This window comes from Psychrobacter alimentarius (assembly GCF_001606025.1).
Taxonomy (GTDB): Bacteria; Pseudomonadota; Gammaproteobacteria; order Pseudomonadales; family Moraxellaceae; genus Psychrobacter; species Psychrobacter alimentarius.
The window spans coordinates 1,960,827-2,076,169 of record NZ_CP014945.1 but is presented as its reverse complement, the minus strand read 5'-3'; the positions used below and the strand labels follow the sequence as shown (position 1 = coordinate 2,076,169).

77 protein-coding genes, 1 tRNA gene and 1 pseudogene (2 of these 79 cut by a window edge) are annotated in these 115,343 nt (G+C 41.2%); 48 read left to right on the top strand and 31 right to left on the bottom strand.

The window, feature by feature from the left end:
* From A3K91_RS08400 to A3K91_RS08390, 3 genes are all read right to left on the bottom strand, one after another.
* Positions 1-314, bottom strand: the 5' portion of a protein-coding gene (locus A3K91_RS08400; RefSeq protein ID WP_062844859.1) for a DUF1244 domain-containing protein. 10 nt of this gene lie to the left of the window's left edge; the window shows 314 of its 324 coding nt (coding positions 1-314); the start codon lies at positions 312-314; the stop codon falls past the left edge of the window.
* A 319-nt stretch (positions 315-633) separates the two neighbouring features.
* A complete protein-coding gene (locus tag A3K91_RS08395) occupies positions 634-1,923 on the bottom strand; it encodes an aminotransferase class V-fold PLP-dependent enzyme (RefSeq protein WP_208855343.1) in 1,290 nt (429 codons plus the stop codon).
* Positions 1,924-2,039: 116 nt separating this feature from the next.
* Positions 2,040-3,284 (bottom strand): dicarboxylate/amino acid:cation symporter, encoded by a 1,245-nt coding sequence (locus A3K91_RS08390; RefSeq protein WP_062844857.1) that lies wholly within the window; start codon positions 3,282-3,284, stop codon positions 2,040-2,042.
* A gap of 196 nt (positions 3,285-3,480) precedes the next feature.
* Here A3K91_RS08390 and A3K91_RS08385 point away from each other — a divergent pair, with 196 nt between their 5' ends.
* A complete protein-coding gene (locus A3K91_RS08385; protein WP_062844856.1) occupies positions 3,481-4,398 on the top strand; it encodes a LysR family transcriptional regulator in 918 nt (305 codons plus the stop codon).
* Positions 4,399-5,205: 807 nt separating this feature from the next.
* Here A3K91_RS08385 and A3K91_RS08380 read toward each other — a convergent pair.
* Positions 5,206-5,568 (bottom strand): winged helix-turn-helix transcriptional regulator, encoded by a 363-nt coding sequence (locus A3K91_RS08380; protein ID WP_228139951.1) that lies wholly within the window; start codon positions 5,566-5,568, stop codon positions 5,206-5,208.
* Positions 5,569-5,787: 219 nt separating this feature from the next.
* On the opposite strand from A3K91_RS08380, the gene A3K91_RS08375 reads away from it, so the two are divergent.
* A complete protein-coding gene (locus tag A3K91_RS08375; protein WP_136139158.1) occupies positions 5,788-7,407 on the top strand; it encodes a tyrosine-type recombinase/integrase in 1,620 nt (539 codons plus the stop codon).
* A 426-nt stretch (positions 7,408-7,833) separates the two neighbouring features.
* Positions 7,834-8,388, top strand: a complete 555-nt coding sequence (locus A3K91_RS08370; protein WP_062844853.1) for an Rrf2 family transcriptional regulator — start codon at positions 7,834-7,836, stop codon at positions 8,386-8,388.
* A 41-nt stretch (positions 8,389-8,429) separates the two neighbouring features.
* Here A3K91_RS08370 and A3K91_RS14325 read toward each other — a convergent pair whose 3' ends face one another.
* Together A3K91_RS14325 and A3K91_RS14320 are read right to left on the bottom strand one after the other, a co-directional pair.
* Positions 8,430-8,558 (bottom strand): hypothetical protein, encoded by a 129-nt coding sequence (locus tag A3K91_RS14325; RefSeq protein ID WP_320157668.1) that lies wholly within the window; start codon positions 8,556-8,558, stop codon positions 8,430-8,432.
* 4 nt (positions 8,559-8,562) lie between these two features.
* Positions 8,563-8,724 carry a helix-turn-helix domain-containing protein gene (locus A3K91_RS14320; RefSeq protein ID WP_323053124.1) on the bottom strand — a complete coding sequence of 54 codons (162 nt, stop codon included), beginning with the start codon at positions 8,722-8,724 and terminating at the stop codon, positions 8,563-8,565.
* 504 nt (positions 8,725-9,228) lie between these two features.
* Here A3K91_RS14320 and A3K91_RS08360 point away from each other — a divergent pair.
* Positions 9,229-10,428, top strand: coding sequence for a globin domain-containing protein (locus A3K91_RS08360; RefSeq protein ID WP_062844851.1), 1,200 nt, complete (start codon positions 9,229-9,231; stop codon positions 10,426-10,428).
* Positions 10,429-11,012: 584 nt separating this feature from the next.
* Positions 11,013-11,942, top strand: a complete 930-nt coding sequence (locus A3K91_RS08355; RefSeq protein WP_062844850.1) for a bestrophin family protein — start codon at positions 11,013-11,015, stop codon at positions 11,940-11,942.
* Between the two features lie 269 nt (positions 11,943-12,211).
* On the opposite strand, the pseudogene A3K91_RS08350 reads toward A3K91_RS08355, so the two are convergent.
* Positions 12,212-12,442: pseudogene (locus tag A3K91_RS08350) on the bottom strand (LysR substrate-binding domain-containing protein); the annotation flags it as partial.
* Between the two features lie 79 nt (positions 12,443-12,521).
* On the opposite strand from A3K91_RS08350, the gene A3K91_RS08340 reads away from it, so the two are divergent.
* Together A3K91_RS08340 and A3K91_RS08335 are read left to right on the top strand one after the other, a co-directional pair.
* Positions 12,522-13,687 (top strand): IS3 family transposase gene (locus tag A3K91_RS08340; protein WP_099046699.1). Its coding sequence is split into 2 segments (ribosomal slippage): positions 12,522-12,780 and positions 12,780-13,687, totalling 1,167 coding nucleotides; the frame shifts between segments, so codons are not numbered across the junction.
* Between the two features lie 80 nt (positions 13,688-13,767).
* Positions 13,768-16,218 (top strand): site-specific integrase, encoded by a 2,451-nt coding sequence (locus tag A3K91_RS08335; protein WP_062844846.1) that lies wholly within the window; start codon positions 13,768-13,770, stop codon positions 16,216-16,218.
* A 156-nt stretch (positions 16,219-16,374) separates the two neighbouring features.
* Here A3K91_RS08335 and A3K91_RS08330 read toward each other — a convergent pair whose 3' ends face one another.
* Both A3K91_RS08330 and A3K91_RS08325 read right to left on the bottom strand, forming a co-directional pair.
* Positions 16,375-16,875 (bottom strand): hypothetical protein, encoded by a 501-nt coding sequence (locus tag A3K91_RS08330; RefSeq protein WP_062844845.1) that lies wholly within the window; start codon positions 16,873-16,875, stop codon positions 16,375-16,377.
* Between the two features lie 391 nt (positions 16,876-17,266).
* Complete coding sequence (locus A3K91_RS08325; protein ID WP_062844844.1) at positions 17,267-17,623, bottom strand: TM2 domain-containing protein; 357 nt, start codon at positions 17,621-17,623, stop codon at positions 17,267-17,269.
* A gap of 720 nt (positions 17,624-18,343) precedes the next feature.
* Here A3K91_RS08325 and A3K91_RS08320 point away from each other — a divergent pair.
* From A3K91_RS08320 to A3K91_RS08290, 7 genes are all read left to right on the top strand, one after another.
* Complete coding sequence (locus A3K91_RS08320; protein ID WP_062844843.1) at positions 18,344-18,871, top strand: hypothetical protein; 528 nt, start codon at positions 18,344-18,346, stop codon at positions 18,869-18,871.
* A gap of 132 nt (positions 18,872-19,003) precedes the next feature.
* A complete protein-coding gene (locus tag A3K91_RS08315) occupies positions 19,004-24,202 on the top strand; it encodes a tubulin-like doman-containing protein (protein ID WP_062844842.1) in 5,199 nt (1,732 codons plus the stop codon).
* Between the two features lie 10 nt (positions 24,203-24,212).
* Positions 24,213-25,361, top strand: a complete 1,149-nt coding sequence (locus A3K91_RS08310; RefSeq protein ID WP_062844841.1) for a hypothetical protein — start codon at positions 24,213-24,215, stop codon at positions 25,359-25,361.
* Positions 25,361-26,875, top strand: a complete 1,515-nt coding sequence (locus A3K91_RS08305; RefSeq protein WP_062844840.1) for a hypothetical protein — start codon at positions 25,361-25,363, stop codon at positions 26,873-26,875. Before A3K91_RS08310 ends, A3K91_RS08305 begins: the two co-directional genes overlap by 1 nt.
* Positions 26,872-27,981 carry a hypothetical protein gene (locus A3K91_RS08300; protein WP_062844839.1) on the top strand — a complete coding sequence of 370 codons (1,110 nt, stop codon included), beginning with the start codon at positions 26,872-26,874 and terminating at the stop codon, positions 27,979-27,981. Before A3K91_RS08305 ends, A3K91_RS08300 begins: the two co-directional genes overlap by 4 nt.
* Before the next feature lie 35 nt (positions 27,982-28,016).
* On the top strand, positions 28,017-29,078 hold the full coding sequence (locus tag A3K91_RS08295) for a tetratricopeptide repeat protein (protein WP_062844838.1): 1,062 nt from the start codon (positions 28,017-28,019) through the stop codon (positions 29,076-29,078).
* Between the two features lie 152 nt (positions 29,079-29,230).
* A complete protein-coding gene (locus A3K91_RS08290; RefSeq protein WP_062844837.1) occupies positions 29,231-30,073 on the top strand; it encodes a hypothetical protein in 843 nt (280 codons plus the stop codon).
* Between the two features lie 99 nt (positions 30,074-30,172).
* On the opposite strand, the gene A3K91_RS08285 is transcribed toward A3K91_RS08290, so the two are convergent.
* Entirely contained in the window at positions 30,173-31,639 is a 1,467-nt protein-coding gene (locus A3K91_RS08285; RefSeq protein ID WP_062844836.1) for a lytic murein transglycosylase, read from the bottom strand.
* A 146-nt stretch (positions 31,640-31,785) separates the two neighbouring features.
* On the opposite strand from A3K91_RS08285, the gene A3K91_RS08280 reads away from it, so the two are divergent.
* The 3 genes from A3K91_RS08280 (at position 31,786) to mcrC (ending at position 36,559) form a co-directional block, all read left to right on the top strand.
* Positions 31,786-32,847, top strand: a complete 1,062-nt coding sequence (locus A3K91_RS08280) for an HNH endonuclease (protein WP_062844835.1) — start codon at positions 31,786-31,788, stop codon at positions 32,845-32,847.
* Between the two features lie 153 nt (positions 32,848-33,000).
* On the top strand, positions 33,001-35,436 hold the full coding sequence (locus A3K91_RS08275; protein WP_228139842.1) for an AAA family ATPase: 2,436 nt from the start codon (positions 33,001-33,003) through the stop codon (positions 35,434-35,436).
* Complete coding sequence (gene mcrC / locus A3K91_RS08270) at positions 35,423-36,559, top strand: 5-methylcytosine-specific restriction endonuclease system specificity protein McrC (RefSeq protein ID WP_228139841.1); 1,137 nt, start codon at positions 35,423-35,425, stop codon at positions 36,557-36,559. The genes A3K91_RS08275 and mcrC overlap by 14 nt, the downstream gene beginning before the upstream one ends.
* Positions 36,560-36,779: 220 nt before the next feature.
* Here mcrC and A3K91_RS14230 read toward each other — a convergent pair whose 3' ends face one another.
* From A3K91_RS14230 to A3K91_RS08255, 4 genes are all read right to left on the bottom strand, one after another.
* The gene (locus A3K91_RS14230) at positions 36,780-36,950 is read right to left on the bottom strand and encodes a hypothetical protein (RefSeq protein WP_228139840.1); all 171 of its coding nucleotides are present in this window, start codon (positions 36,948-36,950) and stop codon (positions 36,780-36,782) included.
* Between the two features lie 31 nt (positions 36,951-36,981).
* On the bottom strand, positions 36,982-37,110 hold the full coding sequence (locus A3K91_RS14270; RefSeq protein WP_237182770.1) for a hypothetical protein: 129 nt from the start codon (positions 37,108-37,110) through the stop codon (positions 36,982-36,984).
* 356 nt (positions 37,111-37,466) lie between these two features.
* Positions 37,467-37,850, bottom strand: coding sequence for a hypothetical protein (locus tag A3K91_RS08260; protein WP_062844833.1), 384 nt, complete (start codon positions 37,848-37,850; stop codon positions 37,467-37,469).
* Complete coding sequence (locus A3K91_RS08255; protein WP_062844832.1) at positions 37,843-39,732, bottom strand: leucine-rich repeat domain-containing protein; 1,890 nt, start codon at positions 39,730-39,732, stop codon at positions 37,843-37,845. The genes A3K91_RS08260 and A3K91_RS08255 overlap by 8 nt, the downstream gene beginning before the upstream one ends.
* Before the next feature lie 363 nt (positions 39,733-40,095).
* Here A3K91_RS08255 and A3K91_RS08250 point away from each other — a divergent pair, with 363 nt between their 5' ends.
* The 11 genes from A3K91_RS08250 (at position 40,096) to A3K91_RS08200 (ending at position 54,036) form a co-directional block, all read left to right on the top strand.
* On the top strand, positions 40,096-43,650 hold the full coding sequence (locus tag A3K91_RS08250) for a TM0106 family RecB-like putative nuclease (RefSeq protein WP_062844831.1): 3,555 nt from the start codon (positions 40,096-40,098) through the stop codon (positions 43,648-43,650).
* A gap of 400 nt (positions 43,651-44,050) precedes the next feature.
* Positions 44,051-45,070, top strand: coding sequence for a WG repeat-containing protein (locus A3K91_RS08245; protein ID WP_062844830.1), 1,020 nt, complete (start codon positions 44,051-44,053; stop codon positions 45,068-45,070).
* Positions 45,071-45,167: 97 nt separating this feature from the next.
* Complete coding sequence (locus A3K91_RS08240; protein WP_062844829.1) at positions 45,168-45,689, top strand: hypothetical protein; 522 nt, start codon at positions 45,168-45,170, stop codon at positions 45,687-45,689.
* Positions 45,690-45,873: 184 nt separating this feature from the next.
* Positions 45,874-46,731 (top strand): PP2C family protein-serine/threonine phosphatase, encoded by an 858-nt coding sequence (locus tag A3K91_RS08235; RefSeq protein WP_062844828.1) that lies wholly within the window; start codon positions 45,874-45,876, stop codon positions 46,729-46,731.
* Positions 46,732-46,826: 95 nt separating this feature from the next.
* Positions 46,827-47,993 (top strand): PD-(D/E)XK nuclease family protein, encoded by a 1,167-nt coding sequence (locus tag A3K91_RS08230; RefSeq protein ID WP_062844827.1) that lies wholly within the window; start codon positions 46,827-46,829, stop codon positions 47,991-47,993.
* A gap of 17 nt (positions 47,994-48,010) precedes the next feature.
* Positions 48,011-49,105: a helix-turn-helix transcriptional regulator gene (locus A3K91_RS08225; RefSeq protein ID WP_062844826.1), complete on the top strand. Its 1,095-nt coding sequence runs from the start codon at positions 48,011-48,013 to the stop codon at positions 49,103-49,105.
* 24 nt (positions 49,106-49,129) lie between these two features.
* On the top strand, positions 49,130-49,804 hold the full coding sequence (locus tag A3K91_RS08220; protein ID WP_062844825.1) for a hypothetical protein: 675 nt from the start codon (positions 49,130-49,132) through the stop codon (positions 49,802-49,804).
* An 89-nt stretch (positions 49,805-49,893) separates the two neighbouring features.
* Complete coding sequence (locus A3K91_RS08215) at positions 49,894-50,346, top strand: DUF1810 domain-containing protein (RefSeq protein ID WP_062844824.1); 453 nt, start codon at positions 49,894-49,896, stop codon at positions 50,344-50,346.
* A gap of 36 nt (positions 50,347-50,382) precedes the next feature.
* Positions 50,383-51,648, top strand: a complete 1,266-nt coding sequence (locus tag A3K91_RS08210; RefSeq protein ID WP_062844823.1) for a PDDEXK-like family protein — start codon at positions 50,383-50,385, stop codon at positions 51,646-51,648.
* 634 nt (positions 51,649-52,282) lie between these two features.
* Positions 52,283-53,314, top strand: a complete 1,032-nt coding sequence (locus A3K91_RS08205; RefSeq protein WP_062844822.1) for a PD-(D/E)XK nuclease family protein — start codon at positions 52,283-52,285, stop codon at positions 53,312-53,314.
* A gap of 95 nt (positions 53,315-53,409) precedes the next feature.
* Entirely contained in the window at positions 53,410-54,036 is a 627-nt protein-coding gene (locus A3K91_RS08200; protein WP_062844821.1) for a hypothetical protein, read from the top strand.
* Between the two features lie 411 nt (positions 54,037-54,447).
* Here A3K91_RS08200 and A3K91_RS08195 read toward each other — a convergent pair whose 3' ends face one another.
* From A3K91_RS08195 to A3K91_RS08185, 3 genes are read right to left on the bottom strand one after another with little or no spacing between them, the layout of a single operon-like run.
* Complete coding sequence (locus tag A3K91_RS08195; RefSeq protein ID WP_062844820.1) at positions 54,448-54,741, bottom strand: hypothetical protein; 294 nt, start codon at positions 54,739-54,741, stop codon at positions 54,448-54,450.
* On the bottom strand, positions 54,738-55,982 hold the full coding sequence (locus A3K91_RS08190) for a tyrosine-type recombinase/integrase (protein ID WP_062844819.1): 1,245 nt from the start codon (positions 55,980-55,982) through the stop codon (positions 54,738-54,740). Before A3K91_RS08190 ends, A3K91_RS08195 begins: the two co-directional genes overlap by 4 nt.
* Positions 55,983-56,001: 19 nt before the next feature.
* Positions 56,002-56,217 carry a hypothetical protein gene (locus A3K91_RS08185; protein WP_011513303.1) on the bottom strand — a complete coding sequence of 72 codons (216 nt, stop codon included), beginning with the start codon at positions 56,215-56,217 and terminating at the stop codon, positions 56,002-56,004.
* Positions 56,218-56,413: 196 nt separating this feature from the next.
* Between A3K91_RS08185 and A3K91_RS08180 the strand changes: the two genes are divergently transcribed.
* Positions 56,414-56,638 (top strand): helix-turn-helix domain-containing protein, encoded by a 225-nt coding sequence (locus A3K91_RS08180; RefSeq protein ID WP_062844818.1) that lies wholly within the window; start codon positions 56,414-56,416, stop codon positions 56,636-56,638.
* 425 nt (positions 56,639-57,063) lie between these two features.
* Here A3K91_RS08180 and A3K91_RS08175 read toward each other — a convergent pair.
* Positions 57,064-57,138 (bottom strand) — tRNA-Gly (locus A3K91_RS08175).
* Positions 57,139-57,404: 266 nt separating this feature from the next.
* On the opposite strand from A3K91_RS08175, the gene A3K91_RS08170 reads away from it, so the two are divergent.
* The 3 genes from A3K91_RS08170 to A3K91_RS08160 all read left to right on the top strand — a co-directional run bounded on the left by A3K91_RS08170 (position 57,405) and on the right by A3K91_RS08160 (position 61,728).
* A complete protein-coding gene (locus A3K91_RS08170) occupies positions 57,405-59,075 on the top strand; it encodes an alpha-keto acid decarboxylase family protein (protein WP_062844817.1) in 1,671 nt (556 codons plus the stop codon).
* 188 nt (positions 59,076-59,263) lie between these two features.
* Positions 59,264-59,599 carry a GlpM family protein gene (locus A3K91_RS08165; RefSeq protein WP_062844816.1) on the top strand — a complete coding sequence of 112 codons (336 nt, stop codon included), beginning with the start codon at positions 59,264-59,266 and terminating at the stop codon, positions 59,597-59,599.
* 317 nt (positions 59,600-59,916) lie between these two features.
* Positions 59,917-61,728, top strand: a complete 1,812-nt coding sequence (locus A3K91_RS08160) for a potassium/proton antiporter (RefSeq protein WP_062844815.1) — start codon at positions 59,917-59,919, stop codon at positions 61,726-61,728.
* 7 nt (positions 61,729-61,735) lie between these two features.
* Here A3K91_RS08160 and A3K91_RS08155 read toward each other — a convergent pair whose 3' ends face one another.
* On the bottom strand, positions 61,736-62,635 hold the full coding sequence (locus A3K91_RS08155) for a LysR family transcriptional regulator (RefSeq protein WP_062844814.1): 900 nt from the start codon (positions 62,633-62,635) through the stop codon (positions 61,736-61,738).
* Between the two features lie 206 nt (positions 62,636-62,841).
* Here A3K91_RS08155 and speB point away from each other — a divergent pair, with 206 nt between their 5' ends.
* From speB to A3K91_RS08135, 4 genes are all read left to right on the top strand, one after another.
* On the top strand, positions 62,842-63,810 hold the full coding sequence (gene speB, locus A3K91_RS08150) for an agmatinase (RefSeq protein ID WP_062844813.1): 969 nt from the start codon (positions 62,842-62,844) through the stop codon (positions 63,808-63,810).
* A gap of 109 nt (positions 63,811-63,919) precedes the next feature.
* The gene (locus A3K91_RS08145) at positions 63,920-65,638 is read left to right on the top strand and encodes a 5-guanidino-2-oxopentanoate decarboxylase (RefSeq protein ID WP_062844812.1); all 1,719 of its coding nucleotides are present in this window, start codon (positions 63,920-63,922) and stop codon (positions 65,636-65,638) included.
* A 143-nt stretch (positions 65,639-65,781) separates the two neighbouring features.
* A complete protein-coding gene (locus tag A3K91_RS08140; protein ID WP_062844811.1) occupies positions 65,782-67,170 on the top strand; it encodes a YjiH family protein in 1,389 nt (462 codons plus the stop codon).
* Between the two features lie 129 nt (positions 67,171-67,299).
* A complete protein-coding gene (locus A3K91_RS08135) occupies positions 67,300-68,763 on the top strand; it encodes an aldehyde dehydrogenase family protein (protein ID WP_062844810.1) in 1,464 nt (487 codons plus the stop codon).
* A gap of 104 nt (positions 68,764-68,867) precedes the next feature.
* On the opposite strand, the gene A3K91_RS08130 is transcribed toward A3K91_RS08135, so the two are convergent.
* Positions 68,868-69,401, bottom strand: a complete 534-nt coding sequence (locus A3K91_RS08130; protein ID WP_062844809.1) for a DUF2058 domain-containing protein — start codon at positions 69,399-69,401, stop codon at positions 68,868-68,870.
* 376 nt (positions 69,402-69,777) lie between these two features.
* Here A3K91_RS08130 and A3K91_RS08125 point away from each other — a divergent pair, with 376 nt between their 5' ends.
* The 7 genes from A3K91_RS08125 to A3K91_RS08095 all read left to right on the top strand — a co-directional run bounded on the left by A3K91_RS08125 (position 69,778) and on the right by A3K91_RS08095 (position 94,486).
* Entirely contained in the window at positions 69,778-70,641 is an 864-nt protein-coding gene (locus A3K91_RS08125; RefSeq protein WP_062844808.1) for a universal stress protein, read from the top strand.
* Between the two features lie 1,277 nt (positions 70,642-71,918).
* Positions 71,919-72,908, top strand: coding sequence for an OmpA family protein (locus A3K91_RS08120; RefSeq protein WP_062844807.1), 990 nt, complete (start codon positions 71,919-71,921; stop codon positions 72,906-72,908).
* 184 nt (positions 72,909-73,092) lie between these two features.
* Positions 73,093-83,361 carry a beta strand repeat-containing protein gene (locus A3K91_RS08115; RefSeq protein ID WP_062844806.1) on the top strand — a complete coding sequence of 3,423 codons (10,269 nt, stop codon included), beginning with the start codon at positions 73,093-73,095 and terminating at the stop codon, positions 83,359-83,361.
* A gap of 178 nt (positions 83,362-83,539) precedes the next feature.
* Positions 83,540-88,537, top strand: coding sequence for a CapA family protein (locus A3K91_RS13975; protein ID WP_084387310.1), 4,998 nt, complete (start codon positions 83,540-83,542; stop codon positions 88,535-88,537).
* A 1,003-nt stretch (positions 88,538-89,540) separates the two neighbouring features.
* Positions 89,541-91,001, top strand: coding sequence for a TolC family protein (locus A3K91_RS08105; RefSeq protein ID WP_062845945.1), 1,461 nt, complete (start codon positions 89,541-89,543; stop codon positions 90,999-91,001).
* Between the two features lie 66 nt (positions 91,002-91,067).
* On the top strand, positions 91,068-93,314 hold the full coding sequence (locus A3K91_RS08100; protein ID WP_062845944.1) for a type I secretion system permease/ATPase: 2,247 nt from the start codon (positions 91,068-91,070) through the stop codon (positions 93,312-93,314).
* A gap of 2 nt (positions 93,315-93,316) precedes the next feature.
* Positions 93,317-94,486, top strand: coding sequence for a beta-barrel domain-containing protein (locus A3K91_RS08095; RefSeq protein WP_062844805.1), 1,170 nt, complete (start codon positions 93,317-93,319; stop codon positions 94,484-94,486).
* An 88-nt stretch (positions 94,487-94,574) separates the two neighbouring features.
* Here A3K91_RS08095 and A3K91_RS08090 read toward each other — a convergent pair whose 3' ends face one another.
* From A3K91_RS08090 to A3K91_RS08080, 3 genes are all read right to left on the bottom strand, one after another.
* Positions 94,575-95,291, bottom strand: coding sequence for a hypothetical protein (locus A3K91_RS08090; protein WP_062844804.1), 717 nt, complete (start codon positions 95,289-95,291; stop codon positions 94,575-94,577).
* Between the two features lie 249 nt (positions 95,292-95,540).
* A complete protein-coding gene (locus A3K91_RS08085) occupies positions 95,541-96,284 on the bottom strand; it encodes a siderophore-interacting protein (protein ID WP_062844803.1) in 744 nt (247 codons plus the stop codon).
* 149 nt (positions 96,285-96,433) lie between these two features.
* Complete coding sequence (locus A3K91_RS08080) at positions 96,434-98,611, bottom strand: TonB-dependent siderophore receptor (RefSeq protein ID WP_062844802.1); 2,178 nt, start codon at positions 98,609-98,611, stop codon at positions 96,434-96,436.
* A gap of 368 nt (positions 98,612-98,979) precedes the next feature.
* Between A3K91_RS08080 and A3K91_RS08075 the strand changes: the two genes are divergently transcribed.
* Entirely contained in the window at positions 98,980-100,482 is a 1,503-nt protein-coding gene (locus A3K91_RS08075) for a PepSY-associated TM helix domain-containing protein (protein ID WP_062844801.1), read from the top strand.
* A gap of 135 nt (positions 100,483-100,617) precedes the next feature.
* On the opposite strand, the gene A3K91_RS08070 is transcribed toward A3K91_RS08075, so the two are convergent.
* Positions 100,618-102,873: a TonB-dependent receptor gene (locus A3K91_RS08070; protein ID WP_084387308.1), complete on the bottom strand. Its 2,256-nt coding sequence runs from the start codon at positions 102,871-102,873 to the stop codon at positions 100,618-100,620.
* Positions 102,874-103,236: 363 nt separating this feature from the next.
* On the opposite strand from A3K91_RS08070, the gene A3K91_RS08065 reads away from it, so the two are divergent.
* The 4 genes from A3K91_RS08065 (at position 103,237) to A3K91_RS08050 (ending at position 107,088) form a co-directional block, all read left to right on the top strand.
* The gene (locus tag A3K91_RS08065) at positions 103,237-103,839 is read left to right on the top strand and encodes a cytochrome b/b6 domain-containing protein (protein WP_084387391.1); all 603 of its coding nucleotides are present in this window, start codon (positions 103,237-103,239) and stop codon (positions 103,837-103,839) included.
* A 22-nt stretch (positions 103,840-103,861) separates the two neighbouring features.
* A complete protein-coding gene (locus tag A3K91_RS08060; RefSeq protein ID WP_062844800.1) occupies positions 103,862-104,533 on the top strand; it encodes a response regulator in 672 nt (223 codons plus the stop codon).
* 49 nt (positions 104,534-104,582) lie between these two features.
* Positions 104,583-106,118, top strand: a complete 1,536-nt coding sequence (locus tag A3K91_RS08055; RefSeq protein ID WP_062844799.1) for an ATP-binding protein — start codon at positions 104,583-104,585, stop codon at positions 106,116-106,118.
* Between the two features lie 271 nt (positions 106,119-106,389).
* Positions 106,390-107,088: a VIT1/CCC1 transporter family protein gene (locus A3K91_RS08050; RefSeq protein ID WP_062844798.1), complete on the top strand. Its 699-nt coding sequence runs from the start codon at positions 106,390-106,392 to the stop codon at positions 107,086-107,088.
* 35 nt (positions 107,089-107,123) lie between these two features.
* On the opposite strand, the gene A3K91_RS08045 is transcribed toward A3K91_RS08050, so the two are convergent.
* The 7 genes from A3K91_RS08045 to A3K91_RS08015 form a co-directional block, all read right to left on the bottom strand.
* Complete coding sequence (locus tag A3K91_RS08045; RefSeq protein ID WP_084387307.1) at positions 107,124-107,987, bottom strand: SDR family oxidoreductase; 864 nt, start codon at positions 107,985-107,987, stop codon at positions 107,124-107,126.
* A 92-nt stretch (positions 107,988-108,079) separates the two neighbouring features.
* Entirely contained in the window at positions 108,080-109,039 is a 960-nt protein-coding gene (locus A3K91_RS08040) for a TauD/TfdA family dioxygenase (protein ID WP_084387306.1), read from the bottom strand.
* Positions 109,040-109,077: 38 nt separating this feature from the next.
* Positions 109,078-110,808, bottom strand: a complete 1,731-nt coding sequence (locus A3K91_RS08035; RefSeq protein WP_062844796.1) for an AMP-binding protein — start codon at positions 110,806-110,808, stop codon at positions 109,078-109,080.
* Positions 110,809-110,846: 38 nt separating this feature from the next.
* Positions 110,847-111,698, bottom strand: coding sequence for a thermostable hemolysin (locus A3K91_RS08030; protein ID WP_062844795.1), 852 nt, complete (start codon positions 111,696-111,698; stop codon positions 110,847-110,849).
* 246 nt (positions 111,699-111,944) lie between these two features.
* Positions 111,945-113,309: an aromatic acid/H+ symport family MFS transporter gene (locus A3K91_RS08025; protein WP_062844794.1), complete on the bottom strand. Its 1,365-nt coding sequence runs from the start codon at positions 113,307-113,309 to the stop codon at positions 111,945-111,947.
* Between the two features lie 276 nt (positions 113,310-113,585).
* Complete coding sequence (gene gdhA / locus A3K91_RS08020) at positions 113,586-114,932, bottom strand: NADP-specific glutamate dehydrogenase (RefSeq protein WP_062844793.1); 1,347 nt, start codon at positions 114,930-114,932, stop codon at positions 113,586-113,588.
* 72 nt (positions 114,933-115,004) lie between these two features.
* Positions 115,005-115,343, bottom strand: partial view of a M20 family metallopeptidase gene (locus tag A3K91_RS08015; protein WP_062844792.1) — the 3' portion only. 957 nt of this gene lie beyond the right edge of the window; the window shows 339 of its 1,296 coding nt (coding positions 958-1,296); its start codon lies off the right edge, out of view; it ends in the stop codon at positions 115,005-115,007.

Genomic DNA, 115,343 nt, shown 5'->3' with positions numbered 1-115,343 from the left:
CTTTTATCAATCTCGTTCTTGGCAGCTTCAATGTTGTTAAAGCGCTCTAATTGCTCTGGTGTTGCTTTTTGTTGATGCTTCTCTTTCCATTCAGAGTAAGGCATACCATAAACAAGCTCGCGTGCATCTTCGTATTCGATTTCAATACCACGTTCTTCACCAGCAGCTTGATACCATTTGGATAAACAGTTACGACAAAAGCCAGCAAGATTCATTAGATCAATATTTTGTGCATCTTTACGCTCGTCTAAATGAGCTAATAAGCGACGAAATGCCGCAGCTTCTAGTTCAATGTTTGATTCTAATTTTGCCATAAGATTTTTCCTAATTATTAATGCGTGTTTGTGGGTGCTCGTTTGTTGTTATATTTGGCACTTTAAGAGTGCTGATAACCTGTTCTCTTATTATTGACTGGTTGTCCGTCTAATAAAGTCCAGTTTACACTAATATAGAAGCTGTAATTGAGCCACTTTAAAACTGAAATGATACTAACGATATAAATATTGCGCAACCTACGTCGATCTATATTCAAAACACTTGGCAAAATTATTAACTAGATAGAGGTGAATAGTATCACCTCTATCTAGCCGGCAAAAATTACCGTACCACTACAAGCCTTTAAACTAAGTTGAATCACTGTATTTGGCAAAGTATTTTGGTGACTTCTAAAAATTTTTCTATATCTTTTAGATTATGGCAATGGATTGGTGAGACACGGATCGAACCTTTCAAACCAAACGATTCCAACATTCTTGATGAATAGGGGCTTGATAATAAACGTTCGAAAGTCACGACTCCATTCATCTCATAATATTCTACTGCTTTTTTATAATCTATGTTGTCAAAGCCAATTGCCATAATAAAGTCTTTTTTAGTCAGGTCTTTACAATCTAAGTATACGTTTATACCATCTATATGTCTTAATCCTTCTGCATTTTCTGTACCTTCTAACATTGCATGCATTAAGGCTCTTTCATGCAGTTTGATACGAGTCATACCTTCGACAAAAAGCTCTCTTTTTGTCGTTGAAGTAATGAATTGCTCTCCTAGCCAACACACATAATTAACCACTTCAGTGACTGCTGCAAAATGGGCGGGAGCAGGGCTACCAAGTTGCCAATAATCATTTGGTTTAGCAATTAACTTATTGTGTGGCAATTTCGCTAATCGCTCTGATACATAACCAATCCCAAAACCACGTGGTCCAAAAAACTTATAAGGTGCAAAGTTAATGCCATCAACAGGCACTTTACTTACATCAATAATGCCATGCGGGGCATGTTGTACGGCATCAACCACAATATATAGATCAGGTTTTATTTTCCTTGCTTCAACAACTATCTTTTCTGCATCTAATAATGCACCAGACACATTTGAGGCATACATAAACGTGAGTAAACACGTATCTTGATCAATCAACTCTATTATATCTTCAACATCAACACCACCTGTCAATGGGTTTGTTTTAGCAACTCTCAACTCTTTACCAGTTGCCGCAGCATAAGAGACCATTGAATCGTAGGCTGAAGGATGCTCTAACAAAGTGGTCACGACATTACCACCGGGGACATTTTCCATGACTGTTCTGACCATATCAAACATGACCATTGAAGCCGTAAGTGATGTGACAATACTACCAGTATTGGTATTCAAAATGGTTTCTATAGAACGGTATCCTTCTTCTTGTATATCCATTAGCCATTTCGCAGTTGTATTGCCATGCTCAGGACAATCCGGTAATTCGTCCAGTTTTGTAAAGGCATGACTGGCGGCTTTTAATCTAAACGAGCCACCTGAGTTATCGAAGAAAAGTCTTTTCGTTTTATTAATTGGATCGACATCAACATGGTAAAATTTGTCTTTAATTTCTTTACTTAAGAGCTCATCAAAAAGTTGTCCTTGCTCTATATTATCTTTCATCATTTTGTCCTGTATTTTTCTCGAATTTAAGAGTGCGCAAGCAAAGCAGAAAATAAGGTCACATCACTTTATCTGCTGCTTTGTTTAATGGTTTTAGCTCTATTGTTTAATATAAGAATTTATGCTTTGACTAATTTTACTTCTTGATTTGTTTCAATCTTATCTTCAAACAAGTTCTCTATTCTAGCAACACAAAGTGTTGAAACCATGTCACCTGTCACGTTGAGTGTGGTATGTCCCATATCGATTATTCTATAAATTGCTGCAATTAAACCGATAATATCGGCAGGTAACCCAATGGAGTCCAATAGAATCACCATCATAACGATTCCACCACCTGGAATACCTGGTGAACCAACCGCTATTAACGTTGCCATAATGATTGTCATAAATTGTTCAAAGAGTGTCATCTCAATGCCATATATCTGAGCAACAAACATGGTCCCAACGGCGAAGTAAACAGCTGCACCATTCATATTAATCGTTGCACCTAGAGGCAGAGAAAAGCCTGCTAGCTCCTTTTTCACACCAAATTTTTCTTCTGCTACTTTCATCGTGACTGGAAGAGAGCCTGAACTACTTGTTGTACTTGCCGTAATGGCCCAAACAGCAGGGATATGTTTAAAAAACTCTTTCAAGCTTACTTTAGCCACGAACTTTAACAGGAAGATATATAACAATAGAACAACGCAAATCATCCCTACATAATCAGCCAAAATAAATTTAGCCAATGGCCCGAATATCTCCAAACCGTATTCACCAACTGAGGCGGCAATTAATGCAGCTACACCATAAGGAGAGAACGCCATGATAATGCCAGTCACCTTAAGCATTATCTCCGTTCCGCTATCAACAACCTTCTTGAAGGGCTCACTTTGTTTGCCTAACAATGTCATTCCAATGCCAAAAAAGGAGGAGAAAATAATTATTTGCATCAAGTTACCCTCGGCGAGTGCTTGAATAGGGTTGGTGGGTACCATACTTAGGAGGGTTTCAGAGACACTGGCCATCTCTTTTATCGCCACTGGATCTTTTGAAATAAGGTTCATCTCAAAACCTTGTCCAGGCATTAATAAATTTGCAACAGCAAGTCCAATGACGCCTGATAACAAAGTTGTGACGATATAAAATAATAATGTTTTACTACCCACACGTTTTAACTTTTGTATGTCTCCCATATTTGAGATTCCGCTTGCTATTGAGAAGGCAACGAGCGGTACAACTATCATCTTAATTAGGTTTAAGAACAGGTCTCCAATGGGTTTTGCGATCAGCGCTTGTTCTTTAAAAAAGATGCCTGCGGCTATGCCTATGGCAAATCCAATAAAAACTTTGGTACTTAGTTGCATCTTTTTGTTTCTCATAATTACACTTCCTATGTGTTATTTCCATTGTGACGCTTTGACCTGCAAAACCTTCTAATGTCTTTAGAGCAATGTTGCAACTATCGGTACAAAACTTACTCACCCTCAAATCTAACACCACAATTAATATTATAATAATGAATTATATTGGGTTAATATATTTAACTTATTAATATATAAACATTCAGGTAAGCTAATGAAGATTGAGCAAATAGAAACTTTTTTGATGATTACAGAAACAAAAAATTTATCTTTAGCAAGCAAAAATCTGTTCATTTCTCAATCGGCAGTGAGTCATCGCTTGCGATCTTTGGAGGAATACCTTGACTGTGAATTGTTCATACGTGGACGGGGTGAAAAGCTAGTAACCTTGACACAAAAGGGAGAGGAGTTTATTGAAATAGCAATACGCTGGAAAGCATTGTGGAATGAAACTAAACAATGGGCGTTGCAAGAGTCTAAAATGAGTTTAAATGTGGCCAGTATTGATAGTCTAAATACGTGCGTTTTTTCAAATTTATATAAAGAATTGATTGATAGTAGCAGTCAAGATGAAGACAACCATTCAATTATCCTCAATGTCAGCTCACATTGGAGTAGGACTATCTATGACTTAATTGAAAGTCACGACATCGATATTGGCTTCACACTCAATTCATTAAAATATCCGAACGCAATAGCCAAACCCTTGTTCAAATCAAGAGGCGTTGTTATTTCGTCAACATCGTCGAAATACACGGAATCAGTACATCCACATGATTTAGATACAGCGGATGAAATTCTTTTTTCAAGTATTCCTGAATATCATATGTGGCATAATTTTTGGTGGGAAAATAATCAAAATGAATATTCCAGTGTCGATACTGTGTCATTATTATTTACTGTCTTTGACCTTGAAAAGAAGTGGGCTATCGTTCCTGTTTGGATTGCACGTGTATTTGAAAAATTCTATCCCATAAAAATATCTGAATTATCAGTCTCTGCACCTGAGTATGCTTGTTACCAAGTAACTAACCGACACCCTAAGCCAAGTAAATTAAAAGCCATTGAAAAGTTCATAACGGCTCTAGAAGATTATATGAAGAAAGAAGTGTTTATTAATAGTGTGCAGTAATGCAAGAGATTAAATAATAAAAAATCATAGTATTATATGCGATTTTAAATGACTTTCTTTCTAGTACAGTGTAGGGGTAAACTAAATTTGAGTAGTGTTTAAAATAAGACATTTTTTATTTTGATGGACATTTGTTTTTTTATGTACGTCATAAAGCATGCTTATATATTGCACATTACCAACCGTCTTTCGCGCGTATTCTGTATCATATTCGACTGAAATTTTACACTCATCACATTCTTCTAATAGCTGATATAGACAAAGTGTGGTTAATGACGTATGTGAAGTTTGAGGGCAGGGCACTGCCATGAAAACGAACCTTTTGTTTGAGTAGTTAGACTTAACTGTATTCAAAAAAATATTTCGATAAAACATCTACAAATCCCAAAATCAGACGAAAAAAAGCTTCATTACTTATTAAAGTAGTGAGGCTTTTAGTGCTTTTTCAAGCCATATCTGGAGCGAGAAAAGAGGTTTGAGCTCTCGACACCGCCAAAACATCAATTGCTATAACTGGGTCTGATCTTGAACCAAATAGAGTGCATAGCAAGTAAAAATACTAGTGTCAAAATGATTCCGGCAAAAATTCCACCGATTAGTGTGTAGGCAAGCGCGGCCCAAAATAAGGAATGTGTTAGTGGAATAAACGCGACGATAGCCACCAGCGCTATTAGAAAGACTTGACGAGCACGCTGCACAGTAGCCTTAATTGAAGCCTATCTTGTTGTAAAGAAAAGTGCAAAGTTCTAACTTGGTTACCTCAATAAGCGTTGACCGTGCGCATTTAAATCATTTTATACATTAACTTTATTCTTCTTTATCTTCTTGAATAAGTTGCTCACGTCGTAAAAATGCCCAATCGATCAATGCCTCCATTGATGGCCCTAAAGCAATGCCCATTTGAGTTAAATGATACTCAACCTTAGGTGGAACTTGTGGGTAAACCGTTCGCTCTATAATGCCATCTTTCTCAAGTTGCTTAAGTTGTTGGATAAGCATTTTCTGATTTATGTCATCTATACGTCGTTCAAGCTCAGAGAAACGCAGAGGACTTTTTGCTGCGAACAGTTGGCAGATAATTACCATCTTCCATTTCCCCTCTAGGACTCTAAGCGTCTCACTCGTAGCCGCAGCCCAAACAAGCTGTTGTTTTGGATCTTCACAGTGCAGAAAGACCCGATCGATGATCGAGATGATCTTGAGCTTGATGATGAAGATATAAAGAATGGTAAAGATGATGATTTAGTTGATCCAGTACCTAATCTAACGCAGGTGCTAGATGAAAGTAATAGCCCAAAAAATGAGGGTCAACAATCCACTAGCTTAGATGTGCTCAAAAATACTCAGTCTTATACCTATGGACGATTACGCGCTTTTCATCGATATCAGATGCAGTATTTCGATGCTCCTGACGTGATTTTTGCATGGGGAGAAAATAAGCAGGTCGTCAAAGCAAGTATGGTATCGCCTCGAGTGTATAGCGCCATGCATAGCGCTATACAAGCATCTGAATTAAACCATAGCCAAAAGCTTTTATGCCAGACGATACTGATTCTAGCGTATCGTACTGGCATGCGCATTAATGAGATTGCAGGTATAAAACTCAAGAATGTAAAAAGTATCTCGGATATTAGCTTTGTACTGACGCCAAACCCTTATCTACGTCTTAAAAGTAGTAGTGCTAAAAGAAGAGTATTATTAACGGCGCTTGTAAAAAAAGATGAGTTAAAAATATTGACGTTGTTTATTGCTCAGCAAGAAAGAATGGGGGTGTCCTATTTGTTCTCTCAAGGCGTAAGTAAGCAGCCACTACCAACATATTTTTTTAGCAATTTGATGAGGATACTATGGGATGGAGTGCTTGGACAAGACAACCACAGTTACACTTTCCATAGCCTTAGACATACGGCAATCAGCCAGTTAACGCTAGCTATCAATGGTTCGGCATTAGCAGAGGTGATGACTGACTATACTGTCGAGGACTGCCAAAATATTGCTGACAGTCTTGCTGGTTACCATCAAAATCAAGGTGCTTGGTTTGGGTTAGCGAGCTTTGTAGGTCATCTAACTTGTGACACTACCTTTGAGCATTATATCCATACCGCACATTTATTAGCAGGGTGGCAGCTAAGCCACGCTAAAATCGAAATACCTTTCACTGTTTTTCAGAATATAACAGGTATAGATTATCAAAAGGTAAATTATCATAGTAAAACCGCTTATGATAAAGCTTCTAAGATGGTAGCACTAAAAGAGCTAAGATTTTATTTTGCCAAAAAACTAAAGGCGCATCATGCTCCTTTGTTTACAGCGCCCGATGTGAGCGCTCAACTTATCCAACAGAATACTGAAGGTGAGGGGATATATCGTTCTATCTTTATTGATGCTAGATATGACGCTGTTATAAGCTTTATAAGAAAGCTAGATAACCTTAAACCTGAGCTGCGTGATAGAGAATTGGAAAATAAAGCGACAGAACACGGTATTCATCTTCACAAAGCGAAAAAGCTTTATCAAAATGCAAATGACTTAAATAATAATGACAAGCTCATCACTCAAGTTAAAGGTCAAACTGCTCAAGCGATTATTACAACAGCATTGGATAAAGCGTATCATATGTCAGTACATAACCCTGATAAATTACGCCAGTTTGTCAGAACCTATCAAAAAAAGCACATTACTTCTAGATCTTACTTAAAGTTTGGTATTAAACAGTCTCAACATAAGCTATTAGCTGAATTTTTGAAGATAGGCTGTGAAATTATTGCCCCTCAGCATTGGCAAATGACTTCTAATAGCGTGAAAGAAGTTAGGGAGTTCAAGAAAAAGTATAAACTAGATAGCGCCATTAGAGTTGAGGCTAACCAAAATGGTGCAGAATTTGAAGTTAGAGTTGTGAGAAAAATGAACGCCAAATCTGAGAAAAAAACTACGTATGAGTCCTCCGGCGTCTTGAAGTTTTTGGGAGAGATGTTAGTGATAATGCTTGAACAAGATAGTGAGAAGTGAGGCTGATGTAGAATAGTTTTTGTTGTCAGGCTACATAATTAAAACCTCCCAAGTTTGGTTCTACGCGATTGACAGTAGGGGTCACTTATTAATGGGCTTAATTTACCAATTTTAGTTGTACGGTTTCTTCAGCATAGCTCATAGTAGTTAATCTCTATTTCTACGTGTTCTTATTTATTGGGGGAATTATCATAGGGGTTAAATCCATAAATCATTGTATACGTTTTAAGAATATAATAGGTTTAGAGCTATAATAGGTATAGTTAAGAAACAATAAAATGCTACCTTATTGCTGGGACGAATTTTTCAATACCTCTACCACGCTTGCGAACAGCCAGAGAGAAAGATTTATATTGGTCGATTGGTGTACCAATTTAATTTTGCATTGACTATGCTTTAGATAAACTCTAGAAATGGGCTGATACTATGCGTCTTACTAATTATAGTGATTATGCGTTACGAACATTAATATATTTAACGGTGATGCCAACCTCGGAAGCTTTGGCAACGATATCTGACATTGCTGATAGCTATCAGATATCTAAGAGTCATTTGACTAAAATCGTGCATCAACTCGCGCAGCTTGGCTATATAGATAGTGTACGCGGTAAAAGCGGTGGCATTCGACTGGCTATGGCTGCCAAAGACATTAATCTGGGCCAAGTTTTACGTCATACTGAGCCTGACTTTGCCATTGTTCCTTGCTTTGAGAGCAAGTTTCTAGAAGGCAATAGCAGTGATGTTGTAGGTAAAAATGAAAATAGTAGTGTGGACAGTAATGATAATCAAAAGCTACTAACTGAGAAAATAAGGGTTGATCTGATTGATAGTTCGCCCAAAACGATGTGTACCATCAGTCCCTCATGCCAGCTAAAAGGCGTGCTTTATGAAGCCACACAAGCTTTTATTGAAGTGATGGATAATTATACCCTAGCTGATATTACTTTAAATAATAAAGAGCTTCAGAAACTGCTATTTTAAATAGGGTTTGGAGCTGGCTATAACGCATTATGATGGGTAGCCTATTTAACCAACTTACTCACCATCCATACGGCAGCGCCAATTTGAGTGCTTAAGCATGTCTTATTAAGTCTATGCTTCACATGTACTTTCACCATTGATTCTGCAATGTCCAACTTATTAGCAATCATCTTACTACTCAAATCTTCGGCGATCATTTGAATGAATTCCCACTCTCTTGTTGTCAAGAACAACCAAATCAACCTGATTGGCTGCCAAAAAGCCTAAGCATTGCCATTCATCGTTCGCTTCGCCAACCGCTTCCACACTGTTCTCAAGACTTAGCAAATCAGACAAGCCTCGACGTAACATTGGATTATTGTCAAACAATAACTACTTAGCGAGCGAGCCTGCGGTATAAGCAATGCTCCTCTTAACATTCTCGAAAATTGAATTTATATAACTAAGACGTGTTTGATTATCTCATTCTGCGTTACAACACTTGCTATGGCATTAGAGATTACTCTAAAAAGTCTCAATAATAGGACGTGTCATCAATTCAATTAATTATCTTTTAAATGCGCTAAAAATGGCTAGATTTTGCCAAACCGTGTCAAATAGCTGGTTGATATATCAATATTATTTGAGCTAATTCCCTTGTTTAATGGCAACTTGTCTCATGTTTATCACTATTTTTGGAATGAAAGAATAGCCTAGTAAAAGGGAAGTTAAAAATGCTATTATAAGATGTATTTTAAATGAATGTTTAAAGATGGTTATGTAGCTGGCCTATAAACCGTCATTAAATAGATTGAATACAGGTATCAATTAACTTCTCAGACCCTAAAAGAGAGAAATATTATGGCTACTGCACAAACGCTAAAAATTGTTAAAGCAACTGTTCCGGTATTGGAAGAGTATGGTACGAAGATTACCACGGCTTTTTATCAAAATATGTTTAATGAGCATCCAGAGTTATTAGATATTTTTAATGAAACCAATCAAAAGCTAGGTCGTCAACAGACGGCATTGGCAATGACGGTTCTGGCAGCTGCGAAACATCTCGAGCATTTAGAAGTGTTATTACCACAAGTTACCGAAATAAGTCATAAGCATCGTGCTTTGCAAATCCTACCAGAGCATTATCCCATTGTAGGTCAGCATCTAATAGGCGCTATCAAACAAGTATTAGGAGAAGCAGCAAATGATGACATCATAGCGGCTTGGACAGAAGCTTATGATGAAATCGCTGACGTCTTTATCCAACTTGAAAAAGGCTTATATGAAGAGGAGATGTGGAAAGGCTTTGCAAACTTTGAAGTGGTTGAAAAGATAGCTGTTGCCGCTGATATTGTCGCGTTTACTGTTGTACCAACGAAAGATAACCGAAACGATGGGCAGGATATTGATTTAAGCAAGCTTACTTTAACGGCTGGTCAATATATTACGGTAAAAACTGATCCCCAACATAGCAATCATCTAGCACTGCGTCATTATTCTTTGAATGCCACCACTACTGATAATGGCATTCAGTTCGCCGTCAAAAGAGACAATCGTGATGGTCATTATGGCTTAGTCTCCAACTATCTACACGACGAGTTACAAGTTGGCGAGACGCTATTACTATCAGCACCAGCGGGCGATTTCGCACTTGATAAAGCGCTAATTCATCAGAACGATATTCCACTAGTACTTATCAGTGCAGGCGTTGGGATTACGCCTATTTTAGCGATGTTAGAGACACAAGTAATGGCAAACCCGCAGCGTCCTATCATTTGGGCTTACGCTTGTCAGAATAGAGATCATCATGCTTTTGAGGTTCGAGTGAATCAACTGTTAGAAGCAGCGACAACGGTAGAAAAAAATATTTTTTACTTTGATAGTGGACAGCTATTAGACAATAACTTACTGGCTAATTTACCTAAACCTGCTGATATCTATGTGTGCGGCTCTATGCCATTTATGGAAAGTATAATTAGTGGCTTAACAGCGCTTGAGCATAGCTCTGACAGCGTCCACTACGAACCCTTTGGCCCTAAAATGAGTTTGCAAATAGCCTAATTTTTAGCGATATATTTAAGGTATGTCATCAGACACTTATAGTGGTGATATACCTTAACCCAATAGTTTTTTTATTTTTCTGATAAAAATTTTAGCAGAGTATATGATGCGATCACCGGTAATATGATGACTATTATAGGTAAGTTTAATTACATTCAATCGTTCAGTTGCTTAATTTTAAATATAACTAAGTCATGTTCTCAATTCAATTGATGCTCGACTAAATGGACTGAAATTGGCTAAGTTTTGTCAAACCGTGTCAAATAACCGATTAATATTTTGATGTTATTTGCGCTATTTTCCTTGTTTGACGGCAATTTATCTCATTTTTGAAATGAGGACATGCCCTAAGTATCTACCTTGTTTTAAGTAAAATTTCGTCGGTGCTTATTTTATTGCTATTTCGTCCGACTAATATACTCGGGATTATAAAAATATTGATTTTAGTGCTAAAATTATCAACCATTATTCTCTCTATAAAAGACACTTATCTAAAGGGTGTTTAAGTCATTGAAATCATTCAATTGCCAAGCATATGGCACATTTGCTAGCCACTGTCTAAAATTTATCGGTAAAAAACTGTTATGATCGTTCGACAAAAACCAAATGCATTCAAGATACTTTTTACCTTACGTGGCTCTGTGATCCCACAAATTTATCCTCAAGTTTTATTTATTACCTTACTCAGTGCAATCATATCAGCGGTTCAACACTCGATTCCAAGCTCTTTTTCTACTTATGGTGCTGTGCCTTTTACTGTGCTTGGCATCGCTTTATCTCTATTTTTAGGCTTTCGCAATAATGCGACTTATCAGCGATGGTGGGAAGCTCGAGGATTATGGGGACAGTTGGTTTTTGACTCTCGCAGTTTAACACGTCAAATAATTTCATTTATCGATGATGAGACGGAAGTTGGGCGTCATACACAGCGATCTATTATCCGCCTTAATATTGCTTTTGTTCACGCGCTACGACATAGACTGCGTAGCACGTCACCATGGGAAGATGTTGAGAGTTTTGTTGAGCCTGATCATCATAACGATATACACCAAGCGCGAAACCTACCTGAGTATCTGCTACGACTGATGGGTAAAAAGTTGGGCTATAGTCGACGTCAAAATTTGTCATCAGATCTTATGATACAGAACATGGACAATACCTTATCTTCGTTGACAGTTGTTTTAGCAGCTTGTGAACGTATTTATACGACGCCGTTGCCTTTCGCTTATACTTTATTGGTGCATCGAACTACTTATCTATTTTGTTTCCTGTTGCCTTTTGGCTTGGCAAATTCTTTAGGTTGGGCGACTCCTCTAGTGTGTGGTGTCATTGCCTATACATTTTTTGGTCTTGATGCTTTGAGTGAAGAGATAACAGACCCTTTTGGCATAGCTCCTAATAATTTACCACTTACTGCTATATCACGAATTATCGAAATTAATCTACTAGAAGCGTTAGAAGAAACAGATATTCCATCTGAGATAGTGCCAATAGATGGTTATTTTTTACAGTAAGTGATGTTAGAGACGCGGCCTTACCTCAATAAAAATATTTCTTACGGTGGCTGAATTATTCACTTTATGATTGTCTATCTTTTGATGGCTCTTTAACTTATCAAACTCCTATATTAGCCATCTCATCTGAGTAAAAATATAGGAGACTTTTAAAGTCATGTAGATAGAGAGGTAGAGCGTTTTTTACTTTGCAGTTTATTCGATGGTTTATATTTTGAAGACTACTGACCAACTACAAATTCGAAAATTACAGAATATTATTCCATGAATTACAGTAAGTAATGGTATTGCACATAATCGATGCACAGCTCATAAAAAGCTTGGGCGGGCGGCGAGATTGATTTATTCGCCAGTTTAAATATACCGATTTGTCTGTTTAAAGCAGGGTCAAGCAAGTTTAACCAAACCAGCTCCGGCTCATTAGCAGGGAAGGCAAGTTTTGGTAGAGTGGTGATACCCAAGTCATTTCTCAATAATGAGAATAGGGAAGTGATGTTTTCTACCGTATAGCGAGTGAGCTATGCTGAAAAAACTATAGAACCAAACTTGGTAAACTAAGTGTATTCACAGGAGTTTATCATGACTAAGAAAGTCAGAACCTACAGTGCAGCTTTTAAAGCTGAAGCCGTCAAAAAGATAGCAGATAATAATGGCAATGTTTCAGCGACTGCAAAGCAGCTAGGTATAGCCATGCAGACCTTATCTAACTGGCAGAATAAAGCGAATGAAGGCAAGCTTGTCGGCACTAAGCAATATGATCCTGAACTCATGGCCATTATAGAAGAGAATAAACGTCTTAAACGTGATCTCAAGGTTGCTCAGGAGGAGCGAGACATTCTAAAAAAGGCGACGGCGTACTTCGCGAAGCACAGTTGATGAAGTACGTCTTTATCAAGGATAACCAGAAAATATTTAGCATCACCTGCATGTGTCACGTATTAGATATTAAGCCATCAAGCTATTACAACTGGATAAATCGTGGCATCAGTAATCAGCAGATCCATCGCAATCAGTGTGAGTTGCTAGTCAGAGTGGCTCATGATGAGACTAAGCAGCGCTATGGCTATGAGCGACTGTATGCTTACCTTACAGGGCAAGGATATGCCATAAGTAAATATATGGTTAGACGTATAAAGGAAGAATGCGGCATTAAATGCCGTCGTCACAAGCGCTTTAAAGTCACCACCAACTCTAATCACAACAAGCTGGTCTATCCAAACCGTCTAGAACAGAAATTTAATGCCAATCGTCCTAATGAGGCTTGGGTCAGTGACATCACTTATATTTGGACAAATGAAGGTTGGCTATACTTAGCAGGTGTTAAAGACCTATATACTAAAGAGCTCGTCGGCTATGTCATCAATAAGCGCATGACCGCTGATTTGGTATGCCGTGCACTTAATATGGCAATCAAAAACAAGCGACCTAGCCAAGGGTTGATTTTACATTCTGACAAAGGCAGTCAGTATTGTAGCAATGAGTATCATAAGATCATTAAGTGCCACCAATTTACAGGCTCGATGAGTGGTAAAGGCAACTGCTTTGATAACGCGCCCATAGAGAGCTTCTGGGGCATATTAAAGAATGAGCTGGTGTATCACCAAGACTATAAAACAAGATTCGAAGCCATCAACGATATTACTAAATATATTGAGCTTGAGTACAACCAAACTAGAATTCAAAAGGGCTTGGGCTATAAAACGCCAAGACAGGTGTGGTTTGACTATTATCGTCAGGCTGCGTAATTAAAATCTCCCAAGTTTAGTTGTACGGATTTGACGGCAGGGGTCACAGTCGCCTATGGTTAGTCAAGAGTAGTCACCTATTGGAAAACGACAAATTAAAGACACCCAGCTTTCATAGCTGTGTTAGGCAGCTAGGTCATTTAACTGGACAGAAATTTAAAGCGGATGACTTAGAGAAAACAGATTTTTTTAGCTATTTGAATATTTATTGGCAGACATTAGCGAATGTACATATAGATCAGCAACTGGTGGAGCTGCTTGTTCACCATGAGACCCATACCGCAATTAGCTTGAACGATTGGAAGGCTTACTTAGGTGTTTTTAAAGAATCAAATAGCAGTACCATCAAGGATGAGTACATCACGCTTGATAAACCTATCCAAAATTTAGAGAATGAAGTTGTAGAAATAGATGGTAGCGTAAATGAAAATAAGGCTCATAAGAATGTATTAAAGGACATTCGCCGCGCCCTTATAGGGAGCAGGAAAACGGTTAAAGAGCAACTGGAATTTTTGACTGAAATATACCAAAACCCTAGCGAGCAAGGTTTAATTTTCTGGATGCTTGATCTAAATGCTATTAATAAGGCCACCTCTACTCTATCTAGATACCTGACGGAAGTAGGGGAAGCATTTTTGTATGGTACTCGTGATGAAGACATTACGAGTTATCAAGCACATCAATATGAGTTTTTATACGATAGTATCGTCGCTAAGAAAAACATTTTAAATATCGGTTACACCCAAACCGTATTGAACTCACTACATCAAAGTTTGAAAAAACATTTTGGTGCACTGCACGTTCATCTTAATCGTGAGAATGATCCGAAAATAGTCTCTAGCAGTTTAATATCAACTGATTTATATCAACATATTTTACTAAGTGTCAGTAATCAAACCACATTATCTTCATACAATAGAAGCATGATGAAAGTGATTTTTACTTTGCTCTATCGTACCGGTCTAAGAATTAATGAGTTATTAGGCATTCGGTTAACAGATCTTGAATATGATCCATATACTTATAAAGACATCAATTTAATTATTCGTTCAAATAGCCATAGAGCCCTAAAATCAGATGATGGCACTCGTAGAATCAGTTTGCCAGTATTGTTGAAGCCGGATGAGTTTGAAGGGCTCCAGACTTACTTTATAGAGAGAACTCGTAGTAAAAAAGAAGGTAAATACTTATTTGCATTCGAGGGACTGTTGACTCCATTAGATCGAGGTAGTGTAGATCGAGTATTTAAAGAAGTCATTGGCCCTAATTATCAACACTTAGTGTTACATAGCTTTCGCCATAATGCTCTTTCTAATATGTCAGTAATACTGAGATGTCGTCAAGAAATTTTGGATATTTTTACTGATTATAACGAAGATGAGGCGCAGCGAATTAAAGAAGACTTATTAGGTAGAATGCGTACTAATTCTGGTCATCATTGGGATGCCTTAATGGAATTTGCGGGACATGCCGACCTAGATACTACTTTTAGCTCTTACATACATACTGTAGATATCATCTCGGCACATTTACTTGACCAAGCGTCTATGGAACTACCTGTTGATGTGGTGACGAAGCTTACAAATAAAGCACGTCGAAGTTTTAATCAACATAATCCAAAAGCCTTAGACTTCGAAAATAACTGTATTGATCTGACAAAAATACGTGAGTTTATCAACCGTGAGTTAAATATCAGAAAAATTGATAATAGTAAGCAATATTTTCTTAAATCAAACACAGAAGAAGGGAGTACTATTGTTTCCCCTATTTTCGGTAAGTATGCGCGTTGGCAGATTGAAGAGTTTTTAAGTGAGATTGAGGCAGGTAAGACAGTGTCTGAAGCTGCCCAACATCATTTTGTATATGAAGATGCAGTTGGGCTATATAATCGAGCGCTGCTTCTAGCAGCTGATGAGAATGGCAAGGCTCATTATAAATTAATATCTAAGTACAAACAGCCAAAGTCAGGGCATCTATTGATAGCACCAACGCTGCCAACCATTGCTAAAGAGCAGCAACTCGTGCAGGAAAGCTTTATTAAATTAGAAAAGCTATATCTTGATCAGTCGATGAAAGAGTGCGTACAAAGCATGCTTTCAACATTCTATAAAAAAGCTAACTCATCACATAGCGACCTTCGCTTCAAATTTAATGAAAAGCAGATGTTTTACGACTATTTAGATATCGCTATAAAAATACTACCTGCTAGATATTGGCGCATAAATATCAGTTCTTACCAAATGAAGCGCATAACTAAACCTAAAAAAGGGGAGTTAAAGTATCAAAAAATGGTAAATGAAGAAAAAAAGCTAGAAACAATTAAAGAGTTCAAGGCTGACTATCGTCAATTATCAAAAAATCTTACTAATGACGATTATTATAGCGGTTATTCATTATCGGTAGTTAACCCTAAAGAAAGGGAGATAGTTAATTCTACTAGTAATGAAGCGACCCGTGCATCGTCATCACTGATGAAATATGTAATGCACTTACTGCTGATTGTGGATGTGAGTTTTGAGCTAGTTAGATAACAAGAAACCAACTAAGCAAGATAATTTTGATGAAAAGTGTCCAGATTGGAGTAATAGACCGTCTGGACTATATCGAAGGTTCAACTTTCTGAGAGAATACGAAAATATCGGGGCGGTTCAGTTTAGTAAGCGCACTATTAGAGAATACCTTGAGTATTAGAACTGACTTTTATCTATTGGCATAGTCTGTAAATTGCCATCAACTACCTGATATAGCGTAACCGTATATCCTGATATTTGATTGCCTGTATCGGTAAAGTTGAAAGTTTCATCAGCTTGAAAAAAGCTTTCTCTACCAAAGTACACATCGTCCTGTTCACCATACCATGTATCACCTGATGTGTATTTAATTAGGTAACCTCCCAAAGGTACTTCTGCAGAGATTGTATCTCCGCCATGAATATACATAGTCATTATATGATCACGATTAGCTATACTTTCTAACTTAACATAATAATCTGACCCTGGCTCAGTTTTTATTTCTAGTGGAGCTATTGAATCCTGACCTCCAAGTCTTTCTTCATAAATACCGCTTGATGGTCTTGATGCAGGCTGAGCTTCTACGATCTTAGATTCTTGTTGGATGCTGTTTGAGCCGTTGTTACCTTCGCAACCAACAAGTAGTGAAACAACTAATAATGCAATTAAAATTTTCATCTTTTACCTATAAGAAAGGATAGTAATAAAACATATTAGAGATGCCTAACCGTCTCTTACTACCTAATTTTAAAGAAATGATCTAATATAGTTAAGTTCTTATAGAATCGATACAGCGCATATTGTAGAGTAGCTTGATTAAGTTATTCTCCATCCATCCTTAGAGTAGAAACTTAGCTTGTGCCCACTTCTTTTCCTCCTAGGCTTCTAACCAACTTAGGATCTATACCTCTTTTTTGACTTTAAGATACAAGGGGCTCCTATTTAATACAATTGGTTATATGTCATCTTTAAGTTTGAAAAGCAGAGTTATGATAGTCTAATCCCGTCATGCCTTGCTGCCTTTACCTGACTCAAATGAACGGCCTCCGATATAGTCGAGGTGGCTCAATTATATTCCACCATATTTTCTGTTAAATTCTGCGTCACTCATTAGTAGTAATATAACAAACTCAATGAATGCAATGATTGCAGGGATAAAAGTCCAACAGAATAGTAAATAAACAATACCCATTCCAATTTGACCCAAATAAAACTTGTGTATTCCAAGGCCACCAAGGAAAAAAGCTAATACAGCTGCTATTACTTTACTTTTACCATTCTGTGCTGATACAAATCCGTTTGACACTGCCATCTGCCTAACGCCACACTTAGGACAAATCTCAGCTTTCACGTTGATATTAGCTGCACAATCGCTACAAAACTTTTCGTTTTCATTTTTAAATCTTTGAGCAGCTACGTTGTTCATAAATACATTCCCTAAATAAAAATTTAAATAAAAAGATAGTTCTTTATTGTCATAGATTATAAAAAAATTCAAAAACTATTTTTACGTCAATATACTCTAAAAACGAATGCGAAAAATTAAGTCATTGACCATTTTATATTGGTGTTTTTGTTAGTTATTCTTAAAATATTATTTCAAAAATATAAATATCCAATTAATGACTATCTCTTAGCTCAGCAATTTTAGGGCGCTAAAAATTACTGAGTCAAGTTTAAGTATCAGTTAAAGGATAAGCAATATTCTATTTTCATATAATGTTGGCTTGTCAATACTTAACTTTAAGTTGCTGGAAAATTACAGTTTGTTAATATTATGCACTTCTGTCGAAAAATGGCAACTAGTATTACTGAACTCATTAATTCAAATAATCATAAAACAAATATCGGGAAACTGTAGTAAAAACTACTTTAATCGAGTAGAATCGCACTATATCTATGTACGGATCGAGTAATTTAAGGTCATAAAATTGTTTCAAAGGTTACAGCTTCTCGGCTCAACCGAAATAATAAGAGTTTCTGCCTTTGATGTTGTAATTCGCCAATAGTTATTAGTATTCAACTTTTGATATGAGTTTTTTGCAGCACATAAGTATCAGCAATTTGATCTACCAGCTACCATGTGACCTATACTCGTTTATTGCATAACTTACTATTTGACGATATTTTTCGTCTCGAGGATTTCATGAATAAGTCAATAATAAAAACCATTGTGATCACTGGTGTTATTGCCGCTATTGTAAGCGGCCTGATGATTTTAGAGATGAATGAGTTAGCGCCTGCCTTTAAGCAGACAGGTCAGTTAGCTTTTTATGTTGCCATTATTTTTGTATCTATTTTTATCAGCGTTGTTTTTGCAGCGATATTGTTTCACCGCAATCGTCGTAATCCTCGTATTACCGTCAAGCGCGCCAAGCTTGTTTATGCCGGTTATGCCGCTGGGATTGCAATGTTATTGTTTATATTGCCAAACTTTTTGCTTAAAAAGTCAGCTGCTTCATGTATCAAGCCAAACATCTATGCTGTGATATCAGACCCTTTGAATATCAAAGTCTGTATGAACATTAAGTCAGTGTTATTTACCAAATTTTTACCTTTCACCACGCCGCTATTTTTGGGTAACCTGATAGTCAGTGCTTTAGTCGTTGTGATGATTAGCGTACTTATTTATCTACTGGTCACTGCTAAATTCTTATATGGCAATAATAGATAGCTATGATTGATAGGCTGGGCACCTTGTAAATGGACTGCTACTATCAATGAGACTTTTGCGCCAAAAAAGCATTCGTATCACTCTTTTATCTTATAAAAATATTTTATTGTCCAAATTCAGCAGGAGTTTGTCGTGTCAAATGTACTTATTGGGGTTGGTGGTTCAGGTCAGCATATTATTCATGCTTATTTGCGCGTGTTGGCATTAGGCAATGCCGGAGCGGTAGAGGTTCCTCATGTTTATATTATCGATGCTGACGCGCAATCTCAGCAGATCGCTAACCGCCGTAGCCAGCTAGTACCTGATATCCAAAGTCTGCATGAGTATCTGCGCCATAGAGGTATCGATAATAAAACTCGAGAGGCTAATTTTGATATTATTCGTCCCTATAGCCAGAATTTATCTTCTAGTAATGATTTGACTGTCAAAAACGTACTATTGGCACAAAAGAGCAAAACAACGGAGGAAATTCAAGCTTTTTTTTATGAAAAAGACTTAAATATTAAGGTCTCAGAGGGTATGCATGCCAACCCAAAAGTAGGCTCAACTATTTTTGGTGAAAAGCTTGGGCGAGTACTTGATGGTAGTGGCAAGGTAAATACGGCTAACAAGGCGCTTCTCCAACAAGAGTTCTTATCATTATTTGATGACGATGTGACGGGTATTAATACCTCAGGTTGTAATATTGTCATCGTCGGTTCAGTATTTGGCGGTACAGGTAGTGGTATTATTCCGACTTTGGCGCGTACCTTTAATGAGATTATCAACAGTTCAGGCTCAGGGCGTACCGTCAATTTGGCAACAGTTGCCACACTTCCTTGGTTTCAGCTAAAACCGGGTGAAGATGGCTTGACGGGCAGCGCGTTTGATACGGGCAAATTAAAACGTAATACTGCTTTTGCGCTGCGAAATTTCCAACATGAATTGCAGTCTAATAGTAATAATGCCGTCAGCTCTATCTTTATTCAGTCAGGCAGTATGTGGCAAGGTATCCAAAGGCCAAGTGCTGGCGATTTTGACCAACCTGAACATACGCACGTGGTCAATTTATTAGCCGCAAATGCGGTACAGCATAGCTTTGCGCGCCATTTTGCGCCAAATGAGCTATATATGCCGATGACTCAGCTGTCTCACGAGATACGCCAAGGTCAGTTTCATCCGCATACTTCGGCAGCTCTACAGTTCAAAGATTTTTCAAAAGGTCAAGGCTTCGCCAGTCTTTGGATGTTGTTGATTAAAAACGCTTTAAGTATTTTAGTGATGCAAGCTTTTATAGAAGTGCTCAACGGCTACTCTGAAGGTGGTATCAATCACACAGTATTGGGGGATTCAGCCGCGCAGTACGATACGGTTCATAAGCTACTTGAGGAGATCAGTGAGCGTTTTGGTGTGAGTCATGAGAGTAAAAAAGCATGGTTCGGCCTAAAATCTGTGACTTTTGTACCCAAAGTCGTCGCAACCAATCTAAAAGATGCTCTAGCTTTTGAGCAAAAACAATATCAGAGTAGCTTAACTTGGTTATCTAAGCATGATTATGATAATAATAATGCTTCAGGTATTATTCCTGCATTTAGGGCTTATCATAATATCAGTAGCGCTGATAATGCCAACTCATTATGGTCTAAACTGGTTGGCGCAAACGATCAGACAGGCTTTGAAAAAGATGAGCTGTGGCAATCTTGTGCGATGAAAGTCTTAGAAAAAACTATTCTCAGTGATCAAGGTGGTATCGATACCACACTACAAGCCAAAATCAATACTATTATTGATCAAGGCGGTACGAATGCGGATAAGTACGCACAATTGGCTAGCAATATTGGCAGCTTAGTATTCAAAAACCTTAATAAGTACGTTAGACCTTCAGAAGAGTTCGGTGAGACCTTTGCAGATTATCGTAATAGTGATGATACCGCTCAATCCATCAGCCAAGTCCAATTACAGATGCAACAACAAAAAGGCAATATTGCTCATTATGGTGCGATGGATTGGAATTTGCAGTTAGCAGGTGATGTGGCTGCGCTTGATATTATGGATATACAGCATCCTAAAACGCTGCATTGGTTGGATGCGTTATCGCCCACCTCAACCACTGCCAATCTTATCAACACCATCCAATTAGACGAAAGTGTGGCGCAAGGTGTACCTAATATCTTGGCAGCGTTTTTATTACAGAAGTGGCGACTACAGATTCAAAACGAGATTACAGTCTCGCAGTTGTTAGAAAATAATCAGACCGAGTATTACAAGATTATTGCCAATAAATTTCAAAGTACCGAGCAAGGTTTGTATTTATATGCTCAGCGTGTAATTGAAGCGGCGTTTTGGTTATTAATTAGTGGCTCTACAGAAGTGGCTTATACCAGCATTGCACTAGAGGATAATAATGCCTATCACCGTTGGCTCAAGCGTGAACTTTTGACGCAGAACTGGTCAGATAGCGAGTTGGGTATGATCGTCACCAATGATTCAGATCGTACACCACTATTTTTATGGAATGGCTATTATTGGTGCTTAGCGGCAAACAATACCGCTCAAGAGTATTTTGCAGGCTTGCTACAAAGTATGCAGCTCCCAAGTCTGCGTTATCGCTATGCTGATCTGTTTTCACGTAAAACAAGCGGTGACAAAAATAAAATCAGCTCGTTAGATAAGTTCTTTGCTGGCCAGTTAAATGTGCTAAAAAGCAGACTGAAAAATAGCCCAAGCGCTAATAAAAACGCTCATGAAAATATATTATTAACCGCTTTGACAGGTATCTTGACTGACTTGCCGCCGCCAGCGCCAACGAGTATCGTTGAGGCCATGAATCCTACGCTCACTTTAGGCTGTCGTAATGTTGTGACGCTAAGCGAGATAGGAACTTCTAAATCGGTGGTAAAAACTAGTAGCTATTTAATCAAAAATCCGCAAGTCGTCATGCTAGATAAACTGCCAGATAATAATGGCAACGTGGTCAATATCGAGCAATTTTTGCCCGTCAAAAAAGAATATTGGCTGGATCCTGAAGTCATTGCTCATTTATCAAAGGACAATAGTGAGGCCGTCTATACCCGAGTCAAATTCAATGGTGAAAGCAATAATGAATGCTCAATACAATATACCAAACTGTATGTGCCTGACTTGGGTTGGATGGAGTTTCCATATAGAGGAGACGCCAATCAGACCACTATCGCCATCACTCCTTATGACTTAGCCTTCGGGGTTGGAGTTTGGCCAAACTTTAAAGTCGAAGGTTGGCGCTACTATTTTATCACTGTGGACATCGAAAAGCGTAACGTTTATGAAGATTTAGCTAGCAAGCTACATACCACTTTAGGGTCAGATAAAATGACCGTCACGGTCTATTCTCAAGACTTAACAGAATCCAAAATATTTGGTTTTGATGCTATTCCGTTAAAAGTTGAGTTTGTCCCTGCCATAATAGAGCTGTCTTGTGGTGATACGGTGATTGCGACTCAACCAATTATATTGAATGAGAATATAAAATCAGGTGATAGCCACATTAAGTGTATTGGCTTAGATTTTGGTACTTCTAACACTTGTATGGCAAAAGCATATAAGGATCAAGGGCAGATTAAGCGTGAAAACCTTAACCTTGCCAATACTGCTGATGAACCTAGAATGGAATGGCTCGTCTATTCAGAGGCCGATGATATAAAAGGCCAAGAAGAATGGCTAAAAAACCGTAGCGCCTATTACTTACAGCGCCAAGCGAATGTAAGCAAGGGTGCCAGTTATACCATTCCCAGTGAGATTTTATTAGGCTTGAGTAATCGTGCTAACTCCGATGATATAAATCAGACCGATGTCCAGTTAAAGAGCATGAAAGAGAGTGCAGATAAGGGTCAAGTACTGATCAACGGCCTTAATCTAAACGCTCCTATTTTTACACCCTTATGTAGTGACTTTTTGGGCGTATCAAACTCAGATGATGAACGTATTAAGTTCTTTAATAGCTTACTTGAGAGTAACGATATCCAACGTATCTATGGCAATATTAAGTGGCCACAAGATACAGGAGGCAGTGATTATCCACTATCTAGTAGACTGCGCTCGATATATATAGAGCAGGTGCTGATCGGGGTATTAGCACGCCTTAGATTCTCTGGAGCTACGGATATTGATTATGTTTATGTCACGCGTCCTGATGCTTTCATGTTTGAAAATACTACCTTCGCTAACACCTACGCGCGTGATATGAAAACCATATTAGAAAGGTTAGTCAAGCAAACTGGGGTTACGATTAAAAAGCCTGAAGTGATAGAGGTGTCTGAGACCGAAGCAGCGCTACAGATGTCGATGATTAACCCTAATGAGTCTTATGTCATTATAGATATGGGTGGTGGAACAACAGATATCGATATTGAGCTGTCATACGAAGACTATGATAAGGCGATACAGCGCTTAAAATACTCGAGTAGTATTAAATGGGCGGGTAATGACTTATTAAGTGCCATGCTTACGCCAAAAAGTAGTCCTATTCGTAAGTTCTTAGAGCACAAAATAGACATGCAGTCAGAAGATAGTAATGCAAAATACTATGAAACTTTATTAGCCTCAGTGATGAAGCTACAAATTCGCAATGATATTCGTATTATTGATGAGCTACCAAGCGATCCAGGTGAAGTCTCAAAAGTCGCAGAGATGTTCTTTGAGAGTATTTATGAATACATATTTGTAAAAATAAAGCTTCTCCTGCAGCAGGCAGGTTTCAAGTCTATCGATCATCTGAAAAATCAAAAGTTAAACATTGTATTGCAGGGTAATGGTTTTAAGCTGAGTGACTACTTCAGCCATGATACTCATCCACACCCCGCTATCAATGAAGGTCATTATGCGCCAGCAGTTTGGAATACCGTATTTGCTGACTTTATGGGTTGGGACGATATAGAGCTCAATGTTAGTTATAGTGAAAACAGCAAAGAGCACATGATCCGTGATGGTGCTGGCGGTATTGCCGATCAAATGTATGATAATAATATAGGCAGCGCTCTAGAGCATCCCAAAATGCTATATCCGCCCAATATGTTTGATAAAAATACTACCAGCGGCCCAGTATTGGTTAATTATGATAAAGACGAAACTATTCCGCGTCTTAATGACAACCTGTTAGATAAAGAAAACCTACTACCTGTGTTAGAGAACTTATTTCCTTATACCAAAAAGTATTGGAATCATGATACTGAAAAAGTAGCTTATCTATTCATCAATAATAAATACGGCAATAGACACTTTTATGATGTAAATGCTATGTATTTGAATGGATCGGGAAGTGGTACTGATCGTTGGAATTTCAACTTAGCAATGACTCAAAAGTTACAAGGTAATTAGGAATATAATTATGACGAAAAATATTTGTAACTTTGAGTTTTTTGTTCTAAAGAAATTGGCAAAGACTAAAATAATTATCGGGATTACCTTGGGTGCTATGCTGGCGCCCTTGTCAGCGATAGCAGAAATAAGTGAGCCGCTACCGGAAACTTATGTTGAAGGTGTTAATGATAGTTCTAGTAAGGTGACTGAATTAAATAATGATACTATAAAATCGAGAAATGCAGGATCGTCAAATAGCGCTACCCTAAATAATGAAGCGCCTGATGTGAACTCTAATGTTAGTAGCAGCGAAAACGCACAGAATAGTGACGCAATCACTGTTAGCGCTCCGACTCAAGAGCTTAGTGATGGTGCTAATCCTATCAATGACAATGAAGCTGCCAGTACTACGGCAGCTTTGGATAGCGTCAATAAACTCGACTCTGCTAACACCGAAGAAAAAGCTGTCGAACAACAACCAAAAACAGCTAAAGAAACTCCATTTTGGCAGAATACTGACTATCTACTAATTGGTGGATTAGCTTTACTTCTTTTGGGTGGAGGAATATTACTTTTTAGAAAAATAAGTGGTCTTAATGCTGAGAATCGAAATTTACAGCACAAACATAATATAGTGACCAGTAATCTGGCTAAGACTAAAGAACAACTAGAACAAGCTAAGATTAAGCATGCAGAGCTCGAAGCTAGTCTTAAGCACCAATTTACTATGCGTAATGAGATCAATAATAGCGCTAGCGGTAATTTTGATACAGCATTACCTGTTATTGAAGAGCTAATGGTAGCACCCGAGATTGAAGAGCTCAATTCAGCAGACCTTCATCAGCTATCTGATAGTATCACCACCTGGTTTAAAACCAATCGTGGCAATACAGAGGTGCGGGAACTAGTTCCTGACGATATCCAGCGTAAGCTTGAGCACCTTAGTTATAAGATTGAGTTATGGGTGGGAAGTGACGGTGTTGACTCTATTGAACCGGCACAAAATACAATGCGTGCCGCTGTTATTAGCTTGACTAAACCCGATCGTCAGGGCTTTGCTTACTGTTATAAAAAACCAAATTCGTTATCTAATATTTGGGTCAATAAGGCTTGGTATAAGGCCCAACGTACTGATCGTACGCTCGAGGTAATAGGCAAATCTCTGGAGATGAATTAATGCGATTATATCAATCAACTTATACTAGTGTATTCAGTGCAGCATTATCAATAGGTATGCTAGCAATAACATTGACGGGGTGTGGTGATGAGCCTGAAGTCATTGCGTCTGCAGAACCTAGAGCAAAAGTCAGTGCTAAGCCCAACGTAATGCCACCACTAAACTTGGATATATTACCTAAAAATAATAGCCCCTCAGCGATTGATTATATCATCGACGGCTCAGCTAGCATGTGTGGCTATTTTAATGCTGAACTGAATGCTACTGAGAATACGCTACCTATTACTAAGCTGGTACAGTCAATACAGTCGGTACTTAGAACGGATGATCGCCTATTAATATTTATGCAGAACGAGTCATCAGATAAGGCGGTTTATATGCCTTTTGAGACTTTTGAGAACCAACTGATGCAAGGCAAATGTGATCTTAATGGTCAATATACTGAGCTGGGTTTAATTCTACAAGACTATAGAGAGCAGCCAGAGCTTCAGGAGCGATCCGTTGCCATCGTCTCTGATATGCACTTTTTGCCAGCAGAAAGAACGAACTTCGAGAATCAATATGATTCGTTTTTGAGCGATTATGTCAATGCTGGAAATTCAGGTTCTACACTATCTAATGGGATACTATCGTTACGAGCACCCTTTGTGGGAACTTATTATACGGTGAATAATGCGACTAAGACGCTTGAGCAGACGCAAAAGCATTTGCACTTTTTTTGGTTAGCTAAGCAGCATTCTAGCGCGCAGCAAATCGAAAAAATCCAACAGAGCCTGATCAACGCTCAAAACCAACATCCTAACAGCGTCATCGCTCAAGCTGAGTTCTTACCACAATTACGGCTGCTGACAGATGATGCCAAAAGCTACGATGCTTTTAGCTCGCCTGCTCCCATTATCAGCCCCAAAAACGTTATTGATTTATCCATGGGCGAGAAAAAGCCCTTTATTAGCGCTTTTGACCCTAACAGCGCCCTCAGTGATGAGCAAAAAGAATGCTACGATATCACTTGGGGCGATAAAGGCAGCATTATATTTTATCCTTATATCAACCCCAAAACCAATCGTGACAAGGTTTGTGCGGATGGTGAGCTCTTTCGCTCCAAAACGGGGAGTACTTTAAGGCTAAACTTGCCGCTACAGGCAGGTTATAGTATCGTGCCAAAAGCGCCCGCAACGGTTGAGGTGGTAGATAATTATTTATCTATTCCTATTATAGAGGCACAAAAAGCATGTATCGGCGTCAGCTCGGGTATGGCAGATGCACAAAAAAGCGCTCAAGGAATGGATTTGCAATATGCTGCAACGAGTAGCTCTATCAACACCAGCTACTATACACAGTATTCTATTGAGCGTGACGGCTGTAGCTCGGATGAGGACTGTACCAACTTGGTAGATAAAACCTTTCAATATAACCAACTGGTATCTAGCCTTGCCAATAAATCTAAACAACATATCGAAGATCTATATCCGCGCACGATTAACATTAATTTAATTTGTGACCCAAGTATATGATGAGTAATGATATGTGCGCGTTATGGCAATTATCAGCCCAAAACAAGCTAGATAATAATAACTTTGAATGTTGTCTTATATTAGAGCATAGAGATCAAGCGTTAGTCGATGTTATAGATATTAATGCTTCAGATAATCAGGAAGAAAATTGGTTACGTTTGATACGTGAAGAAGCGCCATTTAGTGGTTTTAGTGAATCTGATATTCCAATTAAATACAATTTATCGTTATTTATTTCCTGTTTTATGGACTTTAAGAAGCTACAACAAATACAACCTAAACTAAAGCGCGTTTATTTATGGATATCTGCTAGACATGAGGAAGTTGGTCTAGAAACGGTATATCCACTTAGCGACCTAAAGGATGTAGAATCCAGAGCATCTAATAAAATTTTTGTGCAAATGTATCCTAAAATTCCCTCACAAAAATATATAGATGTAGAAGATGCTTTGGAAGAATTTGAAAGCTTTCAGGATTTGTTAGAAAAGATTCAAGGCCAATTTGAAAAGGCTGTAATCACTAAAGAATTAACGTCCATTAAAAAATCTAAAGTCACTAAAAAACCTACATCTGACCAAGACATTAAGGTTGTAAAGAAATCAGTAGTTACTCAAGAAGTGACAGCTGCCAGAGAACCTATCACGGAGGCTAAAAATAGCCAAGATACATCCAGTGTCACTACTAGTTCGGATGGTACCAGCCTAAAGATATTAGGCCTAGAAAATGCTGATGTGATATGGGGTATCTTTTCCAAACAAGACCTAGATGATCTAGTAGAAGGTTTTAAAGATTGGGAAAGAGTACACGGTAAAAACACCTTGCTTGCTAGGTTACCCAAAAGCTTAGCAGATAAGATAGGTGGCGAGTTCGAAGTTGTGTTTTGGACTAGTGGGCAAGGTATCAGTAATATGGTTGTAGATGATAGACCGCCTAGACATACCATGGTCATGGGTCTTATCAAGACCATTGCTAATGATACTAGCTACGGTATCGGTTATTGCATACAACGACCGACTAGTTTAGATAAAGTATGGAATCATCAAAAATGGCACGCTCTTGAATGCCAAAATAATGACATTTTAAGAGTAACAACAGCAAATTTTTAAACAACCATTACACAGTGTAATATGGCTTAATTCTAATGAATAAAAATCTTCAATATACATTAATGAGTTTTACAGGTGTTTTACTTATGATCATCGCCTCAGGAGCTTTTGATTCTGATCCATACTATGATGAGGCATACTATGATGATACTGAGTCAAATGAGCTATATGATATTGGTGAGCCAGGAGAGTCACAGGCAGGGGCCGACGCTGAAGTGGCTGTAGCTGACGCTGAAGCAGATATGCAAGCGGCAGACACTAGTGTAATAGATGAACAGAACATTGAATGGGTAAATGAATTAGCTTTGATAGATGAACAATATCCTAACGATATGGAGCGTTTAGAGCGTTATCAGAGTCTGATAGATAACAATAAAAATCCTTATGCCCCAATCCTGCTAGCAAATACAATTGTCAATGTCAAAAATCAATCTAGAAACGTAAGTATATTTGAAGAATGGCTCGATAATTTTAACTTTGATATAGAGTCACTCAATAGCCTTGATAGCTTAGCAAATAATCAAAATATTAACGCAATGTTCTTATTAGGCACGTATTACTATCAGGTACAGCGTTATGAGCTTTCTAGAAATTGGCTTGAACAAGCAGCAAATCAAGGTCATGCAGGAGCAATGAATCAGCTAGCGTGGATATATAGAGAAGGGCTTGGTGTTAGCGAGGATCTTGATTATGCGGTAGTTTGGCATCGTTACTCTGCTGAGGCTAATTATCCCCGTGCTATGACTAACTTAGCTTACCTTTATAGTATTGGTAAAGGGGTTGAAAAAGACTTAGAAACTTCGGAAATGTGGTATAAAAGAGCGGCTGAGTTAAATAGTGCTTCAGGAATTTATGCAGTAGCGGTCTACTACCTAAATGGCACAGGCGGTATGCCAAAAAATGAACAAGAAGGGGTTAGGTTGCTAATGGAGTCTGCAAAGCTTGGACACAAGCGAGCCATGTATGCTATAGGCTTGCGCTATGAATATGGTAATGGGTTAGAACAAAATATTGACCAAGCTATTGATTGGTATAGTGAATCTGCAAAGCTAGGTGAGCCTGATGCTGTTGCTGCTATGAATCGATTGAATTATTGAAATGTTTAGGCGCTCAATAATAACAATAAATCACAGCCTATATCTATCTTCATAGCGATCTTAGAGCACATTTTAGGTATCCAATATTGTAGATAGCTTAATGGCATTAGCCTGCTTTGTAGTGAATATAGTTGATTAGGGATTAACCATTAATGAAATTTAATTTATTATTGTATGTACCCGCATTGGTCGATAATCTCGATATAGAATACGGTGTCTTTATTCAGCATCACTTGATGGATGATGCTGACATTGAATTGAACTATTTTGATTTTAGTAGGATTAATTCAGAAAACTATGCGCTAGATATAGTCGATAAAAATGAAGTGACTAAAAAGGTAAGAAAAGATTGTCTAGTAGAAGGCTTCACGCTTAACAGTCATTATTCGATAAATTTGGATAAGGGTTTTAATAGAAGTATTAGCAAAGACGAAGTAAGACAGATTTTTATTTGCTTTAAAAGTAACTCAAAACAGCCGATAGATGCTTTTGTTCGTATGACCCATGATGGAGAAACTCATAATTATCATATCAAAGACAATTTAATATTTTTTAAACTTTGGGTCGCGCCAGAGATGGAAGATAGTTCTAATATCGCTTTAAATATCGGTAAAATTAACTATTCAAGCTTTGAGTATTTTCGTGAAAATATAAAAGAAGAAATAAATAAGCAGTGGCACTCGATGTTACTTAGGAAAAGAGATATCAGTAAAGAGGAGCTACTAATAAGGGCTAATAAAGATATTGATGTACAACCAGAGCCTGCTCTAGATCAATCTAACCCAGTTAAGCTTGAAAATATATTCGTACAGCCAGAGGACGTTCCTGATCATGTCAATATTACGTCAATACCAATGCAATCAACGATAACTTCGCAATACAATACAATATCAGCTAATACCAAGAAAGGAACAGATAGTTTTAAGATAATTGCTTATATTCTACTCATTTTGGGCGTGTTATCTATGTTAGGAAAAATATTTGGTGGTAATTAATTGACTTGACTAAGCTAAACACTATGACCTAAATTTGAAACAATGGGTTACAGGACGGAACCCATTGTTTAGAGATGATTTTTACCTGCTGAAGTTAGTTTATTGGCGCTTTCTGTTAATAAAGATAGCAACGCTTAGGGCAACTAACAGGCTAATAAGAATAGGAAGTAAGGTTTTATTCTCTAATAAGTTAGACAAGCCGTAACTGGACTTTGTGTCAGATGGTTTTTGGGTTGTGCTTTGTGAGTTCGAATTAACGGCAGTCTTAGTTTCAGCATTAATTTTGGCCTGTACTTTGGCAGCCTCTCTTAGTTTAGAAGTACTGGCCATGAGTCGCTGATATATTTTTTTGCCCGCTTTACCATCGGCCTTAATACCGATATCTACTTGATATTTTTGAATCGTTTGGCGTGTTTTATCTCCAATAATGCCATCGACTTCACCTATATTATAGCCAAGTAAATTTAATGATTCTTGAACCTCGCGAGACTCTTTACGGCTCAAGCCCAGATCGTCAGTTGGCCACGCATTGGCAAAATTCACATCGGTATTTTTTTGTTCAATACGCTGTGATAAATGGGCAATCGCTAGCGCGTAATTTTCTGAGGCATTATAAGCATAAAATGCATCAAAATTACGGCCCACTAAAAATGCGGGCCCTTGTTTACCAGCGGGTAAAAATAAACCTACCGAAGATAAGGTATCAGGTAATGCGCCACCATCTGGCAGAGTAATGCCGATGTTTTTCCAATGTGATACTAATTTTTTATTTTTACGATTGTTTGAAAAGTTCGTATCTGAAGGTAAGCGGACCTCATAGCCCCAAGGTTGGTTACTTTGATAGCCACTACTTTTTAGGAAGTTAGCGGTTGAGGCTAGGGCATCGGCTTGGCTATTAACTAAGTCTTTACGATTATCGCCATCAAAATCTTGTGCGAGCTGTAAAAAAGTAGAGGGCATAAACTGAGTTTGCCCAAACGCTCCTGCCCATGAACCTTTAAAGTCAGACTTAGTAATATCTCCTTGCTTTAATATTTTTAGAGCACTGACATATTCCCCGCGAAAATAACTTTGACGATGGCCAAAGCAAGATAAGGTCGCTAATGAGTTAATCACATCTTTTTTGCCTAAGGTCGTTCCAAAATCCGATTCTACTCCCCAAACGCCGAGCACATCATAGCGACTGACCCCATAGTGAGCTTCGATTTTTGCTAAGACATCGGCATAATGCTCACTTGCAGCGATACCGTCAACAACGCGCTCTTTGTCCACTAAGCTGGCTAGGTAATCCCATGGCTCTTTAGAGAATTCTGGCTGATAATTTAGGGCTTCTAATACGCTAGGGTCTACTTCAGTAGGGCGATTCCGAGCAAAAATGTCTTTGACGCTTGCAAATACACCTTTTTGAGCCAAATTGTCTAAACAGGCTGTAAGTTGTTGATTATCAACAGCAGGTCTAATCGGGTTTATGCTGTTCGTGTTAGTTGCATAAGTGCTGCTGGTCACGGCTAGTAGGGATAGTGCGAGTGATAAGCGTGAGATGGTGGGTAATGTATACAATGGCATTATTAATTACTCAGTAATAATAAACTAAAAAGCCATATATTAGCAGAAACCCAGTTACTTTATTCAAAGAGCTTTTGATTTAAACATTATTTAGCTTTTGCAATTTTATGAGACTCTCAAAATATTGAATTTTAAGGATAACGATTGTGCCAATAGCAGAATTCCAGCTTAACTTTTTAAGACGTATTCAATGGCTACTTGAATCTAGCTCTTACACCTCGACTTATAAATTTGCCTTATTAATGGCAATTGTTAATCTGTCTATAGAGTCTGGAATTGATGATGACAGTGAATACAGTATTTCTTATGAGCAGTTAGCAGAGCAGTTTATACAGCTTTACTGGACACAAGCATTACCATACTCGGATCAAAGTAGTGATTCTGTACTCAGACAAAGCAGTACAACAGGGCAGGCTAGTGTTATTAATAGCATTCTAGATTTGCAGCATAAAACTAAGACAACCAGTCTGACTATGGCTTGCACACAAAATATCAAACTATGGCAATCGACTATAAAAGATATTGCTTCAACTATCAAAAAGTACCCCGCAAGATATCTGCAAAGTGCGGAGGACAAAGTTAGTCGTGAGTTCTTATATGTTTATGACTCAAAATCAAAGGTAATAACTTTAAAGCCTGGTATTGCATACTGTTTTACACGCTTTAGTAAAATAATTAACAAGCTATGCCAGCAATACTGGACAGAGTTCGTACGTAAGAACAGTCGTAACCAAATACATTTTAGTGATGATATTGATTTGCAGCAGTTCTTGTTTAACCAATCACGCCAAAGTCTAAAAGTATTAATACCTATACTGATTGATACTCAGCAGGGACGATGCTTTTATTGCCATAAACCCTTAAGAAACAATATCGAAGTGGATCACTTTATTCCTTGGTCGAAATATCCAATTGATACGACTCATAACTTCGTACTTACAGATCATAGCTGCAATAACAGCAAACGTGACTATCTTGCCCAAGAGCTATTTTATGAAAAGTGGTTGGAACGCAATCAACGACATGGCCATACGATTGAACAGGAAGCAAAAAATATTGGCTTTACGACCAATCAACTTCGCTCTGAAACAATCAGCCAGTGGGCTTATCAAATAGCGGTGGAACATGAGGATCTAGTCTGGTCACCAGAACCAAGTATAAAACTACGAACTATTAACCCTGGTTTACTGCCTAGGCTTAGGGGCTGATAAGTAATGTAAAGGTATTTCTAAATTTGCTTATGACTTTTAGTCATTTAAGTAGATCACCGATTATGCATAATAAATATACTAATAGTAGTAATGCTCATCGAGCTTACTAGCCAGCACTTTAAAAACTATCGTTTTTTTAAGGAAGAATAAGTGAGTAATAATTTAAATGTAACTGAGACACAGTCTTATTGGTTCGTTGGCTCTATCTACAATGATCAAGACCATACTGAAAGATTCATTGAAGACGGAGTTTGGGAGTTCAATTCTGAAGCTAAACCAATTGATTCAATAAAATCTATCAAGGCTGGCGATAGAATTGCTATCAAGTCAGCTTATACCAGAAAAAACGCACTACCTTTTGATAACCGAGGACATTCTGTTTCTGTGATGTTGATTAAAGCTATCGGTACAGTAGTAGAGAATTTAGGGGATGGCAAAAATTTAAAAGTAGAATGGGAAGCAGATTCTGCCCTTAGAGAGTGGTATTTCTTCACAAGTCGAAATACGGTTTGGAAGGTTATTCCTGAGACTGCACTAAGGGCTGGTTTGATAGATTTTACATTTCATGGCAAAGCTCAGGATATTGACATGTTTCGCAATGATCCATATTGGCGAGAAAGATTTGGTGATAATACTAAAGAAAATTCATCATTTAAGTGGACGAGTTTCTATGAGGAGATGGCATCAAAACTTCTCACTTTTAGAGATCGACGTGATGAGCTTATTACTGGCATACATAGAATTTCTGAAAAAAGTGACGTTATGTCTATTCTTAACGATCAGTATGAAGAAGGTGTTGAAGGAGGGTTATTAAAAGATATATGTCCATTCACAGTCATGGCTCTTTTCAATCGTAAAATCACTGATGAGAACCGTAAGTTTATCGCTAGAGAATTAGCTAAGTTACTCAACGTATCTGAGCCCGTACCAGATTCTTTTGATGGCATCCCTCTTGTTAATAATCAAAAAACATGGTTTTTTGGCTATGGTTACAAGCGCCAACCAAATGACATAGATATTTTATGGGATGTTTTTGCTCAAGCAATTTCATTTACTGACTTAGGTAATGAAAGTGAGAGTGAAAAGATTAGATCCGAATTTATTGCTGTATATGATAAAGCGGTGCAGTGCCATGGTGTGGGCTGGAATCTGACTATGGGGCTATATTGGATTAGGCCTTGGAATTTCTTAACACTAGATGGTCAGTCTCAAGAATATATCAATAAGAAGCTTAATATTGAGATTAGCATGAACGGTCCAAAGGGACGTTGTAATGCGAATGACTATTTAGAACTGATGGCTAATCTTGATATACGATTCAAAGAAGACAGTTATCCTGTACATTCGTTCCCAGCATTGTCATATGCCGCATATAAGTATCAGCCAGATGATTCGGAGAAATTATCTAATATGACTTGGAAAGATATAGTTTTATCTCAAGTGAAACAGCTTTGTCATGACAAACAGTCTAATGAATTTACGGTAGAAGAATTTTTAGAAAGATTTACCAATGATCTTGAAGAAAGATTTCCTAATAGGAGCGATGTTGAAGGAACCATTAAATACCTATTAAGAGAAATGGTTAGGGATGAGAAAATAGAGTTACTTAGTAAAGGAGTATATAAATTGCTAGATGAGGCACTGGTCAGTGATTCTAGTGTCGAAACATATTCTAAGTTTGATACCCAAGTAATTCCTGATACTTACTCTATTGATGATATTACGGCTGACGGGTGCTTTTTACCTCAGCCTAAGATTGAGATGATACTTAAGCGTCTTCAAGCTAAGAAAAATATCATACTTCAGGGACCTCCAGGAACGGGTAAGACTTGGCTCGCTAAAAGACTGGCCTTTGCTTTGATCGGACATCGAGACGATAGTAAAATTAGAGCGGTACAGTTTCATCCAAACCTTTCATATGAAGATTTTATACGTGGTTGGAGACCATCTGGTGAAGGTAAGCTGACATTGGTAGATGGCCCTTTTATGGAAATGATTAAGGTCGCTATAGAAGACCCTGAATCAAAATACGTTATTGTTATTGAAGAGATTAACCGAGGCAATCCCGCTCAGGTTTTTGGTGAGATGCTTACACTTTTAGAGACAGACAAGAGAACACCAAATGAAGCATTAGAGCTATCTTATAAGAAAGAAGATGGTGAGCGTGTTTTTATACCAGATAACCTCTATGTTGTGGGCACTATGAATATAGCTGACCGTTCTCTTGCTTTAGTGGATCTTGCGCTGCGTCGTCGTTTCGCTTTCATTGATCTTGAACCTACACTTGGTAAAGCTTGGCGTAACTGGGTACAAGACAAAAACGGCATTGATGCAGATTTTCTATATCACATCGAGAGGCGTATCAACGTATTGAATGACGAGATATCTACAGATGCAAGCCTTGGCGCTCAATTTCAAGTAGGTCATAGTTATGTCACGCCGGCCTTTGGTATGAATATCACAGATGCTAAAGAATGGTTTAGTGAGGTCGTAGAAACAGAGATAGGTCCTTTGCTAGATGAGTACTGGTTCGATAATTTAGACAAGTCTCAGAGCGCACAGAAACGCTTGATTGCGGGTCTATAAGCATATGTCTTTTGAAGTCGATCATCTATCTGAGTCTTATGAAGAGGTTAAGCGAATAGGTGAGATACCTATTCGTAATCTTTGGTTACTTATATTATATGCATCCGATATTTATAGGGAACTCGATGCAGCCAAAGTTGCAGTTGAGGACAATCCTGACGACATCCCAGATTTGGTCGCAGAAATACTTTGTCGACGGGTTGAGTATCGTATTCAGCGCAATTTGAGTTATAGCTATCAGTCACGTGATGCGGTGCTTAATCGTGTACGTGGAAGAATAGACTTGCTTAGCACTGAGAGAAATAGGTTGCTTGACCATGGTAAAGTCGCTTGCCATTTTGATGAATTAACGATTGATACACCACGTAATAGATATGTCAGAGCCGCCCTTGAAACGATTTCTAAGATTGTTAAAAGCAAGGAGTTGGCTCATAGATGCCGATCATTGGATGTGCGCTTAAGGCGCATGGGAGTCAGTCAGGTACGCACTAGTCGGAGTGAAGTTTCTGTAGACCGGTTTGGAAGACATGACGTTGAAGATAAACCAATGATTGCTGCAGCACACTTAGCTTTTAATCTAGCACTGCCAACTGAGTCTGCCGGTACAAGGCAGCTGTCTTTACCAGCAAGAGATAATCTACCGTGGCTTCGTAAGCTCTTTGAAAAAGGGGTTGCTGGGTTTTATCATACCGTCCTTTCAAAAAGTGTCTGGCGTGTCAGTGCTGGCAAAACGCTTAAGTGGAAAATCGATGAGAAAAGCTCAGGCATCGATAAGATACTTCCTAACATGAAGACAGATATTATTATCGACAATAAAGAGGTAGGACATCGTACAGTTATTGATACTAAATTCAATGCTGTGGTTACACGTGGTTGGTATAGAGATGAGACGTTACGTAGTGGCTATCTCTATCAAATGTATGCCTACTTAAGATCTCAAGAGGGTAGTGAAGACTTGCTTAACGATACCACTTCTGGTCTGCTACTTCATCCTTCAGTCGGTGAAGATGTTAATGAGTATGTTGTCATGCAGAATCACAAGATTCAATTCGCTACTGTGGATTTGGGAGCGACTGCATTAGAGATTCGAGAACAGCTGCTGAATACTATTGGAGCTTATTAAAATTAGAATCCAAATCTTATCTCACTATTTATAGAAGACTTCAATAAATCTAGAGCTCTTATAGCCTTGTCAAATAGAGCTCTGGGCTAACGGTATAAATATAAATAGGTTTATATCGACTCTAATACTTGCTGGCAAGCCTGAGCTAACTAAGGATTAACATTATCTTGTTTAAGTAGCCATTTAAGATAGCCAGCACACTCAGAACTAGCTGCTAAATCTACGATAGTCCCCCCCCCTTATGTTTGCCAAAGCTTAAATGCGTCAGTACACGTGCCATCTCACTAAACTCATATAGGCTCTTCACATCAATTATTTCATGATCCTGACTATTGGCTAAATCAATCAAACTACCAAGCACCAGCTCAGTGAATATCAGCAATGGCAGCATGTGAATCCTTTGCCTGAGTTCGGGATATATCTCAGTGAAAGTGATAGAGAAGAGATACTAGCTTATGGCTCTCAAGCGTAGGAAGAAGGTAGTTAGCCATCGCATTGGTACAAATAAGATTAGGTATATGTGTCTCGCTAGCATTTTTGAGAACTGCCATATCAAAATCAATATTGTGACCAATCAAGTGCTCAACACTGTCAGGCAGTCTAAAATCAGTATGAGGTGGTTCATCCACCCCATCCTCACTCATTACATATATGTGATATTGCCATAGAGCCCTAGCTAATTTCTTTCAGAGAATTAAAGCGCTTAGATCTTGGCTCCTGTAGCATTGCTACCTTACCATTGATGATATTAACAATAGAGTATGCTGCCTCAGTTATGTGTGGCTTAATGACTCCTGTTGTTTCGGTGTCGAGTATATACGTGGTCATGATTAGCCCCAAGATTGTCATCGTCTCTTAACATTGAGCTTTCGACAATCTGGTGACATTTCAGTAAGTGCTAATTTACTCAGCTGTTGATATACATGAAAGGAGCCATATTTCCTTTTTTGAAATAATGCTTTACTGATTTAAGTTTGTATTTGTTTCTAATTGTATCTTCAGCAATATTACCAATGAATTCAAAACGACCATTATTTTTTTCATGAGCCGTTGGGTCCGCTTCCTGCCATGCTGTTATCAGATATACTTCACGTACAATACCCTTATATACTGATAGGGCATATTCAACATTGTTGGCTCGATTAAGACTCACTCTCCAGCTACTCCGAGTGGCATTATAAAGCTCTTCATCTGACATATCGTCTCGAAACAGCTCATTAATTCGTATTAGCATTGAAGGCTCAGTAATTTCTAATGAATCTTCTTTACTAGTCAGATTGAGATTACACATTTTTATCTCCATCAATATTCACATCCCAACCATCTAGATACTCTTCGAAAGTATCTCTTACATCAAATCCATTTTTTATCAAAGCTGTACCTACAAATCTAACAGACTGATAGTAAATTCTATCTAACGTGTCATGCTGTATACGATCGTAATTCTCATCTAAATCATGGTCGAGATTGAAAATAGATTCTGGATACTGTTGTAATGTATATAGTAATCTAGCATATTGCGATCTATTTAAGAATTTCTGATAATGACCGTCTTCATGCATAATATAATGTATTAAACTCTGTAAGCTCATGTCAAATGAACCATCAACAAAATCTAAATAGAACTTATCATAGCCATAACCAGGACGTACCTTGTAACCTACGTCTTGATCAAAACCAGTAATATTATCCCTAATAATTTTATCAAGAACATTTGTAACTTGTTTTTCTATTGCTTCAATAGTGTCATCATCTAACTTTACTTCATCAATAGTAACAGTATCAGGAACTTCATCTAAATAAATTTCATAACTAGGCTCTTGTGCTACGGCTAAATCGTAAGTATCTGGTTTCCAATCATCAACAGTGTCTCCTAATCCTTCCAAGAATTGAGTAACTTTTATAGATAAATCGGTTAGGTAGTTATCACAAAGTGATAACGAATATAAATCCTTTAGCTTGGTAATGCTATCAGGTAGCGTATTTAGTATATTATTGTTAAGAATCAAATATTCTAGATTTACAAGATCGCCAATACTTTCTGGAATTACCTTAAGTTCGTTACCTTCTAAGCTAAGTGACTTCAAATTTTTTATTTGACCAATGCTATCAGGCAAGGCGTTTAACGTATTATAGGCAATTGTCAGATACTCTAGGCTTGAGAGGTCACTAATACTTTTCGGAAACATCTTAAGTTTATTACTTTGTAAGTTGAGCGTTCTCAAGCTTTTTACTTTGCCAATATTATCAGGTAACGTACTCAATAGATTATCGTTAAGACTCAATTCTTCCAGGTTTGCCAGACTACCAATACTTTCTGGAAGCGTCTTAAGTTTGTTGCCGTTTAAACTGAGCTTCTCCAAGTTTTTCATTTGAGCAATACTTTCTGGAAGTGTCTTAAGTTTGTTAACTCCTAAGCCAAGTATCTTCAAGTCTTTCATTTGACCAATATTATCAGGTAGCGTACTCAACCCATTATCATCAAGATTCAACTCTTCTAGGTTCACAAGATCACCAATGCTTTCTGGAAGTGTCTTAAGTTTGTTACCGACTAAATTAAACTCTTTTAAACTTCTTAGTTTGCCAATGCTATCAGGTAAAGCATTCAATGCATTGTAATGAAATGATAATTTTTCTAGGTTCACAAGATCACTAATACCTTCTGGAAGTGTCTTAAGTTTGTTACCGTCTAAACTAAACTCTTTTAAACTTCTTAGTTTGCCAATGCTATCAGGTAAAGCATTCAATGCATTGTAATGAAGTGATAATTTTTCTAGGTTCGAAAGATTACCAATACTTTCTGGAAGTGTCTTAAGTTTGTTACCATCTAAATTAAACTCTTTTAAATTTCTTAGTTTGCCAATGCTATCAGGTAACGCATTCAATGCATTGTAATAAAGTGATAATTCTTCTAGATTCACAAGATCGCCAATACTTTCTGGAAGTGCTTTTAGCTTATAGTTCTCACTAAGACTAAGGACCTTAAGGTTCTTAAGGTTACCTATAGAATCTGGTACTTCGGTGATATTTTTTTCAATTAGTATTAATTCAGTCAAGGCTAGTAAAGCATTAATATCACGAGGCATTAGCTCTTCTGAGAGCTCAAGCTTATCTGCCCATACCCAGATTTCTTCCATCCACGGCTTGATAGTTGGATCTCTTTTGATTGTCATTTTGCTCTTCCTAAGTAGTTAACTTTTAAGTTTGAAACTTCCATGGCATTCACGAATGGTTGGCTAGCTTGGATTCATGTTACTGTCTAAACATCACTTACAAGCCTTAAATCATTTAAGTGTCCAACCTAATAGTCTTTCAATATTTGAAATATTATCCGTGTTTTAAAATGAAAAATATCGAGAGATTTTTATTGACTATGTTATCAAGCTAGGATAAAAAACCTGATAAGTAGACATCTTTTCATTAATATCTACTATAACCATAAAAATTGCAATACGAATACTTATTTCCGCGACAACCAGTGTCGCGGAAATAAGTATGATTAATATACTTATAAATTTCGAAAAACAGGATGTTTCATGTATAAAAAAGAGCATATGTATTACTCCCCATCGGATCTAACCAAATATATGGAAAGTCCTTTCGCTTCATGGATGGATAGGTTTGCTCAAGAATATCCAGAGTTAGTACCAAAGCAAGATCCCAACGATGATCTCATGGTAATGCTGCAACAAAAAGGTTATCAGCATGAGGATAAGCTGGAGGCAATGTTTATAGCCGAAGGTAAGAATCTAATAAAAATTGAGGGGGAGAACAATGATGAAAGATATGCTAAAACTTTGCAAGCAATGCAAAGTGGTGTCGAAATAATTGTGCAAGCAAGGCTGGAACTGGATCAGTTTGCAGGATTTGCTGACTTCTTGGTCAAGGTGAATCATGAGCCAGAGCATCTACCAAGTAGTTTTGGTAATTGGCATTATGAGGTATGGGATACTAAGCTTGCCAGTAGAGTAAAGCCGACATTTATCATTCAGTTATGTTGCTATGCTCAAATGCTTGAGTCTATTCAAGGATGTTTACCTCAGTATATTACGGTTGCTCTTGGCAATGGTGAGGTACAAGTATTAAGGACTTATGACTTTTACTATTATTACTTAAAATTGAAAGACACCTTTCTAAAAGAGCATGCTGAATTCCACATAAATCATTGTCCAAACCCTGCTGATTCTGAAAGTTGGGGTAACTGGAGTAACCATGCCGAACAGATTTTGCTCAGTAAAGATCATTTATGCCAAGTAGCAAGTATTACCAAAGGACAAATTAAGAAGCTTAATAAGGTAGGTATACATACCATGCAGCAGCTTGCAGACTCATCTATATTTTCTGTGGGTGGTATGCATTCTACGATATTTACTAAACTTAAAGCTCAAGCGAGTATACAAATAAAGAGTAAGTTAAAAAGTCAAAGACCAGAGGTGATGATTGATAGCGCTAGACCAGAGTTTGAAATAATAAAACCTGCGCAAGGTGAGAAAAAAGGACTGACATTACTGCCACCTGATTCTCCGATGGATGTATTCTTTGATATTGAAGGTTTTCCGCTCGATGAAGGTGGGCTAGAATATCTGTGGGGTAATAGCTATTTGGATGAGCATGGCAACCGTCAGTTCAAGGACTTTTGGGCTCACAATCGTGAACAGGAAAAACAGTGTTTCCAAGATTTCATCCATTGGGCTTACGATAGATGGCAACAAGACCCCAGTATGCATATTTACCACTATGCCAGTTACGAAGTTACAGCTTGTCGTAAGCTGATGGGACGCTATGGTATCTGTGAATTTGAGGTTGATCAACTACTAAGAAATGAAGTATTTGTCGATTTATATAAGGTAGTAAAGGGCGGCTTGCGATTAGGTGCTCCTCGGTACTCGATTAAAAATGTGGAGCTTCTGTACCGTAATAAGCGTAATACACAAGTGGGTAACGGCAGTGATTCGATCATTGTTTATGACCAGTGGCGAGCGTTATACCAACGGGGCGAGGAAGGAGATACTTGGCAAACTTCAAAAATACTTAGTGATATTCGAGATTATAATATTGATGATTGTGACTCGACGCAAGAGCTAGCAGTATGGCTAAGAGAACAACAAACAATTCATAATATTGACTATTTAGGTAAAGCTGAAGTTATTGAGCCAGAAATATCTGAAGAAGCAACTATGGTTACTGCACTGCGTGACCGTCTATTAGCCCAAGCCCAAACAGAGTTACTAGTCGACTCTAAGCAAGCACAACTCACTGAGAATCTAGCATGGATGTTAGATTTTCATCGTCGCGAGGCCAAGCCTTTATTCTGGAGGTTATTTGATCGGCTTGGCTCAGAGGAAGTGATGCTTATGGATGACCTAGATTGTCTTGCTCTTTGCGAGCGTACACAAAGAGAGCCATTCAAATCATCACCAAAAGCTAGAAATCTAAGTTACGAATACCGATTTGATATTAATCAAGAATTCAAAGGTGCTGCAAACAATTTTTATGTCCTTGGGGTAGAAACATCTGAAGATAAAAACGTCACAGTAGGGTTGGTTAAAGAGGATAGTGATTTAGGAAATGGGGTAATTGTACTCAAAGCTAAACATGAACCACCAAGTATGGTATCGCTCATTCCCGATGAACTTATATCTAGTAAGGTTATTGCAGAAGCAGTATTTAAAACGGTGGTCGAGTATGAACAAGGTTTATTTAGACAGAAAAAATCTGCCATTATGGATTTTTTAACGGGTGTAAAGCCAAGACTATTAAATCACAAAGGTGGTGATATCGTCAGCAGTGAGGAACCAGATACTCGCTTAAAGCAAGTCATCATAGCCATTAGTAATCTCGATAGTAGTTACCTGCCGATACAAGGTCCTCCGGGTTCAGGTAAAACTTACACAGGGAAACATGCAATCGCTCATTTGCTTAAGTCAGGGGCGAAAATTGGTATCTCAAGTAATAGCCATAAAGCGATCAACAATCTATTACTTAGCACGGCCAAGCACTGTAAACAGAATAATATAAAAGCATCGTCTTTCTGCACCAAAGAAACAGATGATGAACTTTCTGATTATGACGTGACTATAATAAGCAACAATCAATTAGCCAATCATATTCAGCCAGCATGTGTTGTCGGCACAACTGCATGGGGATTTGCTCGTGAGGACATGGCAGATCAGCTCGATTATCTTTTTGTTGATGAAGCAGGTCAAGTATCAACAGCCAACTTAGTTGCTATGAGTCGTAGCGCTAGAAATCTGGTATTGATGGGTGATCAGATGCAACTAGGTCAACCTTCACAAGGTACGCATCCTGCTAAAAGCGGGCTATCTATACTGGACTATTTATTACATGATACACCAACCATATCTGCAGATATGGGTGTGTTCTTAGACATGACCTATCGTATGCATAGTAAGGTCAACACAGTTATCAGTCAGCTAATCTATGAAAGCAAATTAAGATCTCACCTTGATAATGATAAGCGTATTTTAAAAGTATTAGAACCCACAGCCAATCATAGTATTGTCCCCCAAACGTTAGATATGCACATAAACACCGAGGCAGGCATTATTTTTGTTCCTGTAGAGCATGAGGGTAATACTCAAGCTTCTGATGAGGAAGTGGCAATGATTGAGCAATTGGCTAAGTCGCTACTGGGTTGTATGCTTCATACTGGTTTGACTAAAGATAATGGAGAGGCAGTTGTTCGACCAATCACATGGGACGATATGTTGTTTGTCGCCCCATACAATCATCAAGTTAGTAAGCTAAAAAACGTCTTGGGTAAACAAGCAAAAGTTGGAAGCGTAGATAAATTTCAAGGTCAAGAGTCTCCAATCGTATTTTTGAGTATGTGTGCTAGTGATGCCAATGAGTCGCCTCGAGGTATGGACTTCTTATTCGATAAAAACCGCATTAATGTGGCGATTTCTAGAGCGCAAACATTAGCTATCGTAGTAGCAAATCCTAATCTTGGTAATACCTCTGTTAACAGTGTCGAACAGCTAAGAAAAGTAAATTTATTTAATGCAGTCATGTATATGAGTAGCGATACAAACGCTACATATACAGAACAAGCTATATTTCTACATTAATAATATTTTATTAACGAAGTAGATGTAACTGGTCGAGTGAAATAATAGATTTTTTGAGTTCTAAAAATTTTGAGGATAGATAAAGTAGACTGTTTATGAATTTCAAAAATGATATTAATAGTCTGAACAGTAAACCCTAAATCTTTTATTATGTCATAGCGAAGCCATAGTAAATATTCATAAAATATACAGAAGGATATAACGATGACGTTGTGTCCTTTTTTGTGCCTTTAGATTCTTCGAGACTATTTAAAATTACTATATCGCATAACATATATATTGATTATTAAAATAAAGTTGACTACTATTGTTTATTGAATTTAGCGATATCTATTGACTGTATTTCATAGATATGTTTGTGGATTGCAAATAGCATTTACACCTTACTAATGAGACTGGAATGAAGAAGAATAAGACTAAAGGGGCGATGATATTGGGTCTATGTGCAGCGTTTGGCGCAAGTAGTGCAACCGCTAGCTTACAAGCTTTTGAGTTAGAGAATACGGAGCAACCTCAGTGTGGCTACAAAGATGACAGAGGAAAAGTCATCGTACCTGCAAAATATTATAGCTGTGGTGGCTTCTCTGAAGGTATGGCTCGTGTCGCGATCATGAAAATGGGAATGGTCAAGAGCTATGACGGCGGTGAGGACTATGAAGACTATCTGTACTGGCAAGGCTATATTAACGAAGCGGGTAAATTAGTCATACCTGTTGAGCATCAAGCACCGATGACTGGTGGCTATTATATTGATTTTCGAGATTTCCAAGAAGGTATGGTAGCCGCATATAAAGACGGTAAATACGGCTATATGAATAAGGTAGGGAAAATGACCATACCTTATTTATATCAGAGTGCCGGTGACTTTAATGATGGGCTAGCAGTGGTGAGTAAAAACGATAAATTTGGAGCAATTGATAAAACAGGCAAAACAGTCGTACCGTTTAAATTTAACTGGCTAGATGACTATTCAGAAGGATTGGCCAGATATAGCACATCTACATTGGGTGATGAAGAGAGCAAAACAGGCTTTGTGGACACCTCTGGCAAAACAATGATAGCAGCTAAATGGGATGAGGCAATGGAGTTCTCAGAAGGACTGTCTGCTGTCAAGATTGGAGACTATAGAAGTGGTAAATGGGGTGTCATCGATAAAACAGGTAAGGTCATTGTCTCACCAAAATATGACATGGCTTATATAGAGCCAATGGGGGATGCCGTAGATGTCGATGGTGGTCGCTATGAAAATGGGAAGCTCGATGTCTATAACCTAAATACTAAAAGCGCTAATGCTTATGATAATGGCTATGACAGTATCACGCGCTATACATTAGACCGCCAAGGGAAAGTGCTTTCTAAAAAAACCTACATGGACTGGAATGAGATAGACCAAGAGCGCTATCCGCAAAACGATCAGTAATTTCTCACATCTATTCTTAAAAATGCATACTTACTGACATCTGAAAGTGAGCCGCGTAAAAAGTACTCAATTTATTTAAATTTATAGGAAAAATTTCATGTTTAAAAGGACAAGCCTGCTACTAGCAGCATCGATGATTATCTTAGGTCTACCCTCTACGGCTAATGCAGCACCTAAAACAAAATATGGTGTCACAGTGGTTGAATGTGATTTTGATTATGAGGACGAGAAATTTTGCACAGACAGTCGTTTGAAAAGCTATGCAACCGTTATGAAAGAGCGCAAGCCTAACTTCAATGGTAATCAGATTATCTATATTTTTGAAACCAATGCTACGGGGTATGTTAATAAAAAACCTTATCGTTTGGTTGTGATTGACCCTGCTAGTAAGACAGTAGTACCTTTTAGTTATTCGTTATCAGCGGCAACTGGATCAAATGGTAAGCCAATGATCGTTAATAAGAAAGGCGATACGATTGATTTTGATTTTAGTATTAAATCTAACCGCTTTTGTTTCTCAGGCAATATCGATGCTTATAGAATGTCTGACAGCTATGTAGATCAACCTTTTTGTTTTAAGTATGACAAAGCCCAAAAGGATATGGTAAGAGAGTATTAAGTTTTGTTGACCTAAAATAGTGCATAAGAGGTGATGGGCGAAACGTTCATCACCTTTTTATTTATAGAAAGCAACTTTGTGCTACTCATGCGCTATTTAAATGATCTTATATTTTAACCTAGAAAATAAATTTACAGGTAGTCAGATATACTAGCCTCTATGACAAACATATAGGCTTACCATCATGGCTTTTTCTCTTGACCATTGTCCTTTAAAAGAAACTCTTTCTATTGCACAGACCTGTGCAATTACCTTTCTAGGGAATGCTAGTAATAACCTGCAGCAAGACGCTTTTTTCTTTTTAGATAATTGGTATCAAGAAGATCTAGGTGTGATGGCAGTGACACCAGTTGCATTACCATTTTGCCTAGCAGTGTCTGATGGCGTGGCAAGCTCTAATCACTCGCAGCACTGCTCAAAAGCGGTGGTAAAAGCAATCAGAAGGTTATGGAACGATCAGAAGAATATCTGCTCAGACAGTATTCATCAGCTGATTAATCAAACCAAGCATTTATCTAAGCGTCATGGCGCGGCGGCAACCCTCGCGATGGTTACCTGTGAGTTAGATAGCGATGGAACAATAAAGGCGACGATAACGCATGTGGGTGACAGTCGTATTTATTGGCTACCTAAAGGGACGTCACAGTGGCAGTGCCTGACTCGAGATCATAATCTATTGAATGAGCTTATTGACCAGCAGGCACAAGAACAAGGTAGCCAAGCGAAGCTCGCTGACTATAACCGAGAAGGTATGGCGGGGAGTTTATATAGTATTACTGAGTGCTTTGTATTGACGGCTGACGAAAGTTATCTAAGCAGTGAAGCACCAGAAGGCAGCTCTTGCAAGATTGATATTAATAGTGGCGACTGTCTCTTGGTTTGTACGGATGGTATTCATGACTTGGTGCCGAGTCGTCATTGGCAACTTGTCAGTGCTGAAACCGATTTACAAGCTTGGTTAATCAATCTCAAGAACCAAGTTTATGACTCCGATGGCAATGCTTATGACAATGGCACCGCGACATTGGTTCGTTTTGAATGAGATTGTTAAACCGTACTAATTCTACAAATTTGGCGCCTACTTGGCTATTCAACCTGTTAGTTTTACTGAAGACCCATTCATTTTAAGGAAAATAAATGACTGATTTAGCAAGTGGATCTAATCTAAAAAGCTTTAAAGCGCTGTTCGATAAGTTTAAACAGCTAGATATCGTAACCAAAGAGCTCACACTATTTGATGTCGGTGCTCGTGGTCACTTTGAAAACCCAACGACGGAACTGCTCAGCTTCTTTCTAGACAAAGCTAAAGCTCATAATTTAGGAGATTGCTTTTTTAAAGGGCTAAAATATTTATTAGAAAACAAAAACAAGATGGCTACCCTTGGCAGCTTGGAAAATGTAGAGACTGAAGTATCAACCGCCAAAGGCAATCGCATCGACTTGTTAATCGAAACGAAAGACGCCTTAATCATAGTCGAGTGTAAGATTTATCATGAGCAAAATAATCCGTTTGATGACTACACCAGCTATGGTAGGCACCGTATTACAGACAATAAAAAAGAAGATGAGCGAGACAAGAACTTAGTCCAAATAGTGCTTTGTCTTGACGGTAGAATTGATGATGTCATTAAGAATAATGGTTGGCACGGCATTTCTTATCAAAATTTAGTAGAAGCTATTGAACCGCATTTATCAAAGGCGTTATTAGATAACCCCTATAACAAGTGGGGTCTGTTCGCTAGAGAGTTTTTATTACATTTAAAGGAGTTAGATAACGTGGGTGAAATAAGTGAAGATGAGATTGAGTTTTTGACGAAAAATATAAATGACTACTTTAAGTTAAGTGAATATCTCTATAAGGATATTATTCCTAAAATAGCTGCGAAGATAAACATTGATTTAAGAAATAGTTTGCAAGGTTTTTCTGGTAAAACAAAAATTGATAAATGGAATTATTATGAACCGTATATTCGATTTTATAACGAAAGATGGGAAAACTCATCTTCATGTGTGGTGTTCTGTATTAGGAATTACGAAGCTAACGAAATGAATTTTACGATTCATATAGATTTTTTTAACGAAAATGGAATTTTTAAGGACCAAGTAGATAGTTTATTGAAACAGTGCGAAATTAATATTAAGACCTACGAGAACAAATCTGATGGGAGCAATACTTGGAGGTTTATGTGGAAGTACAACGACTTTGAAATAAAAAAGGTATCAGAAAGAATTGTTAAATTAATGGCGATTCTAAACGATTACGAGGCGGATAAGCATCAGTTGAATCACCAATTATTGAACTAAAAATAAGCGATTTAACAATGCCAAATCATCCTATCGCCAGCTACACCAAATCAGAGCGCTTGTTTATCCTCTATCAACGTCTACCGCGTGATAAAGCTAAAGCTGTCTCGCTTACCGAGCTGATGAGCGCCTATGGTGATAATCCTGATTGCTTCGCCAGCGACCGAAAAAATTTAGAGAACGATTTGACCAGCTTAAAAAATATTTTCGATAATATTTTTCATAATGATGCTCTAGTCAGAGTGCCAGCGTGGGAGCAAAACATCAACGGTCAAACCGCACGCTTCTATATTGAGCCAAGCTTTAGTACCGATGTTGTCAGCGAGCAAACCGTATTTTTTTGGGAGATGCTCAGTAATTACACCGCTAACTATTTGCCAGTCTCTATGCAGCAGATCATATCTGCTAAGCTATCGCAAATTAAACGTCAAGATCAGTACGTTTTCGCCAATAGCTCATTAGGACAGTGGCAGCTGCATCTGATAACTTTGCCAAGCATCGTACAAGCGCCAACCCTTAATAGTGAGGTACTTACCAGCATTCATAAAGCCTTGTTAGAGAACAGGCAACTTCATATTCGTTATCAAAAAAAGTGGGACGATAATGCTAGTGAAAAGTTGATCTATCCGTGCGGTTTGGTATTTATCGATAACATGATGTATCTAACAGGCTTTTATCCAGTAAACGATCATATCGATGATAAGGAGTTGTTAAAAGCGCATCGCAATTTTGCAGTTAACCGTATTACCCAAGCTAGCGTCATAAATAAGCCAATACCTGACTGGGTAGGGCGAGATGCTTTTTCGTTAAAGAGTTTGCATAAACTGGGTAGGTTAGAGCCGACCGACGATACCCAGATTAAACTGATTTTAAAAGTACAGAAATATGCCTGTCAGCATCTTTATGAGCGTCCCTTATCGATAGATCAGCAAATTACTATTATCGATGACACTTGGAATCAAGTCAGCGCTACAGTTGCTAATACGACTCGTTTGCAAGATTGGCTGGTAAGTATGTCGCAATTGTCGGTCGTCATTGAACCATTAGAGCTAAAGGCAGTTATTCTTGAGCGTCTAGAAAGTGGGATGCAGCTTTATAAAACCGATGAATAATTTCATTTTAAAAAGGAGCCGAGTATGACAGTAGATAGTATTTTTAAAAATAAACAGACTCTAAAAAATGATATTAAAAAAGAATGTAATGATGAGCTTCAGATAGAGCCCATACCTTTAGCTACTTTGTATAGACCGCAAGCAGATAGCTACCACTTGTCTGAGGTTGGGTTTATTGTTATTGAAGATGGTTGGGATGAACAGTCATTGCTAAATCTACAACAACAAGTCGGTTGCACATTGTTTGCGCTACAAACCACAGATAAGCACATTGATAGGTTCGAGGTTATAGACGGTATTATTGTTTGCAAAGCTGATGAAGTCGGGCAGATAAAAACCGTGTTTGAATCAGTATTATCTGATCGTGATAAGGTTGGTATAGATGTTAATGATATCAAAAAATCTTGCGGGGCTGAAAAGCCTGCCAATTTTATACAGGCTAGGGCAACGGACATACCAGATTCAGAACAAATAAAGAGTACCGTTAATCATCTGCTCAATCAAATTCCTGAAGGTCTTAGTACCCAATATATGATGCTTGATATTGAAAGCGATCATAAGCTATCTCTTGATGAGTTCTTTAGCGTCACAACTGCTGTTGAAAGTCGGATTGCTGACGATTCAAAAGTGTTTTACGGCAATAGGATGATTGATAAACCTGACCATTATTGGATGGGGGCGATATATGTGGCTAGTTAGTCTAGCATTAACTATATATGGTTTTACGTACGTTGTGAGCGTGGCAGGCAGGCAAACGCTCATTAATTAAATAGCAAGGAGTGCAGAAAATGACAACGATAGATAAAGATTTATTTGATGATTTTATCCAAGCTCAAAATACTATCTATTCACAAGTGATTGAAGAGTTGACCCAAGGTCATAAACGTACGCATTGGATGTGGTTTATTTTTCCACAGGTGAAAGGATTAGGGCACAGTAAAATGTCTCGACGATTTGCAATAGGGAGTCTGGAGCAAGCGAAAGCGTATTTGCAGCATGAGGTGCTTGGAGCAAAATTGATAGAGTGCGCTGAATTACTACTGTTGCACCCTGATAAAAGCGCTTTAAATATCTTTGGTTCACCAGATAACTTGAAGCTGCAATCTTCGCTAACGTTATTTGCTTTTGCTGCTGGTAATAAGTGTGTATTTGAGAAACTTTTATATCAGTTCTACGCAGGCAGTTACGATATAAACACTATTAAAATACTAAAGCAAATCAATGACCAGCAATATAAGTGAATAAAACCGAGTGAGATCTTGAGAGGATAGATGAGTATGAGTACCGTGCAAAGTTTAATCAATGATGTGAGCCAAAAGATTAATGCATTAGAGACAGCGCAAGCACTCTATAGCCGTCAACTGTCTCCAGACTTCAGTACTTTTGATTATATTAATACCGATGAATTAGGACTTAGTCGTATTCTAGCGGCTCTGCTTGATCCTAAAGGAAGTCATGCTCAGCAAGAAAGCTTTTTAAGGTTATTCGTTGAGCATTGTCTGCCTGTTATATATAAAGATGATAACTGGCAGACAATGCTCAATAACCTTGAGAAAACAGAGGTTTTTCTTGAAGAAATAACGGGAAAAAGTAACACCCAGCGTCGTATGGATATTTACTTAAGATGTCAGGTGGGTAATGACAGCTACGGTATTTGTATCGAAAACAAACCTTATGCAGCAGATCAACTTGACCAAATGAAAGATTATGCTACTGAACTTAAAAATAGGAAACACAAGCTGTGGCATCTTGTTTATCTAAACGAAGATAATGACGTACCAAGTGAATATAGTGTTGATACTAAAACCTTAGAATATTGGAAAACCAGTAATCAATATAGTCATCTTAGATTTAGCGATCTGATTGGTTGGCTCAAAGCGTGTCAAGTAGAATGCCAAAATCATAGTGTGAGTGAATTTATTGCACAGCTAACTAAGTTTATTCAAAAACAGTTCATGGGAATAGAAAATATGAATGAAGCGAAGTCTGTATTAAATACGATGCTATCTAGTCAAGAAAATATAACTAGCGCATTAAAAATAGCTTTAAGTACTCATGACATGAAAAAGCAACTTATTGAGAAGTTACAACACGATCTTACGACTATCATTGCAAAAGGAAACAAACCTTATTCAATGATTAAAACCAATCTAAAAGGTATCAAGAAAGAAGAGCAAATCACTTTTAATATTAAAGAAAGTGCTTTAGAGTTTTGTTTAGGTTTTGGAGGTACGGTTTTCAACTTTCCTTATTTAGGGATTTTTATAGCTAATGATGATGTAAAGCCAGACTATGAATATTATGAAAAAATTCTAACTAAGTGTAAAGATGGCCATAGTCTTGCTAGTGAAAATATAAAAGCAGAAGAAGACAAAGAAAAAGGAGGTTATTGGTGTGCTTGGTATAATTTTGAACCACATGATTGGTGGTCTAAAACTGAGCCATGGGAACAAATCCATAATAAAAAAATGGCATATAAAATTATTGCAGAGCTTGATTGGTACTATAAAGTGTTAAATGATAATGGATTATTAACTAAATAATTTTTTAACAATCAATGAAGCCACTTATATATTAGAGCTAAGTAGTAAAGTCGGAAACAACGCTATAGTGAACTGCCTCAGGATTGTTGGAGTCTTAAGATCCTGAGAGAGTAAGACAATCTCGGGGCGGTTCAGTTAGAAGCTCATCGTAATTTTTCGATAAATCATATTACCGAGGTTAGGATAATAGATAAGCCAATACTTGATTAGGTAGGGCTATACGCTTTTTCATTAGAGAGTTTACGCAAATTGGGTAAGTTATAGCCAACTAACGACAGCCATATAGAGCTGATTTTAAAGATTCAAAAGTCTGCCCGTCAGTATTCATATGAGCACTAATTATTAGTTGATTAGAAGATTATTGCTATCGACAAAATTTGGAATCAAGTCTGTGCTACCGTTGCTAATACTAATCACCTGCAAGGTTGGTTAGTGATTATGTCACAGTTGTCTGTTGTTATTGACCCATTGGAAATAAAAACAGTTACTCTCGAGCGTTTAAAAAATGGGATGGCAGTTTACGAAAGATAGCAGACGGATGTATTTTTGCTTATCGATGATTTATGACCAAATAAATAACTACTGTTACTGATTGATATTAATCATATTTTTGTAATGTAATTAAGGAACAACTATGGTAACACCTAATTTATTTAAATTTGCTACCTCTGAGCTGTCACAAGATGCATTTATATGTTGGCTTCTTTCTTGGGCGAAGAAAGATTATAAAACAGGAAATGATAAACATAAAGCTTTGAATAAAGTTGCAATTAGTGTTTTAGCATTACTCTTCGATAAAGCTGGTAAAACTCTACCAACCAGTATTGACAGTATAGTAGTGCAACGTCATGTGAGTAATATCGATATCTTATGTGTCCTTAATGATACTTACTGTATATTAATCGAGGATAAAGTAGGTAGTGTTCAGCATTCCGAGCAGTTGACTCGATACAAGCAATTTATACTTAACGGACACTCTCAAACATTTGAAGAAGATAATATTATCCCTATTTATTTGCAGACTCATGATCAGAGTAGTTATAAAAAAGTTATAAAAGATGGTTTTTATCCTGTTGTCAGAAAAGACTTATTAGACATCTTCGATAATGAACAAAATGAAGTATTAAAATACAGTGATATATATACTAATTTTTATGACTACATTCAGTCTATTGAAAGTGCAGTACAAAAATTTGAGTCCCAACCAGTGGCAGAATGGGGAAAACGTGCATGGATAGGTTTTTTTCAATATTTACAGTCATATTTAGGAGAAGGGAACTGGAAATATGTGGCTAATAAGTCAGGAGGCTTTATGGGCTTTTGGGCATTCAAACATAGAGTGAATGATGTTGATGTTTACTTACTACTAGAACAAGATAAAATTTGCTTTAAAGTTTCTGTTCCCAGTAAAAATGGTCGTAGAAAGATTAGAAATGAGTTTTATAAGTTGTTTGTAGCCCAAGCACCTAACTTCGATTTTGAAGTTATTAAGCCTAAAAAGTTTGGTTCAGGAAAGCATATGACTTTTGCCATACTAAGTACTGATGTTTTCAACCTCAATAATGATAGTTCAGTTGATTTTCGAAAGATAGAGACGCTAATGGAAAACTTGCAAAAATATATTAGCTATACGATAAATCAGTATCAGAGTCAAATAAGTCAATAGCTATAATAAATTAGCTGTCAATAATATTTAAATGATGGCCTAGATTTTATACCTCTAACAGTCAATGCAGTAATACGTTACCAGAGAGTATGACTATGAAGTACCAGCTTGACGACTCGTATATAGATGATATATCTAATGCTCTTTTATATCGACCAAATATGGATTCCTACCCTTTGTCTTTTATCGGCTGTTTTATCACTAGTGATAACTGGGATGAGAAGGCGTTAAAAGAGCTAAAAAAGAAGTCAGGGGCTTATTTCCTAGTAGGTTTGCAAATAGATGATAATGAGTTTAAGTGCTTAGATATCATAGAGGGTATTGTTAAATGTCAGCCTGAAGACGTAAATCAAGTGGTTAAATTATTAGATATTAGTCCACGTGGCTTAATAGGTATAGATGTTAACGATATCAAAAACTTATTCAAACGAGAAAAATCATATAAATTTATTCAAACTCATATAGCAAATGCATTTGAAACAGATATGATAAAAAATGCAGCTAATGAGTTGGTTGGTCAGTTCCCTGAAAACCTTAATATCAAAGGGCTGTTGCTAGGTATGGAGGGTAGCGAAAGCCCCCCACTAGATACTATTTCTTATATAGTGGCATTTATTGCAAAAAACGTTATAGCTGATGAATTATATACGTACTACTGCACCAGTATTAGTGATGAACATGAATCTTTTCGTTTAAGAGCGATATATGCTGAAGATTACTAAGCCTTCGGCTTTACTTAAGCAAGGACTATAAATAAAAAGCCAGACAGCTCAAGCTGTCTGGCTTTTTGGATGATTAATGCTCATTTATTTGCTTGATCTGTCCGCCATAAAGCATGCTCACATATTGTGCATAACCAACTATTTTTGGCACGCATATAAGGAATATCAGCAGGTACTTCAATTGGACAAGCATAGCCGCAGTATTCACATACAACATCGTCTAAGTAGGCATAACACTGAGCAACTGTCTCAAAGAATACCTGAGGACTTACCTCATACTTCTCACAAAGCGTCTTCACATGTTTAATAAAGCCGCTTTTATTATCGTATGCTCAGTAATCCTCACATATCTTGATATCATATGGACTCTGCGTCATATTGGGTTGAAGTTTGACACTCATCATACTCTCCTCAATAGCTGCCATAATCAGAGTGCGGTAATAGCTCGTAGAGCTCGCTTTGAAGCTGACTGCTCATATCTTTTATAAAGTACCCGTCTTGAGCATCTAAGCGCTTCTGTACCCATATACGCATCGCCATGTCATTGTTAAAGCACCGCTTCACTCCTAAGAAGCGTGCTAGGTTATGACCAGATGAAATATATAACTCACGCATCAATGCATTAGCAATAAGGTTTGCATCTGTACTGATTGCACCATCAGGTTTAAACTCACCAAACAGCTCCTCATAATTGATGATTTTCATTGTGACGTCTCCTTGTCAGTTTGTGCATTCGTGATTAGTGTTTCAGCTCCAGAGCTATTCGATGCGCCTGTTAACTTCTCCTTACTCGCAAGTAGTAAGTTATCCATCGCTGAGCCATCTTGACGGGTAATATCAGGGACATAGCGGCTGTAGACCCGAAACAACATCTCCGTACTGCTATGACCCATCTGCCTAGCAATCCACTCAGGATTTTCACCAGCAGCTAACCAAAGCGTCGCTGCCGTGTGCCGAGTTTGATAAGCACGCCTATGTTTCAGACCGAGGAGGGCAAGGGTGGGCTTCCATATCCGCCTATTCACATTACGGTACTCCATCGGATTGCCTTGTGAATTGCAAAACACAAACTCAGACTTACCAAAGGTGCTTGCCTTCTGCTCTTGGAGGGCGTCATAGACCAGTTGTGACATCGCAATATCGCGCTGTGAGCCTAATGTCTTAGTCGGACCCATCTCCCCGTTTACCAATGCCCCTCTGATACTGATTTCACGCCGATCAAAGTTAATACAGTCCCACTTAAGCCCATCAATCTCACTGGTACGCATCCCTGTAAAAAAGCGGATAGTGTAGTAGGGTCTATAATCAGCACGAACATGCTTTAAAATCAGCCATACCTCGCTCAATGTAAACGGATTTACATCAGGACGAGCTTGCTTGAGATTCTTAATATTTTTATAAGGCATCTCAAACTCATGGCGATCTGACGCTTCTTCTAGTATCATACGAAGAAGTATCATGATCTGGTTGATCCGTGCTACTGACAGACTTGACTGACCATCTTTACCGTAACGAACTTTGGCGAGGGAGCTACGGAAGGTCAGCAAGTCTGATTTTTTTATGGCATGTACCGCTTTACCACCAAACTCAGGTAACAAATACTTTTCCAAAATAATCTGTATCTTTTGCCGATAGCTAGGTCGCCATTCAATCTTCCTCTCCTCAAAAAACGTTTCAGAAAACTCCTTAAAGGTCGGATTGCGACTGATACAAGCTTCGGCTCTATCAGCCAGTGCCGTCATCTCCTGCGCTCGTTCACTCTTTGGGAAGTAAGCAGCATAGTCGAAAATATTTAGGGTGATTTCTGCTTCCATTTTTTTCATGACTTGCGCTAATTTTTTACGATTAGCTGGGTTGTCTTCTAAACTGGTCTTTTCTCGACAGCGCTTACCTAAGTAGCGGAAGTCAACGACCAGCTTACCAAACCGTCCTCGCATAGTAGCCATAGTAAATCTCCTTATTTTTTTATTGAAGTGCCATACCGTTGATAGCGCTCATAACCGGCTTGCACATGTCTTCCTCGATACGCTCCCATACGTACAAAATCTTACGACCACCAAAAGGGCGTATGTAGTGAATGTTTTCAATCAAAACGGTATCTTTCATTTGATTGCGGATAGTACGTGCGTCGTACTTGATACGTTCGGCTAACTCATCAGTTGTTAAATAAGTATTACTCATGGTGTTTACCTCTTTTCAGTTATTAAGTCATTGCATTAAGTGATAGAATAAAAACTATTTTATCAACCTGTAAAAATGCATCTTGAAGGAATCAGTTATAATTTACCCGCTTAAAGGTAATTAGTAACCGATTTATGTAATATATTACCTTTTTACTGCAATGTAAAGCATTTTTACCCGAAAAGAGGTAATTTTTATGATCGTGTCTAAACTTCCTGTTATTTTGGCAGAGAAAAAATTGCGTGTAGCAGATGTTGTAAGAGCAACAGGTATGAGTAAATCAACACTTCATAAGCTATACAATGAAGAGTCATCAAGAATTGACTTCAATACCATCGACCAGTTATGTGAGTTTTTAGATGTGCAGGTGGGTGACTTATTTATTTATAAGCCGAATAATAAAGATGATGAAGAGTCTTGAGGATCTACAAAATTGAAAAAGATGCGCAGAGGAATAAGTGGTAGAGCCTTATATATAACGTTTCAAGGCCTAAAATTAAGGTTGGGGTTATTTTTAAAACTTAATTTTTCATGATTTGGTCACGTTTTGGTCACGCTATGAGCTCAATATACAAAAGCAGTAAAAAAGGAAAAGCGATGTTAAAAAAATATTTCTTAGCATCACTTTTTATAAATATAAGAATAATAAGTTGGGGTCAATTACAAAATCAGTGTTTATAGCGTGGGCACGAAATGGTCACGTTTTGGTCACGGTGCTGATTTTGAGACTTTTATCTCGTTAGATTAACTTAATAGTTTGATTGGGCAATAAGACATAAAAACGCTGTAGCCCCTGAAAATTAGACAAAAAAAAGCCTCACTGTTAAGTGAGGCTTTTTAAGTATTTGGAGCGGGAAAAGAGATTCGAACTCTCGACCCCAACCTTGGCAAGGTTATGCTCTACCACTGAGCTATTCCCGCTAAATCATCTGATAAACAATCTATCGTCTAGATGATGACGAGGTATTATACGCAGTTTTTTTTATGTGTCAACACTTATGACGAAAAAAAATAAACTTAGTAAAACAGGCATGTCATCTGGCCCCTGATATATGTTATAACAGTTTATTATATTATGTATTCCAAAAGCTTTAATAGGAATAAATAAGCTGGAATACCTTTTATAATTTACTTCAATTATATAAACAGTATTAACCCCTATAATAATGAGTCATAAGGATAAAGGAATGAGCCAACAATATACCATCGCTGATTATCTGTTTGATCGTATCGCGGAAGCGGGTGCGACTGAAATATTCGGTGTCCCTGGTGATTTTAACTTAACTTTTTTGGACAATATTGTCGCCTCCGATAAGCTGCGCTGGGTGGGTAACACCAATGAGCTCAATGCAGGCTATGCTGCCGATGGCTACGCACGCGAGCGTGGGTTTGCCGCGATGGTGACAACGTTTGGGGTGGGGGAGTTGTCCGCTATCAACGCCACCGCTGGCTCTTTTGCTGAGTATGCACCTGTATTGCACGTAGTAGGCGCACCCAATACCGCATTGCAAGATTCAAAAAGCCGCATCCATCATACCCTTGGTGATGGCATATTTAACCATTTTATCAAGATGGTGGAGCCTGTGACAGTCGCTCGGGCACAGATTACGCCAGAAAATGCCGCATCAGAGATCGACCGTGTGATTCGTTTGGTGCTCAAAAAGCATCGCCCAGGTTATTTATTATTATCACCCGATGTAGCGCGTCAACCCATTTATCCACCAACGACCAAGCTTGATGACAGCCAAGAAGACATCACCAGTCAAGCCGCGTTGGCAGATTTCAAAAAAGCGCTTATAGAATTTTTACCAAACAAAACCACGACGCTGATGGCAGATCTGATGGTGCACCGTTTGGGATTGCAAAATCAGCTAAAGGCATTGATTGCGGATACCAATATTCCTTATACAACGCTGTCGTGGGGCAAAACGCTACTTGATGAAAACAGCAATCGCTGGGCAGGAACGTATGCTGGTGTGGCATCACGTCCCATCGTCAAAGACGCCGTAGAAAACTGTGAATGTTTGATAAAAATTGGTGTGCAATATACTGATACGACCACGGCAGGATTTAGCCAAGACATTGATGAAAATGTGGTGGTTGATCTGCATTATGAGCGTGCGTCTGTCAGTGGTCAGAATTTTGCCCCAATCGCCTTAAAAGACGCCTTGCAAGCACTACATGAAGTCATGACTTCAGGTATTGAGATCGTGCCAAAGCAGTTTTGTAAAGAGGTAAAACCACATGAGCAAAATGGCAAAGACGACGAAGCCATTCGCCAAGATGACCTTTGGCATATTATTGCGGATCATTTAGACCATAATAATTTGGTATTTTCTGATCAAGGAACCGCGTATTTTGGGATCAGCGATGTGCGTTTACCAGAAGGGGTGACCTCTTATGGACAACCAATGTGGGGCTCAATTGGTTACACGTTGCCTGCCAGCTTAGGCGGTGCGATTGCTTCACCAGATAAACGCAGTGTCCTACTGATCGGTGATGGTTCCGCTTTATTAACAGTGCAGGAAATCGCCGTGATGATTCAAGAGCGTATCAATCCAGTCATTGTGCTGGTGAATAATGATGGCTATACTGTCGAGCGTGCAATTCATGGTGAAAACCAGCACTACAATGATATTCCCAAATGTAACTGGCAGCTGATGCCACAAGCCTTTGGTGCCACAGAAGACAACAGTTTGGTGCTGAAGGTAGAAACTGCTGGTGAGTTAAAATCTGCTCTCATCAAGGCTGCCGAGACCACGAACAAGTTGGTCATGATAGAAGTGATAGCAGATAAGCACGATATCCCGCCATTGCTGGCTGATATTAGTGCGGCGCTAAAACCAAAAGCCGATTAAAAGCTGGTAATCGCTTTAATTATAAAATAAAAACCCCCATTTGGTTATAAGACTGAATGGGGGTTTTTTGATTATTTTTACAATGCGGGTCAACTAAGTCGATATGCCCCTTATGTCAGTTTGCATACTTTAGTATCATGGCAATTCGGCTATTTCAGCCCTTGGCACTTAACAGGAGATGATCCACCATGATTTGGCTAAAAATGCTTATTGGTGCTGTGATGGTATTGGTGATTCAATTATTTGCACAAACCCGCTTTTTTTATTTGGCAGCGCTTGCGCCACTTTTCCCCACCTTTGCTTTAATCAGTCACTTTATCGTTGGTACTGAGCGTAGCCAAGCTGATTTAAAGGTTGCGTTGATCTTTAGTATATTGGGGGTCATACCGCATCTTGTCTATACGCTTGTGGTCTTCGTAGGTATTAATTACATCAGCTTATACAAAGCATTAATGCTAGGGGTCGTCGCTTGGATCATCGCTGCCGCTATTTTGGTACTAACATGGCAATATATTCAGTCTTAACTTAACAGCAATCAATATAGTGCCATTAAACAGTGCCATTAATTTGTATTTTGATCAGCGCAGAGTCAGTGCTAAATCACAGCGCACCAAACAGAGCAGAAAAAAGTATATAAATCTGAGATAGATAATTTCTCAAAATCTGGTTGCAAGTGTTATTCTTAAGGACACTCTAAAATAATAATAAAATTTTTGATAGTAGGATACAAACCCTACTGTCACCTTGGTATTAAGACGCGAAAATGATCGGTCGCAAAATAAAGCGAATCTGATTGTAATAATTCAACGCATTATAATTTATAAAAATAGGGCTTAAAAAAATGGATACCTTAAATATCCTATATCTCGTAGGGGCATTGCTGATTTTTGCCAGTATCATGGCAAGCACTTTATCAGCAAGATTAGGCGTACCCCTGCTACTGTTATTTTTAATAGTGGGGATGTTGGCTGGTGAGCAAGGCATTTTGGGTATAGAGTTTTCCCAGTATGGACTTGCCAATTTTGTTGGACAAGCTGCCTTAGCGTGTATTTTGCTAGATGGTGGTTTGCGTACTTCTTTTAAATCGTTTCGAGTCGGCCTCAAGCCTGCGATTACCCTAGCGACTTGGGGCGTACTGGTGACGGTAGTAGTATTAGGGATATTTGTCACTTGGTTGCTCGATGTTGATTGGCGCTTTGGTCTTTTGATGGCAGCCATCGTGGGCTCAACCGATGCGGCAGCTGTTTTTTCTTTATTACGTAATGGCGGTGTTAAGCTCAATGACCGTGTTCAAGCCACGCTTGAATTAGAGTCTGGTGCTAACGATCCTTTGGCGATTCTTTTAGTTACAGGTTTGATTGCCCTAAATGTCGATCCCGCAGGTCAGACAGCCATTGGCTTTTTGTTGCTGTTATTACAGCAGTTAGGGTTCGGTTTAGGGATGGGCTTGCTGTTCGGCTTTTTACTGGCGCGCTTATTGCCCAAGTTGCATTTGGCAGAAGGGATGTATGCCATATTGATCCTGTCGGCAGGCTTGGCAGTCTTTGCCGCAACCAACCTGCTTGGCGGTAGTGGCTTTTTGGCTGTTTATTTGACTGGTGTATTGATTGGCAATCACAAGGTGCGTTCAACAGAGCATGTCATGCGAGTGATGGACAGCTTTGCGTGGTTGTCGCAAGCAGTACTCTTTGTGGTGTTAGGCCTATTGGCTACTCCATCCAACGTCATTAATGTCTGGCACTATTCAGTAGCGATTACCGCCTTTATGATTCTGATCGCGCGTCCGATTGCTGTTTATACCAGTGTCAAACCTTTTAAATTTAAAGATAGAGAAATTGGCTTTATCTCTTGGGTGGGTTTGCGCGGTGCGGTGCCTATTACCCTTGCGCTTTTGCCTGTTATGGCAGGAATAGATAATGCCTTTATGCTGTTTGACATTGCTTTTGGGGTGGTGGTTTTGTCCTTGATTTTGCAAGGAATGACCATTCCTTTTATGGCAAATCTGTTTAGAGTCCGTATTCCGACCAATAAAGATCCAAAAGAAGAGCTTGAGGTGTGGGTATCAGATAAGGCGAGTATTACTCTGTATGAATTTGAGGTTCAATCAGGGGCGTTTGCGATTGGTCGTCATCCGATGGATGTCTCTCGCCGCATTAGTCCTGACGAAATCAGCGTGTTTGCATTGTTGCGTAAACAAGAAATCGTCGTTGTAGATGAAAGTACGAAGTTAAAATTTGGTGATAGCGTGTGGTACGCCATGCGCGGCAATCATGCCAGCAAAATTGCCAATATTTTTAATGACACAACGCTCGATCGCAAGGTCATTGATGACTTTTATGGCGATTGGCTATTATCACCCAGTGTCAAACTCGGCGATTTGCCATTCTTCACTGACATCATGGAATCTGAAACGCTTGTAGAGAGTTTAAAATCTCAAGCGGATCATGTCGAGCAAGAGGATGAAACGTTTCAAAAAAGTATGTGGGATCAAACCGTCGCTGAGTATGTCAAAGGGAGTTTGGGTACCGCGCCAGTCTCAGGTGATACCGTGGCAATTAGTGAAGAGTGGGCATTGGTCATCAAGGAAGTGGATGACAAAGGCAAGCTAAGAACCATTGGTCTCAAACATACGGAAGTACCAGCAACGATATAGCAACTGCTTATAGCAGATGTATCATTTTACTCAAAAAATCTGCGACTTGTTTGTGCAGATTTTCTCGATAAGCCCAGTGATGCTTGACATCGTAACTTGCTTCATTGGGCAGTAAGATTTTCATCAAGCCCATTTCTTCATAACGCGTCGCCAAATCGTGGGGTAAGTAACCGACATGGTGACCAGCAAGAATCAGCTGCGCGGTCGCCTCCATATGGTAAGTGGTGGCACTCAATGTCTTAGGGCGAATGTGATTGATACTATGATCAGTCGCATAGCCTCTTTTGATCCATGGATAGTCTTGTTCCAACTCATGAAATGTCAGCGTATCTGCCTCATAAAACAAGCGATGCGTGTGACCACAGCAAACCACTTGTTTTTCGATAAAAGCTGGCTGAAAAGTCAGTAAAGGCGGAAAACTGCCAAAATATCCTACCCCAATATCACTCTCATTGCCCAACAGCTTATCCAGCATGTTTTCAGGGCTTTGCACATCGATAGAAAAATGTATCAATGGATTGGTGCGATAGCTACCAGCAAGGCATTGCCTGAGTGCATCATAAAAAAACGTAGGCATTTGATCTGTTAAACACAGTCGAATATGACCGCCACGGACAGAATCTAATTGCCGAATATAGTGTAGCTGATGCTGAAAGCTCGCAACCGCTTCAGTGAAGCTCAAGCAAGCCTCGTAGACTGCCGCGCCATCTTCTGTCAGCTTGAATCCTCCTCGACCACGATGACAGAGTGTCATGCCCAAACGATCTTCTAAGTGCGTTAAATGACCACTAATCACTGAAGGCGTCACGTTCAAACGCGTTTGAGCGGCCGTCACTCCTTGACATTCTACAATGGCCATAAAGCTACGTAGGGTTTTGATGTCTATTTTTATCAGTTCATCTAGCATTGATAATAGCGCCTTATCACATCATGTTTTGGTTGCATAAACTTCTAATAATAATGGTTAAATCCAATTTACTACGAAAAACCAGAAGTTTACTTCTGAATTTTACCATGGTCTACCGTCTATTATTTAGGTATTGTCGAGACATACAACAAATTGTCTACCTCGAAAGATTGCCTATTTCGAAAACCTGAACAAGGATGTGCTTTATGAAATTTAATCAACCATTGAGTGGCAATGATATGCCAAGATTTGGCGGTTTTGCCTCTATGATGCGCCTGCCAACACAAGCGGATGCGGAAGGGCTAGATGTTGCTTTTGTGGGTGTCCCTCTAGATATTGGCGCATCAAATCGCAGTGGTGCCCGCTTAGGCCCAAGACAGATTCGCGATGAATCACGCATGATTCGTCCTTATAACGTAGCCACGCGTGCTGCGCCCTTTGAATCCTTACAAGTCGCTGATATTGGCGATGTGCCTATCAATACGTTTAACCTCCTAAAAAGCGTCGATATCATCGAAAAATTCTATTCTGAAAAAATCGTCAAGCATGGCGCTGTTCCATTGACACTAGGCGGCGATCATACCATTGCACTGCCTATCTTGCGGGCGCTTGCTAAAAAACATGGTCCAGTTGGCATGGTACATATCGATGCCCATGCTGATATCAACGATGATATGTTTGGTGAAAAAATTGCCCACGGCACACCGTTTCGCCGCGCTGTTGAAGAGAACCTCATTGACGGCAACCGTGTGGTACAGATTGGTTTACGCGGTACAGGCTATAGTGCCGAAGAGTTTGATTGGTCAACCCAGCAAGGATTCCGAGTTGTACCCGCTGAAGAGTGCTGGTACAAGTCGCTTGCACCCTTGATGGCAGAAGTACGCGAAAAGCTGGGTAATGGTCCTGTTTATTTAAGCTTCGATATTGATGGTATTGACCCCGCGTTTGCCCCCGGTACTGGAACTGCGGAAATCGGTGGTTTGACATCCACTCAAGGCATAGAAATCATTCGCGGTATGCGTGGTCTCGATGTGGTGGGCGGTGATTTGGTAGAAGTATCTCCGCCTTATGATCCCTTTGGAAACACTTCGGTGCTGGCAGCAAACTTACTGTTTGAGATGCTATGTATTTTACCGGGCGTGCGCTATGACGATAAGGTTAAAGCCGTTTATTAATCATAATTTGTGATAGAAGCAGTAAATGGCCGCTTGTAAGTAGATAAATTGTCGTTTTTTATATCGTTAAACAAGTTATTAAACAATATTAAAATTTTTAGGATGACTCATGACGCACTCTACAAAATCGCCTTTGGCATCATCTCCGCGCTCGTCTTTGACCTGCGGTGAGCTGCTTGTTCAATGGTTAGAATACTACGGCGTCGAGACTGCATTTGGCATACCGGGCGTGCACACAGTCGAGCTGTATCGCGGTCTACCCAATACTAACATTCGCCACATAACACCGCGTCATGAGCAAGGGGCTGGGTTTATGGCAGATGGTTATTACCGCGCCTCAGGCAAAATCGGTGTCTGTTTTATTATTACAGGTCCTGGCATGACCAATATCATGACGGCAATGGCGCAAGCACTGGCGGATTCGATACCGATGCTTATCATCTCTAGTGTGAATAAAGTAAAAGACACAGGCAGTGGTGAAGGGCACTTGCATGAGCTGCACGATCAGCAAGGTATGGTGAGTAAGGTCGCGCTCACAAGCAAAACCATCTGGCAGCCTGAATCATTGCCCAAAGTCATTGCCGAAGCCTTTGCGTTATTTAACGGCGCACGGCCTGGGCCAGTTCATATCCAGTTGCCTATCGATATCATCACCGCTGATGCCAGCCATGTCGAAAGACCGCCACGCTCAAATACGTCAGCAGACCACGTATCCTTACCGCGGGTCATGAAGCCATTGCCAAACCCTGCGCAATTAGACCTGATTATCGAATCCTTAAAAACAGCGAAAAACCCAGTGTTGCTCTACGGTGGTGGCTGCGTCGATGTCGATCAGGATGCGCAAAAACTGGCCGAGCTGATAGACGCGCCCACGTTTTTAACCATTAATGCAAAAGGTTTGTTGCCACCTCGTCATCCATTAAGCTTGGGCAGCAATCAGTCATTAGCAGCAGGTCGTGCGGTGATTACTGAGGCTGATTGGGTATTAGCAATCGGTACTGAGCTTGGCGAAACTGATTACGACGTGTTTTTTAATGGTGGGTTCCATATCAATGGCACACTGGTGCGTATCGACTGTGACGCTGCGCAGTTACAGCGTCCGTTTAGAGCAGATATTGCCGTATTGGGCGATGCACAATTGGCCATCAGTGGTTTGTGCGCACGTTTAGAGGGGCAAGTATTCGATCATCAAGCAGTGGATCATAAGGCAGTGTCACGAGTAAACGATGCAAAACAAGACCTTATAAAGGATATAACACCAGACTTCGCTGGTCAAAATGCACTGCTTCAGCTCATTCGCGATGAAATAGAAGATGTCATCTTCGTCGGTGACTCAACTCAGCCTGTTTATAGTGGCAATCTTGGCTTTGAGGCATTGGCAACTCGCAGATGGTTCAATTCATCAACAGGGTTTGGCACGTTAGGTTATGGATTACCAGCTGCCATTGGGGCAATGATTGGATCAAAGGTGCCCGTTGTCAGTCTGATTGGTGATGGCGGTATTCAATTTACTATTGCTGAGCTCATCTGTGCAGCAGAGCTTGAGCTGCCATTGATCGTATTATTATGGAATAACCAAGGTTATGGCGAGATTCGACGGTATATGGAAGAGGGCGGATTGCCACTGATTGGGGTCAATATCAAAACGCCAAACTTTGAGCCATTAGCCGCAGGGTTTGGGGCTGGATATCGCAGAATCACAGAGAAGCAGCAATTACTGGATGCGCTAAAGACAGACACAAAAGGTAAGCAGCCAATCATTTATGAAATTGATGAGTCCGATGCGTTCCTGATGGAAATGGGCAAGGATTTTGCGTGTTTTACGTAATGAGATGACAGATTTTGGGAGCAATCTTTAAGTAGTAGCTTATGTAGTAGTTTAGGTAGTAGTTTAGGTAGTAGTAACGTTAGATAGTGGTTAGACAGCAAAATGGATAAATTGGCGATGGTCGCCTATCAAGGAGGAATTGAATGACAAACTATATGGATAAGTCGCAACAGTCGATTTTAGAAAAAGATGCTGTCGATTCAGACTCGTTAAGTGAAAAGCAATGGCGCGCATCATTATGGAAGTTTTTACTGTTTTCTGCATTCGGTATTGCTTTGTTTATTATACCGTTTCAGTGGGATGGCAAAGTCACGATTTTATTGGGCGTATTAACAGATACTTTGCAAGCATTACTGGGTGGTTATGTCGTTTATGTGGTCATGGCACTTGTGACGACCTCTTGTGTGGGAGCGTTGGCAGTAAAGGTATTAAATCCCAATTTACGTGAAGGCAGTTTAGCCAAAAATCTTTTTGATGTGAATTGGTTTTGGCTGGTTGCACGCGTTTTGGGGATGGTCTTTGTTTGGATGATCTTTTTACAAGTCGGCCCTGAATTTATCATTAGTCGTAATACTGGCGGTGTGATTTTTGAAGATTTGATTCCTATTTTGATTCCTTTGTTCTTGCCGTTTTTGACTGACTTTGGTTTGATGGAGTTTTTAGGTACGCTATCGAGTAAGCTTTTTGTTAAGCTCTTTAATCTCCCTGGGCGTTCGGCAGTGGATGCTATGTCCTCTTGGTTTGGTGCCGCGTCCATTGGCTTGCTGGTGACGATGCAGCAGTATGATAAAAGCTATTATAGTCAGCGCGAAGCAGCAATTATCGCAACGACGTTTTCCGTCACCTCGATCGCGTTTACTTATGTGGTGGCAAAGACCATCGGCGTGGACAATAACTTCGTCTATTTTTACTTAACCATTGCACTCACTGGGTTTATCGCCGCTGTCATTATGCCACGTATACCGCCACTATCATTGAAGCCTGATACGTACCATTCTGGCAAAAGTATGCTGGACGAAGAGACGCCAGCGCATTACTCCACCTATCAATGGGCGGTCAATCGTGCTGTGACTCGTGCGCAGTCTATGCCAGGGCTGGGTAAAGTCTTCAAGAGTAGCACCAAGAACTTATTTGATATTTATTTTGGGCTTATTCCAGTGGTTTTTGCTATTGGTACGATTGGTCTTGGGTTAGCAGAATACACCCCTGTCTTTAATTGGTTGGCCACGCCGCTTGTGCCTTTGCTTGAATGGTTGCAAATTCCAGAGGCCACAAAAGCGGCGCCTGCGATGATTATGGGTTTTGCCGATATGTATCTGCCAGCACTAGTGGGCAAAAGTATCGAGAGTGAAATGACAAGGTTTATCGTTGGTGCTGCTTCTATCACTCAGATTATCTATATGTCTGAAGTAGGCGCGCTTATTTTAAAATCAAACATCAAGCTCAATATATTGGAGCTGTTTGGGATTTTTATACTGCGGACGCTTATCAGTTTGGTCGTGATTACCTCGGTTGCGCACCTATTATATTAGGTCAATCAACTCTTTGAACATGAGCAGCACAAGTATAAACAGTCTACACAACCCAGCTGGTTGAATATGAAATGACATAAGGCAGTCGATAATATGAAAAAAACAGACACAAACTCTCTAACGAGAGAAATGGCAAAGCAAACCGTTCGTAACGACGTCGTCCTAAATGCAGCGTATATAGAGGGTGATTGGGTGACTATTGAAGCATCTGATAGCATAGATGAATACGCTTTGTATGATCCCAATTCAGGAGAAGTGATTGCCACCACTCGTTTGTGTAGCGCAGAACACGTAGAGTCTGCCGTCAACGCTGCTGCTACCGCCTATGCCAGTTGGTCACAGACAAGCACAAACGAGCGTGCGCATTATCTAAATGCCATCGCAGACACGATGACAGAGCAGTTTGATACATTGGTTGGTTTGTCCGTGTTAAATAACGGTAAGCCGATCGAAGAGGCAAAGATAGACGTCAGCGACGCCATTGCTTGTTATCGCTATTATGCTCAGCTCATTATCAAGCAAGAGACTTGGGCTGAGGTCGAGACCAATGAGACAGGTATCCGCTTATTAAAAACGTATGCCCCTGTTGGGGTTTGTGCCTTGATTGTACCTTGGAATTTCCCTATGGTCACCACCGCTTGGAAGCTTGCACCTGCACTGGCGGCAGGCTGCACGGTGGTACTAAAACCGTCTGAGGTGACATTATTACCAGAGCTGATGCTGGGCAATATATTGTCTGCTATTGATCTGCCAAAAGGCGTGGTGAATATTTTACCTGGAGCGGCAGCGGTGGGTGCTGGCATGACCAGTCATCCGCTGATTGACAAAGTGTCTTTCACAGGCAGTAATGCGGTGGGTGAAAAGGTCATGAGCCAAGCAGCAAAAGGTATCAAAGATATCAGCTTAGAGCTGGGCGGTAAGTCGGCCATCATCGTCTGCGCGGATGCGGACATTGAGTATGCTTGCGACTTAATCATCGGTGGTATCTTTACCAATGCAGGTCAAATCTGTTCAGCGACGTCCAGATTGATTGTTCATCAAGATATTGCTGACGCGTTATTTGAGAGGTTGAAGACAAAGACAGAAAACCTGTCCATCGGTGATGGTTTTGATACAGACACGCAAATGGGGCCACTGGTCAGTGAGCAGCAGCTCAATCAGGTAAAAAAATACTTCGATATCGCCATAACTAAAAAGTTAGAGTGCCTAACAGGTGGCAAAGTGTTGGATAGAGCGGGGTATTTTGTCACGCCAACCATCTATCACAATGTGCCCGTGACCAGTCAGCTGTGGACAGAAGAGGTGTTCGGTCCCGTCTTAGTCAGCAAAACGTTTGCAGAGGATTTGGATGCGATTCGTTTAGCCAATGACAGTAAATTTGCCTTGGCTGCAACCATTGTGAGCGCTGATGAGAGCGCTGCACTCAAGATAGCGCTACAAATTCAAGCAGGTCATATTTGGATTAATGAGCAACAAATCGTATTGCCGCAAGCTGGATGGGGCGGGTTTAAGCAAAGCGGGATCGGTCGTGAACTTGGCAGTGATGGCTTGTCTGCTTATCAAAAAAGCAAACATGTACTGCTCACACATTAACACATTAAAAATATCGATTAGTAATAAATGATGTGGATATAGAAAAACCCTTTATCGATTATTCAATAAAGGGTTTTTTTGATGTTGTATATCAGAGGAGACTTTTACCACATCAGATCATCTGGAATCACATAAGCAGCATAAGGATCATCTTCTTCAAACGCTTCTTCTGAAGTATCGTTAGAAACGACAATAAAGCCTTCCATTTTTGTATTTATGCGATCTGCCAATGGACGAGGCAGTAGCGCATAGCTGTCTTCTAATCGTGCGATGACCACATGACCGGCCACGATTTGGTCATAAAGCTTTTGAGTAATAGCAATTTTCTTAACCTTAGCATGATCTACAAACTGATAGCTGACCTCACCACTTGTGTCGTTGATTTGATGCTGCTTAATCATTTGTACGATATTGGCTCTGAGCATCTTTTCTTCTAAAACCCGCTGCTTTTCTTGATTGAGCTTTTGATCTTTTTCTAGCTTTTTTGCTTGCGCGTCTGCCAACGCTTTTTTTGTCTCGATGCTTTCTGAGTCGCCAGTGCGCTTGGCATGATCAGCTTGCTTACTGATTTTTTTGGCTTTTTTGCTATCCACCAATCCTGCTTTTAATAACTGAGCTTGTAGGGCATTTTTTGCCATCTCTTTATCCCCTAAATAACGATGCTTCAATTTTGATGATCGAATTATAAATATTAAAAAATACATTGTATCAAACTTTGCTATGGCATGTTGTTAGGAGAATACAAGAAGGGATTGTTAAATCAAACTGAAACGATCAAAAGCTAGGTTTAGCTGGCATAGAGACAAGCCGAATAGGATGTCACAATCTCACATACATGACTGGATGAAGTGGCTTAAATTGGTTATTATCAAATAAGGTATGAAGTTAACAAACAAATGTATTTTATAGAGCGTATAGAGGAGGCGCTTTTCGTAATACGGCGTAAAGTGGTCATAAACTAAAAACACCCTAAAAAGTGACATAGGATTAACCAACCATATTTAAGGATGAATTATGACAACATCACAGCACATTTTGGCCTGTATTGACGGCTCCGCAGTGACTGAATCGGTTTGTGATTATGCAGCATGGTATGCAAGCAAACTGAATTTACCTGTTGGGTTGATGCATGTTAGCAATGTTCCTGTCTCTACCAGACGAGACTTATCAGGGGCAATCGGCATCAATAGCCGCCAGTTTTTATTAGAAGAGTTGACTCAACTGGACGAGCAAAGGGCAAAAATAGAAAACAGCTATAGCAATGCGTTAGTAGAAGACGCAAAAAGTCATATTCAAGAGAAATTTGCACATATTGATGTTCGTCTTTATCAGCGACATGGCAAATTACTGCCTGCCATCGAGCATTTCAAAGCTGAAAACCGAGCCATCGTCATGGGCCGACGCGGCGAAGACCATAAGAATAGCCGTATCAACATCGGTAGCCAAATAGAAACGGTTGCTCGTGCATCAGAGGTGCCTATCTTGATTTGTTCAGAGGCGTTTAAAGAGCCACGCTCCTACATGATTGCATTTGATGGCAGCAAAACCTCTATAAAAGCCGTTTTGATGGTTGCAAGAAGCCCTGTATTAAAGGGAATGCAAGGTCATATCGTCATGGTAGGCAATCACAATGATGCTGCCAAACAAAGTCTAAGCGCGGCAGGGGCGCAATTAGAAGCCGCTGGCTATGCCGTAGGGGCTCACCATGTCACAGCTTCTGATGCTGTGAATGGCTTATTAAAATTTCAGATGGATAATGACGTTGATATGATGGTGTTGGGTGCGTATGGTCACTCAAAGTTGCAGCAATTGTTTTTGGGAAGTACTACAACAGAAATTATTGCTAGCACCTTGTCTCCTGTCATTTTAGTCCGCTAACGTTTTATAATGTAGATAAATAGAGTCACAATAAACACAGTCAAGTTCTTATAAAAAAAAGGCTACTGTATGTTTTCATCGTTTTTCGATGGCAAATGTACAGTAGCCTTTTTCAATCGCTAAAAGTAAATAATGCACTATTTACGATCGTTGATTTTAGTTAAATAGGGTAGTTACCTGCTTATTATTATATCGATAAAACCTAATCCTCTTTAAAAAATATACCTGAGCGACTGGCGAGAATTTTTCATCTTTAGCTATGGTAATGACTAAAAATACAGTACTTATATCCGACTTTCATCAATTTTAAACCCCTATTTTTTCCTACCACGAGTCTAAAGTAAAAGACCCTATCGAAATAAAACATACCGATATACTATCTTTTATTTACTACGAGCCAAAGCCTATAAATCAAGGGCTTCAAGCTGTTTATTCTGACCAGGCTATAGTCTTTGCAAACCTAAGAAAAAACATAGTATCGCGTGTGCACGTTTCAAAAATCATGGTTTTATTGTGATATATACATCTCTTATAAACACTAATAGTGACGTACATTAATGTCAATACCATTCACGTCGATAGCTTTCTAATTTCTTAGTTAATTTCTCTTATCAATAATAGTCTTTATTGATGTCATTAAGAAGATAACCAGTTTAATCACCAGTATTATTCCTCTACCTTGTATAAATTGTCACCTAATTAATGCAGTAATTTACTCAAAAAATGAGTCGGATTCAGAACTTTTATCAGTAATTCTCTGAAAGCGTACACCTTGATGTGTGTCAGAAAGGTAAATCAAAAGAACATAGCTCACAGTGAGAAGCTCTCTAATCCAAAAAATCTACCACTTTTTGTTGTAAAGAATTATTCGTAATGTACTCATAATATTACATAAGTAAGTTAATCTAATAAAAGCAAGCCAATTGTAATTATTTACTTATTATAAGTTTAATACTTCAGTATTGAAAATGTAGTATTAATGTTTCTTTACAATTTACCTTACATAAGTTCTTTTGTTTTCAGGCGTTGATAAACATAGTATTCACGCAATTCATATATAAGAATTAAGCATTTTTCTAAACATTCTAAAATTGCATTATTAATTGATGTGAATATAATGAAATTTAACTACGTCTCTATTTTATAAAATAATATTCTAAAAAATTTCATAATAACTGTAATAAATATCGTTTGAAGATGATAACTTTTTAATAAGAATGAATTGTATAAGAGAAAAATAGATGCCCATAAACTAGATTTTATTAGGATGAAAAGCTATGGACAGTAAAGGTTTACTATTATCGACGACATTGTTCACATTGGTAGGTTTGGTAGGCTGTCAAACTGTACCAAATGATAAAATAAAATTTTCCTCTGGTGATACTCAGCGAGTTAATCAAGTTGGTTGGGAAAAAAGTGGTGAATTATTTCGCTTGCCTAATGATAGTGATCTAAAAGTAAATGAGCGTAGAATTGTTTTTTTTCGAGACGCTCACAATGAGAAGAAAAATAATATCAATATAGGTATTGGACTGGATAATATTTTTCAAACCAGTCTAGACAATGGTCATTACTCGGAAAAAATCATTTGTGATAACGCACAAATCATCAATGCGTCAGTCTTAAAAGAAAATGGAGACATTGTTTCTTATTCAGAAAGTTTTCAATTCCTTCCTCAAAAAACAACTTATATAAGAGTTAGCTTAACAGCAACGGGCAAACCTGTTCTTCAGCAAATATCAGCCAACGAAGCCTTGTCATCATTGAGCCAAGCCAATCGCCAGACGCATCAAATCAGTCGTATGCCATCAGACTGTAGCATGACAAGTCAAACGCTACTCAGTCAGCCATTGCCAAATCAAAATCTACCAAAAAAATCATTCAAGAAACCTATAGTCAATACGCCAGTAGATACAAGTGATCTTAAACAATTCAGTGTGTTATTTGATTTTGATAGCGCGAACTTGAAAAACAACAATAGCGCTGTGCTAGATGGTATGGCCAGTTTTATTCAGTCTTATCCAAGAACCAATATCACTGTGGAAGGTCATACAGACAGTCGAGGTTCTGAAAGCTATAACTTGCAGCTTTCTCAAAAGCGTGCAAATACAGTGAAAAATATTTTAGTAGATAAATATGGTATGCAGCCTTCACGTTTACGTACCGTAGGGTACGGAGAGGCGATGCCAATTGATACCAATGATACTGAAGAAGGACGCCAAAACAACCGCCGAGTTGTCGCCACTGTTAGTGAAAAAGTTAACTGAATCAAATCTTTATTCTAAGTCGATACTTATTTTATTTAGAATTAATTAATTAAGGATGATTTTATGAGCACTATAAATATCAAGGTAAACGGCCAAGCCGAAACCGTTGCTGAACATACAGTTGTGACACAAGACGGTACTCCTACGGTGCTCCAAGCTACCGATAAAAGACGGTACTCCTACGGTGCTCCAAGCTACCGATAAAATTAACTATGAGTTTCTTGATGAGTCAACGGGTTACGCCCCCAACAACATTATTACTAAACGTGTCGGTCAAGACCTTCAGATTTCTTTTGAAAGTGATAGTGTCGATCCTGATCTGATTATTGAGGGATTCTACGATGCTACTGAGAGTGCGCTTATCGGTGTCGCGGAAGATGGTAGTTATTACTACTATGTTCCTGATACTGGTGAAGTTGCTGACTATGTCACTGAGTTAGAAGCAGGTGAGATACAAGGACAATCATTGGGCGGAGATGCGCAGGTTTCGCCTTGGTGGGTAGGAGCTACGGAGTCTGGCGCTTTTAATGCGCTGCCTTGGTTGGCGGGTCTTGCAGGAATAGGCCTTGCTACCGCTGCTTTCTCTAATGACGATAACGATGACAGTGACGCCGATGCTGATGCTGATGCCGATGCAGACGCTGATGCAGACGCCGATGCAGACGCCGATGCCGATGCCGATGCAGACGCTGATGCAGACGCCGATGCAGACGCCGATGCCGATGCTGATGCCGATGCTGATGCAGACGCAGACGCTGATGCTGATGCTGATGCTGATGCAGACGCCGATGCTGACGCCGATGCTGACGCCGATGCAGATGCCGATGCAGATGCCGATGCAGATGCCGATGCCGATGCCGATGCCGATGCCGATGCCGACGCTGATGCTGATGCTGATGCTGATGCTGATGCCGATGCAGACGCCGATGCAGACGCCGATGCAGACGCCGATGCAGACGCCGATGCAGACGCCGATGCCGATGCTGATGCAGACGCCGATGCCGATGCCGATGCCGATGCCGATGCTGATGCTGATGCTGATACTGATGCAGACGCCGATGCCGATGCTGATGCAGACGCTGATGCCGACGCCGACGCTGACGCCGACGCTGACGCCGACGCTGACGCCGACGCTGACGCCGACGCTGACGCTGACGCCGACGCTGACGCCGACGCTGATGCTGACGCCGACGCTGATGCTGACGCTGACGCCGACGCTGATGCTGATGCAGATGCAGATGCAGATGCAGACGCTGATGCTGATGCTGATGCTGATGCTGATGCAGACGCTGATGCCCCAACGATTGATACGCCAATTGCAGGCGATGACATTGTCAATGCCGCTGAAGTCGCTGCAGGCTTTACCGTCACAGGAACAGGCACAGAAGGGGATACCATCACCTTGACCAATGGAGCAGGGGCGCTCATTGGTACCGCCCTTGTCGATGCCGATGGCAACTGGAGTGTTCTTGTCGATCAAGCCGACGTGGACGCCATGGGTGAAGGTGCGGAAACGTTGACAGCGACGGCTACAAATACTGCAGGGAACACTTCCACTGCGACTACCAATATTATAGTGGACATCACCGCGCCTGATGCCCCTGTGGTAACTATCAATGATGATGGCGACTCAGTGACCGTCACGGGTGAAGAAGGGGCTGCGGTTGTCATCACCACACCAACTGGTGTGATTGAAGGCACGATTGTAGACGGTGTCTTTACGGCCGTGCTTGATCCTGCCTTAACCAATGGTGAAGAGGTCAGCGCCACGTTAACTGATGATGCGGGTAACGTATCCGATCCAGGCACAGAAAATGCCCTAGACACCACAGCGCCAGGCATCCCAGCTGTGGTGATTGGCAATGATGATGACACCATCAATGGCTTTGACTTGAATGAAGATGGCGATGTGATCGTGAATGTGAGCTTACCGATCAATGCTTTGGTGGGTGACACCCTCACTGTAAACGGGTTAGAAATCCCAGTAACCCAAGACATGCTTGATAACGGCTATGACACCGCCGTGACGCCGCCTGCAGAAGGTGAGGTATTGACGGTCACCGCAAGCGTGACCGATCAGGCAGGTAACACCAGTCCGATAGCCACAATCAGTGCCACTGTGGGTGATATCACAGCGCCAGGCATCCCAGCTGTGGTGATTGGCAATGATGATGACACCATCAATGGCTTTGACTTGAATGAAGATGGCGATGTGATCGTGAATGTGAGCTTACCGATCAATGCTTTGGTGGGTGACACCCTCACTGTAAACGGGTTAGAAATCCCAGTAACCCAAGACATGCTTGATAACGGCTATGACACCGCCGTGACGCCGCCTGCAGAAGGCGAGGTATTGACGGTCACCGCAAGCGTGACCGATCAGGCAGGTAACACCAGTCCGATAGCCACAATCAGTGCCACTGTGGGTGATATCACAGCGCCAGGCATCCCAGCTGTGGTGATTGGCAATGATGATGACACCATCAATGGCTTTGACTTGAATGAAGATGGCGATGTGATCGTGAATGTGAGCTTACCGATCAATGCTTTGGTGGGTGACACCCTCACTGTAAACGGGTTAGAAATCCCAGTAACCCAAGACATGCTTGATAACGGCTATGACACCGCCGTGACGCCGCCTGCAGAAGGTGAGGTATTGACGGTCACCGCAAGCGTGACCGATCAGGCGGGTAACACCAGTCCGATAGCCACAATCAGTGCCACTGTGGGTGATATCACAGCGCCAGGCATCCCAGCTGTGGTGATTGGCAATGATGATGACACCATCAATGGCTTTGACTTGAATGAAGATGGCGATGTGATCGTGAATGTGAGCTTACCGATCAATGCTTTGGTGGGTGACACCCTCACTGTAAACGGGTTAGAAATCCCAGTAACCCAAGACATGCTTGATAACGGCTATGACACCGCCGTGACGCCGCCTGCAGAAGGTGAGGTATTGACGGTCACCGCAAGCGTGACCGATCAGGCAGGTAACACCAGTCCGATAGCCACAATCAGTGCCACTGTGGGTGATATCACAGCGCCAGGCATCCCAGCTGTGGTGATTGGCAATGATGATGACACCATCAATGGCTTTGACTTGAATGAAGATGGCGATGTGATCGTGAATGTGAGCTTACCGATCAATGCTTTGGTGGGTGACACCCTCACTGTAAACGGGTTAGAAATCCCAGTAACCCAAGACATGCTTGATAACGGCTATGACACCGCCGTGACGCCGCCTGCAGAAGGTGAGGTATTGACGGTCACCGCAAGCGTGACCGATCAGGCAGGTAACACCAGTCCGATAGCCACAATCAGTGCCACTGTGGGTGATATCACAGCGCCAGGCATCCCAGCTGTGGTGATTGGCAATGATGATGACACCATCAATGGCTTTGACTTGAATGAAGATGGCGATGTGATCGTGAATGTGAGCTTACCGATCAATGCTTTGGTGGGTGACACCCTCACTGTAAACGGGTTAGAAATCCCAGTAACCCAAGACATGCTTGATAACGGCTATGACACCGCCGTGACGCCGCCTGCAGAAGGTGAGGTATTGACGGTCACCGCAAGCGTGACCGATCAGGCAGGTAACACCAGTCCGATAGCCACAATCAGTGCCACTGTGGGTGATATCACAGCGCCAGGCATCCCAGCTGTGGTGATTGGCAATGATGATGACACCATCAATGGCTTTGACTTGAATGAAGATGGCGATGTGATCGTGAATGTGAGCTTACCGATCAATGCTTTGGTGGGTGACACCCTCACTGTAAACGGGTTAGAAATCCCAGTAACCCAAGACATGCTTGATAACGGCTATGACACCGCCGTGACGCCGCCTGCAGAAGGTGAGGTATTGACGGTCACCGCAAGCGTGACCGATCAGGCAGGTAACACCAGTCCGATAGCCACAATCAGTGCCACTGTGGGTAATATCACAGCGCCAGGCATCCCAGCTGTGGTGATTGGCAATGATGATGACACCATCAATGGCTTTGACTTGAATGAAGATGGCGATGTGATCGTGAATGTGAGCTTACCGATCAATGCTTTGGTGGGTGACACCCTCACTGTAAACGGGTTAGAAATCCCAGTAACCCAAGACATGCTTGATAACGGCTATGACACCGCCGTGACGCCGCCTGCAGAAGGTGAGGTATTGACGGTCACCGCAAGCGTGACCGATCAGGCGGGTAACACCAGTCCGATAGCCACAATCAGTGCCACTGTGGATGATATCACAGCGCCAGGCATCCCAGCTGTGGTGATTGGCAATGATGATGACACCATCAATGGCTTTGACTTGAATGAAGATGGCGATGTGATCGTGAATGTGAGCTTACCGATCAATGCTTTGGTGGGTGACACCCTCACTGTAAACGGGTTAGAAATCCCAGTAACCCAAGACATGCTTGATAACGGCTATGACACCGCCGTGACGCCGCCTGCAGAAGGTGAGGTATTGACGGTCACCGCAAGCGTGACCGATCAGGCAGGTAACACCAGTCCGATAGCCACAATCAGTGCCACTGTGGGTGATATCACAGCGCCAGGCATCCCAGCTGTGGTGATTGGCAATGATGATGACACCATCAATGGCTTTGACTTGAATGAAGATGGCGATGTGATCGTGAATGTGAGCTTACCGATCAATGCTTTGGTGGGTGACACCCTCACTGTAAACGGGTTAGAAATCCCAGTAACCCAAGACATGCTTGATAACGGCTATGACACCGCCGTGACGCCGCCTGCAGAAGGCGAGGTATTGACGGTCACCGCAAGCGTGACCGATCAGGCAGGTAACACCAGTCCGATAGCCACAATCAGTGCCACTGTGGGTGATATCACAGCGCCAGGCATCCCAGCTGTGGTGATTGGCAATGATGATGACACCATCAATGGCTTTGACTTGAATGAAGATGGCGATGTGATCGTGAATGTGAGCTTACCGATCAATGCTTTGGTGGGTGACACCCTCACTGTAAACGGGTTAGAAATCCCAGTAACCCAAGACATGCTTGATAACGGCTATGACACCGCCGTGACGCCGCCTGCAGAAGGTGAGGTATTGACGGTCACCGCAAGCGTGACCGATCAGGCGGGTAACACCAGTCCGATAGCCACAATCAGTGCCACTGTGGGTGATATCACAGCGCCAGGCATCCCAGCTGTGGTGATTGGCAATGATGATGACACCATCAATGGCTTTGACTTGAATGAAGATGGCGATGTGATCGTGAATGTGAGCTTACCGATCAATGCTTTGGTGGGTGACACCCTCACTGTAAACGGGTTAGAAATCCCAGTAACCCAAGACATGCTTGATAACGGCTATGACACCGCCGTGACGCCGCCTGCAGAAGGTGAGGTATTGACGGTCACCGCAAGCGTGACCGATCAGGCAGGTAACACCAGTCCGATAGCCACAATCAGTGCCACTGTGGGTGATATCACAGCGCCAGGCATCCCAGCTGTGGTGATTGGCAATGATGATGACACCATCAATGGCTTTGACTTGAATGAAGATGGCGATGTGATCGTGAATGTGAGCTTACCGATCAATGCTTTGGTGGGTGACACCCTCACTGTAAACGGGTTAGAAATCCCAGTAACCCAAGACATGCTTGATAACGGCTATGACACCGCCGTGACGCCGCCTGCAGAAGGTGAGGTATTGACGGTCACCGCAAGCGTGACCGATCAGGCAGGTAACACCAGTCCGATAGCCACAATCAGTGCCACTGTGGGTGATATCACAGCGCCAGGCATCCCAGCTGTGGTGATTGGCAATGATGATGACACCATCAATGGCTTTGACTTGAATGAAGATGGCGATGTGATCGTGAATGTGAGCTTACCGATCAATGCTTTGGTGGGTGACACCCTCACTGTAAACGGGTTAGAAATCCCAGTAACCCAAGACATGCTTGATAACGGCTATGACACCGCCGTGACGCCGCCTGCAGAAGGTGAGGTATTGACGGTCACCGCAAGCGTGACCGATCAGGCAGGTAACACCAGTCCGATAGCCACAATCAGTGCCACTGTGGGTGATATCACAGCGCCAGGCATCCCAGCTGTGGTGATTGGCAATGATGATGACACCATCAATGGCTTTGACTTGAATGAAGATGGCGATGTGATCGTGAATGTGAGCTTACCGATCAATGCTTTGGTGGGTGACACCCTCACTGTAAACGGGTTAGAAATCCCAGTAACCCAAGACATGCTTGATAACGGCTATGACACCGCCGTGACGCCGCCTGCAGAAGGTGAGGTATTGACGGTCACCGCAAGCGTGACCGATCAGGCAGGTAACACCAGTCCGATAGCCACAATCAGTGCCACTGTGGGTGATATCACAGCGCCAGGCATCCCAGCTGTGGTGATTGGCAATGATGATGACACCATCAATGGCTTTGACTTGAATGAAGATGGCGATGTGATCGTGAATGTGAGCTTACCGATCAATGCTTTGGTGGGTGACACCCTCACTGTAAACGGGTTAGAAATCCCAGTAACCCAAGACATGCTTGATAACGGCTATGACACCGCCGTGACGCCGCCTGCAGAAGGTGAGGTATTGACGGTCACCGCAAGCGTGACCGATCAGGCGGGTAACACCAGTCCGATAGCCACAATCAGTGCCACTGTGGATGATATCACAGCGCCAGGCATCCCAGCTGTGGTGATTGGCAATGATGATGACACCATCAATGGCTTTGACTTGAATGAAGATGGCGATGTGATCGTGAATGTGAGCTTACCGATCAATGCTTTGGTGGGTGACACCCTCACTGTAAACGGGTTAGAAATCCCAGTAACCCAAGACATGCTTGATAACGGCTATGACACCGCCGTGACGCCGCCTGCAGAAGGTGAGGTATTGACGGTCACCGCAAGCGTGACCGATCAGGCGGGTAACACCAGTCCGATAGCCACAATCAGTGCCACTGTGGGTGATATCACAGCGCCAGGCATCCCAGCTGTGGTGATTGGCAATGATGATGACACCATCAATGGCTTTGACTTGAATGAAGATGGCGATGTGATCGTGAATGTGAGCTTACCGATCAATGCTTTGGTGGGTGACACCCTCACTGTAAACGGGTTAGAAATCCCAGTAACCCAAGACATGCTTGATAACGGCTATGACACCGCCGTGACGCCGCCTGCAGAAGGTGAGGTATTGACGGTCACCGCAAGCGTGACCGATCAGGCGGGTAACACCAGTCCGATAGCCACAATCAGTGCCACTGTGGGTGATATCACAGCGCCAGGCATCCCAGCTGTGGTGATTGGCAATGATGATGACACCATCAATGGCTTTGACTTGAATGAAGATGGCGATGTGATCGTGAATGTGAGCTTACCGATCAATGCTTTGGTGGGTGACACCCTCACTGTAAACGGGTTAGAAATCCCAGTAACCCAAGACATGCTTGATAACGGCTATGACACCGCCGTGACGCCGCCTGCAGAAGGTGAGGTATTGACGGTCACCGCAAGCGTGACCGATCAGGCGGGTAACACCAGTCCGATAGCCACAATCAGTGCCACTGTGGGTGATATCACAGCGCCAGGCATCCCAGCTGTGGTGATTGGCAATGATGATGACACCATCAATGGCTTTGACTTGAATGAAGATGGCGATGTGATCGTGAATGTGAGCTTACCGATCAATGCTTTGGTGGGTGACACCCTCACTGTAAACGGGTTAGAAATCCCAGTAACCCAAGACATGCTTGATAACGGCTATGACACCGCCGTGACGCCGCCTGCAGAAGGTGAGGTATTGACGGTCACCGCAAGCGTGACCGATCAGGCAGGTAACACCAGTCCGATAGCCACAATCAGTGCCACTGTGGGTGATATCACAGCGCCAGGCATCCCAGCTGTGGTGATTGGCAATGATGATGACACCATCAATGGCTTTGACTTGAATGAAGATGGCGATGTGATCGTGAATGTGAGCTTACCGATCAATGCTTTGGTGGGTGACACCCTCACTGTAAACGGGTTAGAAATCCCAGTAACCCAAGACATGCTTGATAACGGCTATGACACCGCCGTGACGCCGCCTGCAGAAGGTGAGGTATTGACGGTCACCGCAAGCGTGACCGATCAGGCGGGTAACACCAGTCCGATAGCCACAATCAGTGCCACTGTGGGTGATATCACAGCGCCAGGCATCCCAGCTGTGGTGATTGGCAATGATGATGACACCATCAATGGCTTTGACTTGAATGAAGATGGCGATGTGATCGTGAATGTGAGCTTACCGATCAATGCTTTGGTGGGTGACACCCTCACTGTAAACGGGTTAGAAATCCCAGTAACCCAAGACATGCTTGATAACGGCTATGACACCGCCGTGACGCCGCCTGCAGAAGGTGAGGTATTGACGGTCACCGCAAGCGTGACCGATCAGGCGGGTAACACCAGTCCGATAGCCACAATCAGTGCCACTGTGGGTGATATCACAGCGCCTGTCAGTATAGATGCAGTGGACGATTTTGATACAGCAGAAATTATCGTTACGCCAGTGACGACTACTGAGAATCTACAAAACACAGCTGCCTCACTCATAAACGTGTTAGGCATAGGTAATGCTAGACCTACAGTTAGCTTTGATATCGCTGAAGGCAGTACAGGTACGGCAGTAATTACCTTGTCTGGAGGTGGTTTAGCTGAAATTGTCGATAGAAGTAGCTTGGTTCTGCAAGTGAAAGATGCTAGTGGTAACTACGTTAACGTCGCCAATTCTAGTAATATTGGCTTGATCAACGTACTTGGTCTCTTTGGTGAGGGAGCAGGCTTTAGGATAGAAGATCTCCCAGCGGGTGAATACCGTATCAACGGTAATGTTGGTGGACTAATTGGTGTGCTAGAAACTGGTACTATTAGGGCAATCATCACTGAGACTGATCCATCAGTGGTTGGCACGATCACTACGGAAGCTGCCACTGGTAATGTCATTGATGATAATGACGTTGCAACGCAATCGACCATAGTCACAGAGGTTAATGGTCAGCCAGTTAATTCTACTGGTAACACTACTATCATAGGTGACCATGGTACTTTAATCATCAACTCTGATGGTGCGTATACTTATACGCCAAACTCGACTGTTAGTGAAATTGGACAGATGGACGAGTTCGTATATATCATTGTTGATCCGATCACTAGTAGCACCGACAGCGCAACACTTACCGTGGGCATCAATAGTGATTATCCAGCGGTCAATTTCCCAATTGATGCAGTGGATGATATAGCAGGTACCAAATTGATTGTTGAGCCTTTGACAACTGTCGAGAATCTTCAAGATTCTGACACAGCATTGACTGGTTTCACGAATACGAGCGTTTCGTTTGACATTGCTGCAGGCAATGTAGGTTCTGCTGATATTGCTATAACAGCAGGCGGAATAAGTATTCTTGACAGTGCTACCGTTATTCTACAGAAGCAGAGGGCTAATGGTACTTGGGAAACTATAGATAGCTCTTCAGGTGGCAGCTTAATTGAAGTCATTGGTATCCTTGGTGATGCTACACGCTTCTCTATAGATGGTCTAGAAGCAGGTAACTATCGTATTAATGGTAGAGCTGGTGGACTTCTTGGTGTGGTACCAAATCATACGATAAAAGCCATCGTGACTGAGATTGATCCAGATGTACCAGGCACTTATGGTTCGCAAGCTGCGGTTGGCAATGTTATCAGTGACAATGATGATGTAACTTTATCGACTGTTGTTTCATCAGTTGATGGTGTAGCTGTTACTGGTGCTACCCTCATAGACGGCGACTTCGGTACGCTTACGATCAAACCAGATGGTTCGTATTTCTATACCCCTGATGGTAATGTTAATGTTATCAATCAAGTGGATCAGTTTGAGTATACGATAGTTGATGATTTTAATAATACCGATACAGCCACACTGACCATTAATATTACGAGTGATTGGCCTGCTCCAGCGCCAGTTACTGCAGATAGTATGCCATTCGATGATAGTTTTATATTTGCTGATGATAGCAGTGATGACACTATCGAGCTACCTGATACATCATTGACTTTCTCAAGTGAAGGACTTGATGTTCTAAGTTTTGAGGGCGCAGATCAAGTGATTAGCTTAGCGGATCTTATGCAACCTGAAACGCTTGATATCATCGATATCAGTGGTTTGGGTGCGAATACCTTGAACGTGGCAGCTGAAGATATAAGCTCTACTCTTTATATCAAAGGTGATAGTGATGATACCGTTGATTTAGGCGGCGCTGGCGATGACCTTAGTGATACAGATGGCGCTAGTAACCCTTCAAGTTGGTTCGATACAGGAGTGGATGTCACAGATACTGGTGGACATGCATATAATGTATGGCAATTAGACAGTGATATATCTACTCAGATGTACATTGATACGAATATTACAAACGTTATCTAATATTCGGTAATTGTATTTATATATTCAAAACGCTCTCGAAATGAGGGCGTTTTTTATATCGTATTTCTAATTTTTCAAATATAGTTAAGAGATAGCCAAAAATAGCGATTCAATATAATTGCCTTATATTTACGTTGATTAAATAACTGCATTAAAAAATGAAAAGGATGATAAAAACATGGATGAGCCTATAAAAATAAAGCGCTTGATGAGTCATCTAAAACAAAATCTTCCAGCCATTTATGACAATTGGATACAAACTCATATTGCTCATATAGACAATAAAAATAATATAAAGGGCAATAGGACAGATACTTTACCTTATACTTTTGTTCTATCGCTCTCTGATGGTCATAAAAAAGCCAAAATAGTTACTTTCATTATCAATGACTTGATAAAAGCAGATAAAACCGATAGCGCCAATCGCTTTGCAAATTTTGAAAAAATACTACCTATCATTCACGCAAAAATAGACAAGCTCTCAGCAAAGTTTGACGCACCAATTGTGTGGTTGAGACTTGAGTGGCTGCATCAGGCAACATTCACAACGTGGGCAGATCTACAGCAAGATTTAAAACGCTTTAAAAGAAACTATTATCGCTCAGGTATTGCGTTTGAAGGCATACGTGAGCCGTGGTTATTGCTGACAGAAACAGAGCTAAATGCCAACGCTTGTCTCTATGCAGGAAATACCGTAGCTCATGCACAGGTAAATACCACCAACCTCGATGTCTACTTTAAAGCGCGCCATGGTAGCAGCCAATTACCTAATTTTCGTGAGGATTTAGTAGTAATCAGCTTTAACACAGCGGGTGTGTTTATCGATGGCGATACGGGTGATTGCCATAATCTCGATACACAGCCGCGCTTCAAAGGTCACCGCAAGCTGTTGCCACTATCGGCTGCCACCACTCAACCTATCATCGAGCATTCCACGCAGTACTTAGCCAGACAAGTCCAGCCTTCGGGCCAATACGTTTATGGATATTTTCCTTGCTTTGATCGCAAAATAAATACTTACAATAGCTTGCGTCACGCCAGTAGTACTTATGCACTGATTGAGGGCTATGAAGCCTGCCGCGGTTTTCATGATTTCAGTAGTTTGAACAGCTTTGATAGCGTAAATATAGCCGCGCCTGCCAAGTTAAGTTTGACTGAGATGCAGAACAATATTGATGGCGCAATGAGTTATCTGACTCATCAATTGATTCACACCTATGATGACAAAGCGTATGTAATAGATACGGGTGGCGAGATCAAACTGGGCGCCAATGCAGTCGCAATATTGGCGTTGGTTAAATATTTACAGGTATTTGCAGACACACCATTGGCAAATGAATACCGTGATTTGGCCAATAAGTTAGCGCTAGGCATCACTGAGATGCAGCAAGAAGATGGTAGCTTTGTCCATGTATTGCATAAAGACTTAACCTTAAAAGCAAAACATCGCATCATTTATTATGATGGAGAGGCCGCATTTGCACTGATGCGTTTATATGGCTTGACCAAAGATGAGCGCTGGCTGAATTGTGTGACTCGAGCTTTTGATTATTTTATCGAAGCCAAGCACCACCGCGCTCATGACCATTGGCTCTCTTACTGCTCAAATGAGCTGGTGATTCATAAACCTGAAAAAAAATATTTTCAGTTTGCGGTCAATAACATCGCAGGCTATACCGATTTTATCAAAAATCGTATCACCACGTTTCCGACCCTGCTTGAGCTGTCGATGGCATTTCATAAGATGCTGCTGACATTAGACGAGCACCCAGAGTTTCATGACGTATTAATAGGTTTTGATACTCAGCATTTTTATCAGGCCTTACATGCGCGTGCCAATCATTTAATGAATGGTTTTTTCTTTCCTGAGATGGCGATGTTTTATAAAGCACCGCAGACTATTTTGCATGGGTTTTTTATTCGTCATCATTCGTTCAGAGTGCGCATTGATGATGTGGAGCACTATTTATCAGGAATGATTGCTTACTATGAGTTATTAAATAGTAATATCTACCCTAAGCCAAACTTAAAAGCTGAGAAAAGAGTCGAGTTGGAAATTAAACCAGTAGTACAAGCAGGTACTAATATTTCTACTGTTGCATGGGGTGGAGATGTTAATTTAGGTCGTCGGCAACATTATTTGACCAAGCTTTATGGTTTAGAGAATGTGTTGAATATAGCAGCATTAAGAAAGGCTAATTTTACGATCGTCAACTTAGAATGTGTGGTTTCTACTTTAGGTGAACAGGGTAGAGTTAAGGGCGAGGGTGGACCCTATTACTATCGTGCACTTCCTAAAATGGTAGAGATACTGCGTCATGCTGGTGTAAATGCTGTCGCATGTGCGAATAATCATAGCGGTGATTATGGACCGAAAGCATTAATGCAGCAAAAAGAAATACTACAAGCGACAGGAATTATTTCTGTAGGAACTGGCTATACTAAAGAAGAGGCATTTGCTCCTATTTTTCATCAACTACCTAATGGTATTAAAATCTCATTGTTTAATGTGGATTCGACTATTGAGTATTTTGCCGCTACGAACAAGATAGCGGGTGCGGCTTATCTTGATCCGAAAAGTCATCAGCTATGGACAGAAACTTACACGAGTTTGTTTAAATCGGCAAAAGAAGCCGCAGACTTAATTCTAGTTTCTGTTCATTGGGGAGATAATGGCCGTGCTACACCTGACAATAATGAAATTGAAATTGGACATCGATTAATAGATGCAGGTGCTGATGCAGTCCTAGGTGCTTCTGCCCATCAGCTACAAGGTATAGAGGTTTATAAGTCCAAGCCTATAATACATGACGCAGGAGATTTGCTTTTTGACGCAGCCGTTTCTAAAGTTAACTCTAAAGCCGGTGGAGTCTTCCATTTGGAGATTGGGCTTAGGGGTATTGAGCGAGTAAATTTCTACCCTATGTATGTAGGATATGGTCAAACACAAACTGTTACTGGTGAGCAAGCAATGGCGGTGAGCCGTGATTTTGCATCGATGTGTATAGCGATGGGAACGACACCGAGTCTGTATGAAGATGGTCATTTATCTATTGCTATTGAGCCTAGTTTAGCTAGACAAATTAGCAATGATCGAAAAGTATATCCAAACCCAGTCTTGGATAATCAAAAGAATGATGTTGATTATTCTAAGTGGTCTGCCAAAACACGTAATGATCTAATCATTGATGAAATTCCAGAAGATGCTCGCATAGCGCCTATTGGTTTTGGAGTTATACAGCTGGTTGGTATCAGAACTCATCCTTACTTTTTTAATCGTCGCCGGATGCTATGGGTTGAGAGCTTTTGGCAGATAACCAAAGCAGTCGCTGATGATATACGCATACACTTTAGAGCGAAGCCTATCTTTCAAACTAATAAGATGCGTCCATGGGGTATTGGCAGCGATCATGATCCTTGTGACTGGCTGATCCCAACCTCACATTGGGAGCCTGGTAAGGTATACCGTGATTTCTATGGACTACGTCCTCCTTATAAAACGGCTTGGGAAGATGGTAATGTACAGCTAGAAGTTAGCATTATTGATAAGTATAAGCGCCATAGCTTTGTTGAGCTCCCATTTGAATATGTGCTACATACTCATAAAGTAAGATATGCCGATAACTTAGCAGAGCATATGCATTATCGCCAAGCGTTTCTTGATAAGGTTTATGAGAATCACACTAAGGGTACATGGAATGCAGAGCAAATTGCGTCAATTACTCGTGGTAAATGGTTAGTAGCCCCTCCCAAAGGTTGGTATGTAGATTCTCTAGTCGCTGGTAAAAAGCACGTTAGTTTAGCTGCTGGTCGAGTGATGTTTGTAGGTAATACTAATGATAATCGAGCTTCTCATGAAAACTCTACGAAAAAACCAAAACCGTTTGATAGGCATCAAGATATATTGGGACTTCAAAATGATTTAGTAGGTGCGATAGTTGATCATCCTATAAAAGGGTTAAAAAAGGATTTTCCAATATTGCAGGTCGCAGACCCAATAAAAGCTTGGATGGAGTTGGGAATTGCCGCTCGATCTCGTTTTTCTAAGCCAGTGATAGCGGTCACTGGAACAGTAGGTAAGTCAAGCACTTGTGAGATGTTGGAACAGATGATGGCCGATAGTAAAGTGTTAACCTCTCTTGATAATTATAACTCTAGAGTAGGGGCCCTTGGTTCGCTAGCTAGCTTATCACCGCATCATGACGCAGCGATAATAGAGGTAGCGCAAAGTGCTTTATGGATGAAAAGAGGTCCGATAACTCAGTTTATTCGGCCTGACGTCGCTCTAGTCACTGAGATTGGCTATTCACAGACTCAGCAGGTCAAATCTCTTGAGCACACGATGAAATATAAGACGCAGATATTCAATGGCTTAAGCCGAAATGCGATAGCCGTTGTCGGTGCGCACTTACCTCTTTTTGAGCAAGTGTTTTATTATGCTCAAAAATATAGCAAGCGAGTGGTCATTTACGGGGATCATCCACAAGCGCAGATCCGTGTTAAAAGTATTGAGTTGTCACTAGAATCTAGTCACATAAAACTAGAAACGGACGAAGGAGATTTTGAATTCAATTTGCCGATACCATCTATAGGAATGGCAAAAAATGCGATTGCAGCTTTTGCCGTCATTTATGCTATAGGATTTAATAAAAAAGCTGCTTGCTATGCCATGGAGCATTATAAGACAACTGAACGAAGGCTACAGATTGAAAAATTTCAGTATGCTCAAGGAGTTATCAATATAATCGATGATAGCTTTAATGCTGAATACGATTCGATGGTGAATGCTTTTACTATTTTTAAGGACAGCTCCTTTAGGGATGCGTATGATAAAGGCACTGACATTCAAGGATCTGCGATATCGAGCTACAATAAAAAGATATTTGTTCTTGGTCGTATTGTGCACCTTGGTGATAAGTCACAAGATATCCACGAAGCCTTAGCTCAACCAGTATTACAAAGTGATCCTGATCTGGTATTAACCCATGGAAAAGAGATGAAATGGCTAAGGGCGAAACTGCCCGATACAATCCTTGGACCTCATTTTAATAACGCGGAAGCACTTGCAAAATTTTTGAAGCAAAAAGTAAGTCCTGACGATGTCATTTTATTCAAAGGTTCTAGTCGTGATAGTGACTTTGGTAAGACAGGAGTTATATTTAAAAGTATTTTATAAACTTATTTAATTATCAGGCTCATGATATCAAAATTACGATTAATTAGTAGGGTAGGCTGTATTCTCTTATCAATCATAATAAAGTTAATAAAAACAAGAAGAGGTTCATGACTATTTGTTAAAGTTTAATGGTATCAATGATCGCTATTACTAGATATTTGCTATAAATGGCTGCCTTCTTATACAAATATTAAAGGATTAAAAATGGGCAATTTGGTTGGTATCGGCTCTAATTTAATCAATTACTGGGTGGATAAGGACGTTCATTACATTAGTATTGTTTTGGAGGCTGAAAATCGAGAGACTTGCTATGCATTGTCTGAAAGAATAATAGAGATGTGTGTTTAACCTATTGTACGAACATAAATTTTGAGTGATTCTTATAGAGGTTTACCAATTTATCAGATCTCCTATATGTTGAGGTTTGATTACTCCAATTATTGACGTTTAAGTTTTACGACCAACACCGCTTTAATTTTTTCTCATTAAAAAGCGGTGTTTCATTTTATGAGCTTTTATTGTTCCCTCCAATATTCGGCATGCATTTATTCAATAAATGGCATATAAGTCTCATTTCATAATTACCATCCTAAAATACTTACGATTACTGATAAATTTGATTTTCTACAAAAATAGAATGCTGATAATTGAATCTGCAACCCTATGACTAAAAATAAAAAATGCTGCTTAAACTTCTATAGATTCATCGGCTTACTTCGTATTAATTTTTCTATCCTCCGTATATCTCTATACCTATCTGATATTAGGCCCAATCTCGGTTGATTTATTACTTTAAACATTTCTTTAGCCAGTATATGATTGTTTTATACTCTAAGTTTTAGTAAGGTTTAACACACAAAAGCTAAACACTTAATCAAGCGTATTTTTATAGGGCTAGCTACTGAAACTTAATATGAAAAAATCGTCAAACAAAAACCAGTTATGCGATCGGCTGTTACGTTGCCATTATGTGACGCTTTTAATAATTGGTACGTGTTTTACTATGACAGCGCAAGCCGCAGTACAGGATCTACGGGTAGACAGTTTGATTACTCAAGCCATTCAGACTCATCCTTTGGTAGGCTCGGCAAGAGCCAATCAGCAAGCCACTACAGAAGGCATCAATGCAGCAAAGCTAAACCTTTTACCGACACCCAGTGTGAGCTCAGGCTACGATAGAGACAATGATTTTATCTCACAAGTGTCTATTCGCCAGCCTTTATGGACGGGTGGCAAGCTGACAGCCGATGTCAATCAAGCCATATTTGATGATAAAGCAGCCACAGAATATATCTACGAACAACAAAACCTCGTCGCCAAAACAACGATTGATGCGTGGCAAAGCTATATCCAAGCCATTGCAAAACAAAATGTTCATTCTGAAGCCTTAAAAGAGCTAAGCGAATTTGAGGCTATGATGCAGCGCCGCGTGGGGCAAGGTGTTTCTGCTCGCATTGAGCTGGATCTTGTGACCAACCGCATCTTGCAAGAACAAACGGCTTATCAAGCAGCTGGAGAGCAGCAACGTATCGCAGCGGCGAGACTTGAGCAGATCATCGGTCAGCCTATATCGCAAATGAGCGCCATGAGTCTTCCTGATATCAAAGTATTGGTCAATCAAGCCAAACAACAATCTGTCAACTTCGAAAAAATGGCATTCGAAAAAGCCAGCTTTTATAACCCCGTTATCGTCAAAGAACATTTTCAAATCGAATCTGCCAAACAAGGCGTCGAGTCACAGCAAGCCGCTCGATATCCTACCGTTTATGCTCAATACGAGCACGCTTATTATCATGACGATAATGAAAATGACGGCAAGTTTTCACTAGGATTGAGTTATGCGCCTGGTGCTGGGTTTTCTAATCTTGCATTGGCACGAGCCTCTCAAGCACAGGTCAATAGCTTAGTGCAAACACAAGAAGCCTCACGCCGTCAGGTGATTGAGAATATTCAGGTTCAGTATCAGCAGTTTGTAAGTGCAAAAGACAGAGAAAATTCGTTGATTGCTGCTGTGGCAGGCGCGCAGATTGTCGTCAACTCTTATCGTAGACAGTTCATTGCTGGCCGTAAATCATGGCTTGAAGTGTTGAACGCCGTTCGTGAACACAATGATTATAAAGTGCAACTGGTGCAAACGCGTGCAGACATATTGGGTGCATTTCATCGTCTACAAGTGGATTTCGGTACGATGCAATGGCAGCAGTTTGGGCACAACCGTCAGCCTGTGGCGTTATTTAGGCCGACAGATCCTGTCAGAGAATGGATAAGCAAACAGGATAAAAAAAGAACCAGCCAAAGCTTGGGCTATCAGCCAGACGTGTCAGATCTCAATGAAGAATACATAGAAATCAGACTGCCTGCTGATGTAGAAGAAAGCCTGAATAAAGGTGAACGTATCATGTTAAACGATGACTATAGTATTACGCCTATCGTTGAAGGGAATAATATCAACCAAAGAAAATAACAATACCAAAATAATCGGGCTACTAATAATTATATGGCTGTCCCAAATATTAAATAAGTGATGAATATGAGTTCAAACTTGAAACCGACGAAAGCAGCTTTAGTTCATCATGATGAGCAAAACACGCTTGAGCAGAGTGAGCTGACCTCAAGCCTCGTAGATGCCATCAAGCATTTGCTGAGTCAACAGGGATATCCAGTCGATAACATACGTCTGAACGATGTCGTCAAACAGCATAGTGAGCACCCCAAAAATAACCAAAGTATTCGTGAAGGGGGCGGCATTATTGCGGTCTTGGAAGGTATTGGTATTACCGATATGCCAGAAATACTAGAGCAGCCGGACGCCGCTTTTTTACCATTGTTGGCCTATCATCCTGAACTAGGGTGGGGTGTCATCGACGGTCAGACACCACAAAAAAGTTGGAATTTTCGTCAAGAAAAAAATCATGTTCACACACGCGCCGATGAGCTGTCATTAATCTTAAAAATCCGCTTGAAAAATGACCCTGCCAAACAGCGCAAAGTGTCTTTTTCTGAGTTGCTTAAGTCAGATTTGGGCAATTACAAAGGCATTTTGATTGAAGCGGTTATCGCGACATTTTTGATTAATGTATTGGCATTAGCGGTGTCGCTATTCTCTATGCAAGTTTATGATCGAGTGATTCCAACGCGCAGTGAATATACGCTCATTATCTTAGCCAGTGGTGTGTTTCTTATTATTCTTTTTGAAGCCTTTATGAAATTCTCACGGTCGAGAATTATGGATAAGGTCGTTGTGGGACTCGATCAGTATTTGTCTCGCGAAGTGTTTCAGCGCCTGCTTAAAGTGCGTATCGATCAGATGCCAGGGTCGGTGGGCTCTATGGCAGCGCAGCTACGCGGCTATGAGCAAGTACGCAGTTTTTTTACGGCAAGTACTTTATTTGGGTTGGTCGATCTGCCGATGACCATTATTTTTGTCAGTTTGGTGGCCTTTATTGGCTCACCTCTGGTGGCTGTCGTCCCTGTGATTGCAGCTGTGATTGCGATAGTAATGGGCTTGTCTGCGCGTAAACGTATTGATGCGATTGCTGCTGAAGGCGCGACGGCATCTTATTATAAAACAGGCTTATTGGTAGAGGCGGTAGAAGGGGTTGAGACGATAAAAGCAGGGGCAGGCAATTGGAAGTTTTTGTCACGCTGGCTTGATGTGATGAATGTGACGATCAAAAACGATTTGGACATGAAGCACACCAATGACAATCTCACGTATTTTACCCAAATGCTGCAACAAGTCAGCTATGTAGGGATCGTGATCGTCGGCTCGTTTGTGGTGATACAAGGCGATATGACCATGGGTGGACTGATTGCCTGCTCGATATTGGGTGGTCGAGTGCTGGCGCCAGTGATGACGTTGCCCAGTCTGTTGGTTCAGTACTCGCATGCGAAAGCCGCCAAACTCAATATCGAAGCCTTGTTTGAGCTTGAGCAAGACAACCATGGCGTCGCTTATCCTCTGTCACCCAGTCGTATTAATGGTTTTTATCAATGCGACAATTTGGTCTTCAACTATAAAGACAATGACAGGGCTGCTATTAACATTAACAACCTGACCATTCGCCCCGGTGAGCGCATTGCCATTCTTGGACCCATAGGATCAGGAAAGTCTACTTTGCTAAAAGTATTGGCTGGGTTATACGCACCTACCAAAGGACAGATATTGTTAGACGGGTTGGATATGCATCAAATCAGCCGCGAAACCCTGAGTGAGTGTTTGGGGTATTTGCAGCAAGACCATCGATTGTTCCAAGGCACATTAAGAGAGAACTTATTGATAGGAATGGCGGCACCTGATGACGATGTACTGCAAGACGCCTTGATGAAGACAGGGCTGATAAATCTGGTCTCCAGTCATTCAAGTGGTTTGGATTTGCCGATCAGTGAAGGCGGTCGCGGCTTATCAGGCGGACAAAAACAGCTCGTTGCATTCACGCGCCTGCTTTTAACCAAACCCAATGTGTTTTTACTCGATGAACCGACAGCCTCTATGGACAACAGACAAGAGCAGCGCTGCTTGCAGGTACTGAAGCAAGCATTGAACGAGGGTCAGACATTCATTGTATCGACACACAAAACAGCGCTACTAGAATTGGTTGATCGTCTGATTATCATGGACAATCAACGTATTATTATGGATGGTCCAAAACAAGTCGTGCTTGATGGATTGAGGAAAAATGAGCGTACAAAAGCACAAGCGAGTCAAGCAGAGAGCCAAACCACTACCATCAAACCTATCCCCACCAAAACTTCAATGCACGCTCAAGGTAAGTAGAGATGGCAGACTATAAATATACGCCCACAAAACTTAAGGTTGGTCGTTCAAGACTGAATATTTGGATTGCTTTAGTTGGTATGATAACGCTACTTGTATGGGCGTCCTTTGCTAAGATTGATCAAGTCACACGTGCCAAAGCGACCGTGATTGCTAGCGCGCGCACGCAAGAGATTCAAGCGTCAGAAGGGGGGATATTGACAGAGCTGGCGGTTGTGGAAGGTCAGGAAGTAAAAGCAGGACAGCTACTTGTGGTTTTAGAAGAAGAGCGTGCCAAAGCGGCGGTTGATAACTCTGCTTCTAAGACAGCCGCGTTAAAAGCTAAATTATCACGTCTAAACGCAGAGATTTTTGAGACGCCTTTGGTCTTTCCAAAAGAAGTTAAAAACTATCCAGAATATGTACAGAACCAAACCGCGCTCTATAATCGTCGCCGGCAAGCTATTAACGAAGAGGTTTCTTCACTTGAAAAAATGCTCGTGCTGGCAAGACAAGAGCTTAAGATGAATGAGCCGTTATTGAAGTACGGTGATGTCAGTCAAGCAGATATTATAAAGCTGAGTCGTCAAGTCGCTGACATCGAAGCGCAAATCAATAACAAGCGCAATAAGTATTTTGAAGAAGCTCAAGCTGAGATGACCAAAGCACAAGAAGAGCTAGATACCGAGATTGAGGTTCTGCGAGACAGTCTACAAGTATTAGAAGAAAAGCGTCTGCTGTCACCGACAGAGGGTAAAATCAATAATATTAACGTGACAACCATTGGCGGTGTGGTAAAACCAGGCGAAACCATCATGCAAATATTGCCGACCAGCAGTGATCTAGTGATTGATGCAAAAGTCAGTCCTGCCGATATTGCTTATGTACAAGAAGGACAAAGTGCGACCGTCAAGCTCGATGCCTATGATTATTCAATCTTTGGGGCTATGAATGGCACGGTAAGTTACATCAGCCCAGATACTTTGATAGAGAAAACGCCTAAAGGTGAAGAGCCTTACTATCGGGTATTGGTTGTTATTACTGGTGCTGAGTTTGAAGGTCGGGAAGATGAGATCGTCATCAAGCCTGGTATGACAGCTTCTGTCGATATCAAAGCGATGGAGCGTACGGTATTGTCTTATCTCACCAAACCTATTACTAAAACCTTATCAGAAGGCATGGGGGAGCGGTAATAAAGGGTTGATAAACCTTTAGCGCGCAAATGATAAAACCCCAGTAAATAACTGGGGTTTTACTATAAAGGCAATGTTGTAATCATCTCTAGAGTGAGTCATCTTGACGCTCTTGTTCAAATACCTGATTGGCGCTTTGATTTTCACTGGTAACAACACCATTTCTTAACCGCTGCGTCTCATCTATTTTTTGCTGATTGCGGTTTTTAACTTCATTAATGGCGGCGCTCAATTGGCTATTGATGTCTTCTACTTCAGATTTTGCCGAGAGATAGTCTTTGTCTATTTTGATAGTGGGCTGCTGGGTCGGCACGTCGATAGACAACAAACCAGCACGGGTTTTGATACTCTCTAGCGCCTCGATATTGTCCGATGGTATAGACGCAGACATCTCATCTGTATCGGGACTTGGCGGCTTGATTTTTTCGGCCCGCGCTTTAAGCGTGGAGGCTGACTTAGTATACGTTAATACAGCGTCTTCTGTCATTGTTTTAGCAGCACTTATGTCGTCTGTCTGTGTAGATGTGATGGGGTTTTTCTGAGTCGTTGATGGTATTTCTGTCGTATCTTTGGAGCTGACGGTATTTAAGTTTTTAACAGGTGCAGTATAGGTTTTGGCAATGGTAGGTGGCAAGTCATCTAGAATGTTAGGTGTCACGGAAGGTTTGGCCGTATCGACACGACTGTTGCTCACTTGTGTGGAATCTTCTTTATTCACATTCATATAAAAAATAAAGAAAAAACCCACATGTACCAATATCGCAAGGCACAATGCCCAAAGCCATTTTTCACGAAATATTATCATTAGATGACGATACCTTTTATAGATGATAGCGTGCGGCCAATACCTTGATGCTATAGATGAGGTTAGCAAATAATGCCACACGTTGCTATCGATATAAGCCATTACAAATGGTGGTTTTAGAAATAAAACATACCTATTAAACCAAAAACCCCTTAAGCGATATGACTGAGTATATGATGTCATCATATTGCTTAAGGGATTGCTAATGTTATGACGAGTATGGTCACTGCCACTAAAGAACGTCGCCTATTAGGCAGCGCTTTCTGCATCGTTGCGTTTCTCAATTTTGTGCTGATCTTCGGTATTGTCGACTTTCCAATAGCTTGAGATGTATAAATGCGTTTTTTCTATCGGACGCTCGACTTTAAAAAACTGGCGTAGCGCGCGCATACTATGGAATTCACAAGCCGCCCATACCGCTGGTTCTCCTGTCAGCCACGTTAACGTTTTGGTGTGCTCAAGTAATGGACAGCTTTCTGCATTTGGTTCAGCGTTGATGACCCAATGAATATCAACGTTTTCGGGTTTTTTGAGAGCTTGACGATCCGCCTCAGTAGTCACTTCAAGGACAGCATAGCCACGCGCATCATCAGGGAGCTGGGCAAGATTGACAGTAATTGCAGGTAGGGCAGTCATATCACCGATTAATAAAAACCAATCGGCATCATTATTTATGAGTTTTTTTGGTCCAGGGCCACCTACTAGTATTGTGTCACCGATTTGAGTGTTTCGTGCCCAAGTGGAGGCAGGGCCTTCAACATCGTGCAGCGCAAAATCAACATCTATCTCGTTGTCGCGTTGGACGCTGACAGTATAGGTGCGCATTAATGGTTTATTATCTTCGCCTTGAGGGAAAATGAGTTTGATATAGGCACTTTCTTGATCGAGTGGAAAATCCATCAATTCCTCACCGCCAAGTGTGACTCGGCACATATTTGGCGTAAGGTAGGTCGTACGAATAACTTCAAGTACTCTTGGATTATATTTTGCCATGGGTGTTTCCTTCTTTTGTAACGATTCTTTTGTAACGATTCTTTTGGTACGGTATTGATAAGCGTATTGCTTATTATCTTGTGACGGTGTGACAATAATAAAACCAGTTTTTATGCAGGCCATGTTAATAAATAGACAGCTTGTATGGATTAAAAATTGGCCTTTAGACTGACTGACATTTGTCGTTCAGGTCCCATCCAGCAATTATTGATGTCATAACAGGCACCTACGTAGGTTTTATCAAACAAGTTATTGATACTAGCACCAACCGTGAGCATGGGATTGATTTGATAATTACCGCCAATGTCTACCAATGTCACACTTGGCAATTGATCTGAGTTTTGTTTATCAAGCTGCATGCCGGCCTCATAACGCACGCCTGCGTTTAGAGTAAGCTTGTCTGTAGCATAATAATCTGTCCATAGTGTGGCCTTATGTTTAGCTGTTTGCGCAGGCGTATTACCGACCACATCAGGGTTGAATTCATCTGCTGTGATTTCGGCATCGGTATAACTGTAGCTTGCGGCAACATCTACCCAGTCATTGAGCATGTGATTGCCTGAAACTTCAAACCCTTTAGAGCGGATTTCGCCCGTTTGCGTTTGGCTTCTGTAGTTGATCTCATCAGCTACGACGACGTTTTTTTGGGTGATATCAAAAACCGCCAATGTGCCTTGCGTGGCTCGGTTGGGAGAGAGATACTTAACACCTGCTTCTAGTTGATCGGCAGTGGTAGGTTCGAACGGCTTATTGGTGATGAAGTTACTACCGACCACAGGCTGAAATGACTGCGAGTAGCTTGCATAAGGCGATATGCCATTATCGAAGGCATAGATGGCAGCGAGACGGCCACTGGTTTTTGATGCGTCGTTATCAATCTTTTGGTCGCTATATATCGCACCAGCAGACGCTTTGGTCTGATCAGTAATACTATCAAAGTTATCATGACGCAAACCTGCGACGACCGTCAAATCTTGCCATTTCATCTCGTCTTGCACATAAAACCCAAGCTGGCTTTGTTCGATACTCTCATCCTGACGATAGTTATTTAGCGGTAAAGTATCCGCATTGACCTGCGAAAAATCTGGCTGAGACAAGTCAAGATTTGGTGTGCCATCCGCTCCAGCATCATAGTAAGTCGCGGTGCTGTCTGTCTCTTGATATTCTACACCGAACAATAAATTGTGCGATGTATTGGCGGTATCTAGTTTATAAGCCAGCTGATTGTCCGTGGTCCAGTTATTCATGCTCTCATCGGTGGTGTAGGCCACGCGGTTCAGTATTTTATCACTACCACTCACAAACCCACTATTGTACATATTGCGCTGCTGCGCCTCGGCATCGGTATAACGCAATATGTGCTTGAAGGTTAGCTTGTCATTGATATCCCAGTTGACAGTGACGCTTGGCATAAGCACTTCTTTGCTAAAGCGATTCCATTTGTCACCTGCATAAGCATCGCTACCCAGCTTCCCATAGCTGGCGTTGTAGACAGTGCCCACAGCAGGCAGCGGCGTAGAGGGCACCATCTCTGGATCGTCTTGATAAAAGACATTGGCAAGCACGGAGACATCTTCTGTCGGTTGCCACTCGATTGATGGGTTAACCAGAGTACGCTCTTCTTCAGTGGTCTGCATTTGACCATCTTTTTTACGCTTTAATGCTACTAAGCGATAATTTAGCGTGTCTGTGATAGGACCTGTCGTATCCACGCCAACTTCTTTTAGGTTTTGATTGCCAAGTCGTAGCTGCACCTCAGATGCTTGGGTGCTTTTTGGGGTTTTGGCGACTTGATTGACCATACCGCCCGGTGATGCATAGCCATACAATGAGGATGCTGGCCCTTTCACCACCTCGACCGACTCGGTTGCATAGATATCTACTTGCGGCATCAGATTCCAAGCGCCATCATAGGGCAGTCTTAGTCCATCATAAAAGTTAGAATACGTCTTAAACCCACGGATATTGTATTCATCAAAGACAGAAACCGTTCCGCGGCTCTCAGCGCTGATACCGGGCTCGTAACGCAGGGCGGCATTGACGCTGTCTGCCTGACGTTTTTGTAATAATTCTTGATCAATTCTGGTGTAACTCATTGGTGCATCATTGGGATCTAATGCGGTTTTTGTACCTGTACTGCGGTAGCTGTCAGCATAAACAGCGATAGTATCCAAGGTGGTCGATGGTGTGGCGGTCTCATTGTCTCCAATATTGCTTCGTATATCTTCGGCATAAGCGCTATGACTGACACTTAGGATTAAACCAATTTGTACAGCCGTAGTGAGACGTTTTTTTTGAATGGAATTGGAGGTGACAGGAGACCGCATCGTATGTCCTATTAGCAAGTTATCGGTGAATATGGCAGGTTGTTTTGAGCAGAGTAACTGCTGTAGATAATAACACTAATGATTATTATTATCATTAAAAAATAATAGTAAATCATCATTGCTTGATTGGATGTAGTAAATAAAGAGGGGATTATCTAATAATACAAATGGACTAAAAATCAACCTGTTACAAAAGTGACTCGCTATGAATAGTGGTGTTTGAATACGTTTTCTCGTATCATGCAGCCGTAGCTAAAATATAGAAAGGATGACTGGCGTAAATAAGAGGATAGTCACGGTATCTGTGGTTATCATCAATACGTTTGGGTCATTTATTGAGCAACCAAAGAGTGTTAAAGGTCATATCCATGAACAGACAAACCCCTCAATCAGACAATAATCAGCGCTATTTTACGATATGGCGATGGCATTTTTATGCTGGCATGTTTGTAGCGCCTTTCTTAATTATTTTAGCGTGCACAGGACTTGGTATGATACTCATGTCCAATACCTTAGGCCGAGACAATGATCGTTTGACTGTACCTACGTCAGAATCGATGGTTCAAGCGCCTGTCGCTACCCAAGCCAAAAATGCGCTGGGCACGTTGCCCGATAGTACACTGATAAAATATATTGCCCCTCGTGAGAGCGATACCGTGGCCTTGTTTCAGGTGGTATCAGAAGGGCATGACAATATGGTAGCCGTGAATCCTTATACGGCCGAGATTGTTAAGAGTATACCGACGAATAGTAATCTGTATAACACCTTTGATGATATTCATAGTGATTTGCTATTGGGCAGAGTCGGTGACTACATTCAAGAAACCACGGCTTCCTTAACGATTTTAATGATTTTAACGGGCTGGTATTTGTGGTGGAAAAAACGTAAATCTGTTAAAGCTATGTTGATTCCTAATGACAATACCACGCTTAAGAAAAAACGCTCATTTTTTCGAACCATTCATGGAACATTGGGTAGTTGGATATCGATTGTACTGTTGTTTTTTTGCATTTCAGGCATGGCGTGGGCTGGTATTTGGGGCGAACGAGTCGTGCAAGCGTGGAGTCAATTCCCTGCGGGTAAGTGGGGCGTCGCACCCATACCGCTTTCGATTGACCATAGCCAGCATCATGTTGGTATGGATATGGATAACGCCGATGCCGCGCCGCACGTCCATGGCGCAACACCAGCGATTGTACCAACACATGGCGATGCACTAAACACGGGTAGTACCAAAGATGTGCCTTGGGTGCTAGAATTGACGCCGATGCCAGTATCAGGAACAACAATGGGTGAGAACGGTATTGCACCCAATATTCCTATTATGATTGACACGGTAGATAGGTTTGTCCGTGAAATTGGTTTTGAAGGGCGTTATCAGATGAATTTACCTCAAGGCGCGACTGGGGTATGGACGATCAGCCAAGATTCGATGAGCTATGATATGAAGAGTCCAACGGCGGATCGTACAGTACATATCGATCGCTATTCGGGTAATGTCTTAGCAGATATCCGCTTTGATGATTACAACGCCTTTGGCAAATTTATGGCAGCAGGTGCCGCCATACACATGGGAACGCTAGGATTATGGAGCGTGCTCGCCAACGTTTTATTTTGCTTATCCGTCATTGCCATTTGCGTGAGCGGTTATATCATGTGGTGGCAACGTCGCCCGCGTGGCATCGATGAGATGATAGGATTGAACCCGCCCGCTCGTCATCTTAATCTATCAGTGTGGTGGCCGTTTGCCATTCCTTTATTGGTAGTGGCTGTTATATTCCCAACGGCTATCATTGCCATTGTTGCCATTGCATTGTTGGATTTTTTAGTAATATCTCGGGTTGACTTCCTGCGTAAGCTACTAAAATAAAGCTTCAGTAAAATCGCATTTATATTAAATTAAACAATTTATTTGGGTACTAAAAAAGGGCGTCTTTTAGTAAGACGCCCTTTTTATTGAAAGTGGATCAGTATGATTGACGCTGTATGCTTTTACTCGTATGTCTTAAAAATTAAAAGTCGCTGATACTTTCAGTGCAGTAGGATCGCCTGCATTTAGATAACCGAAATCTGTATAACCACCTACTGACTGCCAGTAGTCTTCACCAGTGACGTTGGTCACCATGCCTTTTAACGTGACATCTTGTCCTGCCAGTACCGTACGATAGCGGGCACCAAGGTCCAAAGTGGTATAGCCATCAACTTTCAAAGTATTAGCATTATCAGCATAACGAGCGCCCGTATGTATAATATCGCCTGTTAATGTTAATCCTTCGACGGCTGCTAGATCGTATTCTAGGTTAACGTTACTTTGGAGTTTGGGCAGACCAATCACTCGATTGCCGTCCAATGTTACATCACCTGTATCTTTTTGCTTAGCACTCAAATAACTGACACCTGCGATCAAGCGCATGTTTTCGCTTGGACTACCGAATATTGATAACTCGGCACCTTGATGACGGTTTTCACCATTTGCTGTAAAAGTATTGGTGTCATCAATATAAGCACGTGCAGCATCTATACGGAATATCGCTAAGCTACTGCCAATTGTACCATTGTCATATTTGACGCCCACTTCCGTTTGCTCACTAACATAAGGGGCTAAGTCTTGTCCTGCATTGGTAACAGGGTTACCACCATTCTCTAGAGGTGCTTTCTTTCCTGGTGCGAGGCTTTCAATGTAGTTACCATAGACAGACCAGTCCATAGTTGGTTGATAAACAATGCCGATACTAGGTGTCCATTTGCTTTCATCATAGGTAGCGGTTTTAGCCTGTGTATTGAAGTCATAGCTGGTTGTTTCTATGTTCTGATGACGAACGCCTAATGTGGTTTTTAATTTGTCATCGAATAGAGAGAAAGTATCTGCTAGGGCAAAGCTTTGCAATTTTTTCTCGTTAGTGAGTGTTGGGTTATTCGCGTTACCGACGAAAACAGCAGTATCTGACCAGCTGTTATCACGATATTTAATGGGGCGATATAAATTATTGGGACGAGCACCCTCAAAAGCATACGCACCTTTTTCTTCTTGATCATAAAGATCGGCTGCAATCACCCAATCATGATCAATCTTCCCCGTCTGCCATTGACCACGCAGACCAAGCTCGGCACTTTGTACTTTATCTTCACGAATATTGTCAAAACGAGCGGTAGTACCAGCACCATTAGTATTGGTTACAGTAAGGTCTGATAATGAATTGTCTTCATCACCACGTCGCATGCCGTAAGCGCCATAAGCGGTGATACTGTCATTAAAATCATATTCGCCTCTAATGGTACCGAATACATCTTTTTCGTTTGAATACGTCCAAGGTTGTACCCAGTTTTTTGAGCCTTTGGGTGCACTTGGTACTCTAGAAGCGCCTGCAAGAGTGACACTAGGACGGGTTTCTTCCAGTTTATTGTCCTGCCAACCCAAGTCAGCAGACAGTCGATACTGATCGCCTCTATAGTCTAGACCCAAAGCGGCTAAACCCAATGTTGCAGATTCGTCGTCGATGGCGCTGTCATCATCTTGATAAGCGGCGTTGAAACGAACGCCAAACGCATCATCTGCACCAAAGCGGTCACTCACATCTACTGCTACTTTGCCTTGATCGCCCGGACCATAACCGAGCGTCACCTCACGTAGTGGCTCATTACCAGCGCGTTTCGGTAATAGATTAATCGTACCACCTGAGTTACCACCACTTGGAGCAGCACCATTTAGCATAGTAGAAGCACCGCGCTGGACTTCGACGCGCTCAAACAATTCAGTCGCGATGTACTGTCTTGGCAATATACCGTATAGACCGTTGTACATCGTGTCATCTGATGTCGTCACAAAACCGCGCATAAAATAGGCTTCTTGAAAGTTACCAAAGCCTCTTGCGACGCGGACAGTCGGGTCTTTTTTGAGCAGATCACCCACACTTTGTGCTTGCTGATTGGTGATGTATTCGTTGGTATAAGAAGTGGTGGAGAACGGCGTGTCCATAATATCTTGATTGCCCAAGATACCGACGCGGCTACCAGTCGCCACTTGACCACCTTCATAGGCAGTTGGCAGTCCATCTGCTGAAGCGTCAGCACTGCTGGTCACTACAATCGTATCCAACACCACACTAGGATCAGACTGAGTATCCGTGTTGGGCTCAGTTTGTGCCCATGCAACTTGGCTTGCGCCGATCAGTAGTACCGAAGTGGATAGGCAGGTTGAACCTAGTGCTCGTAGTGAAGATGGCGAGCGAAATAAAGCAGAATATAAACGAGACAGTTGCATGAAAACAGTTCCAGCAGATGGTTGAAGTGCTTATTATAATGATAATTGTTTTCATTACAATATTATTACAAGATTAAGTTTTAACCTGTCTGTCAAGAATATAAATGGTTACCAACGTTATTTTATTGTTTAACCTCATACGGATAAAGAAGGCTGAGCTTATCAGTAGTTATTTGGACAAAAGCCTTGCTGCATGTATCAAATTGCCCAATATTTGTCCGCAAATAAATTAAATGGTGTTGATTGGTCATAGCGTAAGCTTGTCTTAAGATTGGTCTGTTGTAATAGCGATATCTCAATTAGATTCGATGTCTAACGATTCTCTTGCTCGCAAATCAATGAACTATCTAGGGAATGATGGCTATGATTAAAAACAGCGTAATAAATCCGACCCATGAGTCCGATCTTTTGTTATCAAATACCCCTAAAACGAGGCAGATACGTGTCTGGGATATTTTAGTCAGAGTGACGCACTGGACAGTAGCAGCTGGTATCACGGCCAACCTGTTCTTTACTGAAGAGGGCAGTGAATGGCATCAATATGTTGGTTACACCGTGGTAGGGCTGGTAGTCGTACGTCTACTTTGGGGGTTGGTTGGCACGCGCTACGCCCGTTTTAGTGATTTTTTGCCCACGCCCTCTCGTATCAAGCGTCACCTATCTGATTTGGGCGCTCGCCGTATAGATGAGCAGCATCTTGGACACAATCCATTGGCTGCCATCATGATGCTTGCGCTATGGGCTGTGATTATAGGGTTAGGTATCAGTGGTTATCTGCTGGAAGCAAACGTTTTTGGTGATAAAAACCTGCTTGAAGAAATCCATGAAACACTGGCCAATAGTTTATACTTACTTGTCCCCTTACATATTGTTTCTGCGATTGTCATGAGTTATTGGGAACGGCAAAATCTCGTTAAATCGATGATAACAGGTAATAAGACGGTGACGATACGTCGTCCACGATAATATATAAAATAATGGGGTGGTTATGGCGCGCATATTACTAATAGAAGACGATAACAATATTGCAGAAGGTATCGTGCTTGGCCTAAAAAGTCACGGCATGATGGTCGATTGGTTCCGTGATGCCAAACAGGGTGAGATGGCGTTGCAAGAAAATATGTTTGATGCCGTATTGCTGGATTTGACTTTGCCAAAAGGGGACGGGATGACGGTACTACAAAATTGGCGACACAAACGGCTGGACACACCTGTGTTGATCATCACTGCTCGTGATGCCATTGCTAATCGAGTGGCGGGATTGAATGCAGGCGCCGATGATTATTTGGTCAAGCCGTTTGCCTTAGATGAGGTGGTGGCGCGCTTGCAAGCTTTGATACGGCGCAGTCAGGGACGCAGTCAACCTGAGATTTGCTATGGTGAGGTCGCTTATTGGCCGCACAACCATCAAGTCTCTTACCAAGGTCAAGTTATCGAATTAACCATCAAAGAAGTGGCTGTACTCGAGCAAATGTTGACGCATCCCAAACAAGTTCATAGTCGAGCCAGTTTGGAGGACAAGCTGTATGGCTGGCAACAAGACATCGATAGTAACGCGATAGAAGTACATATCCACCATTTACGCAAAAAACTGGGCAATGACTTTATTCTAACCAAGCGCGGTATTGGCTATTATCTCAATCCAGCGCTTGGCCAATAAATGATCTATATCTAGTTTGAGTTTTACTATATGAGCAATATATGAGCTTATGAAAAGTATACAGCAGCGCTTGTTAATCTCTTTACTCATTGGTCTGCCTTTACTGTGGCTGATCACATCGAGCTTTATTGCTTGGCGATTGTGGCATGAAATCAATGAGATGAATGACACACAGATTACGCAAGTTGTGCGCTATTTGATTGGCATATCTGCAAATGACAATGATCAAGAGCGCAGCGAGCAAGAAAACCGCCAAGGTGAGAGTGAAAATAGTAACGAAAAGGTGGATAGCGAAGTACCTGTTGCCAAGATATATAATTTGAAAAGTAAGGAGCTATCAGGGGATCTTGGCGATGCCGAAGATGATTATATGGGTTTTGCCATTTGGGATAGACAGGGACATCTATTGGCAGCTGACGAGAATGGTCAGTCTTTTTCTTTTTTGCCAGACCAGCGTGGTTTTGTAGAAGATGATAACTCAGCCTATCAGCGCTTGAATCCCTTTAGCAAGCGTTGGCGATTATTCTATGCGCATGAAGACTATAATAACGACAACGATAACAAAAACGATGGTATGCGTGAAGGACGGGTATTGGTGGTTGGTCAAAGCCTTGACTCTCGTCAAGAAATGATTGTTAAAGCCATGTCTGTGCAAGTGCTGCCTATGTTGATTGGCTTATTTGCCTTTATGATTTTGGCCGTTTGGTTGATACGGCGCGGACTGATGCCGCTCAGTCAAATCAGTACTGAGGTTGAACAGCGACAGCCGCAAGATGATAGTCCTATTACAGCAGATGTCCCACAAGAGATTCAACCATTAGTCACGGCTTTGAATGTATTGTTTATTAAAGTGGCAGACACTCTAGAACGTGAACAGCGCTTCACGGCGGATGCCTCTCATGAGCTGCGTAGTCCGCTGGCTGCTTTAAAGCTACAGGCAGATCTATTGCAACAGCAGCTATTGCAATTGTCTGGGATAGAAGATGACGATCAGTTGTTTTATCACACGCAAAAGATCAGCGATGGCATTGAGCGAGCCACGCATTTGGTCGAGCAACTACTGATTTTGGCCAAGTTGGAGCCACAACAGCAATTGCCACCTGAGCAATTAGAACGTCCAGACTGGCTCACACTCACCAATACGGTACTCAGTGATGTGAACCGTCTGGCGCGTGAAAAGCACATCCAATTAAAACGTATAGTGCAGTGTCACAGTCCTGAGGATATTTTGCCCATATGCATCAATCCAGTATTGTTTAAATTGTTAATCCGCAACCTATTAGACAATGCCATTCGCTACTGTCCAGAAGGCTGTCTGATTGAGCTGCATTTAGATGTAAATACGATCAGAGTGATCGATAACGGTGTGGGCGTCGATCCAGAACAACTAGAGCGACTCAGCGAACGCTTCTATCGTCCAGCTGGTCAAGCACAGCTAGGCAGTGGTCTGGGCTTGTCAATCGCCAATCGAATCGCCGAGCTTCACAACCTCACGCTAGATTTTGCCAATCGCGCGGCACCAAAAACAGGTTTTGTCGTCACGATAAGAAGTAAAAAACCACTATCAAAGACGTTGCCACCATAAGTTATCGTCAGGTCACTATAAAAAAGAGTCATCGTGGGCGCAATGCTATGTGAGCAAAACAAAGGTTTTGTCGTTTGTCGGTAATGGTACCGCAAGCCGTCAAGATTTATATCAACCATGCATCAGTATATCGCGTAGCCATCTTATTGAGTATTGAGTATGAGCTGTAGCGTAAGCTTGATATATTCTTACGTCTCAAATGGTATGAGCTGCGGTGGCATCAAAAATGTCATTAGAGTCATGTTTTTATGTCTACACTTTTGGGGGTCTTATGCATCATTCTATTCATGACGAAACGCATTTGAGCAATCGCAATCATTGGCTGCGGGCGGCAGTGCTGGGCGCAAATGATGGTCTAATTTCGACTGCCAGTTTGCTGGTTGGGGTAGCAGCGGCTGGACCAAGCAGCCAGACATTACTGCTGACAGGCATGGCAGCATTGACGGCAGGCGCTTTGTCTATGGCTGCTGGCGAGTATATTTCTGTCTCATCGCAGGCAGATACCGAAAAAGCGGATCTTGATAAAGAAAGATATGAGCTGACGCATAACGCTGAGCGCGAGTTACTAGAGCTCACAAAAATTTATGAGGCACGCGGACTGAATCACGAGTTAGCAAGGCAGGTTGCTGTGAGTTTGACTGAGCACAGTGCGCTAGAGACTCATGCGCGTGATGAGATTGGGCTTACGGATCTTAGTCAGGCAAAACCCATTCATGCATCGGTCGCCTCGGGTCTGTCGTTCGTGGCTGGAGCGATACTCCCGATTATCGGTATAGTACTCTTACCAGCAAGTACTTTGGTATGGTCATTAGCGATTTTGACGATTATGGGCTTGATACTGCTTGGAATTATCTCTGCTCGTCTAGGCGGCGCGCCTGTTATCCGTGCGACGACCAGAATCGTTACTTGGGGCATACTCGCAATGATGGCAACCGCCTTAATTGGTCGTTTGTTTGGTGTGGCTGTTTAAGGGGCAAACTCATGCGACGAGTACCGAGTCAACCCCTACGTTTTTTTAGCATATAGCTTGATGGTGGGTAAGTCTTTGACAATGGCGTTGCCAACGACATTGGGAAATAACCGATTAAGCCATGCAAAAAAACGTTCGGGGAAGCCTAAATGTTGATGAGACTTTGTGGTTGAGATAAAGTTTACCAATGCCTTTGCCACTGTTTCGGGTGAGTCCATCTTAACCTTCAATGCTTGATTCATCGCAACGACGGTATTTTTATTCATGGTGGTTTTTGTGGCTCTGGGCGCAAAATAGCGAAACTTCACTGAGGTATCGGCATACTCCCGACCCAAGGCTTCACTGGCTCCGCGTAAGGCAAACTTACTAGCACTATAAGCACTAAAACCGGGATAACCAATGCTTCCAAACGTTGAGCCAATACTTATTATTTGGCTAGGGCTTTGTTGAATCATTAATATAGGCAGCAGTCTTTTTATTAGCTGTAAGGGATAAGCCACATTGACCAACATCATTTGTTCGATAATTTCATCACTTTGGTCAGTGAGTAAAGCAAAATCATTGATACCTGCATTGAGTATGACCGTATCAATGACATTGCCACAGTCTTGTACCGTCTCTTGCAGCGCTGCTATCAGTTGGATTTGTGATGCCCGTGAGCTCAAATCACAACTGAGCGACAGTAGTGGTATATCAGGGTACTCTTTGGCCAGTTTTTTAGTCAAATACGTCAACGTTTGGGCATTACGTCCAACCAAAATTACAGGTCGATTGTGTGCGCATAACTGTGTTGCGATCGCTTGTCCGATACCGCCTGTAGCTCCAATGAGGAAGGTATATGACAGGATAGGCTGAGCTGGGTTTGATTGAGATGTTGATTGCTGATTAGATGATGTCATGATATCGAATCCTTAGTGAATACTGATTATGGAAACATGAATTATTAAAGCATAGATTTTTGAAACACAAATTGTAGTGATACGTGCTGCTTCTAATCGACTGAATCTTTGATACCAAGTCCCATCGCAATATAAAGCTTACGCTCAGCTAAAGGCACCTCGATTTGACGACGACCATGCATGATGCGTTTGTTGTCTAATATCACCACATCACCGTTTTGCCAATGCACTTCTTGAGTATATTTTTCACAGATTTGCGTGAGCTTAGCGACCAGCGCTTCATCCACACTTTGACCATCTGCTAGCGTGAACTCAGGTTTTTCATAGTTAAATGATGGCCCAAGCAACGTATTGGCAAAGGCGGGCTGCCTACTTAAGTTATCTGTACGGATAGCAGGTATTTGTAATATGTAACGCACACCACCATCATCCTGAGGCTCTACATGATGCGTTAGTGTTTTGCTAGTAGTATCAGTGATGAATTGATTCAAATCCACCAGACTAATGGTGTCAACGGCATCGGCTCTGCCTGTTGCAGTCGCTACATAATTTTGCCAAATGACTTGAGGCAAATAGCGACTGATACGTATTGGTTGACTAAATAGGGCTTTTAGTTCAGGCGATAGTGCTCGATACACAGCGTATCCGTCACAAATGGTCGTTTGTGAGCCTTTTTTGGCACTCAATTCACTAAAAAAAGCAATGACGTCAGGCGGTATCGGCGTATTGCCATTTTCGATATGTAGGCCAATAGCATGCGTGCCTGCATCCACTTTTTGCGCTTCAGAAGTGATGTTTTGTCGGGCAGGGTCATAGGTTAGCGTTTGACACAATTGTCTCATTAATTGGCTAAACGTCTCTACATCGTAGTGCTGACCTCGCAGTAATGTCCAGCCCTGTGTCCTTAAGGCTGCTAAAATATCTGAGGTATCAGGAAAAGGTGGCGTCACTGATGATGGAAATAGGATTGTTTTAGCATCATTATCGTTGATAAGGTTGCTTGACAGTGGATCGTGAGACATTACGTTATGTGCTATAAGAGTGGTTTTCATAATAAGGTGCTCCAAAAGTAAATGATAAATACCATGAATCACAAGCCCAATGCCGACTTATAAGTGGTGAAAATTCGTGGTCGTCGCAGTTTGCCGTTATCAGTCAATAATCCATTGTCAGTGCTAAATGACCGTTTTTCTAAATGCCAATGTTTGATACGGGCATAGTCGGGTAAGGCTTGATTAACAATTTCTATCGCTTGTTTGATAGCCAATTGTAGGTCGCTACTATTGGTCGCTACCTCGTTAGGGTTGGCGACTATTACAGCAGATAAACTTGGCTCCCCATCTCCCAGCACCGCCGCTTGATAGATGATTGACTGTGTTAAGAGCTGTGCTTCTACCCATTCAGGTGAGATATTGCGCCCAAAACTACTGATCAGTACGTTTTTTCGTCGACCCGTAATATATAAATAACCATCGTTATCTACATAACCAATGTCACCTGTGGCAATAACGCCATTGTCTTTGTTATTCATATCTTCGCTGGTATTGTCATGGTTTAGGTAGCCTTGCATAGCATTGCCTTTTACCATAACTTCGCCGCTAGCTGCGATGCTGACTGAGGCATGGGGCATAGGTTTGCCCACACTGCCTTCGCGCTTTGCTTTGGGTGTATTGAGACTGACCACAGAGCCGCATTCAGACAAGCCATAGCCCTCATAGACAGGCAGGTTTAGCGCTTTGGCCTCTTGTAGGAGGGTAGGAGACACTTTGCCGCCACCGACTGCCATAAACCGTAAGGAGGGCAAAGCGACATTGGCTATATAGTTGCTATTAGCATAGTTACTAGCAGCATAATCATTATGAGCATGGTTACTGGAAGCGCTCGTATGAGCGTGACGACTTTCGTTGGCTGCTAGATACTCGCAAATGGCTTTGAGCATTTGCGGTAACAAGATAACGCTGGCGATGCGATGCGTTTGCACGGTTGTGATGAGTCGCTTGGCATCAAATGCTTGATTGGATAGCAAGCCAAATTGACCAATCTTGCCAATGACTAAGGTACGTCCCATGTATAAGCTCACGTAGACGCCGGCCACATTTTCTAACAAAGTGGCAAAAGGTAACACGCTTAAATGACCAAAATTACTTGTGATATCAGTGATGTCTAGAGGGTTGGCAGCGTCATCTGTCAAAGTGTCAGCGAGTGCTTCTGCTAGAGACTTGACAATACGCATCAAGGTATCTTGTCCCAAGCAAACCCCTTTTGGCATACCTGTGCTGCCAGAGGTATAGGTGACTTTACAAAACTCGCTGGCAGTAGCTGAAGCTTGAGAGGTCAGAGTATAAGCCGCATCGTTGTTCAGTTGATAAAACTTGCCTGTGATATGAGCGGCGTGCTCAAGCTTTACGGCGTCTACTTCTGCTGTCTTAGCAATAACCCAATTATTCACATTGTGATTCACACGATCTACGTCATGTATGTCGGGCAGTGTCAAACCTGCGCCAACGTATACCAGCTCGATCTGCGCATCTTGGAGTAAGTGAGCCACTTGCAAGGCACTAAAAAATAAGGGTATAGGCACGACGACAGCACCAATGGTACTTAGTGCCAAATCAAGTATGACCCAATCTATCTCATTATGCGCATACAAGGCCACACGCTTGCCTTGCCATGTATGCAATGTCTGATGAAGCAAGGCCAGTGTGCGCTGAAGCTCATCATAAGTGAGGCTAACGGTATGCTCGCCCTCTATAGTTTTGATTGCTACCTGCTTAGGTGCCTTGCGAGCGTGTTCACATATTGCGGTATAGATTGGTGTCATTTCGTCCTCACTACTTTGTGGTTTTACAGTTCTATCAGTTAAGTGGTTATTTTGTGGAGAGGGAGATCTGCGGTAACAGCCATCTCTAACATCTCGGTATAGCGATAATGAGGCGCGCATACTCTTTTGGCGTCTGCCACATTGATGGCAACCACCAAGGGGTTTTGTTGATAGTAATGTCCCCATGCTGATATTTGTTCAGGATCTTTCAATGCTTCGGCAGTGGCTTTGGCAATAATATGACTACGAATACCCATATGTGCCAATATATGTCGCACAGCATCTGTGCCTGTGCAGACCACCCAGTCGGCTTTGGTTTGGCTCTCATGGGTTACTGGATGCAGGATAGGCGTAGATAAATAAAACACCAAAAATGCAATCATGAGCCGAGCGCTACCAGCATGACCAGATGCCAAATTGCCAATCTCAAAAATGCGCTGCCGACTGACTGGCTCTCCTGCTATCTGACTGACTTCATTTTGTATATGAGATTCCAAATACTGCTCTAAAAATATCTTATCTTCAGAAATAGGCTTTAAACCAATCGCAACGCTTGTCCCTCTAAATGCAGGTAAAGCGCTATCATCAGAGGATAACCAATTGCAATAAGAGGGCATATCAGCAAAACCTGAAAACAAAATAGGCATAAAGTAACTTAATCTGGCGTGATGGATGTATTCGTAGATTTGCTTGATAAAGGCTTGAGCATCTTGGTTTTGGGCATATGAAGCGGGCGATGCTTGTACTGGCGTTTGCGTGCTGGCGCGAACGTATAAGGACGAGGGGATTCCTTGTACAATCAATACTGGCATTGGCTTAACTGCCTCAATATAGAAAGTCGTGTTGAGGACATTCTGTAAGGGATGAGTGCTATTGATAAATAATGACATGAGCGGCCTCCAAATTGTTAAAAGCGTTTAGAACGATTAACATCATGGAAGAATCATAAGGTACCAACCTTAACTGAACCTTAAGACAGTATCGTTGCAAATATCTAATCGGATGAGAGGCTCATACAAGGGTATAAAAGGTAATGCACGGTACACAAAAAAATAGCGCATCCATATCATGAATACGCCAAAAGCTGATTAATATTAAAAGGTGTTCCAGCACTGAATATGAGGCTTTAATCAGTTCTACGTCGATATGGGCGAGTTCAAAGTACTGGGTTGGGCTTTACTTTCTTTACCATCGACAGCTGCACTGAGATTGACTAAAAAGATAGCGATGGCTGCAATCATACCTGGAATGGCAATGAACAAAAAATTGGTCTGATGGCTCAGCTCAAGCGTGAGTAATGCACCCGTCAAGATGGGCCCGACGATCGCGCCAATGCGACCGATACCTGATGCCCAGCCCATTGCTGTTGTCCGAACGGCAGTCGGGTAGTACTGCGCCACAAAGGTATAAAGTAAAATTTGAGAACCAATCGTGGTCGCACCAGCAATGGCGATAAGCGTATATAGCACTACCTGCGGGCTGTTATAACCGAGCAGTATCAATGAGACTGCGCCGAGCGCAAACATAATGGTTAAGACGGGTTTAAGATGAAATTTATCAGCGAGCACACCGCCACCAATCGCGCCAATCATACCGCCAATATTGAGCGCAAATAAAAACAGCATACTTGCCCCTAGCGAATAACCTGCTTGAATCATCAGTTTGGGCAACCAGCTGGCTAGGGCATACACCATCAGTAGGCACATAAAAAAAGCCACCCAAAACATCATCGTCGTAAAGCCACGGTTTTTTAAGAAAAGCGCTTTGATAGGGGCATCGTCACCTTTGGTTGGCTCATCTAATAGCAAGGTAGTAGCCGGAGTGATGGTTTCTTGTGGAGCCAGTTTTTGTACAATAACCTTTGCTTCGTTATCCCGTTTCTCTTTGACTAAATACATCAAAGATTCTGGCAGCATTTTCCAAATGATAGGTAGCAATAAAGTTGGTATACCTGCGATATAAAACATAATCTCCCAGCCAAAATCCACCACCAAAAATGATCCAAGTAGGGCAGACGCCATACCACCGATAGCATAACCACTGAACATCACCGCGACCAACGTACTGCGAATGCGTTTTGGTGCATATTCAGACGTTAGGGCCACGCAGATCGGCATGACGCCACCGATACCCAGCCCTGCAAAAAAACGCAGAGTGGCAAATTGGATGGGACCGTTGGCAAAGGCTCCCAAAAAAGTAAAGCTACTAAAAAGCGCAACGCAGATCATAATCGTTTTTTTGCGACCGATTTTGTCAGATAACGTCCCAAAAATCATCGCGCCAAACATCATACCAAAAAGTGCCGCGCTCGCGAGTAACCCTGCCTGTACGGCGGTCAATGACCATTCTTCCATAAGTAGAGGTAGCGCCACACCATAAATGACAAGATCGTAGCCATCAAAAATAATAATGAGTAAACACCAAAAAAGCACTTTCCAATGAAAGGGCGCAAATTTGGCATCATCAATGACCTTATTGATGTTTAAAGTTGGTGATTCCATTCGACTTTCTCCGTGGGTAATGTCCCTATAAGTACTTATTAAGTTAGGGTTTTATAAGGATCAAGTCAAAAACCCTCTAAGTATAAATTTATACCTAGAGGGTATGGATGTTGATTGGCTGGTTGGTGCAGTATCGGTATCAATGGTCATATTTTCTTTGAAAAGCTCATCGCTCTAACAATACCGATTTAAAAATACCAATAAAAAACCGCTCACCTGTTTAAAAGATAGGTGAGCGGTTTTTTATTAAGGCGAGTTACATATCCAAAAACTGGATCAGTTCAAAATACCATAAGCAACCAACGCATCAGCAACTCTCTTAAAACCAACGATATTGGCACCAGCCATATAATCGATATAGCCATGGTCAGTTTGACCGTACTGTTCTGAGGCATCAGCTGCGCTATCATGGATGTTTTTCATGATATTTTTGAGACGTAGATCTATTTGCTCAAACGTTTTGTATTGACGTACTGAGTTTTGTGACATCTCAAGCGCAGAGACAGCCACGCCGCCTGCATTAGCAGCTTTACCAGGCGCATAATGCACACGGTGCAAGCGCACATAATCAATTGCCTCGGCAGTTAGCGGCATATTGGCACCTTCAACGACATAGATAATACCATTGTCAACCATGAGCTTGGCGTCGTCTACCGTGACTTCGTTTTGGGTCGCTGATGGAATCGCAATATCACCTTTGAATTGCCACGGCTTTTGATTGGCTAGCCATTCACCGCCGTACACATCTACATAGTCTGCCAAAGGTTTACTTTTTGCTTTTTGCGCTTTAAGCCAGTCAATTTTTTCTTGGTTGAGACCCGCTTCATCGTACAAAGTACCTTGTGAGTCTGATACTGTGACGACGATACCGCCCAGCATATGGGCTTTTTCCGCAGCATGTAGTGAGACATTACCTGCGCCTGAAATGAGTATTCTTTTGCCACTGATGGTTTCGTGTTGCGCCGCCAGCATATTTTCTAAGAAATATACGGCGCCATATCCTGTTGCTTCTGTTCGCATCAAACTTCCGCCAAAACCCACGCCTTTCCCAGTCAACACGCCGCCATATTCATGCGTGAGATTTTTATACATGGCAAACATATAACTGACTTCACGCCCACCGACGCCAATGTCGCCTGCAGGCACATCAATGTCTTTATTCACGTAGTGATGTAGTTCGCGCATAAAGGCATAACAGAAGCGGCGTATTTCGCTGTCCGTTTTGCCTTTGGGGTCAAAATCTGAGCCACCTTTACCGCCGCCCATTGGCAATCCAGTCAGTGCATTTTTGAATATTTGCTCAAAACCCAAAAACTTCAAAACAGATTGATTGACGGTAGGGTGAAACCGTACACCGCCTTTGTAAGGCCCCAGCGCATTGCTAAACTGGACGCGCCAACCTCGGTTGACCTGCACTTCGCCTTGATCATTTTCCCAGTTAATACGAAACGCCATAATGCGGTCAGGCTCAACGAGACGCTCGAATACTTTCAACGTATTGTATTCAGGATGGGCGTCGTATAGCGGTGCAATCGTCATGGCAACTTCTTTGACCGCTTGAACGAATTCAGGTTGGTGGGCATAACGTGCTTCGACTTTTTCGATGGCCTGACTGATACTCATATGTTTTCCTTGTTAATATGGCAAAGCTATAGGTAATAGTTTAGCGTCATTGAGACGCCTAGGTTTTATGCGTCACTGATTCATGGCTAAATAATCTATGGCCAGCTGACTCAGCGCTTTAGTACCGATTTTAAAAGAGGATTCGTCGGCGTAAAAATAGGGAGAGTGGTTGTAGGGTGCTTTACTGGCGTCTTGTCCTACCGGTGTACCGCCTAAGAAAATAAACAAACTCGGTACTTCTTGAGAATAAAACGCAAAGTCTTCAGAGGCTGTTAATTTTGGTACATCAAAGACATTGTCAGCACCTGCTACATTTTTGAGCGTGGGCAGCATCTGCGCGGTAAGCGCGGGATCGTTGATGGTGACAGGATAGCCTTTGGTGATTTTGACGTCTGCCTCTGCGCCTGATGC

Excerpts from the sequence above, each read along its gene's own strand:
- A3K91_RS08395 (WP_208855343.1), bottom strand. The coding sequence starts at position 1,923 with ATGATGAAAGATAATATAGAGCAAGGACAACTTTTTGATGAGCTCTTA.
- A3K91_RS08390 (WP_062844857.1), bottom strand. The coding sequence starts at position 3,284 with ATGAGAAACAAAAAGATGCAACTAAGTACCAAAGTTTTTATTGGATTT.
- A3K91_RS08385 (WP_062844856.1), top strand. The coding sequence starts at position 3,481 with ATGAAGATTGAGCAAATAGAAACTTTTTTGATGATTACAGAAACAAAA.
- A3K91_RS08375 (WP_136139158.1), top strand. The coding sequence starts at position 5,788 with ATGCAGTATTTCGATGCTCCTGACGTGATTTTTGCATGGGGAGAAAAT.
- A3K91_RS08370 (WP_062844853.1), top strand. The coding sequence starts at position 7,834 with ATGCGTCTTACTAATTATAGTGATTATGCGTTACGAACATTAATATAT.
- A3K91_RS14325 (WP_320157668.1), bottom strand. The coding sequence starts at position 8,558 with ATGATTGCTAATAAGTTGGACATTGCAGAATCAATGGTGAAAGTACAT.
- A3K91_RS08360 (WP_062844851.1), top strand. The coding sequence starts at position 9,229 with ATGGCTACTGCACAAACGCTAAAAATTGTTAAAGCAACTGTTCCGGTA.
- A3K91_RS08355 (WP_062844850.1), top strand. The coding sequence starts at position 11,013 with ATGATCGTTCGACAAAAACCAAATGCATTCAAGATACTTTTTACCTTA.
- A3K91_RS08330 (WP_062844845.1), bottom strand. The coding sequence starts at position 16,875 with ATGAAAATTTTAATTGCATTATTAGTTGTTTCACTACTTGTTGGTTGC.
- A3K91_RS08325 (WP_062844844.1), bottom strand. The coding sequence starts at position 17,623 with ATGAACAACGTAGCTGCTCAAAGATTTAAAAATGAAAACGAAAAGTTT.
- A3K91_RS08320 (WP_062844843.1), top strand. The coding sequence starts at position 18,344 with ATGAATAAGTCAATAATAAAAACCATTGTGATCACTGGTGTTATTGCC.
- A3K91_RS08310 (WP_062844841.1), top strand. The coding sequence starts at position 24,213 with ATGACGAAAAATATTTGTAACTTTGAGTTTTTTGTTCTAAAGAAATTG.
- A3K91_RS08305 (WP_062844840.1), top strand. The coding sequence starts at position 25,361 with ATGCGATTATATCAATCAACTTATACTAGTGTATTCAGTGCAGCATTA.
- A3K91_RS08300 (WP_062844839.1), top strand. The coding sequence starts at position 26,872 with ATGATGAGTAATGATATGTGCGCGTTATGGCAATTATCAGCCCAAAAC.
- A3K91_RS08295 (WP_062844838.1), top strand. The coding sequence starts at position 28,017 with ATGAATAAAAATCTTCAATATACATTAATGAGTTTTACAGGTGTTTTA.
- A3K91_RS08290 (WP_062844837.1), top strand. The coding sequence starts at position 29,231 with ATGAAATTTAATTTATTATTGTATGTACCCGCATTGGTCGATAATCTC.
- A3K91_RS08285 (WP_062844836.1), bottom strand. The coding sequence starts at position 31,639 with ATGCCATTGTATACATTACCCACCATCTCACGCTTATCACTCGCACTA.
- A3K91_RS14230 (WP_228139840.1), bottom strand. The coding sequence starts at position 36,950 with ATGCTGCCATTGCTGATATTCACTGAGCTGGTGCTTGGTAGTTTGATT.
- A3K91_RS14270 (WP_237182770.1), bottom strand. The coding sequence starts at position 37,110 with ATGGCAGTTCTCAAAAATGCTAGCGAGACACATATACCTAATCTTATT.
- A3K91_RS08260 (WP_062844833.1), bottom strand. The coding sequence starts at position 37,850 with ATGTGTAATCTCAATCTGACTAGTAAAGAAGATTCATTAGAAATTACT.
- A3K91_RS08255 (WP_062844832.1), bottom strand. The coding sequence starts at position 39,732 with ATGACAATCAAAAGAGATCCAACTATCAAGCCGTGGATGGAAGAAATC.
- A3K91_RS08250 (WP_062844831.1), top strand. The coding sequence starts at position 40,096 with ATGTATAAAAAAGAGCATATGTATTACTCCCCATCGGATCTAACCAAA.
- A3K91_RS08245 (WP_062844830.1), top strand. The coding sequence starts at position 44,051 with ATGAAGAAGAATAAGACTAAAGGGGCGATGATATTGGGTCTATGTGCA.
- A3K91_RS08240 (WP_062844829.1), top strand. The coding sequence starts at position 45,168 with ATGTTTAAAAGGACAAGCCTGCTACTAGCAGCATCGATGATTATCTTA.
- A3K91_RS08235 (WP_062844828.1), top strand. The coding sequence starts at position 45,874 with ATGGCTTTTTCTCTTGACCATTGTCCTTTAAAAGAAACTCTTTCTATT.
- A3K91_RS08230 (WP_062844827.1), top strand. The coding sequence starts at position 46,827 with ATGACTGATTTAGCAAGTGGATCTAATCTAAAAAGCTTTAAAGCGCTG.
- A3K91_RS08225 (WP_062844826.1), top strand. The coding sequence starts at position 48,011 with ATGCCAAATCATCCTATCGCCAGCTACACCAAATCAGAGCGCTTGTTT.
- A3K91_RS08220 (WP_062844825.1), top strand. The coding sequence starts at position 49,130 with ATGACAGTAGATAGTATTTTTAAAAATAAACAGACTCTAAAAAATGAT.
- A3K91_RS08215 (WP_062844824.1), top strand. The coding sequence starts at position 49,894 with ATGACAACGATAGATAAAGATTTATTTGATGATTTTATCCAAGCTCAA.
- A3K91_RS08210 (WP_062844823.1), top strand. The coding sequence starts at position 50,383 with ATGAGTACCGTGCAAAGTTTAATCAATGATGTGAGCCAAAAGATTAAT.
- A3K91_RS08205 (WP_062844822.1), top strand. The coding sequence starts at position 52,283 with ATGGTAACACCTAATTTATTTAAATTTGCTACCTCTGAGCTGTCACAA.
- A3K91_RS08200 (WP_062844821.1), top strand. The coding sequence starts at position 53,410 with ATGAAGTACCAGCTTGACGACTCGTATATAGATGATATATCTAATGCT.
- A3K91_RS08195 (WP_062844820.1), bottom strand. The coding sequence starts at position 54,741 with ATGAAAATCATCAATTATGAGGAGCTGTTTGGTGAGTTTAAACCTGAT.
- A3K91_RS08190 (WP_062844819.1), bottom strand. The coding sequence starts at position 55,982 with ATGGCTACTATGCGAGGACGGTTTGGTAAGCTGGTCGTTGACTTCCGC.
- A3K91_RS08185 (WP_011513303.1), bottom strand. The coding sequence starts at position 56,217 with ATGAGTAATACTTATTTAACAACTGATGAGTTAGCCGAACGTATCAAG.
- A3K91_RS08180 (WP_062844818.1), top strand. The coding sequence starts at position 56,414 with ATGATCGTGTCTAAACTTCCTGTTATTTTGGCAGAGAAAAAATTGCGT.
- A3K91_RS08170 (WP_062844817.1), top strand. The coding sequence starts at position 57,405 with ATGAGCCAACAATATACCATCGCTGATTATCTGTTTGATCGTATCGCG.
- A3K91_RS08165 (WP_062844816.1), top strand. The coding sequence starts at position 59,264 with ATGATTTGGCTAAAAATGCTTATTGGTGCTGTGATGGTATTGGTGATT.
- A3K91_RS08160 (WP_062844815.1), top strand. The coding sequence starts at position 59,917 with ATGGATACCTTAAATATCCTATATCTCGTAGGGGCATTGCTGATTTTT.
- A3K91_RS08155 (WP_062844814.1), bottom strand. The coding sequence starts at position 62,635 with ATGCTAGATGAACTGATAAAAATAGACATCAAAACCCTACGTAGCTTT.
- speB (WP_062844813.1), top strand. The coding sequence starts at position 62,842 with ATGAAATTTAATCAACCATTGAGTGGCAATGATATGCCAAGATTTGGC.
- A3K91_RS08145 (WP_062844812.1), top strand. The coding sequence starts at position 63,920 with ATGACGCACTCTACAAAATCGCCTTTGGCATCATCTCCGCGCTCGTCT.
- A3K91_RS08140 (WP_062844811.1), top strand. The coding sequence starts at position 65,782 with ATGACAAACTATATGGATAAGTCGCAACAGTCGATTTTAGAAAAAGAT.
- A3K91_RS08135 (WP_062844810.1), top strand. The coding sequence starts at position 67,300 with ATGGCAAAGCAAACCGTTCGTAACGACGTCGTCCTAAATGCAGCGTAT.
- A3K91_RS08130 (WP_062844809.1), bottom strand. The coding sequence starts at position 69,401 with ATGGCAAAAAATGCCCTACAAGCTCAGTTATTAAAAGCAGGATTGGTG.
- A3K91_RS08125 (WP_062844808.1), top strand. The coding sequence starts at position 69,778 with ATGACAACATCACAGCACATTTTGGCCTGTATTGACGGCTCCGCAGTG.
- A3K91_RS08120 (WP_062844807.1), top strand. The coding sequence starts at position 71,919 with ATGGACAGTAAAGGTTTACTATTATCGACGACATTGTTCACATTGGTA.
- A3K91_RS13975 (WP_084387310.1), top strand. The coding sequence starts at position 83,540 with ATGGATGAGCCTATAAAAATAAAGCGCTTGATGAGTCATCTAAAACAA.
- A3K91_RS08105 (WP_062845945.1), top strand. The coding sequence starts at position 89,541 with ATGACAGCGCAAGCCGCAGTACAGGATCTACGGGTAGACAGTTTGATT.
- A3K91_RS08100 (WP_062845944.1), top strand. The coding sequence starts at position 91,068 with ATGAGTTCAAACTTGAAACCGACGAAAGCAGCTTTAGTTCATCATGAT.
- A3K91_RS08095 (WP_062844805.1), top strand. The coding sequence starts at position 93,317 with ATGGCAGACTATAAATATACGCCCACAAAACTTAAGGTTGGTCGTTCA.
- A3K91_RS08090 (WP_062844804.1), bottom strand. The coding sequence starts at position 95,291 with ATGATAATATTTCGTGAAAAATGGCTTTGGGCATTGTGCCTTGCGATA.
- A3K91_RS08085 (WP_062844803.1), bottom strand. The coding sequence starts at position 96,284 with ATGGCAAAATATAATCCAAGAGTACTTGAAGTTATTCGTACGACCTAC.
- A3K91_RS08080 (WP_062844802.1), bottom strand. The coding sequence starts at position 98,611 with ATGCGGTCTCCTGTCACCTCCAATTCCATTCAAAAAAAACGTCTCACT.
- A3K91_RS08075 (WP_062844801.1), top strand. The coding sequence starts at position 98,980 with ATGAACAGACAAACCCCTCAATCAGACAATAATCAGCGCTATTTTACG.
- A3K91_RS08070 (WP_084387308.1), bottom strand. The coding sequence starts at position 102,873 with ATGCAACTGTCTCGTTTATATTCTGCTTTATTTCGCTCGCCATCTTCA.
- A3K91_RS08065 (WP_084387391.1), top strand. The coding sequence starts at position 103,237 with ATGATTAAAAACAGCGTAATAAATCCGACCCATGAGTCCGATCTTTTG.
- A3K91_RS08060 (WP_062844800.1), top strand. The coding sequence starts at position 103,862 with ATGGCGCGCATATTACTAATAGAAGACGATAACAATATTGCAGAAGGT.
- A3K91_RS08055 (WP_062844799.1), top strand. The coding sequence starts at position 104,583 with ATGAAAAGTATACAGCAGCGCTTGTTAATCTCTTTACTCATTGGTCTG.
- A3K91_RS08050 (WP_062844798.1), top strand. The coding sequence starts at position 106,390 with ATGCATCATTCTATTCATGACGAAACGCATTTGAGCAATCGCAATCAT.
- A3K91_RS08045 (WP_084387307.1), bottom strand. The coding sequence starts at position 107,987 with ATGACATCATCTAATCAGCAATCAACATCTCAATCAAACCCAGCTCAG.
- A3K91_RS08040 (WP_084387306.1), bottom strand. The coding sequence starts at position 109,039 with ATGAAAACCACTCTTATAGCACATAACGTAATGTCTCACGATCCACTG.
- A3K91_RS08035 (WP_062844796.1), bottom strand. The coding sequence starts at position 110,808 with ATGACACCAATCTATACCGCAATATGTGAACACGCTCGCAAGGCACCT.
- A3K91_RS08030 (WP_062844795.1), bottom strand. The coding sequence starts at position 111,698 with ATGTCATTATTTATCAATAGCACTCATCCCTTACAGAATGTCCTCAAC.
- A3K91_RS08025 (WP_062844794.1), bottom strand. The coding sequence starts at position 113,309 with ATGGAATCACCAACTTTAAACATCAATAAGGTCATTGATGATGCCAAA.
- gdhA (WP_062844793.1), bottom strand. The coding sequence starts at position 114,932 with ATGAGTATCAGTCAGGCCATCGAAAAAGTCGAAGCACGTTATGCCCAC.